The sequence below is a fragment of the Nocardia sp. NPDC060249 genome, assembly GCF_042728755.1.
In the GTDB taxonomy this organism is placed as follows: Bacteria; Actinomycetota; Actinomycetes; order Mycobacteriales; family Mycobacteriaceae; genus Nocardia.
This window is the reverse complement of sequence record NZ_JBHXAQ010000002.1, coordinates 340,504-435,803: the sequence shown is the minus strand read 5'-3', so window position 1 is coordinate 435,803 and position 95,300 is coordinate 340,504. Positions and strand designations below refer to the sequence as shown.

Genomic DNA, 95,300 nt, shown 5'->3' with positions numbered 1-95,300 from the left:
CCGCCGGAGTTTTGTCCGGCTCCGCGTCGACGCTTCACCTCACGTTCATTCCGTGTGGCGAAGCCGCATCGGACACGCGATGCGATCCCGCGATGCCGGAGCAGCGCGCAGCGAAGTGCCGACAGGTGCCGATCACGCGGTGGTTGGGTTCTCGCCGGTCGGTCAAAGGTTTCGAATCCAGCGACAGAAACGCGTCGACCAGCTCGCCGACCGGACGAATCTGGTTCTGCGGGAACCGTTCGTTTGGCAGCCCGAGGGCCTGGGCGTCGTTGGGCTGAATGACTAGGCCGGCGGCAAGACCGCAGACATCGATGATTCCAGTGGGGATTGGCTCTACCGCCTCTAGGCGGGCCCCGTGCAGGCTGGTCAGCGGGCCGGGGCTGCTGTAGTCGATCACCGTAACCATGCAGGCGAGCGTAGCCAGGAATACGGCGACCAGCCTCGCTCATGGGTGAGCACTCGACTTCGCGCGTTTCCAGATCGGTTGAGAATCAACCAGTTTCAGTCCCATGTTCTGGTTGTTGTCGTGGCCGCAGTAGCCGCAGCACGGTCGCCGGTGAGGGGTGCTGGCCCTTCTGCCCGTCCTCGCCAACAACACCTGGACTTCGCCACTCGCCCGCCAACTACACCGGTACTGGACACTCACCTTTGTCTGCTCCGGCGGCATCTTTCGGAACGCGTCCGCCTGACCTCGAAACCGAAAGATAGATCGTGCGTTTTCGTGCCCGCGGTAACCGGATCTACTTTTCGGATTCTCGATCCGATGCTGATCGTTCAACGTCGCGTTCGACGGCCCGCTCGAAAAACACGTTAACCGGTGCGAAGCCTTGGGCGTCGAAGAACTGATGTGCCCGGCTGTTGAACTGCCAGGAATCGAGCCGGATCAGGGATGCTCCCACTGTGTGCGCAACGTTCGTGGCCGCCTCGATCAAGTGCCCTGCCGACCCCTGCGACGAGCAGACGCAGCAACAGCGACGTGGTGAATGTCGAGAATCGATGATTCGTGATTGAACGCGTTGCCTTCTCGCTGAATGTGCTCTGCGAGCAGGTATCCGATCGGTTCCTGTCCGACTATGGCTATGAGGGCATGCTTTTCGAGGGTGAACTGGGACTCGAAGAACTCCCGCAACGCAGAAAGGTTCGCCTCGCGGAAGACATCGGGACGTCCCTGGGCATGCAATTGCTGGATCTCCATTCCTAACTCGGCGAGGGCATCAACGTCGTCAGGTTGGGCCTGTCGGACCTCGAGAACGCCTTGTTCGCTATGCGCCATGCCTTGAAGTGAACCAGCGTCGAAGGCGCTGTTGCCAGGGGATTTCCGTGTCGATCCGTGCAGCAGTCCCAAGCACCCGTCGTCGCGGGTACGGCGATGGGCTCGCAGCGTGCTGGAACCGGGTCCCACCGGACCGTCACGACGACGGCCGGTCGCTGACACCGTGCTTGCCATCTGAACCCGGATCGGCGGCCGCTGTCGCGTGGTCAGGTCTTCGATTCTGGTGCGAGCGGCTAGGTCCATGCTGGCCGCTGGGACAGTAGCGTGGGGAATTCGGTGTGTAGTACGCAGAATTCGTTGTTCCAGGGGTCTTGGAGGACCCAGAATTCGAATCCGCGCTCGCGTTGGTGGTCGTAGCGGATGGCTCCGAGTGCTTCGAGTCTGTGGACTTCGGCGTCGAGGTCGTCGGTTTCGATATCGAGGTGTATGCGGGATTTGGCCGTTTTGGGGTCTGTGGTTGCTTGCAGCAGCAGTCGGACTTCGGTGTCGGGTAGCTGTAGTCGGCGGTAGATGTGCTGGCTGTTGTCGTTGATCGTCTCTTCGGTGGCGGCGAGGGCGGCGCACCAGAACGAGCTGGCGTGGTCGAGGTCGTCGACGTCGATGACGATGTGGCACAGGCGGCTGCGGTGGCTCACCGTGTCAAACGTAGGCGGTTCGGTTGGGCGGGAGGCTGATTCCACGGAAGTTCATCGGCCCTCTGGGATGAGCGCGGGCGCTGATCCTGTCATCCTCAACGGTTGGACCGCAGGCTCAGGCCGAGCGACAGATTCGTGCTGTGCCGCAATAGTGTGGATCGGGCTGATCCTGCACCGGCGCCGCCGCGAGTTCAAGGCCGCGCAGAAGTAGTGCTGTCGCGACCTTGAAAAGTAGCTCGTAGCAGCTCTTTCGACTGAGGCCCCGCATCGGAGACATCCGAGGCGGGGCCTCTGTCGTCACCGGAGATCAGCTCGGACACCGGTTCGTCACGCTTCGTGGCCATGATGGTGAGGTGACTTCGTATCATTTGGCCGAACCGCCGCTGTTCACTCGCCTGCGCGACGCCTCGAGCGTGCTGATCGCTGGTGCGGGTGGGGGATTCGATGTGTACGGTGGCCTGCCGCTCGCTGTGGCACTGGAAGGGCTCGGCAAAAAGGTGTATCTGGCGAACCTGTCGTTCAGCGACCTGCGCCGGACCCCGCTTGACGACTGGCCGGTGCCGGGAGTCGCCGCCGTCGATCCCGAGACCGCCGGTAATGATGACTACTTCCCCGAACGCAGCCTGGCGCGATGGCTGGCAAGCACTGGTCGCGAGCCGATCGTCTATGCGTTCCCCAAATCCGGTGTCCGGCCCTTACGCGCGGCCTATGCAGCGCTTATCGAGCAGCTCGACGTGGACGCCGTCGTGCTGGTGGATGGTGGCACAGACATCCTGTTGCGCGGCGACGAGACCGGCCTGGGCACTCCGCAGGAGGACATGACCAGCCTCGCGGCTGTGGCGGGGCTGGACAGCGTCACCCGCTTGGTGGTGTCTGTCGGTTTCGGCGTTGACGCCTATCACGGTGTGTGTCACGCACATGTGCTCGAGAATCTCGCGGCGCTGCAACGGCAGAACGCGTTCCTCGGAGTGCTCTCCATACCGCAGGACAGCCCGGAAGGCGCGGCCTATCTCGCCGCAGTCATCCACTCCATGACCGAAACGCCTTTGCGCCCAAGCATCGTCCACTCCCAGATCGCCGGCGCGTTGCGCGGGGAATTCGGGGATGTCCAAGCCACCGACCGCACCCGCGGCACAGAGTTGTTCGTGAACCCGCTCATGGCGATGTATTTGGCCGTCGATCTTCCGGCACTGGCACGCACGGTCGAATACCTGCCATTCCTCGAGCCGACCGAACACGCCTACCAGGTGGCGCAGGTAATCGAAGCCCACCTGACATCGCGGTCCGGGCCCCGCCCTTCCAGACTCATGCCACACTGACTACACCGCAGATGAACTCACCTGTTCACAGAGATTCGTCGCATAGGCCGGCCGTTGTTTTCCGGTACGCCGCGGTCATGTAGGCGGCGAACTTCTCCGGATCGCCCGTGTCGATGGCCTTGGTCGGTGTCGAGCGCTGACGGCGAGGTCGTACTGGGGGAGATGGTCGGCCACTGGATCGTCCAGCCCTAGGTGCCCTTCGCTGACGAGTTGCAGGACAACGGTGTCCACGAACATCGTGGTGACGCTGCCGATCCGGAAGGTTCCGTCGACCGGAACAGCCTCGGGAACGGCCCACCGCGCGGTGGCTCTTGTCGACTGAGGCCCCGCCTCGGAGATATCCGAGGCGGAGCCTCTGGCACAACAACCACTCAGAGCGCGGTTCCACCGGAGGCGTCGAGGGTTTGGCCGGTGATCCATCGGGCGTCGTCGCTGACGAGGTAGGAGACGATGTCGGCGATGTCGGCGGGGTGGCCGACGCGACCGAGGGCGACGTTGGAGGAGGCTTCGCGCTGACCGTCGGGGTTGTCGATGAGCCAGGCATTCATATCCGTGAGTACATAGCCTGGGGCGACGGCGTTGACGGTGATGCCGCGCGGGCCGAGGGCCTGGGCGAGGACGCGGGTGAAGCTGTCGATGGCGCCTTTGGTCATGGTGTAGGCCAGGATGTCGGGGATCGCCAACCGGGTGACGGCCGAGGACAGATTCACGACACGGCCGCCGTCACGAAGCCGGTCGAGGACGCCTTGCACCAGGAAGAACGGGGCGCGGACATTGGTGGCGAAGAGAGTGTCGAACTCCGGGGGCGTCATGGTGTCGACGCCCTTCATGATGGTCATGCCCGCGTTGTTGACCAGGATATCCAGGCCGGCGGAAGCGCCGAGGGCGGCGAAGCCCGCGTCCACGTCATCGAGGAGGGTGGCGAAGTCTGTGGAGCCCAGGTCGCCACGAACCGCGAAAGCTCGGCCGCCGTCGGCCTCGATCCCGGCGACCACGTCTTTGGCCGCGGCGTCGTTCTGGCCGAAATGTATTGCTACCAGTACACCGTCTCGGGCCAATCGTTCGGCGATGGCACGGCCGATGCCCCGGCTCGCGCCGGTTACCAGGGCTGTTGTGGTTGTCGGGGTTTCGCTCATACCAGCTATTCAACGGACACGACCATCCGATGTCCGGCTGGATTCGGACATGGCGTTCCCGAGGTCGCTGTCACGAGACAGACGAGCCCGGTAGTGATCATCGGCCACGGGCGTCCTCGATCCAGGCGGGCCCGGAGACGATTCGGCCCCCGCACCGAAGTTCGGTACGGGGGCCGAGATCAGTTGTCTATCAGGGCATTACACAGGGGGAGTCGTACTTGATCTTCTCCAGCGTCGGCGCCTTGTAGTTGGCCTCCACGGTCTTGGTACCCATCGGGGCGGCATCGTCGGGCACGGCGATGCTGCCGGTGAACGACTTGGCGACCGGAGCCTTGCCGTAGACCTGGTTGGGGGCCAGGCCGTCGAAGTTCACCTCGAGGGAGTTGGCGAGCTTGCGGATGTCGACACGGTTGAGCTTGTCCTGCTCGGCCGCTGTCTCGAGGAGCTGCTCGATCGGCATGGAGATCGTCCAGCCCGCGATGTAGGCCCAGTTCGAGGGGACCTTGCCCGCGGCGGCGGCCTTGGCCTCGGCGATGCCCGCGCTGGCGCCGTCCCAGCCGTCGAACGGGCTGGTGCTGTTGTAGAGAGCCTTCAGGGCGGGCGCCGCCGGAGTCTTGAGCAGCGCGCCGTTCCAGGTGGGGCCCGCGCCGATGAAGCGGCCCTTGTAGCCGGCCGCGACGGCCTTGCCGATGATCTCGGCGGTCTCGGCGGGACCGGTGGCCAGCGTCACGACATCGGGTGCGGCGGAGACGATCTGCTGCACCGGGCCGTCCTGGTTACCGGCGACCTGGTTGGGGGCGGTCTTGATGGTGGCGACCACCTGGGCGCCGTTGGCGTCGGCCCAGCGCTTGGCGCCCTCGGCGTAGTCGCCGCCGTAGTCGCCGGGGAAGCCGACGGAGGCGAGCTTGGTGGGCTTGGACTTGTTGGCAGCGAGCCAGTCCAGGCCGATCACCGCTTCGGTGCAGTAGGAGTAGCCGGACTCGAGCACCAGGCCCTTGTCGGTCTCGGGGAACTGCCAGCCCGACCAGAAGGTGCCCGCCGCCGCGACGACGTTGTCGGAGTCCATGTCGTCGAGGATGGCCTGGGTCTGCACGGTGCCCAGGCTCAGCGCGAGCGCGAGGATCTTCGGCTCGATCTCCTTGTATCCGGCGGCATGCTTCTGCGCGTCGTAGGAGGTGTTCTTGGTGTTGGTGGCCAGGTCGACCTCGTACTTGCCGCCGATACCGCCGGACTCGTTGACCTTCTTCCAGAAATCGGTCTGGCCCGCGTCGACGGCCTGACCGATCACCGCGAAGGGCCCACCCTCGAGGTCGTTGAGCGCGCCGAGGTAGATGCAGCCCTTGGCCTTGTCGATGGCGTTGGGGCAGGGCTCGGAGGTGACGCCGGGGCCGGTGGAACCGGCGCCGGTCTCCTCGTCGACGCTGGAGCAGCCCACCGAGAGCAGCAGCGCTGTCAAGACGGGCAGGGCGGCCACGCGGACCGACCGACGATAGGCGCCCCGAGGGCGGCGCAGTGCGGCACTCATGATGTGAATCTCCTTTTGAGCGGGTGAATCCAGGGTCGAGAGGTCGGCGGGACTGGCAGTGGAAAGGCTCAGTAACTGAATGGCCAAGCCTTGAAGTAGTTGCGCGCGCGCAGCCACAGCCCGAACATGCCGCGCGGCTCGAGCACGATGACGGCGGCGATGAGCACACCGAACAGGATCAGCTGCAACTGCTCGAGGGTGACGCCGAGGATCTCGCCCTCGGCGTCGACCAGGAGGGGGAAGGCCCGGGTGAGTTCTTCGAGGATGCGTGGCAGCAGCACAACGAACGCGGCGCCCATGATCGTGCCGGACAGCGTGGCGATGCCACCGATGAGCACGATGGCCAGGAAGTCGATGGACAGCAGCAGGTTCCAGCGTTCGGCGCTGATCTGGCCGACCACCACCGACAGCAGCGCGCCGCACACGCCCGCGTAGGCCGAGGAGATGACGAAGGCCAGGGTTTTGGTGCGCTGCAACGGCACCCCCATCACCTCGGCGGCGATGTCGCGATCGCGCACCGCGGCGAAGGACCGGCCCACCTTGGAGCGGGCCAGATTGCGCGCGGCCAGGGCTGCCAGGACCAGCACCGCCAGGCACACCAGGTAGAGGGTGATGGTCTCGTCGACGACCACCCCGGCCACCTTGTATTTCTTGGTCAGGTCCACGCCGAACAGGATCGGTTCGGCCGGGCGCCGCCCGATGCCCGCGCCGCCGGTGACGCTGGTCCACTCCTGGTAGACGTGTTCACCGAGCATCACCAGGCCGAGCGTGAGAGTGGCCAGGTAGAGGCCGCGCACCCGAGATGCCAAGGGCGCCACGACAAGGCCGAGCACAGCGGGGATCAGCGCGGCCATCGGCAGCCACAGCGCCATGTCCCAGCCGAAGCCGATGACGGTGCGGGTTTCCGTGCCGCCGAACACCGCCGCGGTGTAGGCGCCCGCGCCGACGAAGAACGCGTGCCCCAGCGACACCTGCCCGGCGAACCCGGTGAGCAGGTTGAGCCCGATCCCGCCGATGGCGTACACCGCCACCAGCGCGAGGAGATTGGTGACGTCACTGGTGACCAGGAACGGCGCCAGCACCGCCAGCACCAGCAGACCGCCCGTCCACCACGCCTTGGCGGGTGTGTTCCAGATGGCTTGGTCGGCGGCGTAGGTGGTGTAGAGCCGGGGCCTGCCGCGCAGTACCGCGCGGGGCGCGCGGACTGTGCGGGGTGAATCTTCGCGGGTAGTGGTCATACTCGCTGCACCTCCTTGGTGCCGTAGAGCCCGTGCGGGGACACGAGCAGGACGGCGAACATCAGTACGTAGGGCATGACGACGTCGAAGTTGGCGCCCAGCCACGGCGCCAGGTCGGGCTGGTAGGTCTTGGTGAGCGCTTCGGCCCAGCCGACGATCAGCCCACCGACCACCGCGCCCTTGACCGAGTCGAGACCACCGATGATGGTGGCGGGCAAGGCTTTCAGCGCCACCAGCGCCGCCGCGGCCGCGACGCCACCGGGCGCGGTGCCGAGCAGGATCCCGCCGCAGGCGGCCAGCGCGCCCGCCAGTGCCCACGACAGGGAGAAGATCGTGCCCGCGCTGATGCCCTGGGCCATCGCGGTCTCCTGGTCGGCGGCGGTGGCCCGCATCGCCAGCCCGTAGCGCGAGCGGTCCAGCCACAGCAGCAGCGCACCGACGATCACCACGGCCGACACCACTTTGAAGATGTCGACGTAGCCGACGGTGACCCCACCCACGCAGGGCGCGGCCAGCCCGGCCACGGTGCCGGTCTCGGCGCGGGTGCCGCCGAGGCAGAGACTGCCGAGGCCCCACGGGTCACCGGAGGTGATGACGTCGGGCCCGAAGAGCTTGTTGGCCACCACGAGTCCGGCGGCGAACAGTCCGACGGTGACCAGCGTCGCCGAGAACGGCGGCCGCCCGACCATGGGCCGCATGGCGATCCGCTCGGTCGCCGCCGCGATCGCGGCGACCGAGGCCACCGCGCCGAGGGCCGCCACCGCGAACGGCAGTCCGGCGGCGTCGACGAGGGTGTAGCTGATGAAGGTGCCCAGAATCATGAACACCGGCTGGGCGAAGTTCATCACGCCGGTGGACCGGAAGATGATGACGAAGCCGACCGCGATGAGCGAGTACATCGCGCCCAGACCCGTTCCGCGGACCAGGGATTCGACGAACTCGATCATCGGTGCACCGCCCCGGCTCGGTGCGCGCGTGGGATGCGCGGGGATCGCTGGCTCATGCGTCCGCTTTCTCTGTGTGCACCGACTGCAGGTCGCCGCCCGCGTGGTCGGTGGTGTTGGCATACATGTCGCCGATGAGGGAGTCGTAGGCGGTGATCATCGCCGCCCGCTTGACCTTGCGGGTCGCGGTCAGCTCACCGTCCTCGTGGTCGAGTTCCTTGCGCAGCATCCGGAACTTGCGGATGTGCTCGGCGCGGGCGAACTTGTCGTTGCAGGCCAGGACGGCCGCGCGGATCAGTTCGACCACCTCGGGCTTGCCGGAGAGATCGTGGTAGGTGGTGTATTGCAGGTTGTGGCGCGAGGCCCAGTCGGCGACCACGTCGTAGTCGATCGCGATGAGCGCGGCGAGATACGGGCGGGCGTCACCGATCACCACGGCTTCGTTGACGAACGGCGATGTCTTGAGCTCGTTCTCGATCTCGGCGGGCGAGATGTTCTTGCCGCCCGCGGTGATCATGATGTCCTTGCTGCGCCCGATCAGCCGCAGGTGCGAGTCACCGACCCACTCGCCGAGATCGCCGGTGCGCAACCAGCCGTCCTCGGTGAAGGCCTCGGCGGTAGCGGCCGGGTTGCCCCAGTAGCCGGCGAAGTTGCCTGCGTGGCGGGTCTGGATCTCGTGGGTCCGCGGATCGAGGCGCAGGCCGATGCCGTCGAGCACCTCACCCACGGTGCCCAGCCGTTGCCTGCCCGGGCGGGTGGAGGAGGCCAGCGCGGTGTTCTCGGTCATGCCGTAGGCCTCGGTGACCTGTACGCCCATCGCCAGGAAGAAGCGCAGGACCTCCGGCGAGATCGGCGCCGCCGCCGACAGCGCGGTCCGCACCCGGCGCAGGCCCAGCCGCTCGCGTAGCGCACGGAACACCAGCACCCAGGCGATCGAGTACCACAACCGGGAACTGAGCGTGTGCGCGCCGCCGTGGTCGAGCCGCCGCGTGGCGACGCGGTCACCGATGCGCCGCGAGATCCGCCACGCCAGCCGCTTCATCGGCGAGGCCGAGGCCATCTTCGATTCGACGGTGGCCTGCATCTTCTCCCACACCCGCGGCACACCGAAGAACACTGTCGGCTGCACGTCGGCCAGGTCGGCGGAGATGGTGTCGAACGATTCGGCGAAGTGCACGACCACGCCGTGCCCGGCGTTGTACCAGACGGTGAACGCGCGTTCGGCGACGTGGCACAGCGGCAGGTACGACAGCGTCACATCGCGCTCGCTGGGAATCGTGGTGAACAACCCGATGCCCTCGCCCGCCTTCGCGAGGAAGAAGTCGATGTTGGCGACGGTCAGCATCGCGCCCTTGGGCGGGCCGGTGGTGCCGGAGGTATAGACCAGCGTGGCGAGGTCGTCATCGCTGGTGCCCGAGGCGATCTCGTCGAGCAGATCCGGATTGTCTGCCAGATGTGCGGTGCCGCGCTCGTAGAGCTGCTCCCACGACAGCAGCCGCTCGTCGGTGTAGTCGGCCAGGCCGCGACCGTCGAGGTAGACGATCGTCTCGAGGGCCGGGCACCGATCCCAGACCGCGACGGCCTTGTCCAGCTGCTCCTGATTCTCGACGACGAGCACCTTCACCCCGGAATCGGTGAGCAGATGCTCGACCTCGGCCGCCGGGCTGGTGGGATAGAAACCCACGCTCGCCGCCCGCAGCGACAGCGCGCCGAGATCGGCGTAGAGCCATTCGCACCGGTTGTCCGACAGCACACCGACGCGGTCGCCCACGCCGACGCCGAGCGCGGCCAGGGCGTGCGCCACGACCCGGCGCCGGGTGTCGTACTCGGCCCAGGTGATCTGACGCCAGACACCGAGTTGTTTCTCACGCAGGGCCACCGTGGTCGGGGTGGCGGCGGCGCGGGCCGCGATCAGCTGCGGCAGGCGGCGCGTGGTGCTCATCGGCTCTCCAGCAGGGCTTCGGCCTCGGCGGCGCTGTCGGTGTCGGCGCCGCCGAGGTAGGCGGCGATCACCGCCGGATCGCGGCGCACCTGCTCGGGCGTGCCGAGGGCGATGCGTTTGCCGAAGTCCAGCACCATGATTCGGTCGGCGAGGTCCATCACCAGCCGCATGTCGTGTTCGACCATGATCATCGAGATCCCCATCTCGGAGCGGATGTCGCAGAGGAAACGGGCCATGTCCTCGGTCTCTTCGACGTTCATGCCGGCCACCGGCTCGTCGAGCAACAGCAGCGACGGTTCCATCGCCAGCGCGCGCGCCAGCTCCACCCGCTTCTTGATGCCGTAGGGCAGCATGCCGACCGGGTGGTGGCGCACCGACTCGAGTTCCAGGAACTCGATCAGTCCCTCGGCGAAGCGCCGGGCCGCCAGCTCGGCGCGGCGGGCCCGGCCCAGGAACAGGGCGGCCTCGAAAGTGCTGTAGCGCAGATGGATATGGCGGCCGAGCTTGATGTTGTCGAGCACCGTGAGGTTGTCGAACAGCTCGATGTTCTGGAACATCCGGGCCACCCCACGGCGGGCGATCGCGTCGGGCCGCAGACCCAGCAGCGGCGTGCCCGCCAGCGTGATCGAGCCTTCCTGCGGGCGGTACACCCCGGACAGGCAGTTGAAGATGGAGGTCTTTCCCGCGCCGTTGGGGCCGATCACCGCGAAGAGTTCGCCCTCGGTGACCTCGAAATCGACGCCGGTCAGGGCGTGGGTGCCACCGAATCGCAGGCTCAGGTTCTCGACAGTAAGGATGCTCATGCGATCCAGCGCTTCCTGCGCTTGTAGCGCTTGAGGTCTCGGTAGCTGCCCGACTCCGAACCCAGCCCCAGGTAGAACTCCTGGATGTCGGAGTTCTCGCGCAATTGCGCTGCGGGCCCGTCCATCACGATCTTGCCGTTCTCCATCACGTACCCGTGGTCGGCGATCGAGAGCGCCATCGCGGCGTTCTGCTCGACCAGCAGCACCCCCGTGCCCGCCGCCGCGATCTCGACGATGAGGTCGCGGATCCGCGCCACCACCAGCGGCGCCAGCCCTAAGCTCGGTTCGTCGAGCAGCAGATACCGTGGGTGAGCCATCAGCGCCCGCCCGATCGCCAGCATCTGCTGCTCGCCACCGGAGAGGAACCCCGCCCGCCCCGTGCGGCGATCCTTCAAGATCGGGAACATGGCGTAGACGCGTTCGAGATCGGGTGCGATGGCCGACCGTTTGCGGGTGTGCGCGCCGACGAGCAGGTTCTCCTCGACCGTGAAGTCGACGAAGATTCGTCGGCCCTCCATGACTTGCCCGATGCCGGAGCGAACGACCTTGGCAGGGTCGAAGTCGGTGATCGAGGTGCCGTCGACACTGATCGTGCCGGCGGCTGTGCGGCCGCGATGGGTGTCGAGCAGGCCGGTGATGGCCCGCAGTGTCGAGGTCTTTCCTGCTCCGTTGGCGCCGAGGAGGGTCACGATCTGTGCGGGAGCCACGTCGAGGCTCACTCCCTTACAGACCAGGATGACGTCCTCGTACACCACTTCCAGGTTGCGAACTTCCAGCATGCCGCTCCCACATTGATGCGGCGGCCAACCCAGGCCGCCGAATGGTGTGGACGGTATTTGCGGTTTGTCGCGTTTGTCGCGTTTTCGCAGAATTGCTGAAAAGGTATTGTTTTCTTCTATCAATCCGGCGGTGCGGGGGGCGGTGTCGAAGGTCGGCATCGTGACCTGCGGTGCGTCGAGGATCTGGCAAATCGCCAGGTACCGTTGGGCGGTGAACCCAGCTGACGTGCGACTACTCAAAGATGGCGACCTCGGGACCCGCGAGGAGAACTTGCGCCACCTGCTCGTGCGGGCTGAGGACGGCGATACGTCCGCGAAGGAGACGCTGCGTGCGCTCGTGCGCGACTATCCCGACTACCACCGGTCGCTCTACAGCAGGGCCTTGAACCGGGCGGAGGTCTTCGGTGACGACACCCTGCGCGAACCCCTGCTCGCGTCGCTTGCCGACACCCGCTACAACTGTCAGGCATGGGCGGCGATGGGCTGCGCGGCGCTCGGTATCCGTGAGGCGGTTCCCGGCATGGTCGCGATGCTGGACCACCCACAGGACATCGCCCGCGACCAGGCGGTGATCGCCCTCGGTGTCCTCGGCGACGAATCGGTTGTCCCGGTCCTGGCGCCCCTGTTGCGGGACTCGATCAGCGGAATGCGCGAGCGCGCCGCCGAAGCGCTCGGCATGATCGGTGGCGACGCGGCACTGGCCGCGCTCTGGGACGAATTCGAGAACCGCCGCTACTACCGGATCGGCTACATCGCGAGTGCGTTGTCGGAGTTCGCTCCCGGCATCATCCCGAGGCTGATCGAGGCGGCCTCCAGCGACGATCCCGACAAGCGGTACTGGGCGGCTGTCGCCCTCGGTTCTACCGGCGACGACCGCGCCGTGCCGACACTGGAACGATTGATGGCCCACGATCGCGGCTCCACCGTCTTCGACGGCATGGTGAGCGTCGCCGCGAAGAAGGGCCTGCGCACGCTTCGCCGAATCCAAGCCGCGATCGCCGCTCGCGAATCCTGAGCCCACAGCCCGGGCAGGGTTGTCGGTGGCGGGCGATACTCTCCTTCGGTGTCAGTGAATATCGATGTCGCCCTGACTGTTCGGGGGCTCGCGAACGAACGCGAGTGGGTGGGAACGACCGACTTGCTCGTCGAAGTGTTCAAGGACGAGCGACTGGAAGACGAGGTGTTCGTCTGGATGGGGGAGACCGAGGACGGTCTGTTCGTTCGCGCGGAATCGGACTACCCGGTGATCTTCAGCGGATTCTTCCGCTGGAGTGCGGCTTTCGAAGATCGCCTCACCCGTCGGGTGGCAGCGCTCGTCCCGCAGGCCCGCGTGGCTTTCGACTGGGGGTATCCGGATGAAGAATGACGAAGCCGGCCACGAATGGCCCGACGTCCTACCGGAAACAGCGCCGACGATACACAGAAACCTGGACGTGACGGTCGGCGGACGCACCCTGACCACACTCACCCGCACCCAGCTGAGCTATTGGATCAGCAAACTGAAATACAGTCGCGGCGGCCCGTTCATGACGGTATCGCGCCCCGGCCACCCGGAATTCATCCAGACCTACCGCCACAGCGACACCGATTACTACCTCGAGATCCGCTCACCTGACTCCCTCGACGAGTTGGCATCGACAACTCTGCGCGACGGCGAATCGGCCGCCGAGCTGATCTGGGAGTGGTTGGAGCGCAAGAGCATTCACCTGGACGCAGGCGGATCCGACCACTCGTAGGGTGTTCGACGGCATTCTCTCCGCGACGCTGTGCGATTTCGCAGCGGTAACCGATCGGCGCGAACTGGGCGACCACCCCGCCCTGGCTCAGGGAACTCACCGAACCGGCGACTCGCGGAGCTGGTGGCCGAAACCGCGACCAGCTCTCGTACGGTGGTGACATGGGCGCACGGATGGTGGTTGTCGGAGCGGATGCGACGGGAATGGCGGCGGCCTCGCAGGCACGGAGATTGCGCGATGCCGGTGAGCTCGAGATCGTGGTGTTCGAGAAGGGACAGCATTCCTCCTATTCGGCGTGCGGGATTCCGTACTGGGTGGCGGGTGACGTCACCGGTGCCGATGATCTGATCGCGCGCTCGGTGGCCGAACATCGCGCTCGCGATATCGATCTGCGGATGCGAACCGAGGCGATCGAGATCGATCCCGTGGGGCGGCGGGTGCTCTCTCGCGATCTCGACACCGGTGCGCAGGGCTGGACGGGTTACGACCAGCTCGTGTTGGCCACGGGGGCGACGCCGATCCGGCCGCCGCTGCCCGGTATCGATGCCGAGGGGGTCTACGGAGTACAGACCCTCGATGACGGGCAGGCGCTCATCGAAGGTCTGGAGTCGGCCGACGGGCGCAAAGCCGTCGTGGTGGGCGCGGGGTACATCGGTGTCGAGATGGCCGAGGCGTTGGTACGTCGCGGATTCGAGGTCACCATGGTCACTCGGGGCGCGGAACCCATGTCCACGCTGGATCCGGATATGGGTGCGCGGGTGCGAAAAGCCATGGAGGGGATGGGTATACAGGTTGTTCGAGGCACCGAGGTAACCGGAATGCGGACGTCGGAGGACGACCGGGTCCGCGCCGTGGCGACCGCCGACACCGAGTATCCGGCCGATGTGGTCGTGCTCGGGATCGGCGTGCAACCGGCGACCGAGCTGGCGCGTCGGGCCGGGCTTCCGCTGGGGGAGAGCGGTGGTCTGCTCACCGATCTCGCTCAGCGCGTGCGCGGATACGACGACATCTGGGCCGGCGGTGACTGCGTGGAGGTGCTGGACCTGGTGTCGGGCTCGCTGCGGCACATTCCGCTCGGCACCCACGCGAACAAGCACGGGCAGGTGATCGGATCAGGGGTCGGCGGCGGATACGCCACCTTCCCGGGCGTGGTCGGTACCGCCATGAGCAAGGTGTGCGACCTCGAGGTGGCGCGAACCGGCCTGGGAGAGGACGACGCTCGGCGGGCGGGGTTGCAGTTCCACTCCGTCACCATCGAATCCACCGGTCGCGCGGGGTATTTCCCCGGCGCGGAACCCATGACGGTGAAGATGCTCGCCGAACGTCGCACCGGCCGGCTGCTCGGCGTGCAGATCGTCGGCTACACCGGCGCCGCCAAGCGAATCGACATCGCGGCAGTGGCGCTCACCGCCCGAATGACGGTGGAGCAGGTGACCGCGCTCGACCTCGGCTACGCACCACCGTTCTCCCCGGTGTGGGACCCCGTCCTCGTCGCCGCTCGGGCGGCTGTGCGTGCGGTGGCGACGGGTCACTGACGCGTGGGAGTCACCAGAAGCTGGGGGTGAGACCCCACGACGCGAATTCTGCCGTCAACAACTCGCGCAGGGCGGTGCGGCTGGGAAAGCGGTCGGGGTCGGCGCCGGTGACCGCCACGGTGACCGTGTGGCCGTCGGTGGAGAAGGAGAGATTCACACCTACCTCCACTCGGCGGAACATGGCGGTGTCGTTGGTGCACACGACCGGTCGCATGAGGACGGCGGAGGCGCGTCGGCCCGCGAAATCGGCTACGCCACTGGCGGTTTCGCCGAGATTGGTGCACAGGCATTCCGGGGCCTTGGCCGTGCGCGCGAAACGACGGAGGACGAAACGGGGCAGGATCATCTGCAACGGCTGGAGGTGTTGCAGAGCCGGCGTGGTCGCCGGGTCGCGATAGGCGGTCGCGGCGCGCTTCACGGCCGAGCGTACGGCGGCGAGGTCGACGCGTTCGCCGGTGCGGTAGGTGACCGAGATCGGCAGGCCGGTGGTGGCATTGGCCCGGGGGTCGTCGGCGGTGCGCATCGAATGGGGGATGTCGACGCGGATGCCTGCGGTGTCGCCGACGCGCCCGCTGCGCCCGAGGAGACCGGCGCCCAGGGCGATCAGGAGCCCGTTCGTGGTGCCGGAATGCCGTGTGGCGGCGGCGTTCCACTCCGCCAGATCGACCTGGACCACCAGATCGGCCGGTGACCACCGGGCCGGTAGGGGCAGCTCGGGGAGCGCGGGGCGAAGATTGCGGTCCGGCTCGATGACGCCACGGGTGGCGATCGCCGCGCGAATCCCCCGCGCGACCGCGCGTAGCTGGCGGCCCGCATCGATGAGATTCGCACCCAGCGCGTTGCGTGGCTGTGTCCCGACCAGCAAGCCCGAACCGGTTGTCACGTCGGGACTCTCATCGAGCCGGGCCAGTGCGTCGCCCACGGCGAACAGCACCGCGCCACCGTCGGATGCCACATGCGAGGTGACCAGCGACACCAGCGTCCCACCCGCTGTGGTCGGCGCGGCGGACAGCTGCCACACCCGACCGGTCTCGGGCTCGAAGTCGACCCGGCTCTGCGCGAAATACCAGTCGAGAACCTCGTCGTCGGCGACGGGCACCGAATCCAGGACCAGCGGAAGCGATTCCGTCGCGGGCAGCCAGTAGGGGCGGGCGAACGGTACCCGGGCCGACTGCACGCGCCGGGCCAGGAAACCTTGGGCCAATCGGGTGTGGAATCGGGCGAGCAGTTCGGGGTCGAGGGGCTCGTCGAAACGCCACGCGAGCTGATTGACCAGTGCGTTGCCGTACAGGCTGTGTAGCTTGAGGAACAGGTCGTCGTCGGCGGTGAGCCGGTTGACGCCGACCCGGGAGATGACGGGCGGGGTCGACATGGTGAGTGTCATCAGAACTCCTCAGCGAGCACGCAGGGTGCGGACGGTCAGGGGTGCGAAGACGGCGGCGATCACGAGCGAGGCCACCACCGACCAGAAGGCGTCGGCGCCGACGACGCCGTTCTCGGCGAGCCCGCGCACCGCGGACACCAGGTAGGACACCGGGTTGTAGTCGGAGACGTAGCGCAGCCAGGTCGGCATCGCCGACTCGGGCACCAGGGCGTTGGACGCGAAGCTCAGGAAGGTGAGCACCAGCATCGACATGCCCTGGACCGCAGCGGGTCTGGACACGGTGACGCCGATGAACGCGAACAACCAGCTGATCGCGGTGGTGGCCAGGACCACGAGCACCGCACCGGCGACGAACCCGACCGGATGATCGGGCCGATAACCCATCGCGAACCCCACGATCACCACCGTGGTCGCGGCGATGACATACCGGGTCGCCCCGGCCAGCAGGGCTCCGGCGACCGGTGCGGACCGGGCGATCGGCATGGCGACGAATCGATCGAAGACCCCGGACCGAATGTCTTCGGACAGTTGCACTCCGGTGGCGACCGACGACGTCAGCACGATCTGCACCAGCACACCGGGAATCAGAATCGGCAGATATGCCTGCGTGCTGCCCGCGATGGCGGTGCCGAAGATGCTGCCGAACAGCAGCGGCCCGACAATGGGCAGCAGCAGCGCGTCGTAGAGCAACTGCGGGCTGTGCCGGAAGGTGAGCAGACCGCGCCACGCCATCATCAGCGACTGGAACAGCGAGGCGCGCAGGCTGACATGGGTGATGCGGGGGCGGCGGTCGATCGTCGGCGGTGTGGTGGGCTCGACGGTGATCTCGGCGATGGTGGCAGTCATGGTGGCCTCGGTCTTTCGGATCAGGCGGCGACGCGGTCGGTGCCGGTCAGCGCGAGGAAGACCTCGTTGAGATCGGGACGGTCGACAGCGAACCCACGTAGTGCGATGCCCGCGGCGCGGCAGGCGGCGACAATATCGGCGGCGGTGCCCGCATCGGTGAGCGCGACGGTGAGCATGCCCGCCGACGACCCTTCGGGCGCCTCGCCGGTGAGCTCGACGATGATGGCCTCCGCGTGGGCGGACTGGGTGGGGTCGGCGAGTTCCAGGCGCAACACCTGATCGCCGATGGAGGACTTCAGTTCGGCCGCGGTGCCCTCGGCGACGATCGTCCCGCGGTCGATGACGGCGATCCGGTCAGCCAGCGCGTCGGCCTCTTCGAGGTACTGCGTGGTCAGCAGAACGGTCGCGCCGCGGGCGACCAGACGCCGGATCACGCCCCACATCTTGTCGCGGGTGTGTGGGTCCAGGCCGGTGGTCGGCTCGTCGAGGAAGATCAGCGGCGGATCGGTGATCAGTGTCGCCGCCAGATCGAGCCGTCGCCGCATACCACCGGAAAACTGGTTCACCGGCCGGTCGGTCACCTTCGACAGCTCGAACTCCGCGAGCAGCTCGGCACTGCGGCGTGCGGCATCACGGCGGGACAGCCCGAGCAAGCGCCCGAACAGCCGCAAATTCTCACCGGCGGTGAGGGTTTCGTCGACCGAGGCGTACTGGCCGGTGAGCCCGATCATCGAGCGCACGGCGGTCGCGTCGCGTGCGATGTCGTAGCCGAAGATCTCGGCGGAGCCGCGATCGGGACGGACCAGCGTCGCGAGCATGCGCACGGTGGTGGTCTTGCCCGCGCCGTTGGGGCCGAGCAGGGCGAAAACCGTCCCCGCCGCGATGGTGAGATCGACGCTGCCCACGGCGGTGAAATCGCCGTAGGACTTGCCGAGACCGGCGGTGCGGATGGCGATATCGGTACTCACAGTTGCCTCCCGGCGGAATGGAGCAGTTCAGGGGCGTCCGGTGAACCCAGCAGCGCCTCGACGGCATCGGCGGCTCGCTCGACACCGTCAGTGGTGAAACCGGCGGCCCAGGACGCCGCGCGCCCGATCACATCGGGACGCGAGACCTGATCGAGAAGTGCGTCGAGGCGTTCGGCGGTGAGCTTCTTCGCGGGAATCGTGGCCGCGAGACCGAGTCGCTGCAACGCCTGGCCCCAGTAGGGCTGGTCGGCCTGGACCGAGCAGATCACTTGCGGCACACCCGCTCTCAGCGCGGCCGCGGTCGTCCCGGCGCCGCCGTGGTGCACGGCCGCGACGCAACGAGGCAGTACCCGAGCGTGATCGACCTGACCGACGATCGCGACGGTCTCCTCGAATCCGGCAGCGATCGACGCCCAGCCCGACGCGAGCAGCAGCCGACGGCCTCGCCGGGCGCACACCTCGCGCACCATGGCGACGAACGTGACCGGGTCACCGACATCCATGGAACCGAACCCGACATAGATCGGCGCGGTGCCCGCAGCGAGCCACGACTTGAGATCGCCGGTTCCGGTCGAGGTGAGGGCGGGTTCGTGGCCGGCGGAACGCGTCGCACCGGCGAGGAATCCGTCCACATCGGTCAGGAATCCCGTGAACGGCCCCGGCATCTGCTGACGAACGCCAGGGAAAAGCCGCGGGTCATAGGCCTGGATTCGCGCAGTCGCCCTGCCTTCGGCGGGCGCTACCGATGACGCTGTCGCCGCCCGAGCGGGGGGCGCCCCGGCCGGCAGAACCGGAGCCAACGCGGCCGCACGTGCCCGGGCCAGCACCGACCACCCCCATCGGTGCACGAACCCGGGAAGCCGGTCTGCCCAGCGCACCGGCGCGACCGGGACCGCGGTGTTCGGCTGGATCGGGAAGAAGTGCACCGCCGCGAACGGCAGTCCGTGCGCCCGCGCCACCGACTCGGCCACCTCCTCGCCTGCCATCCCCGCGACCACCAGATCGTGTCCGGGTGCCAGTGCGCGCAGGTCGTGCAGCTGCTCGGGCACTCCACGCCGTTGCAGATCGAACAGCGCCCGTAGCCGGGCGCGCGGATCGTGGCTGGTGAACCGTCGATCGGTGCGCTGCGCCACCAAGAGGTCGGCGGTATCGCAGCCGAACGGCACCGCCGCAATCCCATGGTCATGGGCGAACGAGACGAGGTTCGGTGCGAGCGCCAGGGTCACGTAGTGACCGCGCTCCCGCAGCGCACGAGCCAGCAGGATGCCGGGTTGGGCGTCTCCTCGGCTGCCGGTGAAGGCCAACAGTGGGCGCATCCGCTCACCCCGCCTGCACGGCGACACGCAGCGTGTCGGCGCGCAGTGCTCGCGCATCGCTCGGCAGCGGTGCTTCCGCCACGGCCGACGGCGACAGTCTGTCGGCCACCGCACCCGCAGGAACCGCTGCGCAGGGCTGTCCGGCGCCACCCTGGTCGACCGCCGGATCCGCGTGCACCGCGGCCGTGATCGACGACAGTGCCTGACCGAACGCGGTCAGGAACTCGTCCATGACCTCGGCGGGGAAGCCGGCGGGATACCGCGTCGACACGTACAGGCCGTCGGCCGCGCGCACAACCCACAGGAACACCTCGTCGGCCGAGTACGACTCGGCCCGCAAGGTCCGTCCGCGCAGGTCGGCGACCAGTTCATAGCCGGGCAGTACGCGGATGTCGAGGAAGGAGATGCCGAACCGGGGCGTCTCGGCGACATCGAGCAGGTCGAGGACGCGCGACCAGGAGGCGTCGTTGGCGGTGCGCGAACGACGCAGCGCGGCCCGCGTCAGATCCATGGCTCCGGCGATGCCGATGCCGGGGGTCAGCGCGATATCGACCGGGACCACATTGACGAACCAGCCCATCGACTCCAGCCAGCGCAGGTCGGGGCGGGTCGCGATCGGCATCGCGGTCCGCATCCGGTCCGCGCCGAATCGCTGCTGATTGGCCACCGCCAGCGCGGCGAACACCGCCACCGACATCCGGTGCCGTACCTGGTCGAGGACCGCTTCGATCTGCTCGAGTTCGGGGAGATCGAGCACCCGCCGCGACACACTAGGCTGGGGCAGATCCGCGCGAGCGGGACGCTGGGCCTGCGGGGCGAAGCGCGGCATGGCACCGTCGGCGAGGAATTCGCGCCACGTCGCGACCGCGGGCGAATCCGGCCCGAGTTCGGCCGCGCTCGCGCGCTCCAGGACGGCGAAGTCGGCCGCGCTGCCGAAGGTGACCGACTCGCGCGACGCCTCGCCCGCCATGACCTCGCGGTAGAGCGTGCGCAGCTCGAGGATCAGGATGGCCTGTGCGTAGGCGTCCATCACGGAGTGATCGGCCGCGACGAGGACCGTGAAGTCAGCGGTGTCGGCGTGCTCGACCGTGGCGGCCAGGCAGTGCGGCCACACCAGTGGCGACAGGCGCTCTTCCAGTGTGCCGCTGAGGAATTCGTTGATCAGAGTGCCGTCGGTGCATCCGGCTACGGGCTGTTCGGCGATATCGACGGCGGTGGGCGCGGCGACGAGCCTGCGCGGCTCGCCCGGCGATGCGATGGTCACCGTGGTGCGCAGACCCTCGTGCCTGGCATGCCAGCGCCGCAACGTCTCACGCCAGGTGGGACCGTCGAGCGGGGCGTCCATCTCGAAGACGGTGCCGATCCAGCGGCCGCGACCGGGCAGCGGATCGGTGGGATCGACGCTCGCGCAGTAATCGGCGTGCACGCTGGTGAGCGGGCGCTCGTCGGGCTGCCACGCGTCGGCGGCGAGCTCGGGCGTCCACATCGACAAAGCGCCTGAACGGATGTCGAATTCGGACAGGTGGGTGTATTCCATGACCGGTTCACCTCGTGACGAATGCATGCCGAAGCGGCGGAAGGATGGGGGAGGAGAACACCGCACTGTGTCACCTGATGCGTTGAACTTCGGCGGTGAAAACATTTCCGTGAAGCCTCGGCGAGATAGATCGTATATGTGATTCCGCTGAGAGCAGCATCGTGATGGGCATCACGGTTTAGCTGAACAAAACTCTGCCGCCTGCTGCTATTCGCGATCGAGGCATGGATTCACCTGTCCTGCATCAGGGTTGGAAGAGTGCGTATTCGGGTACGCAATTGTCTGCCGATATTTTGTTCATTCCGGATGGGATGATGTTTGTAGGCACCATCACACTGTCGGCAGCCGTCTGTGCAGATGCGTTTCCCTGGCGTTCACCTGGCAAGATTCAGATGGGCATTTCGCTATATGGCGACCGGTGCATCCGATGATCGCCTGCCGGATTCAACCGGTCACGGCGATCGGGCTCGTCATCGGAGACCATCATGGGTGCTGTCATCTGTCCGTTATCACAACGTTGCTCACTCGATGCCGGTTGCTATGGTGAACGCGCGAAGTGTTCGTTCGGATGTGAAGGAAGACAATGGGAAGCACTGCCCTCGACATCATGGCGCTGGTCCTCAACCGCGTCACCGAGTTCTGGAACTGGATGGCGACCGGATCGTCGGGATTCCCGCCGCTGTGATCGGCTGACATCACGTGGTGTCTGTGAAACCCCTGGAGGCCGTTGGCTTTCGGGGGTTTCACCGTTGGCGCGGGTGCGCGTCGATCGTAGAGTGGGCTGATGACGACAGCGGGGGCGGTTCAGGTGCCACGGCGATGGTCGGTGGCGATGCGGGTCACCACCGGGGCCACGCTGGTGTCGATCGCGGTGATGTTCGTGGTCGATGCCACGCACATCGACGTGCTCGGCTGGGTGTTCGCGGTGGTGATGCTGCTGGCCTGCGGCCTGTCCTGGATGATTCTGGCGCCGATCGGGTGTGCTCGGTACCGGGAGTATCGGGCCGTCGTCGTCGCACCGGTGGTGGTGATCGTCGGGCTGGGTCTGGTGCGGCTCGACGTGCCGGAAAAAGTGGGGTGGTGGATATCGGCCGCCTCGATGACCGATGCCGCGCAGAGCTGCGAGGAATCCGAGGGTGAGTGGTTCGGTGTCATTCGGACCTACTCGGTCAGGTCCGGTGACGGCGGGTGCCGGTTCACCATCGATGACATGGCGATTATCGGCGGTCTGGCCTATTTTCCACCGGGTACGCCGCCACCGGATCACGGCGGTGCGGGATATCAGCCCGTTTATACGCCCTATGACGGGAATTGGTACCGATTCGCGGTGACGATGCACGACCACCCCTGACCGCCGTGCCGAGGGCCCGATTCGTGTCGGACCCCGGCGTTACCGTTGTCGCACAACCCGAGTCGAGGGAGGGTGGCGATGGCCGAGAAAGTACGCGAACGTGCGCAGCGCCCGGAGGATCTGAGCCGGCTGGTGGTCGAGCGATTGAACGCCGGTGATGTGGACGGACTCGTCGAGCTGTACGAGTCCGACGCGGTGCTCGCACTGCCGGACGGGGTCGTCGCGACGGGCGTGGACGAGATACGGGCGGCCTACGCGCGGCTGGTCGCCGATCGGCCGGTGTTCCAACCCGGGCATCAGGCGCCCGCTTTGCTGGCGGGCGATCTGGCGCTGACGTCGTCACGTCTGCCCGGGGGCACCGGTGCGACCGTCGAGGTGGCGCGCAGACAGCCCGACGGGAGCTGGCGCTGGATTCTCGATCAACCGAACGCGCCCTGGGTGGTCAGCGAATCGGTCGAGCGATCGAACGTGCCCGGATGATCAGTTCGGGTTCAGCCCGGTCGCGAAGACGACGACGACCTTGTCGTCGGTCACCTCGCTGACCCGCACATCGGTACCGTTGCTGGCCTGCGACTGGCCGACCGGAACCGTGATCTGCTGGCCGCCGACGCTCAGGGTGACCAAGTCACCGTTCACGGCGACGAGTTCCACGTCGATACCGAGAACCGAGGCTTTGGCGCTCACTCCACGGTCGAAGGTGACGGTGCACCCGCTCACGCTGCATTCGGAGGTGGTGCCCGGCCCGGTCATGGTGCACGCGGAAACGGTGAGGGGAAGCAGGAGGGCGAACGCGGAAAGCGTGATCAGCCGTCGAACAGGCATGGCAGTCAGTGTAGTGCGTCGAAGGCGCAACGGAACGGTCTCGCCAGGTTGTCCGCCGGTCACACCGGGAATACCGTCGCTGTGAGGTAACTGGCATCGCAGCATCGGTGCCGATCGTGTCGGGCGGACGACCGGCCAGCCGGGTGTTCACCCGCGGGTCGGCCGAGATCGGGAGGTGGCGCACGATGATCGCGAGCGAGATGACTGTCGCCAGTCGCTGGTGGTGGCGTCCCGGGTGGACGCCGGGTCGTTCGTTCTACAACTGGCAGATCACCCCGACCCAGCCGGTCGCCGACAAACTGGTCGAGATCTTCGCGCCCACGCTGTCGCGCCTGCCCGACCTCGAACAGGTCGACGCCGCCCGGCTGCGCATCGGCGTGCAGGGCATCGGGTTCGCCGACGGGGTCAAAGGAGTGCACCTGGCGGCGCTGGTGGCGGGCGCCCGCGACCTGCTCGCCGAGCTCGCGCCGTTCCAGCTCGCCTTCGGGCCGCCCGAGGTCACCGCCGAGACGATCCGGTTGCCGATCACCGTGTCGGAGGAACTGCTGCGGGTGCGCGCGGATCTGACCGACGCGCTGACCGACGTGTGGATCCGCGAGCGGATCCCCGATTTCGGTGAGCCGCTACGGCCCTACCTGGCGCTGGCCCACGCCATCCACCCGTCACCGGTGCGGGAGATCCGCACCGCGCTCGCCGAGGACGGGTTGGCCGACTTCGCCCTCGATGACACGATCTCGGCGGTGTCGATGGTCGAAATGCAGTGCGAGGACGGACGATACGACTGGTCCGACATCAGCACCGCCGAGCTGTTGCGCGAGCCCGACCCGGTCGTCGAACGCAGCGTGTTCGACGACCCGCTGTTCGGTCCGCTGCCGCACCCGACGGGCGCCGCCCTCAGGAGTTGAGCCGGGGCGGCGGCGCGCCGTGCGGAAGCCGCGGCCCTACCGCGAGCTGGGCACCGGCAGTGCGCCCGTGTCCCCACCCGAGCTTTTCCCGATATCGACCGATGTGCTCGGTGGGGACCGTCGCGTCCGGCGGCAGCGGGGTCACCTCGGGCGCGACGTAGAGTGCGTCGGTGGGGCAGTACGCCTCGCACATGAAGCAGGTCTGGCAATCGGATTGCCGTGCGATAACCGGAATCCCGCCGTCGACGCGGTCGAAGACATTGGTGGGGCAGGCCGTCACGCATTTGTCGCAACCGATGCAGTCCTGCGCGCGCAGTAGTTCGATCACGACGCCACCGCCAGACCCGAGTTGCGGGCGTCCGACGGATCGACCCACGGCCGGTCGAGACCGCCCGAGTGCAGGTGGTGGTGCTGTGCCGCGTCGAGGTCGGGATGGTCGGCGCGCTTGCTCATGCCGCGAGTCTCGGTGCGCGCCAACGCGGATCGGTACATGAGACGTCCGACCGCGGTGATCGCCGCCGCCTGCCGGGCCCTGACCCGCTCCTCGCCGGTGCCGCCGCCGAGACCGGCCGCCGCGGCGTCCCACAGTTCGTCGAGCCGAGCCAGCGCGGGGCGCATCAGGTCACCGTGGCGCAGGTAGTTCTTCTCGAAGGGGATCAGCTCGTCCTGCGCGGCGGCGACGACTTCGGCCGCGGTCAGCGAGGGTGCGTCGCCGGGGTGCAGGCCGACTCCGCCGATGCCGTGTACCGCGCCGGTGGATCGGGCGGCTGCCACGGCGTGTTCGGCGGCGCCCGTGCCCGCCCAGCTTCCCGACGACATCGCCCACGCGGCGTTGTGGCTACCACCTCCGGTGAAACCACCGCAGATGCGTTCGCGGGTGGCCGCGTCCCCGGCGACATAGAGGCCGGGAACCGTTGTCGCGCAGTCGTCGTCGATCACGTCGATGCCGCCGGTGCCGCGCACCGTGCCCTCGGCGAGCAGGTCGATCTCGAATCGGTCGGTGAACGGATCGATGCCGCGCCGGTCGAACTGCAGGAAGAAGTTCGGCTGACCGACCCGCATCTGTGCCTGCACGGTCTCGTCCGCGCGATCCAGCTGGGCGAACACCTTCTCCTGCAGGAGGGTTCGGGCGATCACCGAGCGGCCCTTCGTCGACCCGGCCTCCTCGAGCACCCTGCCGTCCTCGCCGAAGAAGGTGGCATAGCCGTAGTAGGCGGTCTTGGTGATGGTGGAACCCTTGGGCACGATGGCGTAGGCGTTGGAGAACTCCATGCCGGAGAATCGCGCGCCGGCCTCGGCCGCCATCAACGCGCCGTCGCCGGTGTCGACGTTGGTGCCGAGCGCGCGCGAGAGGAACGCGCAACCACCGGTCGCGAGCACGACCGCTCCCGCGGTGATCCGGTAGTCCCGGTCGAGCTGGCGCTGATAGCCCGCCGCGCCGCGCACCGCGCCTGTCTCGTCGACCAGCAGTTCCAGCGCGGGGGAGTGATCGTGGACCTGGACGCCGAGCCGGGTGAGCCACGCTCGCATCCGGCGCATGTACTCCGGGCCCTGGACGCCCGTTCGCAGCTGCGCACCGGTGGCCGGGTCCACCGGGAACGGGTAGCGGCCCTCGACGGCGAGCCGGTTCATGTTGGCATAGGTCTGGTCGAGGACGCGGTCCATCCAGTAATGGTCGGCGAGGTAGCCGCCGAGGGCCTCCCGGCTCGCTTTCGCGTTGGCGCGGGCTTCGGCCTCGGGCGCGACGTACCACACGCCGGTGCCGGACGGCGCTGTGGCGCCGCTGGTTCCGCAGTAGCCCTTGTCGACGAGGATCACCTCGGCGCCTGCCTCGCGGGCGTGGATCGCGGCCCAGGATGCCGCGGGACCGCCGCCGATGACGAGCACGTCGGTCCTGGTGTGCCACGGTTCGGTCATTGTGTGCTCCTGTGTGTGTCGCGCGGGGAGGTGGGGGCCGGCAAGGGCCGAGGGTGCGGTGCCCGGCCGAAGGCGCGGGCACCGCAACGGGTCTCAGGCGCCGGTGAACTTCGTGCCGGCGATCGGGGTGGACGACCGGCCGTCGACGCCGACGGGGATGTCGCCCTCGAGGGTGGTGCGGTAGAGGACCCGGGTGACGTCGAGATGGTCGAGGTCGCTGGGGGCCAGGTGCGCGGTGGCGCGGTTGTCCCAGAACGCGATGCTGCCCTTGCTCCAGCGGAAGCGGACGGTGTAGGCGGGATGGGAGATCTCGTCGAACAGCAGCTGCAACAGGGCATCGCTCTGCGGCGGGGTCAGCCCCAGGATCCTGGTGGTGAAGCCGGGGTTGACGAACAGCACGCGCTCACCGGTCACCGGATGGACGCGCACGACGGGGTGTTCGGTCACCAGCGGTGCGGCAGCGATCTTGCGGGCGTATTCGCTGCCCGCCTCCCACGGCGGGATCCGGCCACCGAAACGGTGTTCGGCGCGCAGTCCGTCGAGGAAGGTGCGCAGCGATTCCGGCAGACCGGCGTAGGCCGCGGCCAGGTTGGTCCACTGGGTGTCGCCGCCGGTCTCCGGCGCGATCTCGGCACGCAGGATCGACGCCGCGGGCGGGTTGATCAGCGGCGAGACATCGGTGTGCCACTGGTTGGTGTAGCTGAACTTCTTGCGGCCGAACTTCTTCTCGTAGAGGCGACTGTCGACCGCGAGGATCTCGGGGTGCTCGGTGGGCGCGTCGTCGTCATAGGGGTGCGACGGGGTGACCGCGCCGAAGCGGCGGGAGAACGCGATCTGTTCGGTGTGCCCGATCCGTTGGTCGCGGAAGAACAGCACCTTGTGCCGGTGCAGCGCCGCGGTGAGCTCCTCGACCTGGGAGTCGGCGAGTTCCTCGCGCAGATCGACGCCGGTCACCTCGGCGCCGATGTGGCCCGCGACCGGGGTGATCTCGAGAGCGGTGACGACGCTGGGGTTTTCGATGGTGGTCATGTCGGTGGTCCTTCGTGGGAAGTCTGTGGCCGGGGTGCGGGACTGCTCACCTCGGACAGGAGCTGCTCACCACCCGCATGAACTCGATGTCGAGACGCCGGGTGTGCATCAGGCGCTCACCCGTGAGTCCTGCTCGGCGAACTGGTTGTCCACCGGGGCGAGGCCGTAATGACCACGCAGCGTGGTGGATTCGTAGTCGGTGCGGAACAGTCCACGTTCCTGCAGGATCGGCACCACGCGGTCCACGAACTCCGCCAGGCCGCCGGGCAGGTAGGGCGCCATGATGTTGAACCCGTCGGCCGCGCCCGCGTCGAACCAGCTCTGCAGCTCGTCGGCCACCTGCTCGGGTGTGCCGGCGAAGGTGCGGTGACCGCGGCCGCCGCCCAGCTTGCCGATGAGCTGACGTACCGTGAGGTCCTCGGTTTCGGCCAGTTGCTTGACCAGCGTGAACCGGCTCTTGCCGCCCTCGATCTCGCTCTCGGCGGGCAGCGGCGGCAACGGTGCGTCCAGCGCGTGTGCGGTGAGGTCGACGCCGAGCATCGAGGAGAGCTGGCGCAGTGCGTAATCGGGCGAGATCAGGTCGGTGAACTCCTGTTCGAGCGCCCTCGCCTCCTCGGCAGTGTCGGCGATGAACGGCACCAGCCCCGGCAGGACCTTCAAGTCGTCGTGTGCGCGACCGTATTTCGCCAGGCGGGACTTGAGATCGCGGTAGAACCGCACGCCCTCGTCGAGGGTGCGCTGGGCGGTGAACACGGCTTCGGCACGGTGCGCGGCGAACTCCTTGCCCGATTCCGAGGATCCGGCCTGCACCAGCAGCGGCCTGCCCTGCGGTCCGCGCGGTGAGTTGAGCGGGCCGCGCACACGGAAGCGCTCGCCGGCGTAGTCGAGGGTGTGCACCCGGCTCGGGTCGGCGAAGACGCCGGCCTCGGTGTCGAGCACGATCGCTTCGGCTTCCCAGCTGTCCCACAGCGCCAGTGCCACGTCGACGAACTCCTCGGCGCGTTCGTAGCGACGGGCGTGCTCGGGAATCGCGTCGAGCCCGAAGTTGTAGGCCTCGTCGACATTGCCGGAGGTGACGATGTTCCAGCCCGCCCGGCCCGCGCTGATGTGGTCGAGCGAGGCGAACTTACGCGCGAGATTGAACGGTTCGTTGTAGCTGGTGGACGCGGTGGCGATCAGGCCGATCCGCTCGGTGACCGCGGCGATCGCCGACAGCAGCGTGATCGGTTCGAACACGGTGAGGGTGTTGCGTTCGATCCGGGGTCCCACGGCGAGTGTGTCGGCGAAGAACACCGAATCGAGCTTGCCGCGCTCGGCGATGCGGGCCAGTTCCTGGAAGTGCCGCACGTCCAGGACGCGCTGTTCGTCGGTGCGGGGATGGCGCCACGCGGCCTCGTGGTGGCCGACACCCATCAGAAAGGCGTTCAGATGGAAAGTCCTGCTAGCCATGGTGATCTCCTGATCAGGCATTGGTCGGTGAGGTGCGCCAGCGCGAGAGCCGGCGTTCCAGAGCGACGAGGGCGAAGTTGAAACCGAGGCCGATCAGCGAGATCGCGACGATTCCCGCGTACATCTGCGGAATCTGGAAGTTCTGCTGCGCGGCGGTGATGAGATAGCCCAAACCGGCGCGCGCGCCGATCATCTCGGCGGCGATGAGGACCAGGATCGAGCCCGCCGCGGCCATCCGGATGCCGGTGAAGATGGACGGGATCGCCGCGGGCAGGATCACCTTCTGGAACAACCGCAGCGGCGAGAAGCCCAGCGATACCGCCGATTTCACGAGCAGCGGGTCGACGGTGCGGACACCGGTGATGGTGTTGAGCAGGATCGGGAAGAACGTGGCGTAGCCGATCAGGGCGATCTTCGAGGTCTCGCCGATGCCGAGGATCAGCACGAACACCGGCAGCAGCGCGAGCGCGGCGGTGTTGCGGAACAGTTCGAGCACCGGATTGAGGAAATCCGAGACCGGCTTGTACCAGGCGATGGCGATGCCGACCGGGACGGCGATCACCAGGGCGAAGGAGAATCCGGTGACCGACCGGGTGAGGCTGGCCGAGGTGTGTTCGGCCAGTTGGCCGTTGCCCGCCAACTCGAAGAAGGCCTGCACCACGGTGGAGAACGGCGGGAGGAACACCTCGTCGACCAGTCCGAACCGTGGCGCCAATTCCCAGGCGCCGAGCAGCAGCGCGAAGGCGAGCAAGGGTTTGGCGATGCGAAGGACAGCGCTGCCTGCCGAGCCGACCGCTCGGCTGAACGCGGAGCGAGCGGCAGGCGCCGCGGTGAGGGTAGCCGGGGGCGCGACCGGTTCGGCGGCGACCTCGACGGGGCGGACGAGCAGGGGGACGGCGCTAGACATGGGCGGGACTCCTGTCGGTGGACGCGACCGCCGCGGCGGCCGTGCTGTCGTCGGCGGCGAGTTCGAGGCGCTGGGCCCGGCTCACCTCGCTCTGCAGTTCCGTCCAGATCCGATGGCGATAGCCACGGAACTGTTCGCTGGAGCGGACATCGATATCGCCGCCGCGGTCGATGTCGATATCGATCACGGCTTTCACCCGGCCGGGACGCGAGGTGAGCACCGCGACGCGCTGGCCCAGGTACACCGCCTCGTCGATGCCGTGGGTGATGAACAGGATCGTCTTGCCGGTCGTGCGCCAGATCCGCAGTAATTCGTCCTGCAACGACTCTCTGGTCTGCGCGTCGAGGGCGGCGAACGGCTCATCCATCAGCAGCACCTCGGGGTCGAAGGCCAGGCTGCGGGCGATCGCCACGCGCTGCTTCATACCGCCGGACAATTCGTGCGGGTACCGGTCACCGAAACCGGCCAGGCCGACCAGCTCCAGGTAGTGCTCGGCGATCGCCTTGCGTTCCTTGCGAGCGATGCCTTTGGCCTCGAGGCCGAACTGGATATTGGCGCGGGCGGTACGCCACGGCAGCAGCGCGTACTGCTGGAACACCACACCGCGGTCGAGGCCGGGACCGGTGATCGGGGCACCGTCGAGCAGGATCTGCCCGGAGCTGGGCTTGCTCAGTCCGCCGAGCAGATCGAGCAGCGTGGATTTGCCGGAGCCACTCGGCCCGACCAGGACGAGGAACTCGCCCGCCTCGACCTCGATGGAGATGTCGTCGATCGCGGTGAACTTCTCGTCGGAGCCGCGCACGGCGAACTGTTTGCCCACCGATCGCAGCGCGAGTTTGGCTGGGTTGCCCGTCATTTCGCGGCCACCACCTCTCCGGTCGGGCCGCTCGTCGGCTGGTAGGTGCCGTTGGCGTAGGGGTTGTCCTTGTTGGTGAACAGGTCCTTGGCGATGATCTTGCCCTTGGGCAGTTCGCCGTTGCGCTCGAGCCAGTCGATCCAGATCTGGATCTCCTTCTCCGCGATCACCGCTCCGGGCACCGGAATGCCGAGGCTGCGCCAGTAGTCGAGCAGCTTCAGGTTCTCGTTGCGTCCGCGCTTGTTGATGATCTCGGTGAACTTCGCGACGACCTCATCGCGCGGGGTCAGTTGCAGCCACCGGGTCGCCCGTGCGGTGCCCTGCACAAAGTCCTTGACCGCCTCGGGGTTCTGGGCGATGTAGTCCTTGCGGAAAACATAAGTGCCGTAATCGAATTCGCCGAAGATGCCGGTGTCGGTGAACAGCGGGCGCAGGCCTCCGCGTCCGACCGCGGTCTCGCGGTACACGCTGTTGAGCGCCCCCACATCGATCTGCCCGCTGCGCAGCGCCTCCTCGGTGTTGACCGGCGGCACCACGATCAACTGAACCTGCTTGATCTCGGCCTCGCTCAGGCCCTGCTGGTGCAGCCATTCACGGGTGACGAACTCGTGGTGCGCGCCGAGGGTGTTGACGCCGACCTTCTTGCCGATCAGGTCGCGGGCGTTGGTGATGCCTGCGTCTTCGCGCACGAAGTAGCCGGTGAACGACTTGGCATCGGAGCCGTAGGAGCTCAGCACCGCCTGGACCGGCGCACCGCCCGCGGCGAGCTTGACCACGGCGCCGTTGAACGCGCTGCCGAATTCGACCTGCTTGGTGGCGGCCGCCTGGATGTTGGCCGGGCCACTGGTGGTGTCGCCCTCCCACTGAAAGCTGATCTTGGTGAAGTAGCCCAGGTTGTCGGCGAGCTCGTACGGGGTGACCTGTCCGGTCTGTCCCTGGTAGCGCAGCACGGTCTTGCCGTCGGCGGTCGTCGCCGCATCGGTGCCGCCGCACGCGGTGACGACCGCGAGGACGGCGGGTGCGACGAGCGCGGCGGCGAGCGCACGCAGCGGACGTCGTCGGAAGGTATTGGACAACATGGTTCGCGAATTCTTTCTGCGGCATGGCAGGACCACGCGACGGGCCACCACGGGCGCACGCCGCGACGATCCGCACACGAAGGGCGGATTGACGGGGGAGGAGAGAAAGGAGAGATCGGCGACGGAGGAATGCCGCCGCTGTTTCAGCTGCGACAGAATCCGGGGGACAGGCGCATCAAGTCCACCGTACGGCGGCGGACGAGCGCGGGGGATTCGATCATGAGAAGACTTTCGTGAAGCGGGATCGGCGTAGGGGACGCCGCCTGTATTCAATAGTGCGTCAACAGATAACGGCTCGGCAATACTGTTTCCACATCGTGAAAATCATGGTGCGTCGAATCCCTCACCTGCGGCCGCGGTATGGAAATAGGGGCCGATGCGCACCGCGATCTGATGCATGGCGGGCAACACGGCGCGAACCAGATCGCGGTCCAGGCGCACCGCGCGCGCCTGCACGCCGAGTGCACCCCACACCTGCCGATCCGGGCCGAGGACCGGGACGGCGATCGCGCGGATCGGTTCGTCGCTGTCGATCTCCTCGATGGCATATCCACGCCGGCGAATGGTGTCGAACAGTTCGCCGTTGCCGCGGTCGAGTCCCGCCGCGGCGTGCGCGAGCAGCGCGTGACCGACGGCGCTGGTGGTCAGCGGTCGGCGCTCCTGTGGAATCTGGTTGTGGCAGAAGTGGATCGGTGGCCGCGCCTGGAACACGGTGAGCGCTTCGTCGGCATCGGCGACACTGAGACTGACGGTGATCTTGATGCCGGCGGCCAGCGCGTACAGGTGCGGCGCCGCGTCGTCGAGCCCGAGCCGCGACAGCGCGGGCCGTGCCAGGCATGCCAGCCCGTGCCCGATCCGGTAGCGGTCGGTCGCCGGGTCCTGCTCGAGCAGTCTGCCGCGCACCAGCGCCTGCGCTAGCCGGAAGGTGGTGCTCACCGGCAGCCCGGCTCGCTGCGCCAATTCGCTCAGCGACAATTCGGGGTCGCCACCCTGAAAGCAGTTCAACACGTATACGGCACGGTCGACGGCTTGTGCGCCGGAACGGGGTGGTTCGGTCGCGGTCATGGCGGCCTCCTACTCGACGACGTGCCGAGAACTATCGCCATCGCGCTATCCAGGCGCAATGATTCGGCGCACGGGTGCGAGTAATTCACGAGGCGTCGATCGAATCCGGGTGAGAACAAACCTGTCGACGCGGTGCGGCTGCGAGGAATCTGGAACGTGCACGCGCGGCTGAGGGTCCGCGCCGAATGGTGCGCGGAGAACGAGGTTTTCGATGAGCAATTCCGAGCCGGGTGACGCGGTGGCCCCCGTGGTGGACACGTCTCCCGAGGACGAGGATCTGACCGCGCCGCCCGAGCCGCCCAGTGCGGGGCTGTCGCGGCGCACCCTGTTCGCCGGCGCGGGCGCCGCGGCGGCGGTGGTGGCCGGCGGCGGGCTCGCGGCCTGGCTGACGACTCGCCGCACGCCCGGTACGGGTGGGGTGAACCGGGCCATCAAGATCGGGCACGGTGGTGGTATCTGTGAGGCGCCGCTGTTCGCCGCGCTGCACCAGGGGATCTTCGACAAGCACGGCCTGACCGTGGAGGTCGTCAAGACCGGCGGCGGCGAGATCAAGGACGCGGTCGGCGCGGGCAAGCTCGACGCGGCACCTGGCATCTTCTTCTCCTGGCTCAAGCCCATCGAGCAGGGGATCGACGCCAAACTGGCGGCCGGACTGCACGAGGGTTGCCTGCGCATCGTCGTGCCGCCGGACAGTCCGATCACCTCTGTCGCGGAGTTGCGCGGCAAGCCCGTCGGTGTCGGTGCCATCGGTGACTCGGCCATGTCGTTCTTCTCCCTCGACCTGCTCGACGCGGGCCTGAACCCGAGCGAGGACGTGGACTGGCGGGTCTTCGACACCGACCAGTTGCCCGACGCGTTGGCGCGCGGTGAGATCGTCGCGATCGCGGCGAGTGATCCCATCGCCCTGCTGCCCACGTTGAAGGGCAAGGCACGAGAACTGACGAACAACTCTCAGGGCGTGAACAAGCAGCACTACTGCTGTGCCACCGCGATCAACGGCAGGCTGCTGCGCGACGATCCGGACGTGGCGCGAGCGCTGGTGACGGCGTGGGCGGAGGGCAGCCGGTGGGTGGGCGCCAATATCGCCGGCGCCGCGGCGTTGCAGGTTCAGCACAAGTACGTCGCGGCCGAACAACCGGTGGTGGAGTCCATTCTGGCCACCTACGGTTACAACCCGTCGGCCGCCAAGCTCAAGGCCGAGATCACTCCCGGCATCGCGAAATTCGCCAAGACCGGGTATCTCGACCGCAAGACCGACCCCGAGGTGCTGGCGAACAAGGTTTATGTCGATCTCGGCCTGAAGTGGTGAGACATTGACCACGACTGTCACGCCGGTGGTCGCGGGGCCGGCCGTACGGGCGACCCCGCGCGCGCTGCGGTATCCGCCGACGCCGGGATTCGCTGTCACCTGGGCGATCTGGGCGCTCACCGCCGTGCTCACCTCGGTGATCCCCGATCGGCTCGACGCCGCCGATCCCTTCGCTGCCGGGCTGCTGTTCACGGGCGTCACGGTGGTACTCACCGGGTGGGCGATCGCGGGCTACCGGCGCGCCGCCACCGCGGCGTCGCTGCGGGAATGGACGCCGTGGATCGGCGTGCTCGGCGCCTGGGTGCTGGTGTGGGAATGGACGACCGCCAAGACCGGGTGGCTGGTACCACCACATTTCGCCTCACCACAGCACCTGCTGCTCGCCTTCTCCGAGGACGCGGGAATTCTGGCATCGAGCACCTGGCACTCGGTGCTGCTGTTGCTGACCGGATTCGCCATCGGCGCCGTCGCCGGTTTCGGCACCGGGCTGGCGATGGGCTGGTCGAAAGTGGCATCGTACTGGGGAAATCCGTTCCTCCAGTTCCTCGGACCGGTGCCCGCGGCGACCCTGCTGCCGCTGGTCCTGGTGCTGTCGCCGTCGACCTACTCGGGCAGCGTGTTCATGGTCGCGTTCGGTGTGTGGTTCCCGGTCGCGGTCCTGACCCGCGCGGGCGTCGCCGGAGTGGCGCGGGGGTACTTCGATGTCGCCCAGACCCTGGGCGCCACACCGCGTTTCCTGATCTGGCGGGTGGCGGTGCCGGGTGCGCTGCCCAGCATCTTCACCGGGCTGTTCATGGGACTCGGCGCATCGCTCGGGGCGCTCGCGGTGGCCGAATTGCTCGGTGTCCGTGACGGTCTCGGCTGGTACATCCAGTGGACCAAGGGCTGGGCCGCCTACCCGCGGATGTACGCGGCGATCATCATCATGGTGCTGGTCTGCCGACTGCTGATGTTGATCTTGTTCCGGGTCCGTAACCGGGCCTTGAGCTGGCAGAAGGATCTGGTGCGATGGTGAACGGTCTACTCGCGGGCAGCGCGGTCGACATCGAGGGCGTCTCCCACCAGTTCGATGTCGCGGGCCCGCGCCGTCGCGGTGTCCTCGACCGGGTGCTCGGTCGACCCGTCCCGGCGCCGACCCGCGCTCAGGAACTCGGCAGACTGCGAGTGCTCACCGAGATCAGTCTGCGCATCGAGCCGGGCGAGTTCGTCGCCTTCCTCGGCCCGTCCGGCTGCGGCAAGTCGACCCTGCTGCGGCTGCTGGCCGGGCTCGACCGACCCTCGCGCGGCAGCGTGCGGGTCGACGCCGAGCAGGTGCGCGGGCCGGACCCGCACCGAGCGTTGATGTTCCAGGACGCGACGCTGTTCCCGTGGCGCACGGTGGCGGAGAACGTGGCGCTGGGTCCGCAGGCTCGTGGCACCCTGGCCGCCGACCGCGACCGCATCGAGGAAGCGTTGCGGCTGGTCGGTCTCGACAGCTTCCGTGACAGTTTGCCCGCGCAGCTGTCCGGCGGTATGGCCCAACGGGTTTCGCTCGCGCGGGCACTGGTGAACCGGCCGCGCCTGTTCCTGCTCGACGAGCCGCTCGGCAAGCTCGACGCGCTGACCCGCGCCACCCTGCAACAGGAGATCTCCCGGCTGTGGCAGGCCGAGGGCTTCACCGGGGTGCTGGTCACCCATGACGTCGACGAGGCGCTTCGCCTGGCCGACCGGATCGTCGTGTTCTCCCCGCGGCCCGGGAAGGTGATCGCCGAACTGCCGGTGGCACTGGAACGTCCACGTGATCACGACGACCCCGACTATCTGCGACTGCGGCGGGAAGTGCTGCGGTTGCTCGGCGAGACAGGAAGGTCGGCGGCATGACCATCGACATCGAGCACACCCGGCGCACCGCGACGGTGTTCGACTCCATCGACCAGGCCGTCGGGCACACGCCGCTGGTCCGGTTGAACCGGATCACCGACGGCATCGCCGCCACGGTGTACGTGAAGCTCGAATACCTCAATCCCGGTGGGAGCGTGAAGGATCGGGCGGCGCTGTTCATGCTCGACGCGGCCGAGGCCGCGGGCGAGCTGCGGCCAGGTGGGGTCGTCGTGGAGGCGACGTCGGGCAACACCGGGATCGGGTTGGCCGCGCTCGCGGCGGCCCGTGGTTATCGCACGGTGGTGGTCGTGCCGGACAAGTCGAGCCGCGACAAGATCGCGCTGCTGCGGGCCTACGGCGCCGAGGTGCACGTGACACCGGGCGGTCGTCCGGTCGGGCATCCCGAGCACTTGCGCAGTGTCGCACTGCGGTTGGCCGAGGAGATCCCCGGCGCGTGGTTCGCGGGCCAGTACGACAACCCGGCCAACCCCACCGCTCACCGGGAAACCACCGGTCCCGAGATCTGGGCTCAGACCGGCGGCGGTGTCACCCACTACGTGGCGGGGATCGGCACCGGCGGAACCGTCAGTGGCACAGGGGAATTCCTGAAGGAGGTCTCCGGCAGCCGGGTCCAGGTCATCGGAGCCGATCCCGAGACATCGGTGTACGGCGGCGGCGACGGGCGGGCCTGGTATGTCGAGTCGGTGGGCCACTACCGGCATCCCGACACCGAACTCGACGAATGGCCGCAGTCGTACCACACCGAGGTGATCGACCGGATCGAGCGGATCTCCGACGGGGAGTCGCTGCGGGTGCTGCACCGGTTGGCCAAGGAGGAAGGGCTGCTGCTCGGTGGTTCCTCCGGCACGTCGATCGCCGCCGCGCTGCGGGTGGCCCGCGCGCTCGGGCCCGACGACGTGGTGGTGGTGATCGCGCCCGACTCGGGACGCGCGTACCTGTCGAAGTACTTCGACGACGGCTGGCTCGGGCAGTACGGGTTCGCGTTGCTCGCGGCCCATGATGAGCTGACGGTCGGTTCGGCGCTCGGTGTGGTCGAGGGAGCCCGCTCGGCCGGAGCGGGCTCGTCGGTGCTCGGCGAGGCGCGGTTGCTCCCGTCGACGACGACCGTGTCGTCGGTGCGCGGGGAACTCGCTTCGCGCCGGTCGCTTCCGGTCGTCCTCGCCAGGCAGACCGCGGGACCGGTCGTGGTCGCCGAGGTGCTCGGCACCGCGACCCAGGCTCGGCTCGTCGGCGCTGCGGACGGAGATCCGATCGGCGCGCACCTGGATCCGCCGCCGGCGTTCGCCGGCACCACCGAGCCGGTGGGAGCCGCGGTGACACGGCTCGCCGACTACCACGGTGAGGTGCTGATCGTGCACGAAGGTCGGGTGGTCGGTGGGGTCGACGCCGCCGCGTTCGTGGCTCACCTCGCGCGCGCGGAGGCGTCATGAGGTACACGAGGTGGGCCGCGCTGGGGGCGGCGGCCGGTGCGTCGGTGCTGTTCTGCACGCCGGCACAGGCCCATGTGACCGCAGTGGCCCCGGACGCGGTACCCGGTGCCTATACCGTGGTGACGCTGCGGGTACCCACCGAGTCCGCGACCGCGAGCACGATCGGCCTCGAAGTGGATCTGCCTCGCGATCATCCGCTGGCAGTGGTGCGCAACGAGACGACGCCGGGCTGGGACGTGGCGTTGCGGCGGACCCGCCTTTCCGCGCCGATCGACAACGGGCACGGCAAGCAGATCGATGAGGTGGTGTCGACGGTGGCGTTCACCGCCCGGGCGGGCAGCGGGGTGGGGCCGGGCGAGTTCGCCGAATTCCGGCTGCTCGTCGGGCCGTTCCCGCAATCCGGAGTCCTCACCTTGCCCACCCGGCAGAGCTACAGCGACGGGACCGTGGTCGCCTGGATCGAGCAGAGCCACGACGGCACCGAGGCGGACAAACCCGCTCCGGAGGTTCGGCTCGCCGGTGCGGAACACGCAGGGGCACACGGTAGTTCGCCTGCGACAGCCTCACCGACGACGGCGCGGGCAGGTGGTGGCTGGGCGGGGTCGACGGCGCTCGGCGTGTCGCTGGTGGCACTCGGTGCGTCCGCGGCGGCCTTCGTCCGTGGCCGGCGCGCGCATCCGGCAGCCGACGCGACTTCGGCGCAGTGATGGCCACGGTGGCGATGGGCGGCGAAGACTTCCGCTGGGGTGGGCGCCGGTGGCGGGATCTGGTCGCCGCGTTGACACCGAATCGTCCGGCGGTTCCGCCTTCGAGCTCGCCGAACGAACCGCGGGAGCGGGAACCGGAATGGGAAAACGCGCTCGCCGCTTCGGTGTTCGCCTGGACGGCCTTCCTCGGTGGTTGATGCCGTGCGAGCCGGCGGCGGCGCGAGCGCGGTAGGGCATCGTCGGTCACCGTGCGCGGTCGGCGGTACGCCCCGAGCGCCGTGGACCAGCGCTGCCCCGGGGCGTCATCGGCTGCGCTGGACGGTGGTCGTGTTCGCCGCGCTCGTCTGGACGCTGGGCGCGGTGGGCGCCGCCGCGGCGCATGCCGTGCTCGTCGGCACCGATCCGGGATACGGCAAAGTGCTGGTGCCGGGGCAGGACCGGGTGTCGGTGACGTTCGACGAAGCTGTCACCGTGGCGGAATCGGGTCTGACGGTGCTCGACCGTGACGGTGTGCGGGTGGGGATCGGCGAGATCCGCTACGCCGACAACGATCACACCGTGTCCGGCGCGCTGCCCGCCGAGCTGGCGGACGGGACCTACCTGCTCAGCTGGGTGATCCTGTCCGCCGACGGACACACCGTCGGCGGCTCGAGCGTGTTCGGTGTCGGCGTCCCGCCCGACACCACTCTCACCGCGCCGCCGCCGGATCCACTGTCGGCCGCACTGGACACCATGGTCCGGTTGCTCACCGCCCTCGGGCATGTCGGCATCGTGCTCGGTGTCGGGGTGCCGGTGGTCGTGCTGCTGTGCGGTCCGGCGGCCCCCGCGCTGGTACGGCAGCTCGGTGTCACCGGCGCGGTGACGATCGCCGTGACGTCCGTCGCGGTTTTCGCGATCACACCGGGTCGGCTCGGTGGAACGGCGGGCTGGGCGGATCCGTCGGTGTGGGGCAGTGCGTTCACTTCGACCACCGGCGCCTCGGCGCTGATCCGCGCCGTCGGAGCGCTTGTGCTCGGCATCGGACTCGTCCCGATGGTGCGGGTGATTGCTGCGCGGTCAGCTCGGGGAGTCGGTGATGATGCGAGCGAGGACCGGCACTCGCCGCCACCGAGGCTTCCGGCGTTTCGACGGCTTTTCGGTCCCGGAGCGCCGAACATCACCGCGGCGGGCAGTCGAATTCCGGCCGCTGTCGCTCTGCTCCCGGCGACCGTGGGCGCGCTGATCGTCCTGGTCGCCTCGGCGGCTTCCGGCCACGCGGTGTCGGGCCCGAATCGTGTTGTGGCCGTGGCGAGTACGACCGGACATATCGCAGCCGTGGCGGTGTGGGCCGGTGGCATCGTCGCGGCCCTTCTCGTCTGGCGTGGCAGCGAACGCAGCGCAGCCCTGCGTCGTTTCGGTGCGCTCGCGATCGCCGCCGTCGTCGTCCTGGCGGTGACCGGCACCGTGCAGGCGTTGCGCGCGGTGGAACCTCTTGCCGCACTGTGGACCACCAGTTGGGGCCGACTGCTGCTGGCCAAGCTGGTCGCGGTGTTGCTCGCTCTGGTCGTCGCGGCGCTGATCCGCCGCCACCTGAGCAGAGGCGAATTTCGTCCGGTCTGGCTTCGCGCGGAATCGGCGACCCTGGGTGCGGTGCTCGTGATCAGCGCCGTGCTGGCCGGAATCACGCCGGCCCGAGACGCCTACGACCCGCCGGTTCACACCACGGTGACGCTCGGCCCCGTCCGCGCCCTGCTCGATGTGGACGGCACCGGTGCCGGCGAACAACAGCTCACCGTGCGCGTCAGCGACGCGAACGGAACTCCCCTCGACGTCCTCGACCTCACCGGCCGGCTCACCCGCGACGACAACTCCCTGCCCCTGGACATCGAGTTCCGCCGAGTCACCCCCCGCGACCTCGCCCCGGACTACTTCCTCGCCGAGACCCGCATTCCGGTCAGCGGCGAGTGGCGCCTGCGCGTCACCGTCACCGTCGATCGCAGCACTGCCTACGCAGCGACGGTCCCGTACCGCGTCTGGTAGACGTCAGGGGAGTGCGGTCGCGTCGATCGAACGGCGGCGCTGCGCCGGGTGGCGCACTGTCGAGCTGGTCGGTTCGACAGCGGGGTGGTGGTGGCCGGTCAGTCGTCGGAATCGTCGTCGGCCGGGCGCGGGGTGACGGCGCCGGTGACGCGGATGACGCCCGCTTCGAGGTCCAAGTCGAGGTGGGGTTGGCCGTTGGAGTCTCCGCTGCCCTCGTTCTGCAGCTTCTTGCCTGGGAAGAGTTCGCCGATGATGCCCACAGCGTCCAGGATAGTCGCGGTAGTGACCTGGTCGCCGGGGCCGGGTGGGTGGCTTCTACTGCTGGTCTGCCGGGCTCGGGGTGCGAAGTTCGGCTTCGAGCATGGCGACGATGCGATCGAGCAGGGCTTCGAGGCGGGCCTCGATACCGGCGCCGTTGCGTGCTGACACCGTCAGATCGGTGTGGCCGTCGAACTCGGTCAGCCCGAACAGCAGGGGCATGGCGATGCTGTGCTGGGGCAGGACGAACAGTCCGGTCGGGCGGAAGCCGGGGACGGCGAGTTCGTCGGCGGTGAAGCGGCCCATCTGGGAGACGGTGGCCGAGGCGAGGTTTCGGCCGAGGCGGGCGCCGAGCCAGTTCGTGGTGCGCAGCACGCCGCGGTTGATCGGGTCGGGGACCAGGGTGATGCGCGTGTTGGCCAGCTGATTCAGCTCGCGCCGTTCGTGCAGTCCGGTCTTGATCTGGTCCTTGATCGAGGTCCAGTCGCGGCCGGGTTCGATGTCGAGGAACAGCGGGAGCGCGAGGTTGGCGGTGGAGCGCAGCGCCGGGTCGTGGCGACGGAGGTCGACGGGCATCATGATGCGCGAGGTACCGGGAGTCTCGGCGGCCAGCAGGGCGCAGACGCGGGCCAACGCGCCCGGACCGGCGGCCTCGATCCGGCGATGACGCAGGAGATGGGGCGTGAGATCGCGGCGCTGCCGGCCGCGGCCGACGGCGGTGCGGTAGCGCGGAACCATCGGAGTCGGCCTACCGGGAGCGCCCACCTTCGCGACGAGTTCCTGGTCGGCGATCGGATCGGGCTGGGCAACCGGGCCCTCGCCGCGCAGGGCGCGCAGCACATTCGTGGCCCACGCCACCATGCCGATGCCGTCCATGACGCCGTGGAAGACGCGGAAGATCAGCGTTGTGGGCGCGCCGGTGAGAAGCAGCACCTCGACGGTGGCATCAGGGGTCGGCCCGATCGCGCCGGTGAGGACGGGATCGGTCTCGAGCGCGGGGTAGCTCAGCCGGTGGCCGACCACGCGCACGGCCGGGGCGATGCCACTGTCGACCCACTCGTTGCCGTGCCGTCGCAGCCGCGCGCCGGGCGTCACCGCGGCGGCAGTGGTTACCGCTGTGCGCAATGCCTCCGGGTCGATGTTGCCCTCACCGGGAACCACCAGTTGCATGAGGAAGGGCGGTGCGAGCTCGCGCATGGGGAAATACATGCGCTCGGTCGTCGTCACCGGACGACGGAAAACTTTGCTGCCGTTCATGATTGCCTCCCGGCCTATCGAAGTTTCTCGGCGAGCACCTCGATGCCGCCCTGCTCGTCGAGCCACGCCAGGAATCCGGCCAGACCGGTGTCGCGATCCACCACGGGCACATAGCCGAGATCGCGGCGAGCCGCACCGGTGTCATAGGTGGCGGTCCGCGTCATCAGAGCGACGGCGTAGCGCGAGAGCGGAGGCGACCAGCGATTCGCCACCGCCGGTATCCGCCAAATCGTTTCGATGGTCGCGACGACCGCGGCGAGTACGCGCGGGTTCGGTCGGCGCGTCGGGGCCTGGTACCCCAGCCGGGTGGCGACCTCGCCGAGGAACCCCCAGACATCGGTCTTCTCGGCATCGGCGATGAAATACGCCGTGCCGCCCACCGTGTCCGAGCGCACCGCCAGCAGGCAGGCGTGCACGATATTGTCCACGTGGCACAGCGAGGCCTCGACGGTGCGACCGTAGGACAGATCGGGCAGCGAGCCCGCGGCCGTGCGATCGAGCAACCGAACGATCGGCCCGGAGCGGTCCCCGGCGCCCCAGATCGCTCGCGGCCGCAGCGCCACGGTCGTGAATTGCGGTGTGTCAGCGGCGAGTACGGCGCGTTCGGCCGCGGCCTTGGTTTCGGAGTAGTGATTGAGGTAGCGGCTCGGATACGGCAGCGACTCGTCGACGTCGACCTGATCGCCACCGTCGCGCTCCATCAGGGCGCTCGGGCTCGAGATGAAGACGAACCGGCGAGTGCCGCCGCGTCGCGCCGCGTCGAGGAGCAACTCGGTGGCGCGGACGTTCTCGGTCCAGAAGCGATCCCTGGTACCGCGTTCGTCGACCCGCGCGGCGCTGTGGATCACCGCGTCCATGCCGCTGGTGGCCCGGTGCAGCGACGCCGCGTCGGCGAGGTCGCCGTAGACCAGTGTGACCTGCTCCACGGCAGGGCCGAGATCGTCGAGAACGCTGGTGGGCCGCACCAGGATCGAGACATCGTGGGAACCCTGCGCGACGAGTGCCCGCACGATGGCGCCGCCGAGGAATCCGGACGCGCCGGTGACCAGGATCTTCATCGTCGCGAGTCCAGTTTCTTCGTGGCCCAGCGGGCGAGTTGTTCGCGGCCGATCTTGGCGTTGTGCCGGATATCGACAGGGAAGCGCGGATGTACGAGGAATTCGGCGATCGGGACGAGAGTGCCGAATTCGGTGGCGCGCGTCCGCAATCGGGTGAGTGCGGCCACCGCGTCCGCGCCGGGTTCGAGCTCCACGCACAGGACCGGTCGCTGGGCGCCGGGGGCGCCGACACCGACCAGCGCCGTGCGCGTCACTCCGGCGACCGCGTTGAAGACCTGTTCGATCTGCACGGTGAACATCGGGCCCCGCGACGTCGTGATCCGCTGACTCTTGCGCCCGCAGAACCAGATCCGGCCCTGCTCGTCGAGCCATCCCAGATCACCGGTGCGATGCCAGATCTGCTCGCCGTCGGCGATCTTGCCCGCGGTATTGGCCTGCGCGGGCCAGTAGTAGCGCGTACTCACATTCGGGCCGGCGACCACGATCTCGCCGATCTCTGCTGCGCCGAGTTCTTCGGTGTCGTCCCAGGTCGCGACCGGGTCATCGGTGATGGCGAGCAGCCGCACACGCACCCGATCGGTGGGCCTGCCGATGCAGGTGCCCTCGCCGTTCTTGGCGCGCTCGACCAGACCGGCGAGCAATTCCCGCGATTCGATCGTCGACATGGGCAGCGCCTCGGTGGAGCCGTATCCGGCATAGATCTCGACATCGGGGCGCAGGACCTCGCGCAATCCGGCGACGCACCAGTGCGGCACAGGCGCGCCACCGGAGAAGATACTGGCCAGCGACGGGAGGTCGACCGGATGCGCGCGCAACCGTTCCAGCAGTGGGATGAGGACCGCGGGCGAGGCGAACATCGTGCGCACGCCGAAACGCTGGATCGCGTCGACCACGTGTGCCGGATCGGTGGAGCCGACCTTGCTCGGAATCAGCGGTGGCAGGACACACCGGGACCCGAGCAGCAGGTCGAGGACGCCTACCAGCGGCAGCGTCACCAGGGAGGTGCCGGGTGGTGTGTGCCCGCGGGCGGCGTGCACCTGCTCCACCATCGCCGCGAGATTGCCGTGGGTCAGTTCGACGGCTTTGGCGGGACCGGTACTGCCCGTGGTGAATCCGATGATCAGCACCGCGTCCGGATCGGCGGGCACCCGCTCGGGCAGCGCGCCGGACGGGGTGCGGCTCCACGAATCCAGCGTCGGTCCACCCCAGAACCAGCGCCGCCCCACCGTGAGAGTGGTGCGCACGCGCCGGAAACTGCGTGGGAACAGCACCCGCAGGGCATGCGCCTGCGGGATCCCGATGAACGCCTCGGCTTCGACCGCGCGCAGGCAGTGCACCATCCGGCGCACGCCCATGCCGGGATCGATGACGACCGGAACGGCGCCGATCTTCAGCAACGCGAACAGAATCGCGTACAGCTGCGGGCTCGGCAGCACGAGCACGATGGTGCGGGTGCCGCTGCCCACCCCGGAATCGGTGAGATGTTCGGCGATGGCGTCGGACCAGCGGTCGAGATCGCGGTAGGAGATGTCGCGGTAGCCGGGCAACCCGTCGGCGGTGGTGCCGTCGGGATAGATGACGGCCTCGCGGTCGGGCTCCTCGCGGGCGAGCGCCCGGAACCGGTCGATCGTCGCCCAGTAGGTCGCCGTCGTCACGCGGCGGTCTCCGCGGGGAGCCGGTACAGCGTCGCGGCGGCGGACGGACCCGCCCCCGCGGCGACGAACAGCACATGGGTGTAGCCGGTGAGGGTGCCCTCGGCGCTCGCGCGGGCATAGGCCAACGGCAGCGCGGCGGTGTGCGGGTCGCCGTCGGACAGGTCGGGCACCCGCACCGCGTCCTGGTCGATACCGAGGGCGTCGGCGAGCCGCCCGGGAAAGTGCGGGCTCGGCGTGGACGCGATCAACGCCACGAAGGCGCCGTCGAAGTCGGCGAGCGCGGAGTGTGCGACGTCGGTGGCCACCGCGAGGATTCGGTCCTCGAAGTCGGGTTCGCGTTCGACCGTCATCAGCGTTCGTCCGACAGTGCCCATGGCCGCCGTGTCGACGTAAGCCTGGCCGGCTGGAGTGCCGGGTGTGGTCGCGGTGTACACCGGGCCGAAGCCCTCGGGGTCGTCGACCTGCTCGAGCAGCAGGGCGGCACCCGAGGTGGCATAGGGGAATTCGGCGTCGGCGCTCGACCGGGCCATCGACGGGTGAGTGTCGCCCGCGACGATCAGGACGTGCTCGGTACTACCCGTCGTCAAGACCGAGCCCGCCACCTGGACGGCATTGACGACGCCGACCGCGCCGTTCATCAGATCGAAGGAGAAAGTCCGCGGATCGGTCTTGGTGTAGTCGAGCCCGATACCCGCCGCCTTCTGGATCAGCGCGGCCACCGCCGGTTCCACGGTGTTCGAGTCGCGGAAGACGCCGGTATTGATCAGCACCCCGACCTGGTCGGGACGGACACCGGCCCGTTCCAGGCATTGCGCGGCGGCGCGCCCGCTGTGCGTGACGACGCTGTGGGTATCGGTCGACCTGCTCGTGCCCGTGGCTCGGATGCGAATGCCCATGTGTTGACCTCAGACCTTCAGGGAAGAGATGGTGGCGGACAGGAAGCCGGCGACCACACCGGACGCGGCAGGCACCATGAGCAGTTTCGATCCCGCCGCGATGTTGTCGTCGGCGAGCTGATCGTGCAGAACGATGAAATGTGACGTGGTCGAGGTGTTTCCGTACTTCTCGATCACATTGAGGTCCGGCGGCATCTCGGCGCCGAACTCGCGCGCGGCGACCGCGTTGATGTAGGGCACCGCGGCAGCGCCGAACTGGTGATGGATGATGTAGTCGAACTGCTCGCCGGCGAAGTCGCGGCCCTGCTGTTCGAGGAAGCTGCCCTGGGCGTCGGGCCAGAGCAGGAACCGCGCTTCGTTGTGCATCTTGCGGTTGTCGGTGTAGAGCGCTACGCCCGACGACTTGTCGCTGGGCATACCGAGGCACAGGTGTGAATGCTCTGCGGCGGTGAGCAATTCGACGTAGTGGATCTTGTCGGCGTCGTCGACCGCGCGGTCGAGCACGACCGCGCACCCGGAGTCGCCGACCGACAGCGAGGCGAACTGCAGATCGTATTTCTCGGTGATCTCGTCCACCGCGGTCTCGGCGATGGGGGTGATCGCCTCGCCGCTGACCACCATGCCGTTGCGCACCACGCCCGAGCGGATCATCCGGTCGAGAATGTAGGTGCCGGTGAGCATTCCGGCACACGCGTTGGAGACGTCGAAGGTGATGGCCCGCTCGGCGCCGAGAGTCTTGGCGATCGTCGACGCGAACGAGGGCTCCATGTACATCCGGGTGCCGTCGTTGCTGCGGGTGATCGAACACGAGATGATCACGTCCAGCTCGCCCGGTGCGTAGCTCGACCGTGACAGGCAGTCCCGCGCGGCGTTGACGGCCAGGGTGAACGAGTCCTCGGTCGACTCCGGGCGGGTGTCGCGCACACGGCGTTCTTTCACGCCGGTGATGCGCTCCAGATCGAACGACGGTGGCGTTTTCAACCGGGAGATCAATTCGGTGGTGGACAAGATGTTCGACGGAAGATATGCCCCGATGGATTCGAAACGCGATTGTGACACGTGAGCTCCCGGATGCGGTCGAAGAATGGTTTACCGGACGAATCTCGAGCGCCGGTGGAATCGAACCCTACCGGTCGCCGGTCGGCATCGGGTGCAGTGATGCAGCGCACTGTTCGGCGCGAGTTCGTTTGTGCGACACGGTGTTACGGAAACTTCGGCAATCCGCTCGAACCCCCAGATCACCTGTACCAGGGCGTTTGTGTGGTCAAGGGCAATGGCATGGCTATCGGCAGGATCTGCCTCGCCGCAGTGGTGCGGCCCTGCAGAGCGGTGCTCGCACAGTGAGTCACTTCACGATTGTTTACACCGTCGAATAAATTGCGAGGCAGACGGGTTTGTTTTTGGAGCACAAGTGGTCTCGCGAATCTTGTCGGAGAGAACTAGGCCGCCAGGGTGACGACGCGGGCGAGCCGCCGATGCGAATCCAGCCGCGCCGCTCGATCGAAAGTGCTGGTGTGCACGAGGATTTCATCGGCGTCGGTGCGGCTCACCAGCTTCTCCAGCGCTTCGGCGACCTGATCCTCGGTACCGTGGATCTGCTGGCCGAGCGCCTGTTCGAAGAGGTGGCGTTGACGGTCGGTCATCGTCGCCGGGTCGATCTCCTCGGGTGGGATCAGCGCGGGAAACTCGCCGTGCGTGCGTGAGTAGGCGCTCGCCCAGGCCTCGGGGAGCAGGAGCCGGTGTGCCTGCTGGGCCGAGTCGGCGATCATCACCGTCGCGGAGACGACGACATACGGTCGCCGGACTCGAGCCGAGGGCTGGAACTGGGTGCGGTACCGCTCGATCGCGTCCACCATCGCCTGTGTGCCCGCGATCGGGGCGATCACCAGGGGCAGCCCGAATCGCGCGGCGCGCTCGGCCCCGGAACCGGTGGCGAGCAGGAACGCCGGGACATCCACGCCTTCGGCGGAGCCTGCGTGCACACCCTGCCTGCCCGTCGCGAAGTAGTCGAGGACCTCGGTGAGGCGCGCGTCGACATCGTCGGCGTCGTCGAGGTCGTGGCCGAGCGCGCGGCGGACGCCGTCGGTGAATCCGGCCGAACGGCCGAGGCCCATGTCGATCCGTCCGGGGAACAGCGATCCGAGCACGCCGAACTGCTCGGCGACGACGAGTGGTTGATGATTGGGCAGCATCACTCCACCGGTGCCGACGCGGATGCGCGAGGTGGCCGCCGCGACCGCCGCCGCCAGCACGGTCGGCGCGGTTCCGGCGACGCCGGGAACGCTGTGATGCTCGGCGACCCAGAACCGGTGGTAGCCCCACCGCTCGGCCAGTACCGCGAACGCGACCGTCTCACGCAGGGCGTCGGCGTGGTCCTGCCCGCGCCGCACGCGTGAGCGGTCCAGGATCGAGAAGCGAACCGATTCGAGTGCCATATCAGTAGTCAACGTCGCGGACGCGAGGCGATTCCGTGGCCGTGACACGCGCGGGTGATCTTCGCAGGTTTGGACCGGTACCAACCCTGGACCAACCTTTCGCAACGATAGTGTGCCCCGAGCACGATCACCGGCGAGAAAACTGCGAGGAGCGCACGATGGTTCGACATCCCAACGGCCGCAAGGTAGATCATCGTCACCGCGCGGTCGAGGCCAGCGATGACGCGCTGCGGGTGCTGCGGCTGCTGCTCGAGATGCACGGCCCGGTGGTGCTGTACCTCGCGCCCGACACCGACGGGTACACGCCGGTCTGTGTGCGGCTGCGCGACTTCCGGCCCGGCCCCGGCGATGTTCTCGCCGGGCAGACGGCGTGGCACACCCAGTTGTGGATGGCGGACCGGTTCCACGTCGGGTTCGACGACCTCGACGTCAGCATCGAGGTGCGCAACCGGCCGCAGCCGGGCTCCGCCTCGCTCGAGGCGGCGTGCGGGTTCCGGTTCGCGCTGCGGATCGACACGGTCGAAGCGCCCGCCGACTTCGTCGAGGAAGCTTCCTAGTCCGTCACCAGAACCGCGGCGTGAGCCCCCAGTCCGCGAACTCGGCGGCCAGCAACTCGCGCAGTGCCGCGCGGGTGGGGAAACGATCGGGGTCGCCGCCGGTGACCACGAGGGTCACGGTGTCGTCATCGCAGGAGAACGCGAGATTGACACCGACCTCTACCTGGCGGAACAACTCGACCGGACCGGGATTGACCACCGGGCGCATGATGACATCGCGCGCGCGGTGTGATCCGAGGACCGCGATGTTCTGCGCGGTGCGACCCATGTTGGTGCACAGGCACTCCGGTGCCTTGGCGGTGCGGGCGAACTTGTGCAGCACCACCTTCGGCAACAACATCTGCACCGGTTGCAGGTGCTGGATGGGTGGGATGGTCGCCGGATCGAGATAGGCCAGGCCCGCCGCCTTGAGCGCGGCGCGGACCGCGGGCAGATCGGCGCGTTCGCCCGCCCGGTAGCCGACGCTGATCGGCAGCCCGGTGGTGGCGTTGGCGCGGGGGTCGTCGGCCTCGCGCATCGAATGCGGAATGTCGACGCGCACCTCGGCGCCGTCGGCCACGCGGCCACTGCGACCGAGCAGCCCGACCGCGACACCGATCAGCAGGCCGTTGGTGGTGCCGCCGTGCGCGGCGGCCACGGCGTCCCATTGGGCGAGGTCGAGCTGAACGATGGCCTCGGCGGCCTGCCAGGTGTCGGCATGGGGCAGCCGTGGCGCCGCCGGGCGCGGATTGCGGGCCGGTTCGCTGACACCGCGTGACCGGCGTGCCGCGCGAACCCCACGGGCGACGGCACCGAGTTGCTTACGCGCATCGGCGAGGTCGGCGGCGAAGCGGCCCGTGCCCGCCACCGGACCGACGAGCCTGCCCGCACCGGCGAGGCGGTCGGGTGTCTCCCCGCGGTTGAGCCGGTCCAGGGAATCGACGATCGCGTGCATCATGGCGCCGCCGTCGCACGCCACGTGCGAGGCGACCAACGTGACCACGGTGCCACCGGATTCGAGCGGCGCGCCCGCGAGCTGCCAGACGAGCCCGCGCTCGGGGTCGAACTCCACGGCGGCCTGCTCGAGGAACCAGTCGAGCACCCGGTCCGCCGGAATCGGGGTGTCCGACCAGCGCAGCGGCAGCGATTCGGTGGCGGGCTCCCAGTGTGCGCGGGCGATCGGGAAACGCGTGGTGCGGACCCGCCGCGCGATGAACCCGGTCGCCAGATGCGCGTGCCAGTCGGCGAGCAGGTCCCGGCCCAGCGCGGTGTCGAAGCGGTACGCCAGCTGGTTGACCAGGGCGTTCGGGTAGAGGCTGTGCAGTTTGAAGAACAGGTCGTCGTCGGCGGTGATCCGGTTGAGCTCGGTGGACACCGCGGGGGCGGCGGGGGCGATGACGGTCATCGAAAGGCTCCTAGCGGGAACGGAGAGTGCGTACGGTCAGCGGCGCGAAAACAGCGACCACGACCACCGAGGCGACCAGCGACCACCAGGCATCGGCGCCGACGGTGCCCTCCGCGGCGAGGGTGCGTACGGCGGAGACCAGGTAGGACACCGGATTCAGGTCCGAGACGTGCTGCATCCAGGTCGGCATGGATTCCTCGGGGACCAGGGCATTGGAGGCGAAGCCCAGGAAGGTGAGCACCAGCATGGACATGCCCTGCACGGCGGCGGGGCGGGCGATGGTGGCGCCGATGAACGCGAACAACCAACTGATGGCGGTGGTGGCGAACACGACCAGCACCGCGCCCGCCAGGAAGCCGGTGGTGTGCGTGGGTTGGTAGCCCATGCAGAAGCCGACGATCACCACGGTGGTCGCGGCGATCAGATAGCGCACGGTCCCGGCCAGCAATGCCCCGGCAACCGGCGCGGATCGGGCGATCGGCATGGCGACGAAGCGGTCGAAGACACCCGAGTGGATGTCCTCGGACAATTGCACGCCGGTGGCGACCGAGGAGGTGAGCACGATCTGGACCAGCACGCCGGGGATCATGATCGGCAGATACGCCGCCATGCTGCCCGCGATGGCGGTGCCGAAGATGCTGCCGAACAGCACAGGACCGACGATCGGCAGCAGGATGGCGTCGTAGAGCAGTTGCGGACTGTGCCGGAAAGTGAGCAGCCCGCGCCATGCCATCATCAGCGAATGACGCAGGGCGGCAAGCGGACCCACACGGGTCACGCGTGGCGCGCGCACCACCTGGAGCGGCTTCTCGACCGTACGGGTCATCGTGGTCCTCGAACTTTCGCGCAGGGTGCTCATGCCGCGTCCACGGTGCGTGCGCGTCCGGTCAGCGACAGGAACACCTCGTTGAGATCGGGCCGGTCCACCGCGAAACCGCGCAGGGTGATGCCCTCGGCGCGGCAGGCGGCGACGATATCGGCGCCGCGCGTGACATCGTGCAGTGCGACGGTCAACGTCCCTGTCGACGACCCTTCCGGCACGTCGCCGGTGATCTCCTGGATCAGCGCCTCGGCCCGGCGCAGGTCGGCGGTGTCGGGGATGTCCAGGCGCAGCACCTGCTCACCGATGGAGGACTTGAGTTCGGCGGGAGTGCCGTCGGCGACGAGCGTGCCACGATCGATGACCGCGATCCGGTCGGCGAGCGCGTCGGCCTCCTCCAGGTACTGGGTGGTGAGCAGCACGGTGGCGCCGCGGGCGACCAGTCCGCGCACGATGCCCCACATGCGGTCGCGGGTGTGCGGGTCGAGGCCGGTGGTCGGCTCGTCGAGGAAGATCAGCGGGGGCACCGTGATCAGCGTCGCGGCCAGGTCGAGCCGCCGTCGCATGCCGCCGGAGAACGCGCTGACGCTGCGGCGCGCGACGGCCGACAGCTCGAACTCCTCGAGCAGCTCCTCGGCCCGGCTTGCGGCAGCGCGCCGCGACAGGCCCAACAGCCGCCCGAACAATCGCAAATTCTCACCGGCGGTGAGGGTTTCGTCGACGGAGGCGTATTGGCCGGTGAGCCCGATCATCGAGCGCACCGCGGTCGCCTCGCGCACCACGTCGTAGCCGAACACCGCGGCGCTGCCCCGGTCGGGTCGCAGCAACGTGGCGAGCATGCGGACGGTGGTGGTCTTGCCCGCGCCGTTGGGGCCGAGCATCGCGAACACCGATCCGGCCGCGATACTCAGGTCGACGCTGCCGACGGCGGTGAAGTCGCCGTAGGACTTACCGAGACCGCTGGTGCGGACGGCGATATCGGTGCTCACTGCGGCCTCCCGGCGTGGCTGGAAACAGGACTCGGGAATGTCAGGGGGACAAGGGATTCCACCTCGTCGGCGGCGCGTGCCACCCCCGTGCTCGCGAACCGGCTCGCGTACGCGGCGGCGCGCGCGATCACCTCCGGGTCGGCGACGCGGTCGAGCAGGGTGGTGAGCTCGGCCTCGGTGAGCTCGGCGGCGCGCACTGTGCCCGCCATCTCGAGCCGTTCCAGGGCCCGGCCCCAGTACGGTTGATCGGCTTGGATCGCGCAGATCACCTGCGGGACACCGGCTCTGAGCGCGGCAGCGGTGGTGCCCGCGCCGCCGTGGTGCACCGCGGCGATACAGCGCGGGAACACCGACGCATGATCGACCTGCTCGACGACCGCCATCTCGGGCGACAGGACAGGCTCGATGCCCGCCCACCCCGCAGCCAGCAGCAGCCTGCGACCACGACGGGCGCAGACCGCGCGCAACATTGCCACCAGCGTGGCCGGATCGTCGACCGCCATCGAGCCGAAGCCGACATAGATCGGCGCCGAACCGGCGTCGAGCCACGCGGTCAGCGCGGGATCGGTGGCCGCGCCGAGGAATCCGCCGGCATCGACGGCGAAACCGGTCACCGGATGTCGATCCGGCAGCTCGGCGGCCAACCCGGGAAACAGGTCGACGTCGTAAGCCTGGATCGACACCCGATCGGGGAGGGGATGTTCGACGATCCCGAACTCCGAGAGCGGCTGTTCCAGCGCGGCGTCTCGTGCCCAGCGCAGCGCCGACCAGATCCGCCGGTTGAGCGCCTTAGGAATCCGGGCCCCCCACGCGGTGGGGACCACCGGCACCGACCGATTCGGATGGATCGGAAAGAAGTGCACCGCGGCCAGCGGCAACCCGACGCGCCGCGCGGCCTTCTCGGCCGCCTCCTCGCCCGCCATCCCGGTCACGAGCACATCGTGACCGGGTGCGAGAACCAGCAGATCACGCACCGCCTCGACGACGCCGCGCCGTTGCAGATCCAGCACCGCGCGCACCCGCTGACGCGGATTCGGACTGCGAAAGCGGTGATCGTCGTGCTGGGTGCGCAGCAGTTCGGCGCTGTCGCGGCCGAAGCCGACGGCGGCGACGCCGTGCGCGGTGGCGAATTCGACGAGATTGGGCGACAGTGCGAGCGTCACCGAGTGCCCGCGAGCCAGCAGCTCGCGAGCCAGCAGGATGCCGGGCTGGGCGTCGCCCCGGCTCCCGGTGAAGGCCAGCAGTGCGCGCATTCTCAGCCCGCGCTCAGTGCCGCCGCGGCATCGGTGACCGGTGCGGGCGCGGCTGCCACCATGGTCACCGCGTACATGGCCCTGGCGAATTCGGCGAGGAAGCGTTCCATGACCTCGCCGGGCAGGCCCGCGGGGTGACGGGTGGAGACATAGAGCCCGTCGGGGCCGCGCACCACCCAGAAGTACACCTCGTCGGTGGAGTACGAGACCGCTCGCAGGGTTCGTCCGCGCAGGTCGGCGACCAGTTCGTAGTCCGGAAGCATACGGATGTCGAGGAAGGACGCACCGTAGGTCGGGCCCTCCACCGCGCCGACCATCGCCAGGGAGCGGCCCCAGGACACGTCGTTGCAGAGGTGGGCGCGCTTGAGCGAGGCGCGGGTGGCCTCCAGCGCGACGGTCATATCCGCGCCGGAGGGCAGTGTCACGTCGACCGGGACGACATTGACGAACCAGCCCATCGACTCGAGCCAGGTGAGGTCGGGCCTGGTCGCGATCGGCATCACCGTGCGGAAACGGTCGTCGCCGAAGGTCTCCCGGGAGGCCATCGCCAGGGCGGCGAACACCGCCACCGACAGCCGGTGCTTGAGCCGATCGAGCGCCGCCTCGACTTCCTCGAGCTGCTCGATGCCGAGCAGCGTGCGCGAGACGCTGGGCTGGGCGTGTTCCCCGTCGAGGGCGGCGACCTGGTCCGCGGCGAAGCGGGGCATGGGAGAGCCCGGCGTACCGAGGAATTCGCGCCACACCGCGACGGCGGGGGAGCCGGGATCGAGCTCCTCGGCGGCCGCGCGCTCGATGACGGCGTAGTCGGCCGGGCTGCCGAAGGTGGCCGAGTCGCGGATCTCGCCGCCGGTGGTGACCGCGGTGTAGAGGGTGCGCAGCTCGAGAATGAGCACAGCCTGGGAGTAGGCGTCGAGCACCGAGTGGTCGGCGCCGACCAGGACGGTGAAGTCGTCGGTGTCGTGGGCCACCGTGGCCACCAGCAGGTGCGGCCATACGAGTGCTGACAGGCGCAATTCCAGTGCGTCGCAGAGGTATTCGTTGATCTCGTCGCCGTCGGACAGATCGGCGACCGGGGCGCCGGTGACCCGGACGGTGCCGGGGTCGGTGGTCACGCGGTGGTATCCGCCGTCGCCGGTGGGAGCGACGGTGGTGCGGAAGCCCTCGTGGCGGTCGTGCCACAGCCGCAGGGTTGTGGCCCAGGCTTCGGCGTCGAGCGGGGCGTCCATCTCGAAGATGGTGCCGATCCAGCGGCCGCGGCCGGGGCGGGCGTCCTCGGGGTCGAGGAACCCGAGGTACTGCTCGTGGACGCTGGCGAGGGGGCGCTCGTCGTCGCGCCAGGCGTCGGGGGAGGTGAGTTCGGGGGTCCAGATCACCAGGTCGCCGGAGCGGATCCGGAATTCGGAGAGATGGGTGTATTCCATGGCGGGTCACCTCATGGGAGTGCAAGCCGAGAACGGCGCGACGGGGATTCGGTGATCGCGGGCGCGTCACCGGACGTTGCTCTGGATCCCGCACCGGATGTAGCTGGCGAACCCTGGGCTATTCCGAGTCTATAACTCTTAGAGTTTTCTGAAATATTACTTCTTCACAACTGGTCAGTGTGAAGAAGCTCACTTTCAAATTTGTTCCGAATCACAACCTAAACCAGGTGGCACTGGAGTAGTGGGGTTTCAGTTCAGATCACCGAACTGAACTCGGTCAGGACCGTGCCGTGCCGGACCACCCCCGACAGACCTGGCAATTCGGCCGGTGGAGACCACGTGCGGAAGCCGTCGTAGCTGTCGCTGAAGTAGTAGCGGCCCTCGGTATAGGCGTCCAGGTAGATGCGGTGCCCGCCGTCGGGCAGGCGGACGACCGACTGACCCTCCCGCGGCCCACCCCAACCGGCCCAGTCGCCCGTCGCGACGAAGCTGTACGGCCCGATCGGCCGATCGGCGACGGCGAGTTCGATCAGCTTGGAGTCCTCGTTCTTCGCGAACGCGAACAGGCGCCCGTCCAGGCGGACCAAGGTGGTGTCGATATGGCCGAGTGAGCCGGGCCCGGCGGGACCGAGCCCGAGCATCGGCACCGGCGGCGCCCAGCTGGTGAGTCCGGCATCGAGCGGGATGAGCAGGTGCGGGGTGAAGCCGTGCCCCCAGGTGAGCGACACGATGATGCCGACCCGCCCCGCCGCGTCGGCGTACCACTCCGGCGCCCACGCGCCTTCGAGCCTGCCCGCCACCAGCATCGGCACGTTGGCGAGGAACGTCCAGGTGATCCGGTCGCGGCTGCGGGCCACGCCGATCGCGGTCGCGTCGCCGGCGATCGTGTAGGTGAGGTAGTAGTGGCCGTCGGTGTGCAGCAGCACGCTCGGATCGCGGACCAGGCCGGCCGGCGGCGTGTACGCGTGCTCGCTGACCGGGGTGAAATCGGTGCCGTCCGCGGACTCGTAGACCGCGAGGGTGGTATCGCTGTCGGCGCGGAAGGCGGTCATCGTGTACCGGACCGGGGTGCGGTGGGGGTCGATGCCCACCCCTGGGCCGAGCGCGGATTGTGCGCGGGCCGTGCCCGCTGCCAGCAGGGGGAGCGCCGCCAGCAGTGCGAGTGCGGATCTGCGTCCCACCGTGATCGCCATGGCCTGGGATTATCCGCGCGGATCGGGACGGCTCGGCGTAGGCGCGCCGTCGGTCAGGAGGTGGCGGGCTCCGGCTCCGGCGCTGCCGCGTCGACCGGTAGCCGCAGGTCCACGATCAGCCCGATCAGCCCGATCGACAAACAGACGGCCGAGACGGTGATCGTGAGCGGGTGGCTGTCGCCCGCCAGGGAACCGGCCAGCACCACTGTCGCGATGGTACCGGGGGCCGAACCGGCCACTGTCGCAACCAGATACGGGCAGACCCGGACCGACGACAGCCCGCAACAATAGTTGACGATCGAGAAGGGAGCCATGGGGATCAACCGCAGCGCGGCCACGGCGAGCCAACCGCGCCGGGCCAGCCGATCATCGATCGCCCGCACCGCCGGGTGGGTGAGGTGCTGGGCGACCCGGTCGCGGCCCAGCGTGCGTACCCCGAGCAGCGCCACGGTCGCGCTCACCGCCGTGGCGGCCATGGCGATGACCGAACCGAGGATCGGACCGAACAACACACCGCTGGTCACAGTGAGCACGGTGCGCGGAACGGGGGCGACGGCGACCACGGCGTAGAAGAGGAAGAACAGCAGCGGCAACAGCGGTCCGGCGTCGCCGGCCCAGTCACGGATCTGCTGCGGGCCCGGCAGCGGAACCATCATCGCCACCAGGAACAGCGCGGCGAGCCCGGCCACGGCGATGAGCAGGCGCGGGGAGCGGATCAGTCGGGACACCCGGGTCAGCGTACCGGCCGGTAGGGGATGGCCCGGGTGGGTGGACACCCTGTCACAGATAGCATCATCAGGGAACCGGATACATCCTGGTTCGCTGTGGGCCCGTTTGTGGGATTTCACGGACCGGCAGCACACCGGGGTGCGGTCGTCGAATGGAAGAGAGAACAGCAGCTATGCCGATTGGTTCAGAGTCCGGGGCGGGGCTCGCACCGGATCCGGTGCCCGAGTACGCCGCGTGGCGCAAGGGCGTGGCGGGTGTGCTGGCGAAAGCGCGACGGGTCGAGGCTTCCGAGCTCCCCGCCGAACCGGAACATCTGCTCGACGAGACCACCTATGACGGGCTCACGATCGCCCCGCTCTACACCCGCCGCGACGAGCTGCCCGAGCAGCCGCTGCCCGGCGCCTTCCCCTATGTGCGCGGTGGCGACGCCACCCGCGACCCGCAGCGCGGCTGGTTCGTCGGCGCGTTCGCCGGTGAGGACGACGCCGAGGCCACCAACCGGGCGATCCTGACCGGCCTGGAGAACGGCGTGAGCGCGATCGCGCTCGGGGTGGGCGCCTACGGCGTCGCCGTCGACGACATCCCCCTCGCCCTGCGTGGGCTGCTGTTCGAGCTGGCCCCGCTGACGCTGGTGGCGGGCGCGGCGACCGGCACGGCCGCCGAGCGGGTGTTCGACGTCCTCGACGGGTACTCGATCGCCGATCGCGCGCAGATCCGGGTCGGCCTCGGCGCCGCCCCGCTGACCAGTGCCTTCACCGGTGCCGAAGACCTCGACCAGGCCGAGACCGTGGCACTGGCCGTGCGCGCGATCGCCCGGCCCGAGACGGTCCGCGCGATCACGGTGGACGGCATCGCCTTCCACAACGCCGGTGCCGCCGACGCCCAGGAAGTGGGCGCCGCCGTCGCGGCCGGTCTGGCCTATCTGCGCCTGCTGACCGGCGCCGGGGTCGACATCGCCGACGCGTTCGGCCAGCTCGAGTTCCGCTTCGCGGCGACCGACGACCAATTCGCCACCATCGTGAAATTCCGGGCGGCCCGGCGCCTGTGGGCCCGCGTGGCCCAGGTCTCCGGCGCGCCCGCCTTCGGCGCCGCCCCGCAGCACGCGATCACCTCGGCCGCAATGATGACCCAGCGCGACCCCTGGGTGAACCTGTTGCGCACCACGCTCGCCGCGTTCGGCGCCGGCGTCGGCGGTGCCGATTCGGTGACCGTGCTGCCCTTCGACGCGGCCCTGCCCGCGGGCGAACTCGGCGTATCCACGACGTTCTCCCAGCGCCTGGCTCGCAACACCCAGCTGCTGCTGCTCGAGGAATCCCGTCTCGGGCACGTGCAGGACCCGGCCGCCGGATCCTGGTACGTCGACACGCTGACCGACGAACTCGCGGCCAAGGCATGGGAATTCATGCAGGAGCTCGAGTCGGCGGGCGGCTACCTCGCCGCGCTCGACGCCGGTGTGCTCGCGGCCCGGATCGCCGAGACCGCGGCCACGCGCGCCGCCGATGTCGCCCACCGCCGCACCGCGGTCACCGGCGTCAACGAGTTCCCCAACCTCGCCGAGACCCCGCTGTCGGAGCAGGCCCGTGAACCCGGTCCGAACGCGCGCTACGGCGCTGCCTTCGAAGCGCTGCGCAACCGCTCCGATGCCTACCTGGCTGCCAACGGCGCCCGCCCGAAGGCGCTGATCGTGCCGCTCGGCCCGGTGGCCGAACACAACGCGCGCACCATCTTCACCGCGAACGTGTTGGCGTCCGGCGGTATCGAGTCGGTCAACCCCGGCCCGCTCACGATCGACGCCATCGCTGCCGCCGCCGCGGAATCCGGTGCGCGCATCGCGGTGCTGTGCGGTGCCGACAAGCGCTACGGCGAACAGGCGGGAGCCGCCACCGACGCCCTGCGCGCCGCCGGAATCGAGACCGTGCTGCTGGCCGGAGCGGAGAAGTCGGTCGAGCAATTCAGCGGGACGCAGCGTCCCGACGGGTATCTGGCCCTGCGCATCGACGCGGTCGCGGTCCTGTCGCAGCTGCTGGAGAAGGTGGGAGCCTGATGACCACATCCGATATCGAGCACGTCATCGGCAGTTTCGCCGAGGTGCCGCTCACCGACCACGCGTCCGTGGCGGCCGACGTCGACGCCGAGCAGGTCCGCGCGTTCGTGGCCGGCGCGGCGACGGCGAACCACACCACGCCCGAACAGCTGGTCTGGTCGACCCCGGAGGGCATCGACGTTCCGCCGGTGTTCACCAAGGCTGATCGGGATGCTGTTGTCGCACAGGGCTATCCGCTCGACACCGTGCCCGGCATCGCGCCGTTCCTGCGTGGCCCGTACCCGACCATGTACGTGAATCAGCCGTGGACCATCCGCCAGTACGCGGGCTTCTCCACCGCCGCCGATTCCAACGCCTTCTACCGCCGCAACCTGCAAGCGGGTCAGAAGGGACTCTCGGTCGCCTTCGACCTCGCTACGCACCGCGGCTACGACTCCGACCACCCCCGCGTCCAGGGTGACGTCGGCATGGCCGGTGTCGCGATCGACTCGATCCTGGACATGCGCCAGCTCTTCGATCAGATCCCCTTGGATCAGGTGTCGGTGTCGATGACCATGAACGGCGCGGTGCTGCCGATCCTGGCGCTCTACGTCGTCGCCGCCGAAGAGCAGGGCGTGACGCCCGAGCAGCTGGCCGGAACCATTCAGAACGACATTCTGAAAGAGTTCATGGTTCGCAACACCTACATCTACCCGCCCAAGCCCTCGATGCGGATCATCTCCGACATCTTCGCCTTCACCAGTGCGAAGATGCCGAAGTTCAACTCGATCTCCATCTCCGGTTACCACATCCAAGAGGCCGGTGCCACAGCCGATCTGGAGCTGGCCTACACCCTCGCCGACGGGGTGGAGTACATCCGCGCCGGAATCGCCGCGGGCATGGATGTCGACAAGTTCGCGCCGCGCCTGTCGTTCTTCTGGGCCATCGGCATGAACTTCTTCATGGAGGTCGCCAAGCTGCGCGCGGGGCGGCTGCTGTGGAGCGAGCTGGTGTCGAAGTTCGAGCCCAAGAGCGCGAAATCGCTGTCGCTGCGGACACATTCGCAGACCTCGGGCTGGTCGCTGACCGCGCAGGACGCCTACAACAATGTGGCGCGCACCTGCATCGAGGCGATGGCCGCGACCCAGGGGCACACCCAGTCGCTGCACACCAACGCCCTCGACGAAGCCCTGGCCCTGCCGACGGACTTCTCCGCCCGCATCGCCCGCAACACGCAGCTGCTCATCCAGCAGGAATCCAACACCACCCGCCCGATCGATCCGTGGGGCGGCTCGTACTACGTCGAGTGGCTCACCCACCAGCTCGCCGAGCGGGCGCGCGCCCACATCGCCGAGGTCGAGGCGCACGGCGGTATGGCACAGGCGATTTCGGAAGGCATTCCGAAGCTGCGCATCGAAGAGGCCGCCGCGCGAACCCAGGCGCGCATCGACACCGGTCAGCAGCCGGTGATCGGCGTCAACAAGTATCAGGTCGAAGAGGACCACGCGGTGGAGGTCCTCAAGGTCGAGAACTCGCGGGTGCGGGCCGAGCAGATCGAGAAGCTGGAACGGCTTCGCGCCGAACGTGATTCGGCCGCCGTGGAGCAGGCGCTGGCCGAATTGACCCGGGCGGCATCGTCGTCCGAGGGCGGCATGGAGAACAACCTCCTCGCGCTGGCCATCGACGCGGCGCGCGCCAAGGCCACCGTCGGTGAGATCTCCGACGCGCTGGAGAAGGTGTACGGCCGTCATCAGGCCGAAATCCGTACCCTGTCCGGTGTGTACCGTGACGAAGCAGGCAAGGCCACCAACATCGGCGCTGCCATCGCGCTGGTCGAGGAGTTCGGCGAGGCCGAGGGGCGTCGTCCCCGCATCCTGGTCGCCAAGATGGGTCAGGACGGGCACGACCGCGGCCAGAAGGTGATCGCGACCGCGTTCGCCGACCTCGGCATGGACGTCGACGTGGGCCCGCTGTTCCAGACGCCCGAAGAGGTGGCGCGCCAGGCGGCCGACAACGACGTGCACATCGTCGGGGTGTCCTCGCTGGCCGCCGGTCACCTCACGTTGGTGCCCGCGCTGCGCCAGGCACTGGCCGAGGTGGGTCGTCCCGACATCATGGTCATCGTCGGCGGCGTGATCCCGCCCGGTGACTTCGACGAGCTCTACGAGGCCGGTGCGGCAGCGATCTTCCCGCCCGGCACCGTCATCGCCGACGCGGCCATCGACCTGCTGAAGAAGCTGGGCGCGGCACTCGGGCACGAGATCGGTGGCGGCGCACAGGCATGAGCGGTCAGCGCCCGGAGGCGGCAGCCGGCGTAACCACGGAGGGCGCCCGAGCATGCCGCAGTGGAACAGTATGAGCGAGGCCGCACAGGTAGCCGGGGGTGCCGACGCGCATCCCCGGCTCGGGACCACCGCGGGCGTCGGCTCGCCACGGAACGAGGGGCGCACCGCTGTGGGCGTTCGCCGGACGATCGATGTCGACGCGCTGGCCGAGGAGGTCCAGGCGGGGCAGCGCTCGGCGCTGGCCCGCGCGATCACGCTGGTCGAATCCACCCGCTCCGATCACCGGGAACTCGCACAGCAGCTGCTACTGCGGGTGGCGGCCGAACCGGGCGGTGTCGTCTCGAATCGGGTCGGCATCACCGGGGTTCCCGGCGTCGGCAAGTCGACCTTCATCGACGCGCTCGGGATGTACCTGCTGGACAAGGGACATCGCGTCGCGGTCCTCGCGGTCGACCCGTCGTCGACCCGCACCGGTGGCTCGATCCTCGGTGACAAGACCCGCATGGCCCGGCTGTCGCTGGAAGCCGGCGCGTTCATCCGGCCGTCCCCGACGGCGGGCACTCTCGGCGGCGTAGCCAAGGCAACCCGCGAAACGATCGTGCTCCTGGAGGCCGCCGGATACGACGTCATCCTCGTGGAGACCGTCGGCGTCGGCCAATCCGAGGTGACCGTCGCCAATATGGTCGACGTGTTCTGCTTCCTCACCCTGGCCCGCACCGGAGATCAGCTGCAGGGCATCAAGAAAGGCGTGCTCGAACTCGCCGAACTCGTCGCCGTGAACAAGGCCGACGGCAAACACGAGATCGAAGCCAAAGGCGCCGCCCGTGAACTGGCGGGCGCCCTGCGCCTGATCCACCCGCACGACGCACTGTGGAAGCCACCGGTGCTCACCATGAGCGGTCTGGAAGGCGTCGGCCTCGACAAGTTCTGGGATACCGTCCTCGACCACCGCCGAGTCCTCACCGAGGCAGGCGAATTCGCCGAGAAGCGCCGCCGCCAGCAGGTCGACTGGACCTGGACCATGGTCCACGACCAGATCCTGCGCCGCCTCGCCGACAACCCGAACGTGAAAGAGGTTCGCGCGCGGGTGGAAGCGGATGTTCGCGCGGGATCGCTCACCCCCGCCCTCGCCGCCGAGGCGATCCTGACCGCCTTCGACGGGGAATCCGCGCCTACCGCGTGACTGTGGGTTCGCTGGCGCGGTCGATAGCCGGTCGATCGGATGCCCTCGCGTACTGTCTGCGCAGGTAGGCCGGGATGATGTCGGCAGGATAGTCGGTTGAACGATGATTTGCCAGCTGTTGTCTGGTGGAGTTTTCGTGGACCGTGGAAGGTGGAAGCGAAAGCCTGCCCCCTAGGAGGCGCTGATGGCGATCTTCCGCACGGACCGAACGATCGGTAGCGACCGCACCCCCGAGCGCGCCACTCTCGGCGACGACGGCCGGTGGCGCCTCACCTGGCTTCCCGAGCTCCCGCTCACGCCCGAGCAGGCGATCGCGGGCATTCGCCTGGACGAGATCCTCAGCGACCCCGCGCTGATCAACGACCGCATGGCCATCGCCGAAGCCACCACCTGCGCCGACCGTATCGGCATCATCCTCGACCAAGCGGTGATTCGCCTGTGGAAAAGCATCATCGGTTCCCTGGCCCTGTGTGCTGTCCTGGTGACGAGAATCGGCCTCGGGCCGAGGGTGCGGGTGCGCAGGTTCGGGTTCGACGGCGCGATTCGGGCACCGGGGCGGTTCACGACCATCGGATACGGCGGACGGCGATCGCCAGGGTGGCGCAGAGGGTGGCCATGACGATCGAGGTGGCGGGGTAACCCCAGGCCTTTCGAAACCGGGGGTTGCGCAGATCGCCGCTGCTGTGAATACTTAGGTATGTGCCTAAGTATTCGAGCGACGAACCGGACGGAGGACTCGACAGTGTCTTTCGGGCATTGGCCGATCCGACTCGTCGCGCGATCGTGGAACGGCTGGCGCGTGGGCCCGCCTCGGTGTCGGATCTCGCCGCACCGTTCGAGGTCGCGCTGCCGACGATCGTGCAGCACTTGAAAGCGCTCGAGGCCGGTCGCATTGTCAGCTCGGCGAAGATCGGCCGCGTGCGCACCTACCAGTTGGTGCCGGATGCCTTCGGCCCGGCGATCGACTGGCTGCACGGCCAACGTCCACCGGCGCAACGGCAGGTGGACCGGCTCACGGCACTGCTCGTGGAATCGACCAGAAACTCAGAAGGAGAACAACAATGACCGACACGGTGACCCGCTCCGTCAACCACGCCCAGTTCACCATCGAACGCGAGGTGCCCGTCGCGCCCGCCGTCGTCTTCGAAGCCTTCGCCGACCCCGAAGTGAAGGCGAAGTGGTTCGGCGGCGAGGAAGGCTGGGAGCAGGGCGAGTCCTCGATCGACTTCGAGGTGGGCGGCCGCGAGATCAACGAAGGTACCTTCCAGAAGAAGGTGACCTCCCGCTTCGTCGCCACCTACACCGATATCGTCGACAACGAACGCCTCGTCTACACCTACGACATGTGGCTCGACGGCTCCCACATCTCCACCTCGGTGGCCACCTGGGAATTCGAACCCACCACCGTCGGCACCAAACTCACCCTCGTCGAATTCGGCGCCCACCTCGACGGTTTCGATACCGGCGCCCAGCGCGAGGAAGGCACCCTCGGCATCGTCGACGCCCTCGTGAACTATCTCGTCGGCCAGGCCTGAGCACCCGGTTCATCGCACCATGACAACGCGGGAGTGCCTGCCCGTCGCGCCGTCGGGGAACGGGGTCGCTCTGGCGTCGGTCTGCACCGCCCCGGTGGCGTCGACCGCGCGCACGCGCAGGGCGTGCGTGCCGGGTGGGGCATCCCACGTCCAGGTCCACTGGCGCCAGGTATCGAGGGAGTAGGCGGCGGCGAGTGTGGTCGGTTGCCACGGTCCGTCGTCGACCTGGACTTCCACGGCCTCGATCCCACGGCCCTGGGCCCACGCCACGCCTGCCACGATCACTGGTCCGGCGTCGAGGTGGGCGAAGGCCGCGGGGACATCGATGCGGGATGCGGTCTTGATGGGTGCCCGAGTCGCCCAGCCGCGTTGTGTCCAGTACGCCTGAGCGCGGTCGAACCTGGTGAGTTCCAGATCGACAACCCACTTGGTGGCCGAGACATATCCGTAGAGGCCGGGCACGATCATCCGCGCCGGGTAGCCGTGAGCGACGGGCAGCGGCTCGCCGTTCATCGCGACGGCGAGCAGGGCGTCGGGGTTGCCGAGCACGGCGGCCGATGGTGTGCTCGCGGTGAACCCGTCGACGCTGCGCGACAGGACCATATCGGCGTCAGGGGAGGGTCCTGCCTCGGCCAGGAGATCGGCCAGGCGGTATCCGGTCCACAGCGCGGTCCCGGCGAGCTCGCCACCGACCTCGTTCGACACGCAGGTGAGCGTGATGAGCGACTCGACCGCACGCCGGGTGCTCAATTCGTCGAAGTCGAGACGGATCTCGCGCTCCACCATCCCGTGGATGCGCAACCGCCACTGCGCGCGAGTCAACGACGGAAGCTGCAGCGCGGTGTCGACGCGATAGAAATCCTGTGCGGGAGTGATGAATCGGGTGAGGCCGGGCACGACTCTGTCCATCTCGGGGGTGACCGGCGGCACCGGGGCGGCGACCCAAGGGAGCACGAAAGCCGCCCGGTCGGCGGCGATATCGCGCAGCCGGGCGCCGATGACCCGGCCCGCCGCGCCCGCCGCCACGGCGCCGGCCGCCACCGCGGACAGCGCGAGCAGGAACCCGCGCCGCGTCGGCTCGGCCTGCCGGTCGACTTCGGCGGGCACGAGGAACAGCGCACACAGCGCCACCATCCCCGCCAGTGACCCGACCACCGCCGGAACGACGAACAGCGGTGTGGCGGTGGGCCGGAGCAGTGCCAAGCCCCCGACGGTGATACCGAGAGCACCGAGCAGCCCGGCCGCCCATGCCGGGCTGCGGCGGGCCACCTGGCCGATCATCGCGGCAGCCACCGCCATGACCGCAGCCATCGTGACGGCCAGCGCCAGTTTGTCGTTGGTGCCGAACCAGCGGATCGCGCTGTCTTTCAACCACTTCGGCGTGTGATCGACCACGGTGGCACCGAGGACGAAGAAGGGGGAGGAAGCCGGGTCGATGACCACGGCGACGAGGTGCCCGACCCCGAGGACCAGCGCCGCGGCGGCCGCGGCCGCGACTGCCGCGGCGAGCCGGCCGGGATGGCGGTGCGTGAAGCTGAAACGGCGGACCATGCTGTCACTCCTGGGATCTCGAGTGTCGGCATGGCCCGCCGCAGCGGGTCAGCCGACTGTCATGCTGACGATCGGCGAGGTGGTCGGCCCGGGCGAACCACCGGCGGGTTCGACCGTCACCGCGAGCGTGTCGGCGACATCGACGGCGGTCACGACCGAGGCCGGACCGTCCATCACCGCCACCGATTTCGGTGTACCCGCGCGTATCAGCCACAGCTGGTACGCGCGATCGGCAGGCAGCGCGGGCATGTCCTGGAACGACACCGCGGCCGCGCCCAGTGACTCCGACTCGTACACCGTCATCGCGCCGCCACCGGTGACGGCCACCGAGGACTCCCGGCTGTCGGGCTGGTCGAGCACCTGCTGCGCGGTAACCGCACCCGTACCGTCGTTCGCGCGTTCCATCACCACCCCGATACCGACACCGGCGCCGACCGCGACGATCGCCGCGGCGGCGACGGTCAGCCATCGAAGGTGCCACCGGTTGCCGGGCGCGCCGCGCCGGGCGAGCGGATGCGCCTGTGTGTCGTAGCGGTCCAGCGCGCGCATCAGCGCGGATTCCAGGCGTGCCGGTGGCGGGACCGAGTCGAACACGGTCAGGTCCGCCATCGTCTCCTGGATGCGGTGGACAACGGCCTGGAACTCGGCCGCGCGGTCGGGTCCAGCGGCGGCGAGCCACTCCTCGAGTGCCTGTCGTTGTGGCGGATCCAGCGCGTCGATGGCATAGGGGTACGCCTCGTCCAGCCACGACCAAGGGGTCCGCCGATCGGTCTCGCTCATCGGGTATTCCCTCCGGTCAAACAGTTCTCGAGCCTTTTCAGGCCATCTTTGATGCGGCTCTTCACCGTCGGCAACGGCACCGACAAGGTCTCGGAGACCTCGACGTAGGTGCGCCCGCCGTAGTACGCCAGCGCCACCGCTTGGCGTTGGAGTTCGGTCATGGTCTGCAGACAGTCCAGCACCGACTGCTCATCGAGTCGCTGGGTGACCTCCTCGGCCACGACGTCGTGGTCGCGGCCGAGGTGGGCGTGGCCGAACACGATGTCGCGCCGGGTGGCCGACTGTTCGGCCCGTACCCGGTCGACCGCACGCCGGTGGGTCAGCATCATCAGCCAGCCGATCGGGCTGGCCTTGGTGGCGTCGTACTGTCCGGCCAGCGACCAGACCTGAAGGAACACCTCCTGGGCGATGTCCTCGGCGGCACCGTGGTTGCGCACCACGCGCAGCGCGAGCCCGAACACCCGCGCACTGGTGGCGCGGTAGAACTCGGCGAACGCCGTCCGATCGCCTGCCGCGACATCGTCGAGCAGGTCGACCAGCCGCTCTTGGACGGCACGGTCGCCTCGCTCGCCCGTCGGGCAGGCCGGAGCGGGCTCGGTGACCGATCGCAGGTTGATCGGTGCGGAGCCGCGCCGGGCCGTCATCGGGTGGTCCCTGCTTGCATCAGCATGAGAGGGATTTCGGCCTGCCTTCGGGTTCGGATGGGCGCCGCCGAGATATTTCCGCGGCGACGCCGGAAAAAGCGCCGTCGTCATCACGGCGCGGGCGGCATCAGCACGCTGTCGATCATGTACACGGTGGCGTTCGCGGTGTGCACGCCACCGCAGATCACGTTCGCGTCGCCGACCTTCAGCGTGTCACCCGAGCCGCTGACTGTCACGTCGGCGCCCTGGACTGTCTTGTGCGTGCCCGCGATGCTCTGCGGTGAGATCTGGCCCGGCACCACGTGATAGGTGAGGATCGAGGTGAGGGTAGCCGAGTCGGTCTTCAGCGTGTCGATCGTGGCCGGATCGATCTTCGCGAACGCCGAGTCGACGGGCGCGAAGACGGTGAACTGGCCACCGTTGAGGGTGTCGACGAGATTGACATCGGGATTGAGTTTGCCCGAGACCGCCGAGACCAGCGTGGTGAGCATCGGGTTGCTGGACGCGGCGACGGCCACCGGCTCCTGGGCCATTCCGCTGACCGAGCCGGGACCGCTGGGCACCTGGGCGGCGTATGCCGCGCAACCGGGCCCGACGAGGTCGGCAGCGGCGGATGCGCCGGTGCTGGTGGGCGCCGACGTCATCGGCGCGGAGGAAGACGCGGCCGTGGTGCTCGAGCTGTCGTCGGAACAGGCCGCGAGGCCGAGTGCCGAGCCGAGGAGCATCGCCGCCACGAGGGCTTTTGGCAAGGATCGCATGGTGTTTCCGTCACTTCCGTCGAGGCGGCGAGGTGCCGCGTAGATGCTGAATGCAACGGAGTTCGGCTGGCTCGGCGGTTCGGACTGCCGAGGATGGCCGTGGATATTCTCGGGCCGGCGCTAGCCTCGGCCCGCACCGTCTTCGACCACCGATTCCGGGTGGAGCAGCAGCATGGCGGCGAGCAGGCGGTCGCCGGCGGTGTCGGGAAGTTCGTGGCCGACGCCGGTCAGCGGAAGCAGATCGGCGCCGGGGATCTCACGAGCCAAGGCCTGTCCGTTGCCGTAGGGAAAGAACGGGTCATCGGTGCCGTGCGCGACGAGGGTCGGCACGGCGATCTCGTCCAGACGTTCCCGCCACCGGTCGCCGGACTCGACATATGCCAGATTGAGCACGCTCGAGGCCATGTCGGTGGTGCGGTCGACCATGTGGGTCGCCTGCCGGCGTGCCCGCTGTTCATCGAATCCGTGGGTGCCCGCGCGGACCCGGGCCTGCTCCACGCCGTAGTCGATCACCGCCGCCCGGTCGGACCAGTCCGGGTGGGGTCTTTCGGTGAAGAACGCCATGATCCGGTCCGAGTGTTCGGGCAGATCCGGGTCCGCCGGGCCGGGGGCGGTGGGACGGGTGTTGATCAGCGTCAGGGCAGACACCCGATCGGGGTGGTCGAGGGCGGCGAGCTGGCAGATCCATCCGGCCACCGAGAAGCCCACCAGGTGGGCTCGCGGAAGTTCGAAGGCATCCATCAGCCCGACGAGGTCCGCGACCAGATCTCGGAGGGTGTATCCGGGATCGCCCGGCGGGTAGGCGGTCGACCGGCCGGTATCGCGAATGTCGTAGCGCAGCACGAACCGGCCCGCGTCGGCGAGCCGGTCGCAGAACTGGTCCTCCCAGAACAGTCTCGCCGTGCTCGGCAGCAGCACCGGCGGCTGGTGCCGGTCCCCGAAGGTGCTCACACACAGTTCGACATCGCCGACGGTGACCATGTGCTCGGACGATTCCTGACCATGAAGCGGCATGGCGACTCCTCTGCGGTTGCGTCTCTGGATGAGACGACCTCCGCAGCCCCAACTCATCGGTCTAGCTGCCCACGCAGTCGATGATCGGTGCGGGATAGTCCCGCGGGTCGATGGCCGCGCGCCACGGTCGGTGAATGCTCGCGCCGGGTAGCTGCGCCAGTTCGGGCAGCCACCGCCGCACATACACGCCGTCGGGGTCGTAGCGGTCGGCCTGGCGCAGCGGATTGAGTACCCGGTTGGGCCGGGTGTCGGTGCCGGTGCCGGCGACCCACTGCCAGTTGAGCTGATTGTTGGCGAGGTCGGCATCGACGAGCCAGCGCAGGAAATGCGCCGCGCCGACCCGCCAATCCTGGCGCAGCGATTTGGCGAGGAAGCTGGCCGCGATCAACCGCGCTCGCCCCGGCATCCAGCCTTCGGCGCGCAGCTGTCGCATGCCCGCGTCGACGATCGGGTAGCCGGTGCGCCCGTCTCGCCACGCCGTGACGGCCTGTTCGTCGTCGGGGCCCGCGGTCGCCCGCGTGCGGTAGTCCGACCAGGCGGCATCGGGGCGGGCGGCGAGGACTTGGTGGTGGAAGTCGCGCCAGGCCAGCTGCCGGACGAAGGCGAGGCCGCCCTCGTCGGCCGTATCGACCCGGCGCACCACCTCGGTGGGGGACAGGCACCCGAAGTGCAGGTACGGCGAGAGCCGGGAGGTGGCGTCGGCGGCGAGATCGTCGTTGTCGCGGGCATAGTCGGCGATCGGGCCGTCGAGCCAGTCGTGCAGTAGCGCACGTCCGGTGGACTCCCCGCCGACCCGCAACTGTGGCGAGGGCTGCCCGGAACCGAGATCCGCAGGCCGAGGCAACGGCTCGCTCCGGATCGGTGGCACCGACAGCGACCGGGGCGCGGGTAGCGGGGTGCGGCGGTGGGCCGCGCTCCAGCGCCGGAAGTAGGGGGTGAAGACGGCGAAGTGATCGCGACCGGTCGACGGCACCAGTTCGGCGGATGTGGCTGTGACAGAACCGGAGTGGCAGTGCACGGCGATGTCCGGATTGCGGCGCAACGCCTGCTCGCGCTGCCTGCTGTAGCGGCTGACATCCTCGGCCAGGTGCACGCTTGTGGCGCCGGTCTCCTCGATCACCCTGTCGAGCACCTCGGTCACCGCGCCACGGCGCACGACGAGTGTGCCGCCGAGGGCGCGCAGCTCCTTGTCGAGTTCGGCGAGGGCGGCGGCGAGGAAGTGCGCGCGATTGGGCGGACAGCGATCGGGCACCAGCACCTCGTCGACGACGAACAGCGGAACCACGCGCTCGGCCTCGCGCGCGGCCGCGGTGAGCACCGGATTGTCGTGAACGCGCAGGTCACGGGTGAACAGAGCGATCGCGACGCTCATCGTGCGCAGAGGGGCAGCACACCCTCGCGGCCGCCGGTGGTGGGTGAGGTGAGGTAGACGCACGGGTCCTGGCCCGCGATCCTGATCGCCTCGTCGATCCGCTGCCAGGTGCTCTCGTCCAGGGCCGGGGTGCGGGAGAGGACGAAACCCGACAGCCTGCTCGGTGACGTGACCAGGGCCCACGAGTAGTCCGGTCCGAGCGCGGTCACCAGGTAGTTGGTCGGTCCCTCGCGCCCGTCCTGGCCGATGACGCCCGGAAAGCTCACGTGCAGCTGCGCGTTGGTGACCGGGTCGTTGACGATCGCGGTACCGCGGATCTCGTCGACGCCGCCGCTCCAGGTGTGGCAACGATTGTGGACGGCGATGTCGCCGCGCGCGTCGAGGCTGTAGTTCGCGGAGGTGTCGCGTGCGCAATTGAGGTTGAACACCTGCGGTATTGCCGCGAGTTGATGCCAATCGCCGAGATAGCGGTCGAGGTCGAGACTCGGCACCGGTGCGGGTGGCTCGGCGGCCGCGGTACCGGAGCCTGCCGCGCAGAGGCCGGCGACGATCAGCAAGGCGGTGGTCCACGGGCCGAATCGGGTGCGCACAGGAAACTCCTCGCGGTAGTCGGTGTTCTTCCATGCTAACAGCAATTGATGCACTATTGATGCATGATATGCGCGGTTCGACGGGTTGCCGGTTCGACGGGTAGGACCTGGCGCCGACGCGCGGAGGCCGGGCCGTGACGCGCCGGTCGGGGCGTTCCGGGCAGAATGAGGCGATGCCCGCCGGTTCTGCTCCTGTCTCCGCCGCGGCCGGATTCACGGTGCGCGCGGTGGCCGACCGTCTCGGCATCCCGACCGCGACCCTGCGGAGCTGGAATCGCCGCTACGGCATCGGTCCCGCCCAGGACCGGCCGGGCCGCCATCGGCTCTACACCGACACCGATATCGCCGTGCTCGAGAACATGCTCGAGCTGATCTCCGGGGGCGCGAGTCCCGCCGGAGCCGCGGCGGCGGCCCGTGGGCCTGCCCCGGTCCTCGGTGACCGCGCAAGCCTGCTCGACGCGGCGTTCGCGCTCGATACCACCACCGTCTGCGCCCATCTGGACGCCCATGTGCGGGCTCATGGCGTCGTACAGACCTGGGAGAGCCTGTGCCGCCCCGCTTTCACCGATATCGTCGCGCGCCAGGGCGGCGGCGAGGGATGCATCGATGTCGAACACCTGCTGTCGTGGTCGATCGCGGCGGTCATGCAGCAGGTGAAGCCGGCGCGGAGCAGCGCGCCGGTGCTGCTCGCGTGTACGAGCGGCGAAACGCATTCGCTCCCGCTCGACGTGCTGCGTGCCGCCTTGGCGCAGGCCGGGGTCGGTGCGCGCATGCTGGGCGCTGATGTGCCGACGGTCGCGTTGTCCGATGCGCTCGCCCGGCATGCGAACGAGGCCTCGGTGCTGCTGTGGTCACAACGTGAGTCGACGGCGTTGACCTCGGCGGTGCTGGCCTGCTCGGGAGCCGGTGCCCGGGTGCTCGTCGGCGGGCCGGGCTGGGAGGCCGTGCTGCTGCCCGACACCGTGGAGCGAATCGGCAGCCTGGCGGCCGCGGTCGACGCGCTGCGCTGAATGGCCTTCGGGTACACCGTGTTTCCGTATCGGCGTCGCCGATCGGCCGTCTTTCCCGTTGCGCACAACCGTGAAATCTGACGGAGTCGCCAGTGAACGATGCACGGCTGATGCGTTCGAACCCGTTGACGCGCATCGCCCGCTCGTGACGACCGGCGCCGGAACGCGTCAGCTCGCGGTCCGCCCGAGCAGGTGCCGCAGCGTCTGCTCCACATCCTCGGTCCGGAAGATGTGCCCGGCCTTCAACAGCTGGGTCGGCATCACCCGCTGACTGGCCTCGGCGAGTTCGCGCGCACCCTGCTTGCCCAGCAGGACCGCCGGACCGAAGCTCGGGACCGGCAGCAGCGCCGGGCGATGCAGCACTCGGGCCAGCACACGGGTGTACTCGCTGTTGCGAACCGGCTGTGGCGCCACGGCATTGACGGGGCCGGCCAGCGTGCCGTCCCAGAGAGCGCGATGGTAGACATCGACGAGATCGTCGATACCGATCCACGACAACCACTGGCGGCCGTCCCCGATCCGCCCGCCGAGACCGGCGCCGAACAACGGCCGCAGCAATCGCAGGGTGCCCCCACGCGGCGACTGCACGATGCCGGTGCGCACCCGCACGACGCGGACCCCACCTACCGCGGCGGGCTCACACGCGTCCTCCCATCGTTCGACCACATCGGCGAGGAATCCGTCGCCGCGCTCGGACTTCTCGGTCAGTGCCTGCTCGCCCCGGTCATAGCCGTAGTAGCCGATGGCGGAAGCGCTGACGAAGGTGTCGACGCCCGAGGCCGCGGCCAGCTCGGCGAGCCGCCGGGTCGGCTCGATGCGGCTGTCGGCCACCGCACGCCGGTGCGCGGCGGTGAATCGGCCCGCGATGGACGCCCCGGCCAGATGCACCACGGCATCGATGTCGGCGAGCAGGTCGGCGGCGGGCGCGGCGGGATCCCATTGTCGTTCGTCGGGATGACGCGCCGGATGACGGACCAACCGCACCACGCGGTGCCCGCCGGTGCTGAGGAAGGCGCTCAGCGCGGAGCCGACCAGCCCCGACGCGCCGGTCATCGCGACCGTCGTCGGTGGTAGGCCGGACTCCGCCGCACGGCGGTGGCTCGCCAGATCATCGGTGAGCTGGCGATAGCGGTAGTCGAACATCGGCCGCAACACCGACTCCGGAATCGGGGTCCGCACCCGATCGATGACGCGGGTGTGCGTGTCGTCGACCTCGGCGAACTCGTGGACGTGCTGCCACGGCAACAGCCGGGAGACCGGCAACGAGGCCGGTCCGCCCGCCGCGACGGCGTCGGCGAACCGCTCGGGCGGCCGATACTGCTCGGGGTCGTGTTGAGCGATCCAGCGCAGCCCTCCGGGCAGGCCGAGCACCGCTCGCCCGGTGGCCAGCGAATCGGCCTCGGCGATCAGGGTGACCGGCTGCCACGGTGGCGCCAATCGCGTGAACGCACCGCGACGGGCGAACCAGGCGAACACGTCGGCCCGGGGTGTTGCAACGATGTCAGAACACTCGATGCCCATCACTCGACTGTAGTCACGATCCGCCGTGATCCATGGCTCCCATGTCCATCGGGGCAGGTGCGGGTCGCTGCCCGGGCGCCAGCACCAGGAATTGGCCCATCATGCCCTGGTCTTCGTGGTGGAGCAGGTGGCAGTGGTACATGTACGGATAGGTGGGGTCGGTGTGGTCGGCGAAATGCATGGCCAGGGTGTAGGTGGTGCCCGGGACGGTGTAGACGGTGTCCTTCCAGCCGGAAAGCGCTGGGGGAGGCGGTGTTCCGTTGACTGCCACGATCTGGAACTGGACGTCGTGGACGTGGAAGTTGTGCGGCCAGTTGTCCTTGTTGCGGACCGTCCAGACTTCGGTGGTGTCGACGGGGACGGTCATGTCGATGCGGTTCATGTCCATCCGGCGGTTGTTGATCATGAACCACTGGAGGTCGAACGAACGGGTCGGTGGGGTGGTCGCGGCGGCGAGGGCGGGCATCGGAATCAGCGCCGTCGGCATCGCGGCCGAAGGTCGCAGGGCTGCGGCGCCACGCAGTGCCAGGATGTCGAAGGTGTCGTCGAAGCCGAACTCGCCCGCGCGGTCGATACCCGCGCGCTCGGTGATCGGCAGCGAGCGTAACGTGACGTTCTCGCCCGGACCGAGGGCGACCACCAGCTCGGCACGCTCGCCAGGGCTGAGCTGAATCCGGTTCAGCGCAACAGGTTCCGGGAGCAGACCGCCGTCGGTGGCGATGAGCTGGAAAGTTCTGCCGTCGCCGAAGGCGAGCTGGTAGAGGCGGCCCGACGAGCCGTTGAGAATCCGCAACCGGACCCGCTCGGTGGTGACGGACAGATGGGCGTTCGCGATGCCGTTGGTGACGATCGTGTCGCCGAGCAGGCCGACATCGGTGGCGTCGGATTCGTCGAGGGTGCCGTCGGCGGTGAACCGGCGGTCCTGGATCACCAGCGGAATGTCGTCGACACCATAGTCTCGGGGGAGATTCAGGGCGTCCGACGCGTCGTCGTCGATCAGGAAGAAGCCGGAAAGGCCACGCTGGACATGCTTTTCGGTCGCGCCGTGCGGATGTGGGTGGTACCAGAGCGTCGCAGCCTGCTGCCGCACCGTCCAGTTCGGCGTCCACATCCCGCCCGGCGCGATCATCTGATGGGGGCCACCGTCGAACTTCGCGGGCAGGTGCATGCCGTGCCAGTGCACCGAGGTGGGCTCGGGGAGGTCGTTGGTGATGGTGAAGGCGACCTCCTCGCCGCGTCGAGCCCGCACGGTGGGGCCGAGGACGGAACCGCTGTAGCCCCATGTCGGGGTCTGCTTGCCCCGGATCATCTCGGTCGTGCCCGCCTGTGCCCGCAGCGTGAATCGGCGGATGCCGTCCGCGCCGACGGTGGACGCGGCCAGCGGTGGGATCGGCAGCGGCCGGGTCGAGCCGGTTGCCGGACCGGGTGCCGAGGGTCGGATCGAACACCCGGCCGCGTACGCCACCGGTGCGAGGGCGAGCCCGGTGAGAAATCCTCGTCGCGAGACCACGTGTGCTCCTTCTGTGCGGGAACCTCCAGCTTCGTTCGGCCGTGGCGGCGGGGACTCCGCCGAACGGCCCGACCCGGGCAGCAGGATTCGACCCGCGCGGCCCTTGCGCACACGCGGGTCGCCTGGTAGCGGCAGTTGATCCCGAAAGGACCGGGGGATCGAGCGCCTGTTCGGATCCCACCGCTCCCGCACAGACGCGCCGACCGACTACTCGCGCGGTCCGAACCGCGCGGTCGCTTACCGTGGGTGCGTGATCGAGATCCGCGCCCACCGCGACTGGCGGGGGCTGCTGCGGTGGCTGCCGCTGGTGCTGATCCCGGTGTTGCTGCTGGCCAGCACCTACCCGGGCCAGTACCGCGTGCCACCGCACTACTGGCTGTTGGCGATGACCGCGGCCGTGGTTTTCCTCGCAGGCGCTCGGTGGCCGCTCGCGGTGTCGCTCGCGCTGTCGGCGCTGGCCGTGCCGATGCTGCGCACCGACGCCTGGGGCGTGTCCGGGCTGGCGCCGTACCTCGGCGCGGTGGCCCTGGTCGACGTGGTGGCGCGCACGCACCGGTGGTCGACCGTCGCGGTGGCGACCGCGGGCTGGGTCGCGGCCGTGACGCTCGGGCGGGTCGGTCTGCACGACAACTCGATCGGGCGGGCGTCGACGCTCGTCGAGGCCGCGGCGTATGTGGGACTTCCGTTGCTGCTCGGGCTGTACCTGCGGGGGCAGCGTGACCTGGCGCAGAATCTGCGCTTGCGCGCCGAGGAGGAGCAAGCACGTACCCGCCTCGACGAGCGCGCCGCGCTGGCGCGCGAACTCCACGATGTGGTCGCTCACCACATGGCTTCGATCGTGCTGCGGACCTCGGTGGCGGGACATGTTGTGCGCGAGGCCGATCCGCGCGTGGTCGCGGTGCTCGACGATGTGCGCGACACCGCGGCCGACGCACTCGCCGACATTCGCCGATTGCTCGCCGCCCTGCGCGATCCGACCCTGGGTACCGTCGCCTTGGTCGACTCCGACGCGGTCACGACCGAGGTCGAGGCGGCGCTCACTCGGGTTCGCGCCGCCGGGTTCACCGTGGTGACCGACATCGACACCGACCTCGGCGGACTCGACGCGATCAGCAGGCTCACGCTGTTGCGTTTGGTACAGGAGTCGCTGACCAACGTGATGAAGTACGCAGATCGTGATGTGCCGGTGCGGTTCGCGATCATCAGGTGCGAAAACGGGATCACGATCGAGGTCGTCAACAGCCGTCGCAACGGGGTAACGACACCGCCCGGACACGGGATCATCGGGATGCGCGAGCGCGCCGAACTCGCCGGCGGCACCCTCACCGTCGGTACGGGCGTGGACGGCGACGAGAAGTGGACTGTGCGCGCTCTGCTGCCGGACACCGCGAGGGGAGTGGGGCTGTCGTGATCACAGTTCTGTTGGTGGACGATCAGCGCCTCGTGCGCGCGGGCCTGCGGATGCTCATCGAGGACACCACCGACCTCGCCGTCGTCGGGGAGGCGGCCGACGGCGTCGAGGCGGTGCGGCTGTACGCCGAACTGGCCCCCGACCTGGTCGTGATGGACTTGCGGATGCCCGGCCTGGACGGTGTCGCGGCGACCCGGCAGATCCTTGCCACCGCACCACGCGCGAAAGTGCTGGTGCTGACCACTTTCGACGACGATGAACACCTGTTTCCCGCGCTGTCCGCCGGGGCCGCGGGCTATTTCGTCAAGGACACCGAGCCCGCCGTGCTGCTCGACGCGATCCGGCGCACGGTGGAGGGCGATCTGTTGTTCTCGCCCGCGCTGCTGCGCCGCCTGGTCGACCGGGCGCTCGGGGCACCGTCGGCGCCGGTCCCCGCTCCCGATCTGACGCCGCGGGAGCTCGACGTCCTGCGTCTCGTCGCCCAGGGGTACGGCAACCAGGAGATCGCTGACCGGCTCCACCTGGGTGTCAGCACCGTCAAGACCCACATCGCCAACCTGCTCGGCAAGACCGGCACCGACAACCGTGTTCGCCTCGCCGTCTACGCCGCCGAGGTCCTCGGCCGCTGATATCTCGAGGGTGAGATAAGTCATCATTAACTAAGTCAACATTAAGATATATTTCCTTCTGTCAGGCAGTCGGATTGTCGTGCAGGAGGATTGGTCATGCGGATCGCGGTGTTCGGAGCTGGTGGGACCGTCGGGAGTCGGGTCGTCGCCGAGGCGGTGTCGCGGGGGCACGAGGTGACCGCGGTGTCGCGGCGCGACATGCCGGTTCCGGAGGGTGTGCGGATACGGATCGGTGATGCGAGCCGAGCCGACGACGTCGAAAAGATCAGTGCCGGGCACGATCTCGTGATCTCGGCAACGCGGCCGGCGGTGGGACGTGAGTCCGAACTGCCTGTCGTCGCGGCGGCGATGCTCGACGGCGTCGCACGCGGCGGTGTGCGGCTGCTGGTCGTCGGTGGCGCGGCGACGCTGATGGTCCCCGGCGCCGGGGCGCCGCTGAGCCGAACCCCGGAGTTCCCGGCCGAACTCGCCGCGATCGCACAGGCGTGCGCCGATCAACTCGCCGCGTGCCGAGCGGACGCGACGGCCGACTGGACCTATCTGAGCCCGCCCGCTGAGCTGATTCCGGGCGAGCGCACCGGTGAATACCGGGTCGGTGCCGACGAACTGCTGGTCGACGCGGACGGTGTCTCGACGATCTCCCTGGAGGACTTCGCGGTGGCATTGCTCGACGAGGCCGAGCGGCCCGCTCATCGGCGCGCCCGATTCACCGTCGCGGCAGCATGATTCGGCGAATCGACGTTGTGTTCGGTGACGAATCGGTAAGAAACCGGTAACGATGGTGTGATCCAGCCCGATAGTGTGACGAGCCGCACTGGGCGGTCGGTTTTCGCATGGAGGTTGGATCGGTGAGGTGCCGCAGCGCGGTTTCGGCGGTGCTCGTCGTGGTGGGCTCGATGATCGGCGTCGGCGGGGCGCACGCGCAAGAGCCGGAATCGGTTGCTGCGGGGGTGGAGCAGACTGTCACGGTCGGCGGTTCGCGGGCCGAGGTGACCGCGATCGACGGTCGGCGGGTGACGGTACGGATCCACTCGGCCGCCATGGGGCGCGAGGTCTCGGTCGAAGTCCAGCGCCCCGCCGACACGTCGGTGCCGCGGCCGTCGCTGTATCTGGTGAACGGCGCGGGCGGCGGCGAGGACACCGCCACCTGGGAACAGAACACCGACGTCGTCGATTTCCTGGCGGGCAAGGACGTCAACGTCGTCATGCCGATCGGTGGCGCGTGGAGCTACTACACCGACTGGCGCGAGCCGGATCCGATGCTGGGCGTGAACAAGTGGCGGACCTTCTTCCTCGACGAGCTGCCCACGCTCGTCGACACGATGTTCGCCACGACCGGCAAGAACGCGATCGCGGCGAACTCGATGACGGCCACCTCCGTGCTGCAGCTCGCGATCGCCAAGCCGGGACTGTTCCGCTCGGTCGCCGCCTACAGCGGTTGCGCCCAGATCAGCGACCCGGTGGGCAGACAGTTCGTCAATGTCGTGGTCGGGACCGGCGGCGGCGACGCGTCGAACATGTACGGTCCGCCCGGTGATCCGGCCTGGGCGGCCAACGATCCTGTCGTGAACGCCGAAGGGCTGCGCGGGACCAAGCTCTACGTCTCGAACGGCAACGGACTGCCCGGCGAGTTCGACAAGCTCGGTGACTCGCACCTGGTCACCTGGGGTCCGGTCGGTTTGGCCAACCAGATCGTCGTCGGCGGCGTCATTGAAGCCACGACCCGCTGGTGCACCAAGAACCTGCAGAATCGCCTGGAAGAACTGGACATCCCCGCGACCTTCGACCTGTCGACCCAGGGCACCCACTCGTGGGGCTACTGGCAGAAGGCGTTCAAGAACTCCTGGCCGCTGCTGGCCGAGGGGATGGAGATCCCCGCCTGATCAGTCGAGCTCGAACAACCGCGCCGCGTTGTCGTGGCAGACCTTGCGCAGCCACTGCGGACCGAGGTCGAGGCGTTCCAGCGCGGCGACGGCCTCGGCGTAGGGGTACGGGATATTGGGGAAGTCGCTGCCGAACAGAATCCGATCGGCGAAGCGGCGCAGGCGATCTCGCTCGGCGGGCGGGAAGGGCGCACCACCCTCGCTGAAGTCGGTCCACACCATGGTGGTGTCGAGGTAGAGCTGCGGGTACTGCTCGGCCAGATCGAGGAACTCGCTGTACTCGGGAGTTCCCATGTGCGCGATGATCAAGCGCAGGGTCGGGAAGCGCCGGAGGAGTTCGGCGATGGGTGCGGGTCCGGTGAATTCGCCGGGGGCCGGGCCCGACCCGCAGTGGATGAGAACGGGTGTGCCGGTTTCGGCGAGGATCGCCCAGACCGGGTCGAGCAGAGGATCCAGGGGCGAGAACGCGCCGACCTGGATGTGCACCTTGAACACTCGCGCACCACGGTCGATGGCCTCGCGGACGTAGCGGGGCGCGTCCGGCTCGGGGTAGAAGGTCGCGGTGTGCAGGCAGTCGGGGGTGCGGGCGGCGAACTCGGCGGTCCAGTCGTTGAGCCAGGCGCCCATCTCCGGCTTGTGCGGATAGACCAGGGAGGTGAACGCCCGGACGCCGAAGTCGCGCAGGGTCTTCAGGCGCACCTGTTCGTCGTCGCGATAGGTGATCGGCCAGGGTCGGCCCGTCAGCGGCCCCGCGGTGTCGAAATACGCCCACACCTTGCGCATCACCTGGTCGGGCATGAAGTGGGTGTGCACGTCGATGATCGCGGGCAGCTGGTAGCGCGCGCGGAAGTCGGCGAGGTAGGCGACAGTGTCTACGGTCATGACAGCTCCGGGTAGAGGCGGCGGGCCAGGGCACCGACGCGGGTGACGAGGCGTTCGAAGAAAACGGCGGGGTCGGTGCCGATCACGATGTCGGCGTTGGGTTCTCGGCCCCACATGCCTGCCCAGTCGGCGACGGTGGTGGCCCGGGTGATGGTGCCGGCCAGCTCCACGTCGACGGTGGCCGGGCGGGTGGTCGCCAGGGTCGGGTCGAGTGCCACCGCGGCGGCGAACGGGTCGTGCATGTGCGCCAGGTAGCCCAGGTCGTACTGGTGGTGGAAGTCGAAATAGAACCGCACCGCGTCGGTGAGATAGCGGATGATCGGATTGCTCGCCGCCGAACGGAATTCGGGGGGATCACCCGCGCGAACATGCTCGATCGGTGCGCTGTGCGCTGCCTGCGAGAGCACGGCGAGGTGTTCGGGCAGCATCTCGATGGACTCGGTGATATCCAGTGCGCACACCAGCGGCCTGCGGTCCGGCGGCGCCGCCGAGAAGGCGTCGAACACCTCCTTGGCCGCTTCGGGGTCGACGTGGATGTTCCACTCGTTGGTCGGCGTCGTATTGCCGGGGTGGTTGAACGCGCCGCCCATGACGACGAGACGGTTCAGCAGACGTGGCAGCTCGGGTTCGATGCGCAGGGCCAGCGCGAGATTGGTGAGCGGGCCGGTGCACAGGCCGGTCACCTCACCCGGCTCCGCACGAGCCAGGTCCACCCAGAGCTGCGCGGCGGACCGGGACGACAGCGCACGCGACGACACGGGCAGTTCGGCGTAGCCGAGGCCCTGCGGACCGTGGGTGTCCTCGGTGGTGCGCAAGGGAATGGCGAGCGGTTCGAGCGCACCGAGCGCCACCTCGATCTCGGGCGCCCGGCCCAGGTCGAGCATCGCCAGGGTGTTCGCCGCGACCTGCGCCGCGTCCACGTTTCCCGCGGTGGCCGCGATGCCGATGATCTCGGCGTCGTCGCTGGCCAGCAGGTACAGGATGGCCAGCGAGTCGTCGATCCCGGTATCGACGTCGAGGATGATCCTGTGCGGCACGTCATCGAGAGTAGCCGCGGACCTGTCGAGGTCCGCGGCCAGTCCGCGGGTGGGTCAGTAGGCCGGGAGGGCGAATTCCTCGGTGTGGCCGAAGAAGATCTTCTTGGTGAGCGGGCGCATCGGGCGCGACATCATCAGCCGCACGTTCGTCTTGGCGAGCCGCGTCAATAGCGGGGACTTCGGGATCATCATCGCCATACCACCGCCGGGGATCTCCTTGGCCTTGTCGAGGAACGGCGAGATCTTGTCCTGGTAGCGCTGCTGCGCGCCGGCCGGATCGGCCGGGGTGGCCGCGATCTCGGCGGCCAGGATGTAGGCGCCCACGATGGCCATCGCGGTGCCCATGCCGCTCAGCGGTGAGCCGCAGTAGCCGGCGTCGCCGATCAGTGTCACGCGGCCGACGGACAACTCGGGAACGTCGACGCGGGCGACTTCGTCGAAGTAGAAGTCAGGGGTGGACTCCATCGCCGCGAGGACAGCGGGAGCATGCCAGCCCGCGTCACCTATCGTCTTCCTGATCAGCGCGCGCTGGGCGTCGACGTCGCGGCGCAGCGCCGGGTCCGTCTCGGTGCGGATGGTGATGATCGCCTTGGCGGTCGCCGGGTCGGCATCGGGGCGGATCCCGAGCATGGCGCCGGGCACCAGGCGCATGCTGAACCAGCCGGGCTCCACGTCGGCGGGCTTGGGCATGGTGAAGAAGGCGCCGTAGCCGCCGAGATTGGTACTGAACTGCTCTTCGGGTCCGAAAACCAGTCGCCGCGTCGCCGAGTGGACGCCGTCGGCGCCGATCACCAGGTCGAACCGCTCGGTGGCCCCGGACGCGAAGGTGACGTCCACCCCGGCGTCGTCCTGGACGATCTGGTCGATCCATTCGCCGTAGCGATAGTCCAGCCTGCCGTTGGCTGCGGTGGCCAGCGCGTCGAGGAGCACCTGATTGAGGTCGCCCCGGGTGATCTCGATGTCGGCGACGGCGCCCTGCCCGTCGAAGTCCTCCATCGCCATCCTGGCGTAGATCTTGCCGTCGCCGTCGATGTAGGACATGCCGCGCTCGTCGAGCTGGTACTCGGCGATGCCTTCCATCAGGCCCATCCGCTCCGCGGCTTCCTTGCTCGGGCCGCGCAGGTCGACGGCCTGGCCGCCGGGGCGGGGGACCGCGGCGCGCTCGACGACGGTGGTGCGAATGCCGTTGCGCAGCAGCTGGAGGGCGACCGCGTTGCCGGCGATGCCGCCGCCGGAGACGAGAACGTGGAGGGTGCTGGTGCTGCTCATGATGTGTTTCCCGTCTGATGTACGAATGTCTTAGACATATGTCTAACAGAGGTTGGCACGAATGTCTAGAACATATGTCTAAGACGATCGAGTAGGCTCTCGAGCATGGGAAACAGAGAAGATCTACTGGCGGGGGCGCGCAAGGTGATTCTCGAGCGCGGCGTCGCGAAGGCGACCGCGCGCGATATCGCCGCCGCGGCGGGGGTGAGCCTGGCCGCGATCGGTTACCACTTCGGGTCGAAGGATCGCCTCGTCACCGAGGCGTTGAGCGAGGCGCTGGGCACCGGGATGGGCGATGCGATGGACGAGCTGATCGCCACGGGCACCGGCAAGTCACCGCTGGAGGGGCTCGCGCTGCTGTGGAACGGAATGCCCGAGGTGTTCGCGGGCAATCACGAGGCGATGCTGGCCAGCCTGGAGAACATCGTGCGGATCGTGCGCTCCGACGACGCGCGGGCGCAACTGGGCGACCAGCTGTCCGGGGCGTTCACCGATCTCGGCGCCCATGTGCAGGCGGCCCACCCCGAGCTCGATGCGGCACAGGCCGCGGCGATCGGGCGGATGTATTTCGTGATCGCCCAGGGGCTCGGGATGCTGTGGCTGCTGGATCCGGGTGAAGTGGCTGTCGATGGTGATCAGCTCGCGGTGGCGATCCGGGCGCTCGCGGGGAAGTGACCGAGACCGGTCACGGGCGGTGGTAGTGATCGGGCGCTTCGACCCAGAACGGCTGCGCTGATCCGTAGGGTGGTGCGGGCCAGCGGTAATCGTCATAGTCGGCGAATGCCGGTGCGGCCGTGACCAGTTCGCTGTGTGTGACGGTCGAAGCCGGATCCGGCGGTGTCGGCGCGGGATGGCCGGGGCGGCGCTCGCCCGCGGCCAGGAGCCAGGATGCGGTGCGCGCCAGGGAAACTCGGACGGCGCGCCCGAACCCGTCGTCGGCGCGAGCCAGCAGGGCGTCCATGACGGCGGCGGCCATGAGGTAGCCCGACCCGTGGTCGAGTGCCTGGGCGGGCAGTGCGCCCGGACGATCCGGAGTTCCCTCGAGCAACGAGATACCGGACACCGCTTGGACGATGCTGTCGAAACCTCGTCGCTCGCCCCACGGTCCGCTCGTACCCCAGGCCGAGACCGAGGCCTCGATCAAGCCGGGACGTCCGGCAGCGCGGACACCGGCAGCGGCGAGGGCACCCGGCCGGTAGCCGGTGACCAGCACATCGGCCTGGTCGAGGAGAACCTCGAATGTCGCCAGGTCGGTGCGCAGGTCGAGCAAGGTCGAGCGCTTGCCCTGGCAGTTGTCGGAGAACTGCCAGTCGATCTCGGGCAGGTGTGGTGGGTCGATGCGCAGCACATCGGCGCCGAGCAGGGCCAGCGTCCGGGTGGCCACCGGGCCCGCGAGGACGCGGGTGAGGTCGAGGACGCGAATGCCGGTCAGTGGCCGCTCGACGGTGGCGACGCGCTCGCTCGTACCGGGCCACGGCGGGGTGGGCATGCGCGCGTCGCGCGCGTCGACGGCGACCACAGACCCGTGGGCGGCCGCGCGGCCCATCGGGCTGTCCGCCCACTCGCCCTCGGTACGGACTCGTACCGCGACGGCGCCCGCGGTAGCGGCGATGTCTTCGATCTCGGCGCCCTTCATCGCGGACAACCTGGCGGTGAGCTGGGCGGCGTCACCGGCTGCCGGGAGCCCGAGCGCTCGCAGCAACCGTGCCCGGTGATGTGGGTAGTTCGCGTGGGTGCGCACCCATCCGTCGGCGGTGGGGAAGAAACCCGAGAGCTCGGCGAAGAACGCGGGCGCGCTACCGGCTCGCCGGAACAGCCGTTCGCTGCTGAACGCCGCCGTCACCCGGTCGGCATCGAGGCGAACAGGGCGCGCGGGCAGGCCGTGTGCGACTCTGACCCGATCGGCCGCCGCGCTCACCGCCGCGACCGAACCCGCCGCGAGCGCCCACACCGGTAGGGTGGCCGCCAACCGCGCACCGGGATCCGGCACGTCGGCATCGCTCGACGGCGGAAGTCCCAGTCCCGTCTCGTAGGCGTGGACGAGCTGCTGCGCGGTGGTCACATCGACCAGCCTAGTTGTGGTGAAGACGGTGAGGAGAGTGATGTGGGCGTGAATACAGCTGCGACGGAGTGGGTTCGGATCCTGCGATCGGACGCGGCGGCACGCGGGCGTGTGACGTGTTTCCCGCCCGGCGGGGGATCGGCGACCTTCTATCGGGAGCTGGCGCGACACATCGGCGCCGGCGTGGAAGTGACCGCGGTGCAGTATCCGGGCAGGCAGGATCGGCTCGACGACCCGACGATCACCGACCTGCATCTGCTCGCCGACCGGATCGCCGCCGATATCGCGCGTCAGCCGGGACCGGCCCGTGCGCTGTTCGGGCACAGCATGGGCGCGACCGTGGCCTACGAGACCGCACTGCGACTCGCCGCCGCAGGCCAACCGCCCCGCGCCCTCATCGTCTCCGGCCGTCCCGCACCGGAATTCGTCGAAACCGGACAGCTACACCGAGGGCCGGACGCCGCGCTCATCGATGATCTGGAGCGGCTGGCCAACGACCCGGCACCGGTGCGGCTGCTGCGCACCGAACCGGGCCTCGCCGATCTCGTGCTGCCCGCCGTGCGCGCGGACTACCAGGCGGTCGAAACCTATCGGCGTCGGCCGGGACCGCTGCTGAGCTGCCCCGTCGTCGCGCTGGTGAGTACCGAGGACCCGACGACCACCGTGGCGCAGGTCGAACAGTGGCGCGCGGTCACCGACGGGCCGTTCAGCATGCGCACATTCGGTGGCGGCCACTTCTACCTCGACGAACAGCACGCCGCGGTGGCACAGGAGATCACACGGCACGTGAACTGAGCCGGCGATGGTGCAGGCGCGCGTAGCCGAGCCACGACACGAGCACCGCCAGCGCCGCGAGCGCGCGCACCACGCCGAGTGCGCTGTCGGGGTAGATCACCCCGGTGAGGTAGTGGTCGATGAATCCCGCGGCGGGCAATTCGCCGACCCCGGCTTGTCTGCGCGCCCAGTTCTCGGCGTAGGTGAGCGGGCAGTCGAAGCCGATCAGGATCGTGCCGAAACCCCATGCCACGGCCAGGACGTGCAGGCCGATCGTCCGGGGCCATCGCCACGCCAGGAATCCGCCGGCGACCACGTACGCGATGAACGCGACGTGGGTGACGGCGAGAACGTCGGCCAGCACCCGGAACGGCACCTATTCAGGATATGTACCGTTCCCCCCGGCGGCATCATGATCATCATTCCGGTTGGGCATCGCTCGAGTCACCAGGGTGAAGGCCGGTAATCCTTGAGGAAGCAGCCGTAGAGGTCGACGCCGTCCTCGCCCTGCACGATCGGGTCGTAAACGCGAGCGGCGCCGTCGACGAGATCGAGCGGGGCGTGGAAGCCCTCCTCGGCGAGGCGGACCTTGGTGAAGTGCGGGCGTTCGTCGGTGATCCAGCCGGTGTCGACCGCGGTCATCAGGATCGAGTCGGCCTCGAACATCTCGAGCGCGCTGGTGCGGGTGAGCATGTTGAGCGCGGCCTTGGCCATGTTCGTGTGCGGGTGGCCAGGGCCCTTGTAGCCGCGGCCGAACTGGCCTTCCATCGCGGAGACGTTGACCACGTACTTGCGCCTGCCCGCCGCGGCGGCCAGCGCCGGACGCAACCGCGACACCAGGATGAACGGCGCGACCGAATTGCACAGCTGCACCTCGAGCAGTTCGGTCGCCTCCACCTCGCCGACCGTCTGCACCCAGCTGTTGGTGTGCGCGAGATCGGGAACCAGACCACCGGCGTCGATGGCCACGCCCGCCGCGATCCGCTCCGGGGTGGCCGAACCGGCGACCAGCGCGAGCTCGGCGACATCGCCGGCCGACAGCGACGGCGTGAGCGAGGCGGTGAGCGCGGTCGGATGGGCCTGCATGGTCTTGCCGAAGGTGACCATCTCCGGCAGGACGCCCGCGGGCAGCGGCGCGGTCTCGGCGTCGACCAGGGCGCTGTAGGCGCCGGCCGATCGGCGCACGGTCTGGGCCGCGTTGTTGATCAGGATGTCGAGGGGGCCCTGGGCGGCGACGTCGTCGGCCAGGGCGACGACCTGCGCGGGATCACGGAGATCGATGCCGACGATGCGCAGCCGGTGCAGCCAGTCGGCGCTGTCCTCCATGGCGGCGAAGCGGCGTACCGCGTCGTTGGGGAAGCGGGTGGTGATAGTGGTGTGCGCACCGTCGCGCAGCAAGCGCAACGCGATGTACATGCCGATCTTGGCGCGACCGCCGGTGAGCAGGGCGCGTTTGCCGGACAGGTCGGTGCGGGCGTCGCGCTTGGTGTGGCTCGCGGCGGCGCACGCGGGGCACAGCTGGTGGTAGAACGCGTCGACCTGGGTGTACTTCTGCTTGCAGATGTAGCACGGACGCGCCTTGAGCAGGGTGCCCGCGCTGGCGCCCGAGGCGGACGAGCTGATCGGGATGCCCGCGGTCTCGTCGTCGATGCGCTGCGGGGACCCCGTCGCGGTCGCGGCGATGACGGCGCGGTCGTTCGAGGAGATCTGCTCTCTGGCCTCGATGCGACGGCGGTGCTTGAGCTTCTTGAACATGTGCCCGACGGCGCGCTGCACGGCGATGGAGTCGGGGTGTTCCTTCTCCAGCTGCCCGGCGCGTTCGAGTACCCGCAGACAGGTCGCCAACTCATCCGGATCGATCATGTTCTCGGTCATCGGGGAGTGCGACATTCCTTCGTGCGGGAGCGGTGGGCGACATCTATTGTCGCATTGGCCGCGCGAGCGACCCGCTGGGTATCGTGATGGGCCGTCGCCGCAACCGCGCGACGGCTATCGAACTCGACGGAGAACCGCGATTTCCCCGCTGGACACCGACACCGCAGACGCGCCGCGCAGGCGCAGGCTCGAACCCGACGAGCGACGAGCGCAGATCCTGGCGTGTGCCATCGACATGTTCGGTGAGCGGCCCTACGCGGCGGTGTCGACCGCGGAACTGGCCCAGCGCGCGGGGGTGGCGCGCGGGCTCATCAACCACTACTTCGGCAACAAGCGTGACCTGTATCTGGCGGTGGTGCGTCGCATGGTGACCCTGCCGCGTCAGGACAAGGTGTCCATTCCCGAGGGCACACCGGGCGAGCGGGTCGACGCGATCGTGGGCTGGCTGCTCGACACCATCGCCGAGCACGGCACCACCTGGGTGAAGGTGACCAGCCACGAGGGCGTCGGCGACGACCCCGAAGTGCAGCAGATCCTCGATCAGGCCGACGATGCCGCCGCCGAACGCATGCTGGTGATGATCGGGCGCGCGGATCTGGCGGACAGCGCACCGTTGCGCGCACTGGTACTCGCCTACGCGGGCCTGGTGAAAGTCGCCGGTCGGGAATGGATCACCCGCGCCACCCTCACCAGGGCACAGGTGCATCAACTGCTGGCCGACACCTTGCTCACGATGATCACCGTGACGATTCCGAGCGTGCTGATCATCGAGCCGGAGCCGACCGTGGAATCGGGCGAACGCTAGGAATCGAGCGCGCGACCCGAGCGACCCGAGCGCCGCATCGCGATCGCGGCGGCACTGTAGCGCTGGGGCCCGGCGTGGCCGGGCGCGTGGCCGGTCCGGCCGAGCATCTGCTCGATCTTCTTCTCCCGGTGATGCTCGAACATCAACGCACCGACACCGCCGCCGATGAAAAGGAGCGTCATGATCGCGGCCAGCACGGCCCATCCGGTGTGCGCGGTGCCCGCCGCGACGAGGGTGCAGGCGAGCGCCACCACCCCGATCGCGCACATGATGATGCCGGGGACGTTGTAATCGTCGGCCAGCAGATCACCGGCTTGAGCATGCCAGGCTCGGTCTGCCGGAGGCGTGCTGTCGGGCATGAGTCCTCCTCGCGAGCTCGAGAGTTCGCGCAACGGTGTACCTCATGACCAGCATGAACCTGTTCCGTCTGCCGAGGTAAGGGTGATAGCCGGTTCGTTACCGGGTGTGTTCGCGCGGGTTGACGCGTTATGTCACTGTGACCCTATTTCGCGTTTGAGCTGTCCTATCGGGCTTCGAGTCCTTATTCTCGTCGCGTAACCCGGCGTCGCACCTGTTTCGTTGTGCGCCCGGGGAGATCGGAGAGGGACCCGGGGTTGATGGCACGGTACGAGGAATGGGACGACGACCCCGAGCAGGAGTCCGACGATCGGCGCTGGGACGGCCGGCGCTGGCCGCAGGTGAGCGCGGACGGTGCGGCCGGTGGTAGCCGCGGTGATCAGCCGCGCGTGAATCCGTACGCGATGGTGGCGCTCGCCGCCGCGCTGGTGCTGCTGTTCCCGATCGCGATCGTGTTCGGGCTGCTGTCGTTCGGGCATCCGCGCGGACGGGGGATCGCGTTGCTGGCACTGCTGCTCGGTATTGCCGAGGTGGCGGTCGCGGCAGCGATCGGGCTCGCCGTTTTCGGTGGGTTGGATGTGCCGATGCCCGCACTCGCCCAGTCGGCGGCGACAACCACACCGACGCCGGTGTCGGTGACTTCGCACGCGGCACCGACGGTGACCGAGGCCGTCCCGGTGACGAGTCCCGCCGGCGGCGGCGAGAAGAGCGGCGTGGTCGAGAAGGGCACGGAATGCACCGCGGAGAAGGCCGGTCTGCTCGGCGTCGCGGCAGACGGTGCGACACTGCTGTGTCTGCGCGGGTCGAGTGGTCACACCTGGTCAGGGCCGTTCAAGGTGTCGGGGTCGTACTACACCGCCGGGGCGAAATGCGATCCCTCGGTGGACAAGTCGGGCCGTACCTCCGACAACCACGCGCTCGTGTGCGAGGGCAAGGGCAGCGCCGCGGTCTGGTCGCCCTGGACCACCGAATAGGCGCTCACTCCTTCTTGGCCCGGCTCGGCTGCACGCGCGGCGGCTCGTTGGGCATCTTCGGATACTGCGGTGGCCACGGTGCGTCCATCAGCCCCGCTGCCATGTCGCGCTCCGACATCTGCAGCAGCGGTTCGATCGATTGCGCCGCCCGGTTCGCCCAGGGATCCCCCGATTCGGCGAGGCGGGCGGGCACGGTGGCGAGGGTGAGTTCGTCGGGCACGACGGTGCCGAGTTCGGCCCAGGTGATCGGCGTCGACACCTGACCGCCGACCTTGGGCCGCACCGACCAGGCGCCGAACACGGTCTTGTGCGGGGCGTTCTGATTGAAATCGATGAACACCCGCGAGCCGCGTTCCTCCTTCCACCACTGCGCGGTGATCTCGTCGGGATGTCTGCGCTCGAGCTCCCTGGCCAGTGCCACCGCCGCGGCCCGCACCTCGTAGCCGTCCCAGCGCGGTTCCAGTGCCGCGTAGATGTGCAGGCCCCGTGAGCCCGAGGTCTTGATGGACGAGTCGATGCCCAGTTCGGACAGCAGTTCGTGGGTGAGCACCGCGGCGCGGCGCAGATCATCGAAACCGATGCCGGGGGAGGGATCGAGGTCGATGCGCAGTTCGTCGGCGATCCGCAGATCGGGAACATGATTGGGCCACACGTGAAACCCGAGACAGCCCTGATTCACCGCCCACAGGATGTGCGCGAGATCGTGTGCCACCAGCGCGTCGCTGGTGGTGCCGTTGGGGGTGGACACCTCCACGGTCCGCAACCAGTCCGGCGCCGATTTCGGCACCCGCTTCTGGAACCACGACTTGCCCGACGCGCCGTCGGGATAGCGTTCCAGCAGCAGCGGCCGTCCACCGATCACACCGAGCATCGGTTCGGCGACAGCGCGGTAGTAGTCGACCAGGTCGAGCTTGGTCTCGCCGCGTTTGGTGAAGTAGACCTTGTCGGGATTGCTGATGGTCAGCGCGCGGCCGTCGATGTCGAGTTCCACCGCGGCGCTCATCGGCCGACGCCGAAGATCGCGTCGAGCTCGGCGGGCGCCACTTCATCGAGCTGGGCGTAGGTGCACGAATCCGGGGTGCGGTCGGCCCGGAACCGCGCCAGCCGTCCCCCGTGGCGGAACCGTCCCGACTGCACGTGCTCGTAGCGCACTTCGGCGACCAGCTCGGGCCGCAACGGCTCCCACGACAGATCCTTGCCCCCGCTCCAGCGGCTCTGCCCGCCGGGCATCTTGCCGTCGGCGTTCGCCTGCGCGACCGCGTCGGCCCAGTTGCGCCACGGATGGTCGTCGAGCGCGTTCTCGCGCAACGGCGCCAGCTCGTCGAGTAGTTCGCGGCGCCGGGCCGCGGTGAAACTCGACGCCACCCCGACATGGTGCAGATTGCCCTCGTCGTCGAACAGGCCGAGCAACAGCGAACCGACGCCCTCGCCGTCCTTGTGCATCCGGTATCCGGCGACCACGCAGTCGGCGGTGCGTTCGTGTTTGATCTTGAGCATCACTCGCTTGTCCTGCAGGTAGGCCAGCTCGTCGGACTTGGCCATCACGCCGTCGAAGCCGGCGCCTTCGAAACGGGTGAACCAGTCCTGAGCTACGTCGGGGTCGTGGGTGATCGGCGTGAGATGGATCCGGCCGGGCGCGGCGTCGAGCAACGACTCGAGCTCGCGGCGCCGCTGCGCGAACGGCTCGGCGGTGAGATCGCGATCGCCGAGGGCGAGCAGATCGAAGGCAACGAAACTGGCCGGTGTCTCGGCCGCGAGCTTGGCGACCCGCGACGCGGCCGGATGTAACCGCTGCTGCAGGGTGTCGAAATCGAGGCCGTGCTCGGTGACGACCACGATCTCCCCGTCGATGACGCAGCGTTGTGGCAACGCCGCCTTCAGCAGCTCGGCCAGCTCGGGAAAATAGCGGGTGAGCGGGCGGTCGTTGCGGGAGCCGAGTTCGATCTCGTCGCCGTCGCGGAACACGATGCAGCGGAAGCCGTCCCACTTCGGCTCATAGCTGAGCCCTGATTCGCGGGGCAGTGACGGCGTCGACTTGGCCAGCATGGGGCGCACTGGCGGCATCACCGGTAGATCCATTCGATCCTCCTCGCGGGTGTGTTCACCCGTGTCGACGATGCGAGCACGCCCGATTCATCGGTGTGTGAGGCGATCGTAGGACGGGGGACCGACACGTGCGCGGACATCGAGTGCGCGCCTGTCGCGCTCGGAGAGGACCGTGCGCGAGATCAGCTGTCGAGCCAGCCGTGCTCGTCGGCGAAGGTGGTGAACCGGTCGCGGATGGTGATGATCTCGGCGGCGGTGAGCGCGGGAGACGCCTCCAGCAGCAATTCGGTGATCTGCTGACGCAGTTCGTCGGGACCGAGCCGGTCGCCGCTCTTGCGCGTCTTCGGAGCCGAGGGGGGCTGTCCGACCCCGGTCAGATTGATCGCCTTGGGGCCCCGATCGCCTTCGGTCACATCGAATTCGAACAGGCGACCCTGGCGCAGCTCGTCCTCGTCGAGGCCGATGTCGTTGACGTGGACGAACACATCGGGCCCGCCGTCGTCGGGCCGGATGAACCCGAAACCCCGTGAACCGTCGAACGACACCAATTTCCCGATGGACACCAACCAGCTCCTCGCTCCGCTTCCCGTCGCTACTCTAACGCGGCTTTTGGGCGATTTCGCCCGGAAAGTGGATAGTCGGCGAAATCGTGGGTTTCGCGAAGCGAGCGGGCGGACCGAGCATGGTCACGATCCGGTAACTGTGTGTTCACATCGACTCATTAGCGTTCCTCACCTGTCGGAACAGTGTGGAGGTTGTAGACGCGTGTCGGACCCCGGTGTGGGGAAGAGATCGGGGGGTTTCGGCGCCGGAAGCGGCGTTGTGTCGGCGACGGCGCGCACCGGGAGCGAGCCGGTCTGTTTCCGGCCCGCCGCCGCACCGGTGCTCGCTCCTCGGCCGTGTCCGGCGCATGTGCCGCTGGCGCCCGCTCAGGAGCGCATGTGGCATGCCGCGCGACTCGGCCGATCGGCGGATTGGAATGTCGCGCGGGCGATGCGCTTGCGCGGTGCGCCGGTCGACGTGGCAGCGCTGCGGGCGGCGCTGAAACTCCTCGTCGGACGCCATGTTCCACTGCGGACCCGGTTTCCGGCGACCGAGCTCGGTCCGGCCCAGCGCGTCGTCGACCCGGGCGATGTCGTCCTCGAGGTGGCCGAATGTGAGGTCGGCGAAGCCGAGCTCGCTCCCGCCGTCGCCGCGCTGGCCGGGCAGCCCTTCGACCTCACCCATGATCTGCCGGTGCGGGCGCGACTGTTCGTGCTCGGGCCCGACGACGTGGTGCTTGCCCTTGTCGTGCACCACATCTCGGTCGACGGCCGCTCGATGGATCCGCTGATCCGCGACCTCGTCACCGCCTACCTGGCTTGTCGCGCCGGCACCGTCCCGCTCTGGCCGCCGCTGCCGATCAGCTACATCGACTACACCCTGTGGAAGCACGAGCAGCTCGGCGAGTTCACCGACGAGTGGAGCCGGGCCACCCATCAGCTGCGGTACTGGGCCAATACGCTGGCCGGCCGCCCCGCCCTGCTCGCTCTGCCCGCGCGAGAGGTCCCCGCGGCCTCGATCGACCCGGTCGCCGGTGCGCTGCTGCCGATTTCGTTCGACGCCGCGACTCATGCCGGGCTGCTGCGGATGGCGCAGGAGGGTCGGGCGAGCCTGTTCATGGTGTTGCAGGCCGCGTTCGCCCTCACTGTCGGCGCGTTCGCCCGCAGCTCCGATGTCACGGTCGCCACGGCGGTTTCGGGTCGCGATCACCGTGTGCTCGACGACCTCGTCGGCAACTTCTCCGACGATGTGCTGATGCGCGTGCGCCTCGACCGCGCCGCCGACGTCAGCGAGCTCCTCGATCAGGTGCGCCGGGTCGCGCTCGCCGCCTACGCCCACCCCGACACCCCCAACCCGCGGCTCAAGCGCTGCCTGCTGCAGGACGCCGCGCTTCCGCTGTTCCAGGCCACGCTCATCCTGCAACGAGCGGGGGCTCCACCCGCCACTGTCGAACATCCTCCAGCACAAGGGCTTTCGATTACCGAGGTGCCGACCGGTGTGGTCAGGGCCAAGCACGACCTCGAGTTCGGGCTCACCGACCACTACGATCCGCTCGGCGCGCCCGCCGGGGTCGACGGGTCGTTCATCTACCCGATCGCCCGGTTCGACGAGGCGACCGCGCAGCAGTTCGTGGCGCGTTTCCGGGCGATCGTCGCGTTGCTCGCCGACGGGTATCGCGGCCCGCTGGCGGCCCTGCTGGCGACGACCGGTCGCGGTCGTGCGCTGAGCACCGCCCGCCGCGCCACCAGGGTGCTCGTCTGATCAGCCGCCGCGCTCCATCGCGTACCCGGCGTCGCGCCACGCGACGATGCCGCCCGCGAGGCTGAACGCCTCGTAGCCCGCGCGGTGGGCCACGGCGGCGAAACGCAGCGAGGTTTCCCCGACCGGGCACACGAACACCACCGGCCGCGATCGCGGAAACGGCACGCCCTGGGTGAGCATCTCCTCGAGCTGGTCGTCGCGGATGTTGAGCGCGCCGGGAACATGCCCGACGCGGTAGGCCATCGCGCCGCGGGTGTCGACGACGGTGGGTCTGGCGGTGCGGTCCAGTTCGGCCAGCTCAGCGGGTGACAGGGTCGGCGCGGTGTCGCCGGGACTCGGGGGCGCGGGCCCGGTGGGCTTGCCGAACAGCTCCGGTCTGCGTTTGGCGACATAGGACAGATACGGTTCGATCCGGTCGCACACGATCAGCACGGCCACCAGCGCTCTGCCCTCGGGGCGCGGTGCCGTGGCCAGGGTGCGAAGGGCGGCGCAATAGCCCGCGCCGCTGGTGGGTCCGGCGAGCACGCCGTAGCCGCGCATCAGGTCGAGGGTCGCCTCGATGGCGGCGGCGGAGTCGACGGTGACGATCTCGTCGTAGAAATCCGGCCGGAACAAGCCGACATCCCACATCTCGCGCTCGGAGCGGATACCGGGGATGAAATCGAAGCGGTCCGACACCACCCCGACGGTGCGCAGGTCCGGATGGTGGGCGAGCAGGGCGGTCGCGGTGCCGCGGGTGGAGCCGGTGGTGCCGAGGCCGCCGATCAGGTAGTCGAGATGGTCGATGCCCGCGTCCGCGAGGTCGGTGGCGATCTCGGTGCCGGTGCCGTCGTGATGGGCCGCGATATTGCGCTCGTTCGTGTATTGCGAGGGGTGGTACCAGCGGTCGGGCGCCTGGCCGATGGTCTGATCGATGACGGCCGAAACATCGTCGGCGGCATGGGGATCGGGGCATTCGGACAGGCCGGGCAGTTCCACGATCTCGGTGCCGAGCAGTTGCAGCAGCTGGCGGACCTCGCTCACCCGGATCCGGTTGGTGACCGCGCGCAGCGGGATGCCGTGCAGCGCGCCGAGCACCCGCAGCGCTTTGGCGGTGTTGCCGCTCGACGCCTCGATGAACGACTGTCCGCCCGCGCGGACGCGCGCGAGGTCGTCGCGGATCATCGCCCAGGCGACGCGGTCCTTCACCGAACCGAAAGGGTTGTGCGACTCCAGTTTCGCGTACAGCTCCACCTCGGGCAGCCCGTGGACGGCCGGGTCGAGGCGCAGCAGGGGAGTGTTGCCGATCAGCTCGGTGATGTGGGTGTAGACCATCACCGGCCCCCGGGCCGATAGTCGGCGTCGGGGCAGAGGAAGAACTGTCCTTCTCGGTGCAGCACAGCGACTTTCGCGGGAGTCGGATGCATGGCGGCCTGCGCGGCCGACAGATCCGTGTGGTAGGCGGCGGTATTGGGGAACACCACCGGATCGCCGGGGGAGGGCAGCCGCGCGACCCGCACCTGCCGCTGGGTGATCAGGTCGCGCTCGAGGCACAGGTGCCCGGCGAAATACACTCCGGCGGGCCGCGGCTCGGCTACGTCGGCCAGCACGATCGGATCGATGAGCACCTCCTGGTCGGCGGCGGTGACGGTGTCTCGGCTGAGATCCAGATGGACCAGCGTCGCGCCGTTGCCCGCCTGTTTGACGAACTCGACCTGCGCCACGGTGATGCCTGCCTGGTCGACCAGCGCTTTGCCCGGTTCGAGCCACAGGTCGAGGAGATTGTCGGTCAGGACCGCTCCCAGCGCCCGTCCACCGTGCCCGGGCAGCGGGGCGGCGAGGAGTTCGGCGAGGATGCCGGCGGCGGGTTCGGTATTGGCGTACTTGTGGAACACCGGTCCGCCGTGCACCATTCCCTCGGCGACGTGATAGCCGAAAGTGTTGTTACCCCAGTGCATCGCGGGGCCACGCCCGAGCAGGCCCGCCCGCAGCGCGTGGTCGTAGGCGTCGTACGCCCCGGCATCGGCGGTGAAGACCTGGCGCAGGCCGCCGCCGATATCGAGCACCGTCGGCGCCAGGCCGTGCGCGTAGGCACGTTCGATCAGTTCCAGACAGTCGCCCACGGCGTTGACTCGTTCCGCGGTGGCAGCGGTATCGAGGTGGAAGGCGAATCCCCGCAGCCGCAGCCGGTCGCGGTGACGTACCAGCAGGTCCAGCGCCGTCGCCACCTCGGCGAGATCGATGCCGAACCGGCTCGGTGAGCTGCCGGAGAATCCCGAGACACGCAGCAATACCGGCACGGCCGTCTCCGGGAGCGCCAGCTCGGCCAGCGTCGCGAGTTCCCAGAGGTTGTCGACATTGACCGTCGCCGCGGCCGCCAGCGCGGCGCGCAGCAACGCGGTGCCCTTGGGTCCGGTCACTTCGATGTGATCGGCGGGGAATCCGGCGGACAGCGCGGAACGCAGTTCGCCCGCGGATGCCACATCGACGGCGATTCCCGCGTGCGCAGCCGTATGGGCGAACGCCGCGGAACGATTCACCTTGTGCGCGTAGCAGATGCGATGCCGGACGGCGCCCGTGTCGAGCACGGCGCGCAGGGCGGCGAGGTTGGCGGTGAAGACCTGCGGGAACACCAGATGCACGGGGGAGCCGTAGCGGCGCAGCGCGGCGCGCACGCCGTCGCGATCGGTGAGGAACGCGGCGACGAGCGGATGCAGCGCGGCGGGAACGGCGGGCGGGATCATCCCACCGACGCGCCGGGCACCTGTGCCGGCACGTCGTCGACCGGGTTGTAGCCGCCATCGCGCAACGCCTCGAAGACCCGGAGCCTGTTGCGCGGACTGCGGATCCGGGCGACCACCCGCTTGGACTCCAGATCGACCTCGACGACCGGGATCTGCATCGACTCGAGCAGGGCGGTGATCGTGCGGACGCAGTGCCGGCAGCTCATATCGGGGACGTAGAAGACACCGTCGTCGCCGGTGGGGCCGGTGCCCGGCTGCTCCTCGGTCGGGTCCTCGATCACTTCCACCGAGCCTGCCAGCGCGGCGAACGTCTCGATGAACCGATCGACGACCGTGGCCAGGACGTGGACACCGGCACCGTCGACGTCGTGCTGGGTCGCCGCGAGACAGGTGGGTCGCGTGCCGGCGGGCAGCAGCGCGTACTGCCGGGAGATCAGGTCGAGGTCGTCGTGGTATTTCGCGACGGCCGCCTCGGTTTCCAGGCCCTCCTCGCTGGTCGCGCGCTGCATCACCGCGTGTGCGTCGGCAATGGTGGCGTCTTTCATCGCGCGCAGGACGGCGATCGAGTCGGCGGTGTAGCGCACGGACCCATCGGGCTGGGTGGCGAAACGCACCGGGATCATCCCGCGCCGGAAGGTCGACGCCTGCAATTCCCAGAACCAGCGGGTGGCGACGGCGGTGAAGATGCCGGAATCACGCATCCCGGTGGCGAATTCGATGAGCCCGCGATAGCGGGTGTCGGCGGCGATCAGCCCGTGCTGGACCAGCGCGCGCCCCGTTGCCTCGATGCCGACCCGGAAGATCTCGTGCGGATCGTGATCGGTGGTGGTCGCGGACAGGACGCCGTGATCGTGGGCGGGGAGAGCCGCGGCGCGCGCAGGCAGTTCGGAGGCCGCCAGCGAATGCCACAGCGCGAGGACTGTTTCCCGCGCGATCACGGCGAGTT

At 68.7% G+C, this 95,300-nt stretch carries 93 protein-coding genes (1 of these 93 running past the window's edge); 32 read left to right on the top strand and 61 right to left on the bottom strand.

What is annotated here, in order from left to right; all coding sequences use genetic code 11:
• Positions 1–34: 34 nt before the first annotated feature.
• From ACFWFP_RS09650 to ACFWFP_RS09640, 3 genes are all read right to left on the bottom strand, one after another.
• On the bottom strand, positions 35–406 hold the full coding sequence (locus ACFWFP_RS09650; RefSeq protein WP_379294302.1) for a hypothetical protein: 372 nt from the start codon (positions 404–406) through the stop codon (positions 35–37).
• 522 nt (positions 407–928) lie between these two features.
• Complete coding sequence (locus ACFWFP_RS09645; protein WP_379294301.1) at positions 929–1,345, bottom strand: hypothetical protein; 417 nt, start codon at positions 1,343–1,345, stop codon at positions 929–931.
• A 161-nt stretch (positions 1,346–1,506) separates the two neighbouring features.
• A complete protein-coding gene (locus ACFWFP_RS09640) occupies positions 1,507–1,908 on the bottom strand; it encodes a VOC family protein (protein ID WP_379294300.1) in 402 nt (133 codons plus the stop codon).
• 368 nt (positions 1,909–2,276) lie between these two features.
• Between ACFWFP_RS09640 and ACFWFP_RS09635 the strand changes: the two genes are divergently transcribed.
• Entirely contained in the window at positions 2,277–3,227 is a 951-nt protein-coding gene (locus ACFWFP_RS09635) for a DUF1152 domain-containing protein (RefSeq protein ID WP_379294299.1), read from the top strand.
• Between the two features lie 75 nt (positions 3,228–3,302).
• Here ACFWFP_RS09635 and ACFWFP_RS09630 read toward each other — a convergent pair whose 3' ends face one another.
• From ACFWFP_RS09630 to ACFWFP_RS09595, 8 genes are all read right to left on the bottom strand, one after another.
• Positions 3,303–3,647, bottom strand: coding sequence for a serine hydrolase (locus tag ACFWFP_RS09630; protein ID WP_379294298.1), 345 nt, complete (start codon positions 3,645–3,647; stop codon positions 3,303–3,305).
• Complete coding sequence (locus ACFWFP_RS09625) at positions 3,599–4,363, bottom strand: SDR family oxidoreductase (protein ID WP_379294297.1); 765 nt, start codon at positions 4,361–4,363, stop codon at positions 3,599–3,601. Before ACFWFP_RS09625 ends, ACFWFP_RS09630 begins: the two co-directional genes overlap by 49 nt.
• Before the next feature lie 190 nt (positions 4,364–4,553).
• Positions 4,554–5,888: an ABC transporter substrate-binding protein gene (locus ACFWFP_RS09620; protein WP_379294296.1), complete on the bottom strand. Its 1,335-nt coding sequence runs from the start codon at positions 5,886–5,888 to the stop codon at positions 4,554–4,556.
• Between the two features lie 68 nt (positions 5,889–5,956).
• Positions 5,957–7,126: a branched-chain amino acid ABC transporter permease gene (locus ACFWFP_RS09615; RefSeq protein ID WP_379294295.1), complete on the bottom strand. Its 1,170-nt coding sequence runs from the start codon at positions 7,124–7,126 to the stop codon at positions 5,957–5,959.
• On the bottom strand, positions 7,123–8,073 hold the full coding sequence (locus ACFWFP_RS09610; RefSeq protein ID WP_379294294.1) for a branched-chain amino acid ABC transporter permease: 951 nt from the start codon (positions 8,071–8,073) through the stop codon (positions 7,123–7,125). The genes ACFWFP_RS09615 and ACFWFP_RS09610 overlap by 4 nt, the downstream gene beginning before the upstream one ends.
• A gap of 52 nt (positions 8,074–8,125) precedes the next feature.
• Complete coding sequence (locus ACFWFP_RS09605; protein ID WP_379294293.1) at positions 8,126–10,012, bottom strand: AMP-dependent synthetase/ligase; 1,887 nt, start codon at positions 10,010–10,012, stop codon at positions 8,126–8,128.
• Entirely contained in the window at positions 10,009–10,815 is an 807-nt protein-coding gene (locus tag ACFWFP_RS09600; protein ID WP_379294292.1) for an ABC transporter ATP-binding protein, read from the bottom strand. The genes ACFWFP_RS09605 and ACFWFP_RS09600 overlap by 4 nt, the downstream gene beginning before the upstream one ends.
• Positions 10,812–11,594 carry an ABC transporter ATP-binding protein gene (locus ACFWFP_RS09595; RefSeq protein WP_379294291.1) on the bottom strand — a complete coding sequence of 261 codons (783 nt, stop codon included), beginning with the start codon at positions 11,592–11,594 and terminating at the stop codon, positions 10,812–10,814. The genes ACFWFP_RS09600 and ACFWFP_RS09595 overlap by 4 nt, the downstream gene beginning before the upstream one ends.
• A 211-nt stretch (positions 11,595–11,805) precedes the next feature.
• On the opposite strand from ACFWFP_RS09595, the gene ACFWFP_RS09590 reads away from it, so the two are divergent.
• The 4 genes from ACFWFP_RS09590 to ACFWFP_RS09575 all read left to right on the top strand — a co-directional run bounded on the left by ACFWFP_RS09590 (position 11,806) and on the right by ACFWFP_RS09575 (position 14,865).
• Positions 11,806–12,609, top strand: a complete 804-nt coding sequence (locus ACFWFP_RS09590; RefSeq protein ID WP_379294290.1) for a HEAT repeat domain-containing protein — start codon at positions 11,806–11,808, stop codon at positions 12,607–12,609.
• A 48-nt stretch (positions 12,610–12,657) separates the two neighbouring features.
• Positions 12,658–12,960, top strand: a complete 303-nt coding sequence (locus ACFWFP_RS09585; RefSeq protein WP_379294289.1) for a hypothetical protein — start codon at positions 12,658–12,660, stop codon at positions 12,958–12,960.
• Positions 12,950–13,330: a hypothetical protein gene (locus ACFWFP_RS09580; RefSeq protein ID WP_379294288.1), complete on the top strand. Its 381-nt coding sequence runs from the start codon at positions 12,950–12,952 to the stop codon at positions 13,328–13,330. The genes ACFWFP_RS09585 and ACFWFP_RS09580 overlap by 11 nt, the downstream gene beginning before the upstream one ends.
• Positions 13,331–13,491: 161 nt before the next feature.
• On the top strand, positions 13,492–14,865 hold the full coding sequence (locus ACFWFP_RS09575) for an FAD-dependent oxidoreductase (RefSeq protein ID WP_379294286.1): 1,374 nt from the start codon (positions 13,492–13,494) through the stop codon (positions 14,863–14,865).
• Between the two features lie 10 nt (positions 14,866–14,875).
• Here ACFWFP_RS09575 and ACFWFP_RS09570 read toward each other — a convergent pair whose 3' ends face one another.
• Genes ACFWFP_RS09570 through ACFWFP_RS09550 form a run of 5 tightly spaced genes read right to left on the bottom strand, consistent with a single transcriptional unit; the run spans position 14,876 to position 20,916 of the window.
• A complete protein-coding gene (locus ACFWFP_RS09570; RefSeq protein ID WP_379294285.1) occupies positions 14,876–16,249 on the bottom strand; it encodes a hypothetical protein in 1,374 nt (457 codons plus the stop codon).
• Between the two features lie 9 nt (positions 16,250–16,258).
• A complete protein-coding gene (locus tag ACFWFP_RS09565; protein WP_379294284.1) occupies positions 16,259–17,095 on the bottom strand; it encodes an ABC transporter permease in 837 nt (278 codons plus the stop codon).
• A gap of 20 nt (positions 17,096–17,115) precedes the next feature.
• The gene (locus tag ACFWFP_RS09560; protein WP_379294283.1) at positions 17,116–18,063 is read right to left on the bottom strand and encodes an ATP-binding cassette domain-containing protein; all 948 of its coding nucleotides are present in this window, start codon (positions 18,061–18,063) and stop codon (positions 17,116–17,118) included.
• Positions 18,060–19,379 carry a glycosyltransferase gene (locus ACFWFP_RS09555; RefSeq protein WP_379294282.1) on the bottom strand — a complete coding sequence of 440 codons (1,320 nt, stop codon included), beginning with the start codon at positions 19,377–19,379 and terminating at the stop codon, positions 18,060–18,062. The genes ACFWFP_RS09560 and ACFWFP_RS09555 overlap by 4 nt, the downstream gene beginning before the upstream one ends.
• 4 nt (positions 19,380–19,383) lie before the next feature.
• On the bottom strand, positions 19,384–20,916 hold the full coding sequence (locus ACFWFP_RS09550) for a condensation domain-containing protein (RefSeq protein ID WP_379294281.1): 1,533 nt from the start codon (positions 20,914–20,916) through the stop codon (positions 19,384–19,386).
• A gap of 784 nt (positions 20,917–21,700) precedes the next feature.
• On the opposite strand from ACFWFP_RS09550, the gene ACFWFP_RS09545 reads away from it, so the two are divergent.
• Positions 21,701–22,267 (top strand): hypothetical protein, encoded by a 567-nt coding sequence (locus tag ACFWFP_RS09545; RefSeq protein WP_379294280.1) that lies wholly within the window; start codon positions 21,701–21,703, stop codon positions 22,265–22,267.
• A 78-nt stretch (positions 22,268–22,345) separates the two neighbouring features.
• Positions 22,346–22,747, top strand: coding sequence for a YybH family protein (locus ACFWFP_RS09540; protein WP_379294279.1), 402 nt, complete (start codon positions 22,346–22,348; stop codon positions 22,745–22,747).
• Here ACFWFP_RS09540 and ACFWFP_RS09535 read toward each other — a convergent pair whose 3' ends face one another.
• Positions 22,748–23,089, bottom strand: a complete 342-nt coding sequence (locus tag ACFWFP_RS09535) for a hypothetical protein (RefSeq protein WP_379294277.1) — start codon at positions 23,087–23,089, stop codon at positions 22,748–22,750.
• Positions 23,090–23,274: 185 nt separating this feature from the next.
• Between ACFWFP_RS09535 and ACFWFP_RS09530 the strand changes: the two genes are divergently transcribed.
• Positions 23,275–23,994 carry a 2'-5' RNA ligase family protein gene (locus tag ACFWFP_RS09530; protein ID WP_379294276.1) on the top strand — a complete coding sequence of 240 codons (720 nt, stop codon included), beginning with the start codon at positions 23,275–23,277 and terminating at the stop codon, positions 23,992–23,994.
• On the opposite strand, the gene ACFWFP_RS09525 is transcribed toward ACFWFP_RS09530, so the two are convergent.
• The 8 genes from ACFWFP_RS09525 to ACFWFP_RS09490 all read right to left on the bottom strand — a co-directional run bounded on the left by ACFWFP_RS09525 (position 23,984) and on the right by ACFWFP_RS09490 (position 32,296).
• Positions 23,984–24,322, bottom strand: a complete 339-nt coding sequence (locus tag ACFWFP_RS09525) for a 4Fe-4S dicluster domain-containing protein (protein WP_379294275.1) — start codon at positions 24,320–24,322, stop codon at positions 23,984–23,986. The two genes, ACFWFP_RS09530 and ACFWFP_RS09525, sit on opposite strands and share 11 nt — an antisense overlap.
• Positions 24,319–25,911: an FAD-binding protein gene (locus tag ACFWFP_RS09520; RefSeq protein ID WP_379294274.1), complete on the bottom strand. Its 1,593-nt coding sequence runs from the start codon at positions 25,909–25,911 to the stop codon at positions 24,319–24,321. The genes ACFWFP_RS09525 and ACFWFP_RS09520 overlap by 4 nt, the downstream gene beginning before the upstream one ends.
• Before the next feature lie 93 nt (positions 25,912–26,004).
• Entirely contained in the window at positions 26,005–26,940 is a 936-nt protein-coding gene (locus tag ACFWFP_RS09515; protein WP_379294273.1) for a TauD/TfdA dioxygenase family protein, read from the bottom strand.
• 108 nt (positions 26,941–27,048) lie between these two features.
• Positions 27,049–28,389: an LLM class flavin-dependent oxidoreductase gene (locus tag ACFWFP_RS09510; protein ID WP_379294272.1), complete on the bottom strand. Its 1,341-nt coding sequence runs from the start codon at positions 28,387–28,389 to the stop codon at positions 27,049–27,051.
• 13 nt (positions 28,390–28,402) lie between these two features.
• Positions 28,403–29,296: an ABC transporter permease gene (locus ACFWFP_RS09505; protein WP_379294271.1), complete on the bottom strand. Its 894-nt coding sequence runs from the start codon at positions 29,294–29,296 to the stop codon at positions 28,403–28,405.
• Positions 29,289–30,152, bottom strand: a complete 864-nt coding sequence (locus ACFWFP_RS09500; RefSeq protein WP_379294270.1) for an ABC transporter ATP-binding protein — start codon at positions 30,150–30,152, stop codon at positions 29,289–29,291. Before ACFWFP_RS09500 ends, ACFWFP_RS09505 begins: the two co-directional genes overlap by 8 nt.
• Positions 30,149–31,231 carry an ABC transporter substrate-binding protein gene (locus ACFWFP_RS09495; protein ID WP_379294269.1) on the bottom strand — a complete coding sequence of 361 codons (1,083 nt, stop codon included), beginning with the start codon at positions 31,229–31,231 and terminating at the stop codon, positions 30,149–30,151. Before ACFWFP_RS09495 ends, ACFWFP_RS09500 begins: the two co-directional genes overlap by 4 nt.
• 324 nt (positions 31,232–31,555) lie before the next feature.
• Positions 31,556–32,296: an IclR family transcriptional regulator gene (locus tag ACFWFP_RS09490; RefSeq protein ID WP_379294268.1), complete on the bottom strand. Its 741-nt coding sequence runs from the start codon at positions 32,294–32,296 to the stop codon at positions 31,556–31,558.
• A 211-nt stretch (positions 32,297–32,507) separates the two neighbouring features.
• Here ACFWFP_RS09490 and ACFWFP_RS09485 point away from each other — a divergent pair, with 211 nt between their 5' ends.
• The 7 genes from ACFWFP_RS09485 to ACFWFP_RS09455 are packed head-to-tail and all read left to right on the top strand — an operon-like array spanning position 32,508 to position 39,642.
• A complete protein-coding gene (locus tag ACFWFP_RS09485; protein ID WP_379294267.1) occupies positions 32,508–33,605 on the top strand; it encodes an ABC transporter substrate-binding protein in 1,098 nt (365 codons plus the stop codon).
• Between the two features lie 4 nt (positions 33,606–33,609).
• Positions 33,610–34,620, top strand: a complete 1,011-nt coding sequence (locus ACFWFP_RS09480) for an ABC transporter permease (RefSeq protein WP_379294266.1) — start codon at positions 33,610–33,612, stop codon at positions 34,618–34,620.
• Entirely contained in the window at positions 34,614–35,465 is an 852-nt protein-coding gene (locus ACFWFP_RS09475; RefSeq protein ID WP_379294265.1) for an ABC transporter ATP-binding protein, read from the top strand. Before ACFWFP_RS09480 ends, ACFWFP_RS09475 begins: the two co-directional genes overlap by 7 nt.
• The gene (locus tag ACFWFP_RS09470; RefSeq protein WP_379294264.1) at positions 35,462–36,916 is read left to right on the top strand and encodes a PLP-dependent cysteine synthase family protein; all 1,455 of its coding nucleotides are present in this window, start codon (positions 35,462–35,464) and stop codon (positions 36,914–36,916) included. Before ACFWFP_RS09475 ends, ACFWFP_RS09470 begins: the two co-directional genes overlap by 4 nt.
• Complete coding sequence (locus tag ACFWFP_RS09465) at positions 36,913–37,623, top strand: YcnI family protein (protein ID WP_379294263.1); 711 nt, start codon at positions 36,913–36,915, stop codon at positions 37,621–37,623. The genes ACFWFP_RS09470 and ACFWFP_RS09465 overlap by 4 nt, the downstream gene beginning before the upstream one ends.
• Complete coding sequence (locus ACFWFP_RS09460; protein WP_379294262.1) at positions 37,623–37,820, top strand: hypothetical protein; 198 nt, start codon at positions 37,623–37,625, stop codon at positions 37,818–37,820. The genes ACFWFP_RS09465 and ACFWFP_RS09460 overlap by 1 nt, the downstream gene beginning before the upstream one ends.
• A complete protein-coding gene (locus tag ACFWFP_RS09455; protein ID WP_379294261.1) occupies positions 37,813–39,642 on the top strand; it encodes a copper resistance protein CopC in 1,830 nt (609 codons plus the stop codon). Before ACFWFP_RS09460 ends, ACFWFP_RS09455 begins: the two co-directional genes overlap by 8 nt.
• Before the next feature lie 98 nt (positions 39,643–39,740).
• Here ACFWFP_RS09455 and ACFWFP_RS09450 read toward each other — a convergent pair whose 3' ends face one another.
• From ACFWFP_RS09450 to ACFWFP_RS09420, 7 genes are all read right to left on the bottom strand, one after another.
• Positions 39,741–39,902 carry a hypothetical protein gene (locus tag ACFWFP_RS09450; protein WP_379294260.1) on the bottom strand — a complete coding sequence of 54 codons (162 nt, stop codon included), beginning with the start codon at positions 39,900–39,902 and terminating at the stop codon, positions 39,741–39,743.
• 55 nt (positions 39,903–39,957) lie between these two features.
• Positions 39,958–41,157, bottom strand: a complete 1,200-nt coding sequence (locus tag ACFWFP_RS09445; protein ID WP_379294259.1) for a peptide synthetase — start codon at positions 41,155–41,157, stop codon at positions 39,958–39,960.
• Between the two features lie 14 nt (positions 41,158–41,171).
• Positions 41,172–42,215 (bottom strand): NAD-dependent epimerase/dehydratase family protein, encoded by a 1,044-nt coding sequence (locus ACFWFP_RS09440; protein WP_379294258.1) that lies wholly within the window; start codon positions 42,213–42,215, stop codon positions 41,172–41,174.
• Positions 42,212–43,870, bottom strand: coding sequence for a fatty acid CoA ligase family protein (locus ACFWFP_RS09435; RefSeq protein ID WP_379294257.1), 1,659 nt, complete (start codon positions 43,868–43,870; stop codon positions 42,212–42,214). The genes ACFWFP_RS09440 and ACFWFP_RS09435 overlap by 4 nt, the downstream gene beginning before the upstream one ends.
• Entirely contained in the window at positions 43,867–44,766 is a 900-nt protein-coding gene (locus tag ACFWFP_RS09430; RefSeq protein WP_379294256.1) for a hypothetical protein, read from the bottom strand. The genes ACFWFP_RS09435 and ACFWFP_RS09430 overlap by 4 nt, the downstream gene beginning before the upstream one ends.
• A 9-nt stretch (positions 44,767–44,775) precedes the next feature.
• Positions 44,776–45,825, bottom strand: a complete 1,050-nt coding sequence (locus tag ACFWFP_RS09425; RefSeq protein ID WP_379294255.1) for a 3-oxoacyl-ACP synthase III family protein — start codon at positions 45,823–45,825, stop codon at positions 44,776–44,778.
• 380 nt (positions 45,826–46,205) lie between these two features.
• A complete protein-coding gene (locus tag ACFWFP_RS09420) occupies positions 46,206–47,201 on the bottom strand; it encodes an MsnO8 family LLM class oxidoreductase (RefSeq protein WP_379294254.1) in 996 nt (331 codons plus the stop codon).
• A 158-nt stretch (positions 47,202–47,359) separates the two neighbouring features.
• Between ACFWFP_RS09420 and ACFWFP_RS09415 the strand changes: the two genes are divergently transcribed.
• Entirely contained in the window at positions 47,360–47,758 is a 399-nt protein-coding gene (locus ACFWFP_RS09415) for a DUF779 domain-containing protein (protein ID WP_379294253.1), read from the top strand.
• Between the two features lie 4 nt (positions 47,759–47,762).
• Here ACFWFP_RS09415 and ACFWFP_RS09410 read toward each other — a convergent pair whose 3' ends face one another.
• The 7 genes from ACFWFP_RS09410 to ACFWFP_RS09380 all read right to left on the bottom strand — a co-directional run bounded on the left by ACFWFP_RS09410 (position 47,763) and on the right by ACFWFP_RS09380 (position 55,546).
• Positions 47,763–49,142 carry a hypothetical protein gene (locus ACFWFP_RS09410; RefSeq protein WP_379294252.1) on the bottom strand — a complete coding sequence of 460 codons (1,380 nt, stop codon included), beginning with the start codon at positions 49,140–49,142 and terminating at the stop codon, positions 47,763–47,765.
• A 10-nt stretch (positions 49,143–49,152) separates the two neighbouring features.
• Positions 49,153–49,968, bottom strand: a complete 816-nt coding sequence (locus ACFWFP_RS09405) for an ABC transporter permease (RefSeq protein WP_379294251.1) — start codon at positions 49,966–49,968, stop codon at positions 49,153–49,155.
• Between the two features lie 29 nt (positions 49,969–49,997).
• Positions 49,998–50,951, bottom strand: a complete 954-nt coding sequence (locus tag ACFWFP_RS09400; protein ID WP_379294250.1) for an ATP-binding cassette domain-containing protein — start codon at positions 50,949–50,951, stop codon at positions 49,998–50,000.
• A complete protein-coding gene (locus tag ACFWFP_RS09395) occupies positions 50,948–52,204 on the bottom strand; it encodes a glycosyltransferase (protein WP_379294249.1) in 1,257 nt (418 codons plus the stop codon). The genes ACFWFP_RS09400 and ACFWFP_RS09395 overlap by 4 nt, the downstream gene beginning before the upstream one ends.
• A 2-nt stretch (positions 52,205–52,206) precedes the next feature.
• Positions 52,207–53,625, bottom strand: coding sequence for a condensation domain-containing protein (locus tag ACFWFP_RS09390; RefSeq protein ID WP_379294248.1), 1,419 nt, complete (start codon positions 53,623–53,625; stop codon positions 52,207–52,209).
• Positions 53,626–53,879: 254 nt separating this feature from the next.
• Positions 53,880–54,818 carry a hypothetical protein gene (locus tag ACFWFP_RS09385; protein ID WP_379294247.1) on the bottom strand — a complete coding sequence of 313 codons (939 nt, stop codon included), beginning with the start codon at positions 54,816–54,818 and terminating at the stop codon, positions 53,880–53,882.
• Between the two features lie 53 nt (positions 54,819–54,871).
• Positions 54,872–55,546 carry a TVP38/TMEM64 family protein gene (locus ACFWFP_RS09380; RefSeq protein ID WP_379294246.1) on the bottom strand — a complete coding sequence of 225 codons (675 nt, stop codon included), beginning with the start codon at positions 55,544–55,546 and terminating at the stop codon, positions 54,872–54,874.
• Positions 55,547–55,719: 173 nt separating this feature from the next.
• Between ACFWFP_RS09380 and ACFWFP_RS09375 the strand changes: the two genes are divergently transcribed.
• From ACFWFP_RS09375 to ACFWFP_RS09350, 6 genes are all read left to right on the top strand, one after another.
• The gene (locus ACFWFP_RS09375; RefSeq protein ID WP_379294244.1) at positions 55,720–57,591 is read left to right on the top strand and encodes a methylmalonyl-CoA mutase family protein; all 1,872 of its coding nucleotides are present in this window, start codon (positions 55,720–55,722) and stop codon (positions 57,589–57,591) included.
• The gene (gene scpA / locus ACFWFP_RS09370; protein ID WP_379294243.1) at positions 57,591–59,855 is read left to right on the top strand and encodes a methylmalonyl-CoA mutase; all 2,265 of its coding nucleotides are present in this window, start codon (positions 57,591–57,593) and stop codon (positions 59,853–59,855) included. Before ACFWFP_RS09375 ends, scpA begins: the two co-directional genes overlap by 1 nt.
• A gap of 70 nt (positions 59,856–59,925) precedes the next feature.
• Positions 59,926–61,038 (top strand): methylmalonyl Co-A mutase-associated GTPase MeaB, encoded by a 1,113-nt coding sequence (gene meaB, locus ACFWFP_RS09365; RefSeq protein WP_379295111.1) that lies wholly within the window; start codon positions 59,926–59,928, stop codon positions 61,036–61,038.
• A 184-nt stretch (positions 61,039–61,222) separates the two neighbouring features.
• Entirely contained in the window at positions 61,223–61,657 is a 435-nt protein-coding gene (locus ACFWFP_RS09360) for a hypothetical protein (protein ID WP_379294242.1), read from the top strand.
• A gap of 80 nt (positions 61,658–61,737) precedes the next feature.
• Entirely contained in the window at positions 61,738–62,103 is a 366-nt protein-coding gene (locus tag ACFWFP_RS09355) for an ArsR/SmtB family transcription factor (protein WP_379294241.1), read from the top strand.
• Positions 62,100–62,573, top strand: coding sequence for an SRPBCC domain-containing protein (locus ACFWFP_RS09350; protein ID WP_379294240.1), 474 nt, complete (start codon positions 62,100–62,102; stop codon positions 62,571–62,573). The genes ACFWFP_RS09355 and ACFWFP_RS09350 overlap by 4 nt, the downstream gene beginning before the upstream one ends.
• 9 nt (positions 62,574–62,582) lie before the next feature.
• Here the strand turns inward: ACFWFP_RS09350 and ACFWFP_RS09345 are convergent, their stop codons facing one another.
• The 7 genes from ACFWFP_RS09345 to ACFWFP_RS09315 all read right to left on the bottom strand — a co-directional run bounded on the left by ACFWFP_RS09345 (position 62,583) and on the right by ACFWFP_RS09315 (position 69,282).
• Complete coding sequence (locus tag ACFWFP_RS09345; RefSeq protein ID WP_379294239.1) at positions 62,583–64,124, bottom strand: molybdopterin-dependent oxidoreductase; 1,542 nt, start codon at positions 64,122–64,124, stop codon at positions 62,583–62,585.
• Between the two features lie 48 nt (positions 64,125–64,172).
• On the bottom strand, positions 64,173–64,904 hold the full coding sequence (locus ACFWFP_RS09340; RefSeq protein WP_379294238.1) for an anti-sigma factor domain-containing protein: 732 nt from the start codon (positions 64,902–64,904) through the stop codon (positions 64,173–64,175).
• The gene (gene sigK / locus ACFWFP_RS09335; RefSeq protein WP_379294237.1) at positions 64,901–65,548 is read right to left on the bottom strand and encodes an ECF RNA polymerase sigma factor SigK; all 648 of its coding nucleotides are present in this window, start codon (positions 65,546–65,548) and stop codon (positions 64,901–64,903) included. The genes ACFWFP_RS09340 and sigK overlap by 4 nt, the downstream gene beginning before the upstream one ends.
• 110 nt (positions 65,549–65,658) lie before the next feature.
• A complete protein-coding gene (locus tag ACFWFP_RS09330; protein WP_379294236.1) occupies positions 65,659–66,306 on the bottom strand; it encodes a fasciclin domain-containing protein in 648 nt (215 codons plus the stop codon).
• 120 nt (positions 66,307–66,426) lie between these two features.
• A complete protein-coding gene (locus ACFWFP_RS09325; RefSeq protein WP_379294235.1) occupies positions 66,427–67,320 on the bottom strand; it encodes an alpha/beta fold hydrolase in 894 nt (297 codons plus the stop codon).
• A 61-nt stretch (positions 67,321–67,381) separates the two neighbouring features.
• A complete protein-coding gene (locus tag ACFWFP_RS09320; protein WP_379294234.1) occupies positions 67,382–68,692 on the bottom strand; it encodes a cryptochrome/photolyase family protein in 1,311 nt (436 codons plus the stop codon).
• Positions 68,689–69,282, bottom strand: a complete 594-nt coding sequence (locus ACFWFP_RS09315; protein ID WP_379294233.1) for a lipocalin family protein — start codon at positions 69,280–69,282, stop codon at positions 68,689–68,691. Before ACFWFP_RS09315 ends, ACFWFP_RS09320 begins: the two co-directional genes overlap by 4 nt.
• Positions 69,283–69,455: 173 nt before the next feature.
• On the opposite strand from ACFWFP_RS09315, the gene ACFWFP_RS09310 reads away from it, so the two are divergent.
• Positions 69,456–70,292 (top strand): MerR family transcriptional regulator, encoded by an 837-nt coding sequence (locus ACFWFP_RS09310; protein WP_379294232.1) that lies wholly within the window; start codon positions 69,456–69,458, stop codon positions 70,290–70,292.
• A gap of 168 nt (positions 70,293–70,460) precedes the next feature.
• On the opposite strand, the gene ACFWFP_RS09305 is transcribed toward ACFWFP_RS09310, so the two are convergent.
• Together ACFWFP_RS09305 and ACFWFP_RS09300 are read right to left on the bottom strand one after the other, a co-directional pair.
• A complete protein-coding gene (locus tag ACFWFP_RS09305; RefSeq protein ID WP_379294231.1) occupies positions 70,461–71,813 on the bottom strand; it encodes a TIGR01777 family oxidoreductase in 1,353 nt (450 codons plus the stop codon).
• Positions 71,814–71,826: 13 nt separating this feature from the next.
• Positions 71,827–73,323 carry a multicopper oxidase family protein gene (locus ACFWFP_RS09300; RefSeq protein ID WP_379294230.1) on the bottom strand — a complete coding sequence of 499 codons (1,497 nt, stop codon included), beginning with the start codon at positions 73,321–73,323 and terminating at the stop codon, positions 71,827–71,829.
• Positions 73,324–73,573: 250 nt separating this feature from the next.
• On the opposite strand from ACFWFP_RS09300, the gene ACFWFP_RS09295 reads away from it, so the two are divergent.
• The 4 genes from ACFWFP_RS09295 (at position 73,574) to ACFWFP_RS09280 (ending at position 77,246) form a co-directional block, all read left to right on the top strand.
• Positions 73,574–74,734, top strand: coding sequence for a sensor histidine kinase (locus ACFWFP_RS09295; RefSeq protein WP_379294229.1), 1,161 nt, complete (start codon positions 73,574–73,576; stop codon positions 74,732–74,734).
• Positions 74,731–75,363 (top strand): response regulator, encoded by a 633-nt coding sequence (locus tag ACFWFP_RS09290; protein ID WP_379294228.1) that lies wholly within the window; start codon positions 74,731–74,733, stop codon positions 75,361–75,363. Before ACFWFP_RS09295 ends, ACFWFP_RS09290 begins: the two co-directional genes overlap by 4 nt.
• A gap of 96 nt (positions 75,364–75,459) precedes the next feature.
• Positions 75,460–76,089, top strand: coding sequence for an NAD(P)-dependent oxidoreductase (locus ACFWFP_RS09285; RefSeq protein ID WP_379294227.1), 630 nt, complete (start codon positions 75,460–75,462; stop codon positions 76,087–76,089).
• Between the two features lie 107 nt (positions 76,090–76,196).
• Positions 76,197–77,246, top strand: a complete 1,050-nt coding sequence (locus ACFWFP_RS09280) for an alpha/beta hydrolase (protein ID WP_379294226.1) — start codon at positions 76,197–76,199, stop codon at positions 77,244–77,246.
• Here the strand turns inward: ACFWFP_RS09280 and ACFWFP_RS09275 are convergent, their stop codons facing one another.
• Genes ACFWFP_RS09275 through ACFWFP_RS09265 form a run of 3 tightly spaced genes read right to left on the bottom strand, consistent with a single transcriptional unit; the run spans position 77,247 to position 80,434 of the window.
• Positions 77,247–78,128, bottom strand: coding sequence for an amidohydrolase family protein (locus ACFWFP_RS09275; RefSeq protein ID WP_379294225.1), 882 nt, complete (start codon positions 78,126–78,128; stop codon positions 77,247–77,249).
• The gene (locus tag ACFWFP_RS09270) at positions 78,125–79,165 is read right to left on the bottom strand and encodes a nucleoside hydrolase (protein ID WP_379294224.1); all 1,041 of its coding nucleotides are present in this window, start codon (positions 79,163–79,165) and stop codon (positions 78,125–78,127) included. Before ACFWFP_RS09270 ends, ACFWFP_RS09275 begins: the two co-directional genes overlap by 4 nt.
• Before the next feature lie 54 nt (positions 79,166–79,219).
• Positions 79,220–80,434, bottom strand: coding sequence for an FAD-dependent monooxygenase (locus ACFWFP_RS09265; RefSeq protein ID WP_379294223.1), 1,215 nt, complete (start codon positions 80,432–80,434; stop codon positions 79,220–79,222).
• Between the two features lie 105 nt (positions 80,435–80,539).
• Between ACFWFP_RS09265 and ACFWFP_RS09260 the strand changes: the two genes are divergently transcribed.
• Positions 80,540–81,109, top strand: coding sequence for a TetR family transcriptional regulator (locus ACFWFP_RS09260; protein ID WP_379294222.1), 570 nt, complete (start codon positions 80,540–80,542; stop codon positions 81,107–81,109).
• Positions 81,110–81,119: 10 nt separating this feature from the next.
• Here the strand turns inward: ACFWFP_RS09260 and ACFWFP_RS09255 are convergent, their stop codons facing one another.
• Positions 81,120–82,496, bottom strand: a complete 1,377-nt coding sequence (locus ACFWFP_RS09255) for a CoA transferase (protein ID WP_379294221.1) — start codon at positions 82,494–82,496, stop codon at positions 81,120–81,122.
• A gap of 48 nt (positions 82,497–82,544) precedes the next feature.
• Between ACFWFP_RS09255 and ACFWFP_RS09250 the strand changes: the two genes are divergently transcribed.
• Complete coding sequence (locus ACFWFP_RS09250; protein ID WP_379294220.1) at positions 82,545–83,291, top strand: thioesterase II family protein; 747 nt, start codon at positions 82,545–82,547, stop codon at positions 83,289–83,291.
• Here ACFWFP_RS09250 and ACFWFP_RS09245 read toward each other — a convergent pair.
• Together ACFWFP_RS09245 and ACFWFP_RS09240 are read right to left on the bottom strand one after the other, a co-directional pair.
• Positions 83,272–83,646, bottom strand: a complete 375-nt coding sequence (locus ACFWFP_RS09245; RefSeq protein WP_379294219.1) for a DUF2784 domain-containing protein — start codon at positions 83,644–83,646, stop codon at positions 83,272–83,274. The two genes, ACFWFP_RS09250 and ACFWFP_RS09245, sit on opposite strands and share 20 nt — an antisense overlap.
• A gap of 68 nt (positions 83,647–83,714) precedes the next feature.
• Positions 83,715–85,145 carry an SDR family NAD(P)-dependent oxidoreductase gene (locus ACFWFP_RS09240; protein WP_379294218.1) on the bottom strand — a complete coding sequence of 477 codons (1,431 nt, stop codon included), beginning with the start codon at positions 85,143–85,145 and terminating at the stop codon, positions 83,715–83,717.
• Between the two features lie 235 nt (positions 85,146–85,380).
• Between ACFWFP_RS09240 and ACFWFP_RS09235 the strand changes: the two genes are divergently transcribed.
• Positions 85,381–85,950, top strand: a complete 570-nt coding sequence (locus tag ACFWFP_RS09235; protein WP_379294217.1) for a TetR/AcrR family transcriptional regulator — start codon at positions 85,381–85,383, stop codon at positions 85,948–85,950.
• Here the strand turns inward: ACFWFP_RS09235 and ACFWFP_RS09230 are convergent.
• Entirely contained in the window at positions 85,947–86,309 is a 363-nt protein-coding gene (locus ACFWFP_RS09230) for a hypothetical protein (protein ID WP_379294216.1), read from the bottom strand. The genes ACFWFP_RS09235 and ACFWFP_RS09230 overlap by 4 nt on opposite strands.
• A 258-nt stretch (positions 86,310–86,567) precedes the next feature.
• Here ACFWFP_RS09230 and ACFWFP_RS09225 point away from each other — a divergent pair, with 258 nt between their 5' ends.
• Positions 86,568–87,281, top strand: coding sequence for a hypothetical protein (locus tag ACFWFP_RS09225; protein ID WP_379294215.1), 714 nt, complete (start codon positions 86,568–86,570; stop codon positions 87,279–87,281).
• 4 nt (positions 87,282–87,285) lie between these two features.
• Here ACFWFP_RS09225 and ligD read toward each other — a convergent pair whose 3' ends face one another.
• The 3 genes from ligD to ACFWFP_RS09210 all read right to left on the bottom strand — a co-directional run bounded on the left by ligD (position 87,286) and on the right by ACFWFP_RS09210 (position 89,893).
• On the bottom strand, positions 87,286–88,284 hold the full coding sequence (gene ligD, locus ACFWFP_RS09220; protein ID WP_379294214.1) for a non-homologous end-joining DNA ligase: 999 nt from the start codon (positions 88,282–88,284) through the stop codon (positions 87,286–87,288).
• Positions 88,281–89,360 (bottom strand): ATP-dependent DNA ligase, encoded by a 1,080-nt coding sequence (locus ACFWFP_RS09215; protein WP_379294213.1) that lies wholly within the window; start codon positions 89,358–89,360, stop codon positions 88,281–88,283. Before ACFWFP_RS09215 ends, ligD begins: the two co-directional genes overlap by 4 nt.
• A gap of 149 nt (positions 89,361–89,509) precedes the next feature.
• Positions 89,510–89,893, bottom strand: coding sequence for a cold shock domain-containing protein (locus tag ACFWFP_RS09210; protein ID WP_379294212.1), 384 nt, complete (start codon positions 89,891–89,893; stop codon positions 89,510–89,512).
• A 256-nt stretch (positions 89,894–90,149) separates the two neighbouring features.
• Between ACFWFP_RS09210 and ACFWFP_RS09205 the strand changes: the two genes are divergently transcribed.
• Positions 90,150–91,631, top strand: coding sequence for a condensation domain-containing protein (locus tag ACFWFP_RS09205; RefSeq protein ID WP_379294211.1), 1,482 nt, complete (start codon positions 90,150–90,152; stop codon positions 91,629–91,631).
• Here ACFWFP_RS09205 and ACFWFP_RS09200 read toward each other — a convergent pair whose 3' ends face one another.
• The 3 genes in view from ACFWFP_RS09200 to ACFWFP_RS09190 are tightly spaced (each overlapping or abutting the next) and all read right to left on the bottom strand, a layout consistent with a single transcriptional unit that may run on beyond the window.
• On the bottom strand, positions 91,632–92,945 hold the full coding sequence (locus tag ACFWFP_RS09200) for a pyridoxal-phosphate dependent enzyme (protein ID WP_379294210.1): 1,314 nt from the start codon (positions 92,943–92,945) through the stop codon (positions 91,632–91,634).
• Positions 92,945–94,354, bottom strand: a complete 1,410-nt coding sequence (locus ACFWFP_RS09195; protein WP_379294209.1) for a decarboxylase — start codon at positions 94,352–94,354, stop codon at positions 92,945–92,947. The genes ACFWFP_RS09200 and ACFWFP_RS09195 overlap by 1 nt, the downstream gene beginning before the upstream one ends.
• Positions 94,351–95,300 carry the 3' portion of a heavy-metal-associated domain-containing protein gene (locus ACFWFP_RS09190; RefSeq protein WP_379294208.1) on the bottom strand. Its footprint extends 301 nt past the window's final position, so the window shows 950 of its 1,251 coding nt (coding positions 302–1,251); its start codon lies off the right edge, out of view; it ends in the stop codon at positions 94,351–94,353. The genes ACFWFP_RS09195 and ACFWFP_RS09190 overlap by 4 nt, the downstream gene beginning before the upstream one ends.

Coding starts and splice junctions, on each gene's coding strand:
- ACFWFP_RS09650 (WP_379294302.1), bottom strand. CDS start 406: ATGGTTACGGTGATCGACTACAGCAGCCCCGGCCCGCTGACCAGCCTG.
- ACFWFP_RS09630 (WP_379294298.1), bottom strand. CDS start 3,647: ATGGATCACCGGCCAAACCCTCGACGCCTCCGGTGGAACCGCGCTCTG.
- ACFWFP_RS09625 (WP_379294297.1), bottom strand. CDS start 4,363: ATGAGCGAAACCCCGACAACCACAACAGCCCTGGTAACCGGCGCGAGC.
- ACFWFP_RS09620 (WP_379294296.1), bottom strand. CDS start 5,888: ATGAGTGCCGCACTGCGCCGCCCTCGGGGCGCCTATCGTCGGTCGGTC.
- ACFWFP_RS09615 (WP_379294295.1), bottom strand. CDS start 7,126: ATGACCACTACCCGCGAAGATTCACCCCGCACAGTCCGCGCGCCCCGC.
- ACFWFP_RS09610 (WP_379294294.1), bottom strand. CDS start 8,073: ATGATCGAGTTCGTCGAATCCCTGGTCCGCGGAACGGGTCTGGGCGCG.
- ACFWFP_RS09605 (WP_379294293.1), bottom strand. CDS start 10,012: ATGAGCACCACGCGCCGCCTGCCGCAGCTGATCGCGGCCCGCGCCGCC.
- ACFWFP_RS09600 (WP_379294292.1), bottom strand. CDS start 10,815: ATGAGCATCCTTACTGTCGAGAACCTGAGCCTGCGATTCGGTGGCACC.
- ACFWFP_RS09595 (WP_379294291.1), bottom strand. CDS start 11,594: ATGCTGGAAGTTCGCAACCTGGAAGTGGTGTACGAGGACGTCATCCTG.
- ACFWFP_RS09580 (WP_379294288.1), top strand. CDS start 12,950: ATGAAGAATGACGAAGCCGGCCACGAATGGCCCGACGTCCTACCGGAA.
- ACFWFP_RS09575 (WP_379294286.1), top strand. CDS start 13,492: ATGGGCGCACGGATGGTGGTTGTCGGAGCGGATGCGACGGGAATGGCG.
- ACFWFP_RS09570 (WP_379294285.1), bottom strand. CDS start 16,249: ATGACACTCACCATGTCGACCCCGCCCGTCATCTCCCGGGTCGGCGTC.
- ACFWFP_RS09565 (WP_379294284.1), bottom strand. CDS start 17,095: ATGACTGCCACCATCGCCGAGATCACCGTCGAGCCCACCACACCGCCG.
- ACFWFP_RS09555 (WP_379294282.1), bottom strand. CDS start 19,379: ATGCGCCCACTGTTGGCCTTCACCGGCAGCCGAGGAGACGCCCAACCC.
- ACFWFP_RS09550 (WP_379294281.1), bottom strand. CDS start 20,916: ATGGAATACACCCACCTGTCCGAATTCGACATCCGTTCAGGCGCTTTG.
- ACFWFP_RS09545 (WP_379294280.1), top strand. CDS start 21,701: ATGACGACAGCGGGGGCGGTTCAGGTGCCACGGCGATGGTCGGTGGCG.
- ACFWFP_RS09540 (WP_379294279.1), top strand. CDS start 22,346: ATGGCCGAGAAAGTACGCGAACGTGCGCAGCGCCCGGAGGATCTGAGC.
- ACFWFP_RS09535 (WP_379294277.1), bottom strand. CDS start 23,089: ATGCCTGTTCGACGGCTGATCACGCTTTCCGCGTTCGCCCTCCTGCTT.
- ACFWFP_RS09530 (WP_379294276.1), top strand. CDS start 23,275: ATGATCGCGAGCGAGATGACTGTCGCCAGTCGCTGGTGGTGGCGTCCC.
- ACFWFP_RS09520 (WP_379294274.1), bottom strand. CDS start 25,911: ATGACCGAACCGTGGCACACCAGGACCGACGTGCTCGTCATCGGCGGC.
- ACFWFP_RS09515 (WP_379294273.1), bottom strand. CDS start 26,940: ATGACCACCATCGAAAACCCCAGCGTCGTCACCGCTCTCGAGATCACC.
- ACFWFP_RS09510 (WP_379294272.1), bottom strand. CDS start 28,389: ATGGCTAGCAGGACTTTCCATCTGAACGCCTTTCTGATGGGTGTCGGC.
- ACFWFP_RS09505 (WP_379294271.1), bottom strand. CDS start 29,296: ATGTCTAGCGCCGTCCCCCTGCTCGTCCGCCCCGTCGAGGTCGCCGCC.
- ACFWFP_RS09500 (WP_379294270.1), bottom strand. CDS start 30,152: ATGACGGGCAACCCAGCCAAACTCGCGCTGCGATCGGTGGGCAAACAG.
- ACFWFP_RS09495 (WP_379294269.1), bottom strand. CDS start 31,231: ATGTTGTCCAATACCTTCCGACGACGTCCGCTGCGTGCGCTCGCCGCC.
- ACFWFP_RS09490 (WP_379294268.1), bottom strand. CDS start 32,296: ATGACCGCGACCGAACCACCCCGTTCCGGCGCACAAGCCGTCGACCGT.
- ACFWFP_RS09485 (WP_379294267.1), top strand. CDS start 32,508: ATGAGCAATTCCGAGCCGGGTGACGCGGTGGCCCCCGTGGTGGACACG.
- ACFWFP_RS09475 (WP_379294265.1), top strand. CDS start 34,614: ATGGTGAACGGTCTACTCGCGGGCAGCGCGGTCGACATCGAGGGCGTC.
- ACFWFP_RS09470 (WP_379294264.1), top strand. CDS start 35,462: ATGACCATCGACATCGAGCACACCCGGCGCACCGCGACGGTGTTCGAC.
- ACFWFP_RS09465 (WP_379294263.1), top strand. CDS start 36,913: ATGAGGTACACGAGGTGGGCCGCGCTGGGGGCGGCGGCCGGTGCGTCG.
- ACFWFP_RS09460 (WP_379294262.1), top strand. CDS start 37,623: ATGGCCACGGTGGCGATGGGCGGCGAAGACTTCCGCTGGGGTGGGCGC.
- ACFWFP_RS09445 (WP_379294259.1), bottom strand. CDS start 41,157: ATGAACGGCAGCAAAGTTTTCCGTCGTCCGGTGACGACGACCGAGCGC.
- ACFWFP_RS09440 (WP_379294258.1), bottom strand. CDS start 42,215: ATGAAGATCCTGGTCACCGGCGCGTCCGGATTCCTCGGCGGCGCCATC.
- ACFWFP_RS09430 (WP_379294256.1), bottom strand. CDS start 44,766: ATGGGCATTCGCATCCGAGCCACGGGCACGAGCAGGTCGACCGATACC.
- ACFWFP_RS09420 (WP_379294254.1), bottom strand. CDS start 47,201: ATGGCACTCGAATCGGTTCGCTTCTCGATCCTGGACCGCTCACGCGTG.
- ACFWFP_RS09415 (WP_379294253.1), top strand. CDS start 47,360: ATGGTTCGACATCCCAACGGCCGCAAGGTAGATCATCGTCACCGCGCG.
- ACFWFP_RS09410 (WP_379294252.1), bottom strand. CDS start 49,142: ATGACCGTCATCGCCCCCGCCGCCCCCGCGGTGTCCACCGAGCTCAAC.
- ACFWFP_RS09405 (WP_379294251.1), bottom strand. CDS start 49,968: ATGACCCGTACGGTCGAGAAGCCGCTCCAGGTGGTGCGCGCGCCACGC.
- ACFWFP_RS09395 (WP_379294249.1), bottom strand. CDS start 52,204: ATGCGCGCACTGCTGGCCTTCACCGGGAGCCGGGGCGACGCCCAGCCC.
- ACFWFP_RS09390 (WP_379294248.1), bottom strand. CDS start 53,625: ATGGAATACACCCATCTCTCCGAATTCCGGATCCGCTCCGGCGACCTG.
- ACFWFP_RS09385 (WP_379294247.1), bottom strand. CDS start 54,818: ATGGCGATCACGGTGGGACGCAGATCCGCACTCGCACTGCTGGCGGCG.
- ACFWFP_RS09375 (WP_379294244.1), top strand. CDS start 55,720: ATGCCGATTGGTTCAGAGTCCGGGGCGGGGCTCGCACCGGATCCGGTG.
- scpA (WP_379294243.1), top strand. CDS start 57,591: ATGACCACATCCGATATCGAGCACGTCATCGGCAGTTTCGCCGAGGTG.
- meaB (WP_379295111.1), top strand. CDS start 59,926: ATGAGCGAGGCCGCACAGGTAGCCGGGGGTGCCGACGCGCATCCCCGG.
- ACFWFP_RS09360 (WP_379294242.1), top strand. CDS start 61,223: ATGGCGATCTTCCGCACGGACCGAACGATCGGTAGCGACCGCACCCCC.
- ACFWFP_RS09350 (WP_379294240.1), top strand. CDS start 62,100: ATGACCGACACGGTGACCCGCTCCGTCAACCACGCCCAGTTCACCATC.
- ACFWFP_RS09345 (WP_379294239.1), bottom strand. CDS start 64,124: ATGGTCCGCCGTTTCAGCTTCACGCACCGCCATCCCGGCCGGCTCGCC.
- ACFWFP_RS09340 (WP_379294238.1), bottom strand. CDS start 64,904: ATGAGCGAGACCGATCGGCGGACCCCTTGGTCGTGGCTGGACGAGGCG.
- sigK (WP_379294237.1), bottom strand. CDS start 65,548: ATGACGGCCCGGCGCGGCTCCGCACCGATCAACCTGCGATCGGTCACC.
- ACFWFP_RS09330 (WP_379294236.1), bottom strand. CDS start 66,306: ATGCGATCCTTGCCAAAAGCCCTCGTGGCGGCGATGCTCCTCGGCTCG.
- ACFWFP_RS09325 (WP_379294235.1), bottom strand. CDS start 67,320: ATGCCGCTTCATGGTCAGGAATCGTCCGAGCACATGGTCACCGTCGGC.
- ACFWFP_RS09320 (WP_379294234.1), bottom strand. CDS start 68,692: ATGAGCGTCGCGATCGCTCTGTTCACCCGTGACCTGCGCGTTCACGAC.
- ACFWFP_RS09310 (WP_379294232.1), top strand. CDS start 69,456: ATGCCCGCCGGTTCTGCTCCTGTCTCCGCCGCGGCCGGATTCACGGTG.
- ACFWFP_RS09305 (WP_379294231.1), bottom strand. CDS start 71,813: ATGGGCATCGAGTGTTCTGACATCGTTGCAACACCCCGGGCCGACGTG.
- ACFWFP_RS09285 (WP_379294227.1), top strand. CDS start 75,460: ATGCGGATCGCGGTGTTCGGAGCTGGTGGGACCGTCGGGAGTCGGGTC.
- ACFWFP_RS09280 (WP_379294226.1), top strand. CDS start 76,197: ATGGAGGTTGGATCGGTGAGGTGCCGCAGCGCGGTTTCGGCGGTGCTC.
- ACFWFP_RS09275 (WP_379294225.1), bottom strand. CDS start 78,128: ATGACCGTAGACACTGTCGCCTACCTCGCCGACTTCCGCGCGCGCTAC.
- ACFWFP_RS09265 (WP_379294223.1), bottom strand. CDS start 80,434: ATGAGCAGCACCAGCACCCTCCACGTTCTCGTCTCCGGCGGCGGCATC.
- ACFWFP_RS09260 (WP_379294222.1), top strand. CDS start 80,540: ATGGGAAACAGAGAAGATCTACTGGCGGGGGCGCGCAAGGTGATTCTC.
- ACFWFP_RS09240 (WP_379294218.1), bottom strand. CDS start 85,145: ATGACCGAGAACATGATCGATCCGGATGAGTTGGCGACCTGTCTGCGG.
- ACFWFP_RS09235 (WP_379294217.1), top strand. CDS start 85,381: ATGTTCGGTGAGCGGCCCTACGCGGCGGTGTCGACCGCGGAACTGGCC.
- ACFWFP_RS09230 (WP_379294216.1), bottom strand. CDS start 86,309: ATGCCCGACAGCACGCCTCCGGCAGACCGAGCCTGGCATGCTCAAGCC.
- ACFWFP_RS09225 (WP_379294215.1), top strand. CDS start 86,568: ATGGCACGGTACGAGGAATGGGACGACGACCCCGAGCAGGAGTCCGAC.
- ligD (WP_379294214.1), bottom strand. CDS start 88,284: ATGAGCGCCGCGGTGGAACTCGACATCGACGGCCGCGCGCTGACCATC.
- ACFWFP_RS09215 (WP_379294213.1), bottom strand. CDS start 89,360: ATGGATCTACCGGTGATGCCGCCAGTGCGCCCCATGCTGGCCAAGTCG.
- ACFWFP_RS09200 (WP_379294210.1), bottom strand. CDS start 92,945: ATGGTCTACACCCACATCACCGAGCTGATCGGCAACACTCCCCTGCTG.
- ACFWFP_RS09195 (WP_379294209.1), bottom strand. CDS start 94,354: ATGATCCCGCCCGCCGTTCCCGCCGCGCTGCATCCGCTCGTCGCCGCG.